Raw genomic sequence first — 115,343 nt, forward strand, 5'->3', positions numbered from 1 at the left:
GTAAKGTGGTGTTCCTGCATGACCGCAAACCCGAGTTTCCCTTCGACAATCAAGGTCGGCTGGTGCGTTCTTTCGAGTGGAACGAGTTCACCGCCGGCACCATCAAGCCGGGTGCCTGGCCGGTGGATGAGTTGTATGCCGCCTATGCCAAGGACCCCGAAGGGCATTTGATGATGCCTCACGTCGGCGGACGCCGTTGCAACCTCGACTGGCACCATCCGGAGCTGGAGCGCCTGATCGAGGTCGGCTCGGCCTGGGGGCAGTTCCATTGGGTCTACGCCGAAGCGCTTCAGCGTGGCTATCGAGTGGGTGCCGCGGCGAACAGCGATGAGCATCAGGGGCGTTGTGGCGGTGGTGTTCCGGCCACGGCGGTGTTCGGCTCTCGCGGCGGGCTGACTGGCGTGGTGGCCGAGGCCTTCGATCGAGCCAGTGTTGGCAAGGCACTTCGCGCCCGTCGCACTTTTGCCACCACCGGCGAGCGTTCATTTGCCAGCCTGCGCCAGGGCCAGCATTTCATGGGTGAAGTGTTCACCGCCGATGCAAATGCCACGCTGGACTATCGACTGCTCGGAGAGGCGGGCTGGGAGCAGGTCGATCTGTTCGATGGCGACAAACTGATCTGGTCGCGCAACCTGCATCAGGAATTGGGTTTTTCCAGCCAACGTATTCGTCTGCGCCTGGGCGGCGCAAGGATCAAGGACCGTTATCGCGGCGCCTACTGGACCGGCGAGATTCGCGTGACGGGTGCGGTCATCAACGGCTTTCGCGCCTTGGGTCTCGATCACCCCGAACAAACTGTATGGCGCAAGGATGCAACGGTTCTGGCCTTTCGCACCGACACCAACGGCGACACCGACAGCATCGAAATCGACTTGTCGCAATTGGCCGGCGCCACGCTGCAGGTTCATAGCCGCATCGATAACTACATCAAGGTCGGCGACCCGTCTGAACCGCAACCTTACGTGCATGCGCCGACGGTGCTGATGGAGTTGTCCGGCGATGAGTTGCTGGTGCAATCGCAAGTGAGTGAAGAGTTGCCGGGCGCGGAGTTGAAGGTGTCCCTCGAAAGGACAACCGCTGCGCCGCTGCCTCGTGAACTGCAAGGGCAAATCGAGCTTGCCCGGTTGAATCTGGAGCAGGGGCGTGAACATCCATTATTCATCTGCGCCCGGCAGCGCGATCAATCCCGAGTCTGGACCTCGGCGCTGTTTCTTACGTTATAAACGGCCATAAAAAAGGGCAGCTCAAAGCTGCCCTTGTCCCAACCCATTCCTTAGGCCGCGGTAAACAGCTTGTGCGGATCCATGACGAATTTCTTCGGCGCCCCGGCATCGAACTCGTGGTAGCCACGCGGCGCGTCGTCCAGGCTGATCACCTGCACGCCGACGACCTCGGCAATCTTGATCCGGTCCCACATGATCGCCTGCATCAGCTGACGGTTGTACTTCATCGTCGGGGTCTGGCCGGTGTGGAAACTGTGGGACTTGGCCCAGCCGAGGCCGAAACGGATGTTCAGGCTGCCATGCTTGGCGGCTTTATTGACCGCACCCGGGTCTTCGGTGACATACAGACCGGGGATACCGATATTGCCGGCGACCCGCACCACGCCCATCAGCGCGTTGAGCACATCGGCCGGGGCCTCGTGCTGCGCGCCGTCATGGCCGTGGCCACGGGCTTCGAAGCCRACCGCATCGACCGCACAATCGACTTCCGGCTCACCGAGCAGGTTGGCGATTTGCTCGTGCAGCGGAGTGTCCAGGGTCAGGTCGGCGATCTCGAAGCCCTGGGCCTTGGCATGCGCCAGGCGCAGCGGATTGACGTCGCCGACTATCACCACCGCCGCACCCAGCAGACGGGCAGAGGCGGCGGCAGCCAGTCCGACCGGACCGGCGCCGGCGATATACACCGTGCTGCCAGGGCCGACACCGGCGGTCACCGCGCCATGGTAGCCGGTCGGCAGGATATCGGAGAGGCAGGTCAGGTCGCGGATTTTCTCCATTGCCTTGTCGCGGTCGGGCAGCTTCAACAGGTTGAAGTCGGCATACGGCACCAACACATATTCGGCCTGGCCGCCAACCCAGTCACCCATGTCCACATAGCCATAGGCACCGCCGGGGCGCGCCGGATTGACCGTCAGGCAGACGCCGGTGTGCTGCTCCTTGCAACTGCGACAACGGCCGCAGGCGACGTTGAACGGCACTGATACCAGGTCACCGATCTGCACGTTTTCCACGTCACGGCCCTTCTCGATGACCTCGCCGGTGATCTCATGGCCAAGCACCAGCCCGACCTGGGCCGTGGTCCGGCCACGCACCATATGCTGGTCGGAGCCGCAGATATTGGTCGAAACCACGCGCAGGATCACGCCATGGTCAATGCGCTTGCCGCGCGGGTCTTCCATTTTCGGATAGGGGATGGTTTGCACCTCGACCTTGCCTGCGCCGAGATACACGACACCACGATTACCAGACATGATTTCACCTCGCTTTTGTTGTTGTGAGAACACGGCCCTTGTACTGCGAAGGGTCGCACGGCCTTACAGTGCGGCGGTAAATGTCTTGCGTTTGCGCGTGAATGCAGATGGGTTGGAAGTCACCTTCCAACGATGCGTGATAAGCCGTCATCGTATTGATCCTACGCCTGGTATCAGCACCCTGCGAGGGCATTTAGCACCCAATTACCCCCCCGGTTGGCAGGGCTGGCGCAGGAGTAACGGGCGCTGAACGCCGTGTTTGCCCCCCCATCAAAGCACAGTGCTAAAAATATTTTTATCTGATAAATGTTTTATTGACTAAAAAATAATACCGGGTAATTATTTCCCTGCATCTGCTTTCACGCAGAGTCATTTTGCAGGGGAAACCCGATGAGTCAGAACACCGTGCCGTTGCTGGCCAGTCTTTACATCGAGACGAATGAATCGTCACTCGACAGGCGCTTGGCGCCTTTGTTTATGCAGGGTTTTCCGGCCGAGCCGAAACGCCGCGTCACCTGGAACAACTGGATGCGTCCACCGTTCAATCAGTGGGGGTTCCGCAATCTGGCGCGCCTGCGTCCCTCCATTGATGTGGAGGCGGGTGGTGGACCGGTCAGTGTCTTGAAGGAAGCGCCACAAGCGCTGGATGAACTGCACTTCGACAGTGAATGTGGCTTGAGCGTCAGTGTCATCGATCATCTGGTGGTCAGTCAGACCGACGCCTTTTTGGTGATGCAGGGCGACACCGTGCTGTTCGAGCGTTACTTCAACGGCCAGCGTCCCCGGGACCGGCATGTCATGTTCTCGGTGACCAAGTCGCTGATCGGCACCCTGGGGGAGCAACTGGTCTGCGATGGCATCCTCGATCCGCAATTGCCGGCGGCGTATTACGTGTCCGAACTGTTGGGTAGCGCGTTTGGCGATGCCACGGTGCGCCAGCTGTTCGACATGGCCGTGGGCATCGACTACAGCGAAGTCTATGACGATCCCAACTCCGAGAGCTCGCAGTACGGCTATGCCTGCGGTTTCCAGCCGGCACCTGCGCAGTACGCTCAGTTCGAGTCGCTGTATCAGTACCTGCCGTCGCTGAAAAAACGCGGCAGTCACGGCGGCTTTTTCCATTACGTGACCGCCACCACCGAAGCCCTGGCCTGGGTCATGGAGCGCGCTTCGGGCAAGGCTTGCAATCAATTGCTGCAAGACATCTGGAGCCAGTTGGGGTGTGAGCGCGACGGCTACTTCATGGCCGATCCTTGGGGGCGTAGCGTTGCCGGTGCCGGTTTCAACGCCACCTTGCGAGACATGGCGCGGTTCGGTCGGCTGCTGGCCAACGACGGTCGCCATGATGGGCTGCAATTGCTGTCGACCGAGACGGTTGCACGCATTTGCGCCGGCTCCGATCCAGCGATCTACGCCAAAAACTCCGAGTTCTCCCAATGGACCCCTGACGCTTCCTACCGCAGCCAGTGGTACGTCTTCAACGACCACAGTCAGGCGATCATGGCCGGCGGTATCCACGGCCAGTACCTGTTCGTCGATAAGCCGTCCGGTGTGGTGATCGTCAAGCAGTCATCGCTGACCGAGGCTGTCAGCCCGTTCGATGCTGACAGCGTGCGCATGCTGCGTGCCATCGCCGCGCACCTTACTCACTGAAACGCCTCATAACGACAAGAAGTTTGCGACCTATTCGCCTGGCTCGACCAGGTGTTGGCGGCGCTTTGCGCCGCCATTCACTGCCCTGTAACAACAATAATCACACAGGAGCTTCATATGGTTCTCATGACGCGTTTCTCTCGAACGCTCTTAGCGGTCAGCTTACCCCTGACCGCCCAAGTCGCACTGGCGGGCTACACCTTCGAGGATGGCAACCTCAAGGGTGAGGTCAACTTCACTGCCGGCGGTGCGACCCTTTCCACCCGTAACGTCAACTTCGGCAGCGGCCGCGTCGATGCGCGCAGTGGCAAGAATGGCGGTACGAAAATCGACTGGCAGGAGCTCTACGTCAAGCCCGGCGTCAAGCTGGAATACGCCCTGCAGCCAGACTTCAGCCTGTTGGCCGGTGGCTCGCTGGTGGCGGCGACCACCTTTGGCGACGGCGATGCCGGCGGCTTCACCCGCAGCTCTGATGGTGATGTAGCCACCGAAGAACTCTACGGTGGTTTCCGGGCCGGGGAGTGGACGCTCACAGCCGGTCGCCAGAACTACATGATCGGGACCGGCTTCATCGTCATGGACGGTAACCTCGACCAACTCAAGGACGGCGCCTACTGGCTTGGCCCCAGAACCGCCTTCAAGGATTCGGCCATCCTGGCCTGGGATCATGGCGCATTGAAGACCCAGGCCTTCACCTTGCGGGTCGATGACGATCTGGGTGACTTCCGCATGACCGGCGCTAACCTGGACTACAACCTCGACGACCAGGTGACACTGGGGGCCATGGCGATGAAGGTCAACGCGCTGGGGCCCAAGGGCAGTACACTGCCACGACGCCGGGACGGGATGCAGGTGTACAACGTGCGTGCGTTGAAGGCCAAAGTACCGGGCGTGCCGGACTTGACCCTGAATGCCGAATACGCCGTGGAACGGGGCAGTGGTGAAGGCGTGGATTACGAGGCCAACGCCTGGTACGGTCAGGCGGATTACGCCTTCAACACGTTGCCGCTGACCCCGGTGATCGGCTATCGCTACGCCAGTTTTTCCGGCGACGACAACCTCGCCGACAACCGGCAGAAAGCCTGGGAGTCACTGAGCAAGGGCTTCGTCGACTGGAGCACCTGGCTGGTGGGGGATGTCGTCGGCAACTACCTGCTGTTCAACAGCAACGAAAACGTCCAGCAGTTCTCGCTCAAGACCCACCTCAATGAAACGCTGACCCTCGGCGCGATCCACTATCAGTTCTGGCTGGACGAGAAAAACTACATGGGTGCGCAGGTCAGTGATCGGCGCTTTGCGGACGAGAGTGTGGTTTTCCTCGACTGGACCCCGACGCCGTCGTTCTATACGTCGCTCTCCTATAACTGGGTCAAGCCGCTGGCCGCTGCCAGGCAGGTGTTCGGCGATGACCAGAAATTCAGCGCGCTGGAACTGTACTTCACCTACCGCTATTAAGTGCCGCGAGCCTTCGCGGCCGCGCAGGAGTGCTTAACCATGAACATGTTTTTGCGTAACACCTTATTGGGCGCTGTAGTGTCGTTGCTGGCCAGCGGGGTGTGCCTGGCTGAAGAGCGCACGGTGCGGATCTACAACTGGATCGAATACCTGCCACCTGAAGTGCTCAAGAGCTTCCAGGAGGAAACGGGCATCCGTCCGGTCTACGACGTTTTTGACAGTGTCGAAACCCTGGAGTCCAAGCTGCTGACCGGCAATTCCGGGTATGACGTGGTGTACCCCGGCAGCGCCAACCTGAGTCACCTGATCGCCGCCGGTGCCGTCCAGCCGCTGGACCGCAACCAGCTGCCGAACTGGCGGCACCTGGACCCGGAGTTCATGAAAACCCTGGAAGCCGCGGGTGATACGGGCAACCGTTACGCGGCACCGTACCTGTGGGGCACCACGCTGATCGGCTACAACGTCGACAAGGTTCAGCAAGTCCTGGGCGCCAATGTGCAGATGAACACCTGGGACATGATCTTCAAGGAAGAGAACCTCGCCAAGCTGGCCAGTTGCGGTGTCGGTTTCCTCGACGCAGCCAACGAAATCGTGCCCATCGCCTTGCACTACAAGGGCCTCGACCCCAACAGCCAGAAGCGCGAAGACTACCCGCAGGCCCAGGCGGCGATGATGAAGATTCGCCCGCACATCACCTACTTCAACTCCTCACGCTACGGCATGGACCTGGCCAACGGTGACATTTGCGTAGCCGTCGGCTGGTCGGGTGGCGTGGCGCTGGCCAAGCAACTGGCCGATGCGGCCGGCAAGGGCGTCAGGGTGGAGATGGCGTTACCCAAGGAAGGCGCGCCGATGTGGTCGGACGTGATGATGGTGCCGACCAACGCCCCCCATACCAAAGAAGCCTATGAGTTCATCAACTACATCCTGCGCCCTGACGTCATTGCCCGGATCAGCAACAAGATCGGTTACCCCAATCCGAACAAGGACGCCACCGCACTGGTGAACGCCGAGATCCGTAATAACCCCAACATGTATGTGCCGGACGAAGCGCGCAAAACACTGTTCGCTCTGCAGCCCATGCCGGCAGCCGTGGAGCGGATTCGCACCCGCACCTGGACCACCATCAAGACCAACCGCTGATCATTGTGGCCCGGCGTCGTGACGTCGGGCTCGCCAGCAACGAGACGCGCCTCGGCTATGGCATGCAGCCAGTCTGGGAGGAGGCTGGCGTTCTCAGGCCCGCATTCCGTAAAAGAGCAGTTCGGTGATACGCCTTACCTGGGCGGAGTGTGACTCGATGTCCGGCTGTTCCTGGTTGACCAGCCTGAACAACTGCAGGTGTGAGTAGTCGTTCAACAGGAAGGCGGCCAGGTCGACGTTGAGGTCGGCGCGTAGCTTGCCGGCCTGTTGCAGTTCTCTGAGTAAACCGCTGATTTCGGCCCTGAGCGCATCGTTCATGGCCCGATAACCTTCGGGCAGTCCGTTATCACCACCAAATAGAATCAACGGCAGCAGTTCACGCCAGAGACTGGGATGCATGACTTCCAGGGCGTAACCGGTCAGCAGGCGTTCCAGGTAGCACAGGGCCTCGACCGGATCTTCTATTTCAGGGATCTGGTTGCGGGTGTCCTTGAGGGCGCGCTGGTCGGCGTCGTGCAGGATTTCCAGGATGATTTCCTGCTTGTTGCCGAAGTACTTGAACACGGTGGGCGCCGACACCCCAGCCTGGTTGGCGATCTGTTCGATGGTGGTGTTCTGGAAACCTTGACGCTCGAACAGTTCGATCGCTGCCTTGCTGATGGCTTGGCGTCGTTCGACTTTCTGACGTTCACGCAGTCCGCTCACGGTTGATCCCTTGTCGCTATGAATAAAGGGGGCGCATGTCGCCCAATCATCCATGCAAAATACTTAATCGGGTAAAACTTTTAAAGCGCTAATTTCTGTAGTGCGCGGTTATCCCGGAAGCGAAAAGTCTCGTTGGCTGATGGCGAGAGTCCTCAGGTTTTATAGTTAATTTCATTAATCTTTTACACACTGTTCACCGTGCATTGGTCCGTCTGAATCAAGCCGATGCCTGTCGGTATTTTTTCAGTCGATAGGCAAACTGCGCACGACTCAAACCCAGCAGTCGCGCGGCAGCGGCCAGATTGCCTTGGCTTTTTTGCAGCGCTTCATCGATCAGGCGCGACTCCAGCCCTTCAATGGAGAAGCCGTGTTCCAGGCGAGCCAGGGTCTCCAGCAAGGCCGGGCGAGGCTGTGTGCCGGTGGGACTCTGGTCGGTTGCGGCGAGGCTGCCATTGTCGTCCAGAGAGTACGCATCCTGCGGCATGGGTTCGTTGCGAAACAGGTGGACCAGATCGATGGCTTGGCCGTCTTCGCTGGCGATCAGGCCGCGCTCCACCAGGTTCTGCAGTTCCCGTACGTTGCCGGGGAAGTCATAGCGCAATAACACCTTGAGTGCGCGCATGGTCAGGCCGGCGGGTTTGCGGGCGTAGGCCTGACAGAAGCGCCGCAGGAACGCGTTGACCAGCAACGGAATGTCGTCGCGACGTTCGCGCAGCGGTGGCAGCACGATGGGGTAGACATTCAGCCGGTAGAACAAGTCTTCGCGAAATTCTCCGGCCGCCACGGCTTTGCGCAAGTCGACATTGGTGGCCGCCACCACCCGGACGTCGACCTTGATGGGCTGGCCACCGCCGATGCGCTCGATCTCTCGCTCCTGCAATGCACGCAGCAACTTGCCCTGACCCGGCAGGCTGAGGCTGGCGATTTCGTCGAGAAACAGCGTGCCGCCCTGGGCGCGCTCGAAGCGTCCGGGGCGCGAATGGGTCGCGCCGGTGTAGGCGCCACGTTCGACACCAAACAGCTCAGCCTCGATCAGATTGTCCGGGATGGCGGCGCAGTTGAGCGCCACGAAAGGTGCTCGATGGCGTGGGCTGAACTGATGCAACTGACGGGCGAACAACTCTTTGCCGACCCCGGACTCGCCGCTGAACAACACCGTGGCGGGCGTCGGCGCCACGCGCTGCAAGGCGAGGGTAGCGGCATTGAAGGCCGCGCTGGCGCCAATCGGTTTTGGCCCGCCGGGGTTTTCGCTGTCGTCATCCTGGGGGGCGGGCGCCGGGGCTTGAGGCTGTTTGGGCTCGGCGCTTGAGGGTGAGGCAGTGAGATAACTCAGGTCCTGCTCGACATCGCCCCATTGTTCGGCGGTCTTGCCGATCACCCGGCAGCTCTCATGGCCCATGCCCCGGCATTCGGTTTCGCGGAAGATCACCAGACGACCGAACAGCCCGCTGACATAACCGATGGCATAGCCCAGTTCGGTCCAGCACACCGGATCCTGGCCGATCCCGTAGGCGGCGATATGTTCGTCGGCCTCACAGGAGTGGTGCCAGAGGAATTCACCTTCATAGAAGCCTGAGTCGGCGTCGAATTTGAAGTGCAGGGGTTCGACCTTGGTCATGCCTTCGAGTGTATGCAGACGCGTGCCGGCCGAGAAAACCGCCGCGGCGTCGGCGTCTGGCCAGCGCTCGCGGATCAGCCGCGCATCGCGCGCGCCGGAGAGATAGCCGGTACGGGTAAACAGGCCGCGGCTCTGTTCCAGTCCCTGGCGCTCGATAATTTCCCGTCGCAGCGCGCCGAAGGATGAGCTGTGCAATAGCAGCATGCGCTGGTCGTTGAGCCAGATACGTCCGTCAACAGGGGAAAAGAACAGGCATTCGGTCAACTCGGCCAGGGTCGGTGAGTTGCCTTCGGCCAGTTGGGTACTGTCGCCTCGGGGCGAGAAATGCTCCTCCTGCACGGCAAGATGAGGAAGCAGCGAATGGGGATTGTTCATTGTTATGCCCCTGAGCGAGTCGACTGGTCGAAATGATCAACTAGCAAAACAGTTATTAAACATAACTTTATCATTTGGACAAGTGGCGAGCTGCCGGCTGTACGCCAAGCACCTTGTCCTATTCGCAAACACCCCTCTACAGCCCGCAAGCCAGAGCCTTCGCCACTTGAAATGCGGCGCGACGCAGGAAGTCGGCACAGCCCTTGCTCTAGCGCTTTCACCACGCAGACGCCTTGCATCGTTTTAGCAAGGCCGCGTCAGGCAATGACAAACACAAGAGCCGGGAGACCGAAATGTCGGTAAGTGAACCATCTGATTTTCTGCGGGACGAGCCATGGCGTGAACGCATCTTCAATGGTGACTGGCTACGTCCATTGGGCGGCAGCCATAGCGTCATCGAACCGGCCACCGGCGAGGTGTTGACCGTCACCGGTTTGGCCGATGCAGCGGACATCGCGTTTGCCAGCCTGAACGCCGCTCGTGCTCAACCGGCCTGGGCGGCATTGGGGCCACGGGAACGCGCAGAGATCTTTCGTAAAGCTGCCGCACTGGCCCAGCAACACTTTGCCGAACTGGCGTTGTACATCGCCCGGGAAAGTGGCGGCAGTCTGTTCAAGGGTGAACATGAGGTCCGTGAGGCGATCGTGTTGCTGCATCAGGCGGCCGGGCTGCTGTCGCAACCCCATGGTCTGGTTCTGCCGAGCGAAGCGGGGCGCTTGTCCTATGCACGCCGGTTGCCCCATGGCGTGGTCGGGGTGATCTCGCCGTTCAACTTTCCCTTGGTGTTGTCCCTGCGTTCGGTGGCGCCGGCGCTGGCGGCGGGCAACGCCGTGGTGCTCAAGCCCGATCCGCAGACCCCGGTCAGTGGCGGTTTCATCATTGCCCGGTTGTTCGAGGCGGCCGGTCTGCCCAAGGGCTTGCTGCAGGTGTTGCCGGGTGCAGCGCCAGCCGGAGAAGCGCTGTGCCGCGATCCGCATGTGCGGATGATCGCGTTCACCGGCTCCACCGCAGCGGGGCGCAAAGTCGCGGAGCTGGCTGGGCGTCATCTGAAAAAAGTCGCCCTGGAGCTGGGCGGCAAGAACTCGTTGATCGTGCTCGAAGACGCCGATCTCGAACTGGCGGCCAGTAACGCCGCCTGGGGTGCCTGGCTGCATCAGGGGCAGATTTGCATGGCCACCGGACGCATCCTGGCCCATGAGTCGATTGCACAAGAACTGGTCCGCCGGTTGGCAGAAAAGGCACGGGCAATCACGGTTGGCAATGCCGCTCGCGGTGAGGCGGTGCTGGGGCCGTTGATCAACAAACGCCAGCTGTTGCGAGTGCATGAAATCGTCACGGAGAGTGTGACGGCCGGGGCAACTCTGCAAGCCGGCGGCGAGTATGAGCAGCTCTTCTACCAACCCACGGTGCTTTCCGGTGTGCGCCCGGGCATGCGCGCGTTCGACGAGGAAATCTTCGGCCCGGTGGCCACGGTGGTGAGTTTTGCCAGCGACGATGAGGCCATCGACCTGGCCAACCGCACCGAGTATGGCTTGTCCGCGGGGATCATTTCGCCTTCGGTCGGGCACGCGATGGCGATGGGCGAGCAACTCAATTGCGGGCTGTTGCACATCAACGACCAGACAGTGGCCGACGAATGCATCAACCCCTTCGGCGGACGCGGCAGCTCAGGAAATGCCGGCAGCGTAGGCGGCCCGGCCGACTGGGATGAATACACCCAATGGCAATGGGTGACGGTCAAGGATAAGGCGCCGCGTTACCCGTTCTGACGGGCCGGTTTTGCCGGGCCGACAAGGTAGGTCGGCTCACCGAGTACACAAAAATAATAAGAGGACTCAACATGAAACTCGACAACAAGATTGTGCTGGTGACTGGCGTCTCTTCGGGTATCGGCGCGGCCACGGCAAGCCTGCTGCGCAGCCACGGCGCCCAGGTGATTGGCGTGGACCTGAAGGCGCCGCACATGACCCTGGATGGTTTTGTTCAGGGCGATCTGAGCAGTGCCGAGAACATCGACCGGTTGCTGGCGCAGCTACCGGCACGGATCGACAGCCTGTGCAATATCGCCGGGGTGCCGGGCACTGCAAACCCGCAACTGTTGGCGCGGGTCAACTACCTGGGATTGCGCCACTTGAGCAGCGCGTTGCTGCCACGCATCAACGCTGGCGGCAGCATCGTCAATATCGCCTCGATCCTCGGCGCCGAGTGGCCGTTACGTCTGGAACAGCACAAGGCGCTGGCGCGCATCGAAGGTTTCGCCGCCGGGCAGGCCTGGCTGGCCGAGCACCCGGTACCGGACCAGACCTGCTACCAGTATTTCAAGGAAGCCTTGATCGTCTGGAATTACCTGCAGGCACAACCCTGGTTTCTCGAACATTCGGTGCGCATGAACAGCGTCGCGCCAGGTCCGGTTTTCACGCCGATCCTCGGCGACTTCGTGAGCATGCTCGGTGAGGCCCGAACCCAGGCCGATGCCCATCGCATGAAACGCCCCGCTTATGCCGATGAGGTAGCGGCGGTGATCGCTTTCCTGTGTGCCGACGAGTCGCGCTGGATCAACGGCGTCAACCTGGCCGTCGATGGCGGATTGGCCTCCACCTACATCTGAAATGCACACCAGTAGACAGCGGCTGTGGCGAGGGAGCTTGCTCCCGTTCGGCTGCGAAGCAGTCGTAAACCGGTGCACCGGTTCTACTTGAGGGCCGTTGCGCGCCCCAACGGGGCGATGCGGCGTTCCGACAAGCCCCCTCGCCACAGATGCACAGGCAAAAATAAAAATAATGAGGAGCGTCCATGGACAACGTTAAACGTTGCTTTCGTTTCAAGCATTGCGCCCTGTTTCTGGCGTTATGCAGCGCCGGTGTGATGGTCGAAAGGGTCGAGGCCATGCAAATGGACCTTGGTGATTCCGACTGGAAACTGCGTTGGGACAACACCATCAAGTACAGCCAGGCCTGGCGTCTTCAGGGGCAGGACAGCCGATTGGTCAACGCACCGACCGCCAACGGCCTGTATCCCTCGATCCAGAGTCAGGGTGATAAAAACTTCAGCAGTGGCCTGGTCTCCAATCGTCTGGACCTGTTTTCCGAAATGGACCTCAGCCGGCAAAACTATGGCCTGCGCGTGAGCGGCGCAGCCTGGTACGACGATATCTACAACAAGGGCACCGACAGCAGCGAGCAAACGCATTTCCTCAGCGAAACCCGCAAGCTCCACGGTCGCGATGCGGAAATTCTCGACGCCTTCGTGTTCCTGCGCGGTGACCTCGGTGAAGACTCCCAGGGCGTGGTGCGTCTGGGCCGACACAGCCTGATCTACGGCGAAAGCCTGTTTTACGGTGGCAACGGCATTGCCAATGCCCAGGGCCCGACCGATGTGGTCAAGTTGCTCAGCGTGCCGGGGACCCAGTTCAAGGAGATCCTGCGTCCGGTCAATCAGATCTCCGGGCAGTTGCAGATCAACCCGCAGTTGTCGGTGGGCGCTTACTACCAGTTTGAGTGGGAACGCTCCAATGTGCCCGGCGCCGGCAGCTACCTGAGCGATATCGATGCCATCGGTTACGGCAGCGGTTCACTGCGCGAAGTGTTCGGCAACGACACGGTGAATGGCGGTGATTTGAAACCGCGAAATTCGGGGCAGGGCGGTATGCAGATCCGCTTCAAGCCGACCGGCACCGAGCTGGAGTTGGGTTTCTACGCTGCGCAGTATCATGACAAAACCCCGACCGGCCTGTACGCCTACCTCGACGGTGCGGCTGCGGCCGCCACGGGGTTGCCGATCCTGAGTTCCTATCGTCAGGTCTACGCCGAAGACATCAAGACTGCCGGCGTCAGCTTCTCCACCGCTTATGGGCCGTTCAACTTTGCCGGTGAAACTTCCGTGCGCTGGAACGCGCCGCTGGTGAGCAATCTGCAAGTGGTGGCCCCTGGCGTGGCGGCCGATGGCGACGATAACTCACTGTTTGCCAGGGGCAAAACCGCTCACGCCAACCTGTCGGCGATTTACCTGTTATCGCCCACCGCATTTTGGGATGGCGGCTCGGCACTGGCCGAGCTGGCCTGGAACCGCACCCTGAGCGTGACCGAGAACGCCGCCGCGCTGGATGCCAACACCACCCGCGATGCTACGGCACTGCGGGTATTGGTGGAGCCGGCGTACTTCCAGATTGTCGACGGGATCGACCTGACCGTGCCGATCGGCATGGGTGTGGTACTCGATGGGCGCTCTTCGGCGGTCAACAAATCGGGCTTCGGCAATACCCATTCCGGCGACTGGAGTGTCGGGCTCAAGGCCACCTACCTGCAGCGCTGGGATGTCGGCCTGAACTACGTGAACTTCTTCGGTGCCCCAAAAGCCGGGCTGCGCGAGGACGGCAATTTCAGTTACGGGCAGTCGTTGGCCGACCGCGACTTCGTCTCGCTCTACGTGAAAACCTCATTCTAATAAGGTGGATTCGCCATGCAGAACAAAGCATTTCTCAACACTTGCGTCCTCACCCTGGCCCTTGCCGGCATGAGCCTGGCGCAGGCGGCCGTGTCGCCTGAGCAGGCTGCACGTTTGAAGACTGAACTGACACCCCTTGGTGGCGAGCGCGCCGGCAACGCCGATGGCAGCATCCCGGCCTGGCAAGGCGGTTACACCAAGGTCGCGCCTGGCTACAAGCCAGGTGACAAACGTCCCGATCCATTCGCCGGTGAAAAACCGCTGTATTCGATCAAGGCCTCGAACATGGAGCAGTACGCCAATGTATTGGCCGAAGGCACCAAACTGCTGCTGAAGAAATACCCGGACTATCGCCTGGACGTCTACCCGACCCATCGCTCGGCGGCAGCCCCGCAATGGGTGTATGACAACACCGGCAAGAATGCCACCCGCGCCACGCTGGACGTGGCGAGCGAGAAAGTCACCGGCGCCTATGGCGGCATCCCGTTCCCGATCCCGGAAAACGGTACGCAAGTGCTGTGGAACTATCGATTGTCCTGGCAGGGCGGCGACACCATCAGCTCGCCTTTCGATACCTGGCTGATGACCGCCGGCGGCAAGAAAGTCCAGGCAACCCGCGCCCAGTACACCTACCAGTTTCCCTACTACGTCGAAGACGGCAGCCTGGAAAACTTTTCCGGCAAGTACCTGGTGGGCAAGCTGCTGACCGAGTTGCCATCGTCCAAGGCCGGTGAAGGCCTGATGACCCATTGGGACCTGGACCCGGCCAACCGCGCGGCCTGGCAGTATCTGGTCGGTCAGCGCCGGGTGCGTCGTGCGCCGAACATTGCCTACGACACCCCGGACTTCGTGACCTCGGGGGTCGGTCTGTTCGACGAAGCGTTCATGCTGTTCGGGCCTACCGATCGCTATGACCTCAAGCTGATGGGCAAGAAAGAACTGATCGTCGCCTACAACAATAACCGCGCCGGCCTGGCCAAGAGCGACGACCTGGTCAAGCAGAACTTCCTCAATCCTGACCTGGTGCGTTGGGAGAAACATCGGGTCTGGGTGGTCGAGGCCACGCTCAAATCCGGCAAGCGCCATGTGGTGCCGCGTCGCACCTACTACATCGACGAAGACTCCTGGCAGATCCTGATGGCCGACGGGTATGACGCGCAGGGCAAACTCGGACGGCAGATGTATTCGCTGACGCTGCTGGCGCCGGACCTGCCGGCCCTCACCGCGCAGGTCATGTGGGGCAGCTACAACCTCGACACCGGGGCTTACTTCCTCAACTCCTCGAGCAACGATCTGGCGGTCCAGTACCAGAAAGTCGCGAAACCTTCGGCGTCCTATTTCACACCGGATGCCATGGCCAACGAAAACATGCGTTGAACCTGGGGAGGCCGCGGCGGGTGAGGGTGCGCGCTGCGGTCGCCTGTGACTTTGCGAGTGGGATAAAGACATGATGGGGCAAAAACGCTATGCAGGCTTTGGCCTGCGCCGGGGCGCCTGCGTCCTGGCATTGGGTTTGATGGCGTGTGTGTTCAGCGCCCAGGCGAGCACGTTTGCCGTACTGCAGCAGCCGGCACTGTCGACCGCCAAGGCCCAGCGCGCGGCATTGCTCGGGCTGACCCGGGCCGGCGAGCGACTGGTGGCGGTCGGCGAGCGCGGGATCGTGCTGCTCTCGGATGACGCTGGAGTCAATTGGCGCCAGGCCAGTGTGCCGGTCAGCGTCAGCCTGACGGCGGTGCAGTTCGTCGATGCCGAGCAGGGTTGGGCAGTCGGTCATCTGGGCGTGGTGTTGCACACCGAGGACGGCGGTGAAACCTGGCACAAGCAACTCGACGGTGAACGCGCCGCCGCGCTGGCGGTGCAGGCCGCTGAGCGCGATGCCGATCAGCCGGGCGGCGCCGGCAACCTGGCGCAGGCCCGGCAGATGCTCGACGACGGACCGGACAAACCGTTCCTCGACCTGTACTTCAGTGACCGCCTGCATGGCTACGTCGTTGGCGCCTATAACCAGATCTACCGCACCGACGACGGTGGGCGAAGCTGGCAGCCGTGGATGCAGCATGTGGACAATCCGCAGGGCTTGAACCTGTATGGCATTCGCGTCTCGGGCAACGATCTGCTGCTGGTGGGGGAGCGCGGTTTGCTGTTGCGTTCGACCGATGCCGGGCATTCATTCCAGGCCTTGAAGTCACCTTATGAAGGCAGCTTTTTCGGCCTGCTCGGCACTCGCGGCGGCGCCTTGATTGCCTATGGTTTGCGCGGTAACGCCTGGTGGTCCGATGACCGTGGCGGCAGTTGGCGACGCCTCGACACCGGCATCGAATCGACACTGGCGAGCGCCATCGAACTGCGTGATGGCAGCCTGCTGTTGGCCAGCCAGGGCGGCGAACTTTTATTCAGCCATGACCAAGGTCGTAGCTTCGACAAACGCCAGAGCCGCAGCGGCGGGACTGTCGCGGCCGTGCAACAGGCGGCCGACGGCAGCCTGGCCAGCGTCGGTTTGAGCGGTGTGGCCGCTGACCAGGATCCACGAGCCTCTGGCAAACCTTGAATCTTCACGGTGCAGCGCTATCGGGCCACGGCCCGTGCAACAGGAGTCAGACTTGAAAGACGACAAAACCCAAACCGTGATCGGCCGCCTGGCAGACTTCGACCAGGCGTCGGGCAACTTCGCCGAGCGGGCGATCTTCAACCATCGACCGCTGGTGATCCTGCTGTGTCTGCTGGTGACGCTGGTGCTCGGCTGGCAAGCCACGCGCATCGGCATCAATGCCAGTTATGAGAAAACCATTCCCACGGGGCATCCCTATGTCGCCAACTTCCTGGAGAATCGCAGTGAGTTGAGCGGCCTGGGCAACTCGCTGCGGATCGCCGTGGAGGTCAAACAAGGCAGCATTTTCACCAAGGACTATCTCGACACCTTGGCCAGGCTCAACGACGAGCTCTATCTGCTGCCGGGTGTCGACCGGCCCTACATGAAATCGTTATGGACCCCGACCACGCGCTGGACCGCCGTGACCGAGGAGGGGCTCGATGGCGGCACCGTGATCCCCGACGACTACGATGGCTCGGCGGCCAGTATCGAACAGGTGCGGACCAACGTCGCGCGTTCCGGTGAGGTCGGTCAATTGGTGGCCGGCAACTTCAAGTCCAGCGTGATCTTCGTGCCATTGCTGGACATCAGTCCGCAGACCGGCAAAGCCCTGGACTACGGCGAATTTTCCCGGCAACTGGAAGCCCTGCGGGACAAGTACCAGAGCGATGACCTGCGGATTCACATCACCGGTTTCACCAAAATCGTCGGCGACCTGATCGAGGGGCTGACTCAGGTCTTGCTGTTCTTCGTGGTGGCGGTACTGGTGACGGTGTTGGTGCTGTTTGGCTACACTCGTTGCGCGCGCAGCACGCTGGTGGTGGTGACGTGTTCGCTGGTGGCGGTGCTCTGGCAGCTGGGTCTGCTCGCCACCCTCGGTTATGAATTGGACCCGTACTCGGCGCTGGTGCCGTTTCTGGTGTTCGCCATTGGCATGAGCCACGGCGCGCAGAAGATGAACGGCATCATGCAGGACGTCGGTCGCGGCACCCACCGGGTGGTGGCCGCGCGTTATACCTTCCGCCGACTGTTCGCGGCCGGCATGACCGCGTTGCTCTGTGATGCGGTGGGCTTCGCGGTGCTGCTGCTGATCAATATCCGGGTGATTCAGGATCTGGCGATCACCGCCAGCCTCGGCGTGGCGGTGCTGATTTTCACCAACCTGATTCTGTTGCCGATCCTGCTCAGCTATATCGGTGTCAGCCCGGCAGCGGCGCAACGCAGCCTGAGTTCGGAAAACGCCGAACTGCAGGCACAGATCAAGCATCCGTTGTGGCGCGTGCTCGATTTGTTCACCCAGCGGCGCTGGGCTATTTGCGCCATTCTGGGCGGTCTGCTGCTGGCAGCGTTCGGTTTTGCCGTGAGCCTGCACCTGAAGATCGGTGATCTCGATCCCGGCGCTCCGGAGTTGCGGGCTGACTCGCGCTACAACCGCGACGCGCTGTTCATGACCCAAAACTATGCGGCCAGCTCGGATATTTTCGTGGTCATGATCAAGACTCCGGAAGATCAGTGCACCCGTTACGCGAGCCTGTCGGCAGTGGATGCGTTGGCCTGGCAGCTGGAGCAATTGCCCGGCGTGGAGTCGACCAGCTCGATGGCGGCGCTGAGCAAAATCGCCACGGCCGGTTACAACGAAGGCAACTTCAAATGGTATGAGCTGATCCCCAATGACGGTGCGCTGGGCGCCGTGCAAACCCGTGCACCGAGGGAGCTGTTCAATCAGGGCTGCTCGATGTTGTCGCTGTACGTTTACCTGGCCGATCACAAGGCCGATACCCTGAATCGGGTGGTGCAGGCCAGCGAGAAATTCATCAGCGAGCATCAGATGCCAGAGGTCAAATTCATGCTCGCCGCCGGCAGCGCCGGGATCGAAGCCGCGACCAATATAGTGGTGAAAAAATCCATGCGCGAGATGCTGTTCTGGGTCTACGGCGCGGTCAGCCTGTTGTGCCTGCTGACCTTCCGCAGCTGGCGCGCAACCCTTTGCGCGATGCTGCCGCTGATGCTCACTTCGATTCTTTGCGAGGCGCTGATGGTGGGGCTGGGCATGGGGGTCAAAGTCGCAACCCTGCCGGTAATCGCATTGGGCGTGGGCATTGGCATCGACTACGCGCTGTATGTCTTGAGTGTAATCCTGGCTCGAATGCGTGCCGGCGACACCCTGGCCCAGGCGTATTACCAGGCGCTGCTGTTCACCGGCAAAGTGGTGTTGCTGACCGGCATGACCCTGGCGGTCGCGGTGTCGACCTGGGCGTTCTCACCGATCAAGTTCCAGGCCGACATGGGGATTCTGCTGGCGTTCATGTTCCTGGTGAACATGCTCGGCGCCCTGATCCTGCTGCCGGCCCTGGCCTGGCTGCTGCTGCCGCAGAAGGTCTTCGCAAAAAAGCCTGAAGCGAGCCGGCATGGGCTGTTGGTCAAGGAGGGCTGAGGACTCGGCAAGCGCTACACGAGGACGGGGACAGTGAGGACCGACTAGCCGTTTTCGGCACAATTGCGCCAATGCCTGTTACGGCGGAATGGAACTTGCCTCCCCAACAGTCTGCAAGCCTTGTGTGCCCAACAGGAAAGGTCCATGAATAACAATAACCCTAGCGTGGAAGGCGCCACCGGTACGCCGGACATGACTGCGGCGATTCATCGTTATCGCACCAACGACATCGATCAGCACGCACAGAACATGGACGGCTGGCAGGTACGCTATGACCAGCTGACGCCCGGGCGCTTTGAAGGCGAGTTGATCGAGTTTCGCGCCGGATGGATGCAACTGGCGCGCGACCGCTCTAATCAGGCGATGCTCAAGAGTGGCAGCGCCTGGAAGGGAGCCATCACCTTCAGCGTGCCGCTGAGCGCTCAGGGGGCGGTGTTTTGTGCGGGGCATCCGATTCATGATGCGAGCCTGCTGGTGGCCCATGGTGATCACTTGCCCGATCTGCGCACGCCCGAACATCTGGATCTGTTGGGGGTGGCGGTTGATGTCCAGGCCCTTGAACATGTGCTGGAGCGCCAGGGCGCCCGGTTTCGAATTACCGATCTTCCCAAGTGTTACCGTCTGGGGGCTTCCTCGGTGCAGGCTGAGTTGGCGGCGCTGTTCGACGAGCTGGCCGCTGCCGATCAGGGCCACGACAGCCTGCTGGGCTATGAGGCGATCCGTCATGGCATTCGCGATGCCGTGATGGTGCAACTGCTGGAGCTGGTCGCGCCGGATCAGGCCGCGCCCCTTAACCCGACGGCGCGCAAACGCATGGTCGATCGTGCCAGGGAATACGCGTTGGGGCATCTGGACGAACCATTGTCGATCCTCGATCTGTGCAATCACATCGGCGCCAGCCGACGCAAACTCCAGTACTGTTTCCAGGAAACCCTGGGTATCAATCCGGTGGCGTATTTAAGGGCGTTGCGCCTCAATGCAGTGCGTCGTGAACTGCGTGACAGCCCCCATGAACATGGGGTGCAAGAGGTGGCGGCGCGTTGGGGCTTCTGGCACCTGAGTCGCTTTGCCAGCGATTACCGCACACTGTTCGGAGAGACGCCCTCACAGACCTTGCGTCGCCATTAACTGTGCTGAAAACGGATAACCCGCCTACCGGAGTCGTTACTAGGATGGCCCACACCATTTGGTTGGGAGGGGCATTCGATGAATCACAAGAACAACAACTCAGGCATCAGCCGCGTCACTGTGTTTACCCTGGGGCTGTTCGGCCTGTGCGCCGGAGCACAGGCCACTGAAAACGGAGCGCCGACCACCGCGGTAGGCGTCTATGACTTCGGCGCCGGGATGATGCCGCCGGCCACGCCATTCGGCACCCTGGGCCTGCGCACGGCCTTCTATTCGGCCAACGTGCAGAAGGACCGCCACGGTCGTTCTCTGGACAACAACTTCTCCCTGGACGTGCTGTCCATCGGCCTCGCCTATATGCGCATGACGGACTACAGCGTCCTCGGCGCCCAATACGGTTTCGGCACGGTGGTGCCTTTCTTCAAGATGGATGCTTCCCTGGAGGTGCCGACGCCGGGCGGTCCGTTGAAGCTTGAGGCCGATCCGTTCCGCCTGGCAGACGTGCAGTTTCTGCCGCTGATCCTGCAGTGGAACCTGTCGCCCAACCTGTTCGTCAACACCCAGTTTCAGATCCAGCCCCCCACCGGCGACTACGACAAGAACCGGCTGATTTCCCCCGGGCTCAATCACTGGACTTTTTCCCCCATCGTCAATGCCACTTACATCAGTGACACCGGCTTCGAGGTGTCATCGAGCTTCGAGGTGGACATCAACACGCGCAACCCTGCCACTGACTACAAGAACGGCGTGGAGTACCGGCATGAGTTCGCCGTGGGCCAGCACTTCGGCCCCTGGACCGCCGGTATCGGCGGGTACTACTACCGTCAGTTCACCGATGACGACGCCCCGGGCCTGACGAGTGGCAATCGCGCCAGGGTGCTGGCTGTGGGACCAGCGGTGAGCTACGTCAAACCGGGCCTGCCGCCGGTCTGGCTGCACCTCTACAAAGAGCAGGGCGCGAGCAACCGCGCCGAAGGCTACACCGTCGCCTTGCGCGTTTCCCAAAGTTTCTGAGGACCGGACCATGACTTCTGTGCATTGCGCTTCAACCCTGGCGACGCCTGTCGTGCGTCAGGCCACGGGACGCCGCGAAGGGCTGGTGCTGGTGCTGGGCAGCAGCCTGACCATCATGGGCTCGGTGATGATCGCGCCGATCCTGCCCAAACTCGGCGCCGAGTTCGGGCCGCTCACTTCCCGGGCCGACCTGCTGGTGCCACTGGCGGTCACCGGACCGGCGCTGGCGATTGCGGTGTGCGCGCCTCTGGCCGGTTGGCTCGCCGATCGAGTCGGGCGCAAGGCGTTGCTGGTGATCGCCACCTTGCTCTATGCCTTGCTCGGCGCGTTGCCGGCGGTGCTGGGAGATCTGCAGTCCATCGTTGCCGTGCGCCTGCTGTTCGGGGTGGCCGAGGCGGCGGTGATGACCTGTTGCGCGACCCTGATCGGCGACTATTGGCAGGGCGAGGAACGCTTGCGCTACATCAATCGTCAGGTGGTCACCATCGGTTTGGTCGGTGCGTTGTTCTTCGTCGTTGGTGGCGCTTTGGGCGAGCACTCCTGGCGCTTGCCGTTCCTCCTCTATTTGCTGCCGCTGCTGCTGGTGCCGGCCATGGTGAAGGTGCTCTGGGAGCCGGTTCGTACGCAGCCGTCCGTTGAGGTCCAGGGACCGGAGCGGGTGGCGATTCTGCCGCTGGTGTTGGGTTATCTGCTGATCCTCGCGGGCATGGTGCTGAGCTTTGTGGTGCCGGTACAGACGCCCATTTTGCTGGTGGGTCTCGGGGTCACATCCAGCACCCTGATTGGCCTGTCCGCCGGCTTGAGCCTGCTGGCTACCCTGGGCGGTTCCCTGGCCTGGCCGCTGCTGCGTCGACGCTTGGGGATCGCCGGTACCAATGCGGTGTTGCTGCTGTTGCTGGCGCTCGGGTTGTGGTTGCTGATGCGCGGGCAAAGCTACAACCAAGTGGTGTTGGCGGTGGTGATCCATGGCCTGGGCGCGGGATTGCTGGTGCCCAATGTCATGGCGCCGATGATGGAGGCCTTGAGTGCTAGAACCCGTGGTCGGGGATTGGGAGGCTTCACCGCGTGCCTGTATTTCGGTCAGTTCGTCAGCCCCTTGGTGGTGGCGATGCTCGGCGCATTTGCCGGCGACCTGCGTCACGCCATCGAATGGCTGGCCTTTGCCAGTCTTGCTGCCGCGTTGCTTTGGGCGATCGCCGGGTTATCGCGCCGCCGCTCGAACTCTTCCGTGCCATCCACCCATTCGTCATTGAAATAGATCCGGAGTATCAAACATGCAAGACATCCATCAGTTGTTGGACAAGGAAGACGCCACCGGCCTGGCCGCTTGGGTCAGGCGTGGTGAAGTGCAGCCCGTGGAGCTGGTCGACGCAGTGATCGAGCGACTGGAGCGGGTTGAACCGCAACTCAACGCAGTGGCCGAGCGGCTCTACGACAAGGCCCGCGAGGCAGCGCTCGAACCTCAGGTTCGGGACGGACTGTTTGCCGGTGTGCCGACCTTGATCAAGGACCTGTTCGCGCCGGTGCAGGGTGCCGCAATGACCAATGGTTCGCTGGCGCTGGGCGGGGCCCGCGCCGATTTCGAATCCGAGGTGGTGATCCGCCTGCGCCGCGCCGGTTGCCTGATCGTCGGCACCAGCACGGCACCGGAGTTCGGCACATCCTATTCCACCGAGTCGACACGTTTCGGCGCCACCCGCAATCCGTGGAACACCGAGCACAGCGCTGGCGGCTCCAGCGGCGGGGCGGCGGCCCTGGTGGCTGCGCGGGTAGTGCCGTTTGCCCATGGCAATGACGGCGGTGGTTCGTTGCGGGTGCCGGCGTCCTGCTGCGGAGTCTTTGGCCTCAAACCAAGCCGTGGCTTGCTGCCCTCCGGGCCAATGATAGGCGAGGGCTGGGCGGGCATGGGCACCAACCACTGCATCACCTTATCGGTACGTGACAGCGCGGCTTTGCTCGACGCTACGGCGGGAATCGATTTGGGTGCGCCCTATGCTGCGCCGCTGTCGGCGCAACCGTATGTGACTGCTGTACAACAGACTCCGCGGCCAATGCGTATCGCCCTGGTGGAGCAGATCGGGTCTTGGCCGACTTCCACACAAAGCCTGGAGGCGGTGCGTCAGGCTGCGAGCCTGTGTGAGTCGCTGGGGCATCGGGTAGAACCCGCCCGGTTACCGGTGGTGCTGCCTGAGTTTCTTGACCAGGTGTTCACTATCATCGGTGCCAGCACGCGAAACTACGTCGACCTGTTGGGCCAATTGCGTGGCGCGCCTGTACAGCCCGAGGAGCTGGAAGCCCGTACGCGGATCATTCTGCGCGACAAGGGCGGGGTCAGTGGCGCGCAATACGCGGCAGCGGTGGAGTGGATTCATGCCCTGGGCCGGCAACTGGCGCTGTTCATGCAGGATTACGACCTGATCCTCAGCCCGACCCTGACCCGTGAACCGGTACCGATCGGCGAGCTGGACCTGCGGGACGACCGCTTGAGTCTCGATGAATTGATCGAGCGCTTCCACAGTTACTCGCCGTTTACCGCGTTGTTCAATGCCAGTGGGCAACCGGCAATGTCGGTACCGCTTCACTGGAGCCCGCAAGGCTTGCCCATGGGCGCGCACTTCGCAGGCCGCTTCGGCGAAGAGGCGACCTTGCTGAGCCTGGCCGCACAACTGGAGCAGGCTCAGCCCTGGCGGCAGCGCGTACCGCCGGTGAATGCGTGCCTGCGCACCACGCCGTAACACGATCTGTAGCAGCAGCCACGCAGGCTCGGCAGCTGCTACAAGGAGTGCACCCCGGTCAGGTTTTATCCGCAACCGGGTTCGCCGTACGCAACGGCGGCTCGGCCGAGCGGGCAATCACGCTGATGATCGCCAGTGCTGCGATCAGCAGTCCGGGCGAGGTCGCCAGCAAAACTCCGGTTGTGCCGGCCCCGGCCGCCAGAATCTGCCCGGCGGCCAAGGGCCCGGCTACTGATCCGAGGCGACCGATCGCCACCGCAGCACCGACGCCGGTGGCGCGCACCGAGGTCGGGTACGACGGCGGTGCCAGGGCGTAAAGCACCAGCTGCGCGGCCATCACAAACAACCCGGCAGAAAAACCGGCGATGGCCATGGGGACGATGCCCACCGACAGGCCGACTCCAGCCAGCGCCGCCAGCAACCCGGCGTAGACAAACAGCACCACTTTGATGCCGTTGCAGCGATCCAGCAGCAGTCCGCCGAGCAGGGAACCGAGGGCGCCGCCGATGTTGAACAGCATCTGCACCAGGCCTGCCTGGGGTTTGCTGAAACCCTGTTCCAGCAACAGCGATGGCAGCCAGTTGAGCAGCATGTACATCACGGTCAGGGTGAAGAAGTAGCTCAGCCACAACGCCAGGGTGACGCGGGTCCGGTCTTCGCCGAACAGCGCCTGGCCGGTTGACGCGCGCGCCACGTTGACGCTGCCTTGTTGCTGGCGAAAGGCGCTGGACTCAGGCAGCAGCAGGACCATCAACGGCACCACCAGCAAGGGCACGAGACCACCGATGATGAAGGTCATCTGCCAATGCTCGGCAAACAGCATGGCGACCACCGCCGCCAGCGCGCCGCCCAACGGCACGCCGGCATACATGATGCTGATCGCGGTGCCGCGACGTTGCTCACCCACGGCTTCGGCACACAGCGCGATCAGGTTGGGCAGGGCGGCACCCAGGCCCAGGCCCGTCATGAAGCGCGCCAGCAGCAGGCCGGAAAAACTGCTGACATAGGCCGTGTTGAGGGAGAACACGCCGAACAGCAGCACGGCGCCGATGAGGATTTTCTTGCGGCCGATGCGATCGGCGATCCAGCCGCCGAAGAAGGCGCCCGGCAGCAAACCGATGATGCCGGCGCTGAATACCCAACCCATCATTTTCGGGTCCAGGGCAAAGGTCTGGCGCAGGCCTGCGGCGGCAGTGCCAGCGGCTTGCAGGTCGAAGCCTTCGATCAGTGCAACGATAAAACACAGGGCGATGGTCAGCGTCGTGCGACGTGATGGGGTGTCCATGGCGAACCTCATTATTGTTTTTGTTGGGGCTTACGGGGGAACGCGAGCCTGATTGCTGTAGGCGATAGCAGGCTGAAATTAAGATTAACAAAGATAACTAAAAAATGAATGACCAAGGTTTTTTACTGAAAAATGCCATTAATTTCATTTAAATCAATGTGATGACATATGGTTGAAGATGTATTTAAAAAATAGATAATAATATTAATGTTCGATTATCGGTCATTGTGGATTGACGCCACCCTCAGGCGTTTCCATTCTCTGACCGGAGATCCTTGGGGCAACCCGACGATCCCGTTCAAAAAAACAACAACAATAAGTGGACATCGAACATGCCAAATCTCCCTCGGGACGCCCTCGTGGCGATCTCAACCTTACCTGTTCGCGCACGTCATCTGGCCCTGTTGGGTTTGAGTGTGATTGCCACTCCGGCGCTGGCCGAAGGCTTTATCGATGACAGTCACGGCACCTTGACCCTGCGCAATTACTACCTGGATCGGGACTACAAGGATGACGGGGCGAAGACCGCGGCCCGGGAATGGGCCCAGGGTTTCATCATGAATATGGAGTCGGGCTTTACCCCGGGGACTGTTGGTTTTGGCCTGGACGCTCGCGGCCTGATGGGCGTCAAGCTGGACTCGTCGCCCGACCGCAGTGGCACCGAGTTGTTGCCGGTGTCCGCCAGCGACAAGCGTGCGGCGGACGAGTATTCGCGCCTGGCCATGACCGCCAAGATGCGTTTTGCCCAGACCACGGTGAAGACCGGCGATGTGTCGATCTTCCTGCCGTTCGCTTTCGCCAGTCCGTCACGGCTGCTGCCACAGACGTTTCGTGGCACCACCCTCAGTTCAAAGGACATCGACGGGCTGACCTTCAACACTGGCTACATCGATCGCATCAACAAGCGCGATTCCACCAACTACCAGCCGATGAGCATCGCCTCGCCGAACCGGCGTTTCAACGGCGCGGCCACCTCATCGCACATGGCCTATGTCGGTGGCGATTACCAGGTGAACAAGGATCTGAGCCTGCGTGCCTATCACGCCGAAGTGGCGGATCTGTATCAGCAGAACACCCTGGCCTTGCTGCACACGCTGCAGGTAGGCGAGGGCACGTTGACCACTGACTTGCGCAGTTTTTTCAGCGACGAGGACGGCAGCGCCAAGGCCGGCAAGGTGGACAACCGCAACCTCTCGGCGTTGTTCGGTTATCGCTTTGGCGGCCATCGCCTGAGCCTGGGTTATATGCACTCCAGTGGTGACACCGCGACGCCTTACGTGTCGGGCACCGAGTTGATGGGCATGAGTGAGCTGACCATGAGCTCAGACTTTCTCAATGCCAAGGAGCGAACCTGGCAGGCGATCTACGACTATGACTTTGCCGCCGCCGGGGTGCCCGGCCTGAAGAGCCGGCTGCGTTATGTGCGCGGTGACCATATCGAACTGGCGGCGCTGAATGCCGACGACCGCAAGGAGCGGGAGTTCCAGATGGAGCTGGGGTATGTGATCCAGAGTGGGCCGCTGAAGAACGTCGGGCTGATGGCGCGCAAGTCGATCTATCGCAATGACTTCCCCACTGGCGCGGCGTTTCGCGATGAAAACCAGACCCGCTTTCTGGTGCTCTACACCGTGCCGATCTGGTAAGTCGTTTCAGGCCTGATAGACCTTCTTCAGCAACCTGAGCAGTTCTTCGCGTTCCTGACTGTCGAGGGCGGACGTGGCATCCATGTCGCTCTCGGCAGCGATCAGTTTCAGCTCCTTGAGCAGGGTTTCGCCGGTCTTGCTGAGAAAAATCCCGTAGGAGCGTTTGTCCGGTTTGCAGCGCACTCGCACCGCCAGCGCCCGGCTTTCCAGTTTGTTCAGCAGCGGCACCACTTGCGGTGGCTCGATGGCCAGTGCCTTGGCCAGGTCGGCCTGCATCAGCCCGGGGTTCTGGTCGATGATCGCCAGGGCCGAGAACTGCGCCGGGCGCAAGTCGTGGGCCGAGAGCCGGCCAATCAGGTTCTGGAACAGTTTCAGTTGCGCCCGGCGCATGGCGTAACCGATCAGGTCGTCGAGGGCTGCGTCCAGCGACGCCTGGGTTTCGGGGCTGTCGGCAGGCGCCTCGGGGGCGGCGGCAATCTTGGAAGACTTGGCCATTGCAGGGTGAATCCTCGGGCTGGCGGTTAAGAAGGCTATCTAGTTTGCCGAGATTGGCCGGGGATAGCCACGACCTCTTTCAGATTTCTAGGCGCTGCGCCCGTTTCAGGCACGAAAACAACTCGGTTAATTTTATTAATAGTTAATTGACATAACTATATTTGCGGTTTAGTTTTTACCCATCGTCAAGCCAAGAACAAGAGAGCATCGCCATGAGCAATTACGAAGGTCGCTGGACAACGGTCAAAGTGGAAATCGAGGAAGGCATCGCTTGGGTCATCCTCAACCGTCCGGAAAAACGCAACGCCATGAGCCCGACCCTGAACCGCGAGATGATCGACGTTCTGGAAACCCTGGAGCAGGATCCGGACGCCGGTGTCCTGGTGCTGACGGGGGCGGGCGAAGCCTGGACTGCAGGCATGGACCTCAAGGAATACTTCCGCGAAGTGGACGCCGGCCCGGAAATCCTTCAGGAAAAAATCCGCCGCGAAGCCTCTCAATGGCAATGGAAACTGCTGCGCATGTACGCCAAGCCGACCATCGCCATGGTCAACGGCTGGTGCTTCGGTGGCGGTTTCAGCCCGCTGGTGGCCTGCGATTTGGCGATCTGCGCCGATGAAGCGACTTTCGGCCTGTCGGAAATCAACTGGGGCATTCCGCCGGGCAACCTGGTGAGCAAGGCCATGGCCGACACCGTGGGCCATCGCCAGTCGCTGTACTACATCATGACCGGCAAGACCTTCGGCGGGCAGAAAGCCGCCGAGATGGGCCTGGTCAACGAGAGCGTGCCGCTGGCGCAACTGCGTGAGGTGACGATCGAACTGGCGCGTAACCTGCTGGAGAAAAACCCGGTGGTGCTGCGCGCAGCCAAGCATGGCTTCAAGCGTTGCCGCGAACTGACCTGGGAGCAGAACGAAGATTACCTGTACGCCAAGCTCGATCAGTCGCGCCTGCTGGACACCGAAGGTGGCCGCGAGCAGGGCATGAAGCAGTTCCTCGACGACAAGAGCATCAAGCCCGGTTTGCAGGCTTACAAACGCTGAAGCCTGGCGTTGCATCAGGTGAGCTGGCCGGGCGATCGAGCGTCCRCCAGCTGTTCGCCCCGGCGCCCAGGCGCTACTGTGAACCCCTCGACTGTATTCCCGATAAAGACAATAAAGAGGAATCACCATGCTGGACGTGCCCCTGCTGATCGGCGGCCAGTCGTGCCCCGCCCGAGACGGTCGAACCTTCGAACGGCGTAATCCGGTGACCGGCGAAATCGTGTCGCGGGTTGCCGCCGCCACCCTGGAAGATGCCGACGCCGCCGTGGCTGCGGCCAAAGCGGCATTCCCCACCTGGGCGGCCCTGGCCCCCAATGAACGACGCACCCGGTTGTTGCGCGCCGCCGAGCAGTTGCAGGCCCGCAGCGCGGAATTCATCGCCGCCGCTGGCGAGACCGGCGCCATGGCCAACTGGTACGGCTTCAATGTGCATCTGGCGTCGAACATGCTGCGTGAAGCGGCATCCATGACCACCCAGATCACCGGCGAAGTCATTCCTTCGGATGTGCCCGGCAGCTTCGCCATGGCCCTGCGTCAACCGTGTGGCGTGGTGCTCGGCATCGCGCCGTGGAACGCCCCAGTCATCCTCGCCACCCGCGCCATCGCCATGCCGCTGGCCTGCGGCAACACCGTGGTGCTCAAGGCGTCGGAACTGAGCCCGGCGGTGCATAGGCTGATCGGCCAGGTGTTGCAGGACGCCGGCCTCGGTGACGGCGTGGTCAACGTCATCAGCAACGCGCCCCAGGATGCCGCGGCGATTGTCGAACGGTTGATCGCCAACCCGGCGGTGCGTCGGGTCAACTTCACCGGCTCGACCCATGTCGGGCGCATCGTTGGTGAGCTGTCGGCGCGTCATCTCAAGCCGGCGTTGCTGGAACTGGGCGGCAAGGCGCCGTTCCTGGTGCTGGAAGATGCCGACCTGGATGCGGCGGTGGAGGCAGCGGCCTTCGGTGCCTTTTTCAATCAGGGGCAGATCTGCATGTCCACCGAGCGCCTGATCGTCGATGCCAGGGTGGCCGATGCCTTTGTCGCCAAACTGGCGGCGAAGATCGCCACCTTGCCCGCCGGCAACCCCAATGCGGAAGGTTCGGTGCTGGGTTCCCTGGTGGACAGCAACGCCGGCGAACGGATCAAACTGATGATCGACGATGCTCTCGACAAGGGCGCAACCCTGGTCGCAGGTGGCCGGTTGGAGGGCAGTATTCTGCAGCCGACTATGCTCGATAGCGTCACCGATGCCATGCGCCTGTACCGCGAAGAATCCTTTGGCCCGGTGGCGGTGGTGCTGCGCGGTGAGGGCGATGAAGAGCTGCTGCGTCTGGCCAATGATTCCGAGTTCGGCTTGTCGGCGGCGATCTTCAGTCGTGACACCGGCCGTGCTCTGGCCTTGGCCCAGCGGGTCGAGTCGGGCATCTGCCACATCAACGGCCCGACCGTGCACGACGAGGCACAGATGCCTTTCGGCGGGGTCAAGTCCAGCGGCTATGGCAGTTTTGGCGGCAAGGCGTCCATCGAGCACTTCACCCAATTGCGCTGGGTGACCTTGCAGAACGGCCCGCGGCACTACCCGATCTGAGCAGCTGTCGCAGCGTCGGGCGACGTACGCTTGAGAGCGCCCGTCGCCCGCGTGCAGGCCAGAAATAACAATAACAAGGCTGCCATGCCCCAGTTGACTGCTTCGCAGCGGACCGGTGGCGTGCCTTGATGGAGAACAAGCACGTGAGTTCCGAATTCAGATCGCCACCCCAGACCGAAGCCAGTGCACCGCGCTATCGCCAGGTATCCATTGGCTGTCCTGCGGTCGAAGTCAGCGAAGAGCAGGGCATATTGCATATGCGCTCCCTGGAACCCTTGGCCGAGTTGCCCGTACGCTTGCTCGATCGCCTGGTGCATTGGGCCCGGGTGCGCCCGCAACAGACCTTTGTTGCCGCTCGCCTGGAGGGCGGCGACTGGCGCCGGGTGAGTTACGCCGAGATGCTGACCAGCGTCCGCGCCATTGCCCAGAGCCTGCTGAGTTACGGCCTGTCGGCCGAGCGACCACTGGCGATCCTCTCGGGCAACGACATCGAGCATTTGCAGATTGCCCTGGGCGCTATGTATGCCGGCATTCCCTATAGCCCGATCTCACCGGCCTATTCGTTGTTGTCCCAGGATTTCGCCAAGCTGCGGCATGTCTGCGATCTGCTGCAACCGGGGCTGGTGTTCGTCAGCGACGCCGCGACCTATCAGCGGGCGATTGAGGCGGTGCTGCCGGCCGAAACGCCGCTGATTACCGTGCATGGTCAAGTACCGGGCCGCCGTCAGGCGAGTTTTGCCAGCCTGCTGGAACAAGCCGGCGGTGCCGAGGCCGATTGCGCCTTCACGGCTACCGGACCAGACAGCATCGCCAAATTCCTGTTTACCTCAGGCTCCACCAAACTGCCCAAGGCGGTGGTCACCACCCAGCGCATGCTCTGCGCCAACCAGCAGATGCTGTTGCAAACCTTCCCGGTGTTCGGCGAAGAACCTCCGGTGCTGGTGGACTGGCTGCCGTGGAATCACACCTTCGGTGGCAGCCACAACGTCGGCATCGTGCTGTACAACGGCGGCACTTTTTACCTGGACGACGGCAAGCCGACCGTTCAGGGTTTTGCTGAAACACTGCGCAACCTCAAGGAAATATCGCCCACCGCCTACCTGACCGTGCCCAAGGGCTGGGAAGAGCTGGTCAACGCTCTGGAGCAGGATGGCGAGTTGCGCGAGCGTTTCTTCTCGCGCATGAAGCTGTTCTTTTTCGCTGCCGCCGGTTTGTCGCAACGGGTTTGGGATCGCCTGGACCGGGTCGCTGAACAGCATTGTGGCGAACGCATTCGCATGATGGCCGGGCTTGGCATGACCGAGGCGTCGCCGTCCTGCACGTTCACCACCGGGCCATTGTCCATGGCCGGCTACATCGGCCTGCCGGCACCCGGTTGCGAAGTGCGGTTGGTGCCGGTGGACGGCAAGCTGGAAGGGCGTTTTCGCGGGCCACACATCATGCCGGGTTACTGGCGCGCGCCGCAGCAGACCGCCGAGGTGTTCGACGAACAGGGTTTCTACTGTTCTGGCGATGCGTTAAAGCTGGCTGACCCCTGTGATCCGCAACTCGGGCTGATGTTCGACGGGCGCATCGCCGAGGACTTCAAGCTCAGCTCCGGCGTGTTTGTCAGCGTCGGTCCGCTGCGCAATCGCGCGGTGCTCGAAGGTTCGCCCTATGTTCAGGACCTGGTGGTGGCCGCACCGGACCGCGAGTGCCTGGGGGCGCTGGTCTTTCCCCGGTTGTATGAATGCCGACGTCTGGCGGGTTTGAGTGCCCACGCCAGCGATGCCGAGGTTCTGGCCAGCGCGCCGGTGCGTCAGTGGTTCGGCGATTGGCTGCAGCGGCTCAACCGCGACGCCACCGGTAATGCCAGCCGCCTGGAATGGATCGCGCTGCTCGACGAACCTGCTTCCATCGACCGTGGTGAAATCACCGACAAGGGCTCGATCAATCAGCGTGCGGTGTTGCAGTGGCGTGCCGACAAGGTCGAGGCGCTGTATCGCGGTGAAGATCCTTCCATCCTGCGTGCCGGACCTCTGCCGTGAACGGTGCGGGGCAGTATTCGAGCTTTAGCGATGTGGCGATTTTCGAAGCCCTGCGCACGCCTTGGGTCGACCTTGGCGGGGACTTGGCTCAGGTCTCGCCGATCGATCTGGGGATCAAGGTTGGGCGCGAGGTATTGGCCCGCGCCGCTCTCGATCCGTCCTCGGTGGACAGCGTGCTCGCCGGCTCCGTGGCTCAGGCCAGTTTCGATGCTTACCTGCTGCCTCGACATATCGGCCTCTACAGTGGCGTGCCGCAAGAGACTCCGGCGCTGGGGGTGCAGCGCATCTGCGCCACCGGTTTCGAACTCTTGCGGCAGGCCGCCAGGCAGCTGGATGACGGCGTGCAGTTGGCCCTGTGTGTGGCGGCCGAATCGATGTCGCGCAACCCGATTGCCGCTTACACCCACCGCAGCGGTTTCCGGCTCGGTGCCGAGGTGGCGTTCAAGGACTTTCTCTGGGAAGCCCTCTACGACCCGGCCCCGGGCGTAGACATGATCACCACCGCCGACAACCTGGCCCGGCGGCATGGCCTGAGCCGCGACGAAGTGGATCGCTACGCTCTGTGCAGTCATCAACTGGCTTTGCAGGCGCAAGCCGACGGCTGGTTCGAACCGGAACTGGTAGCGATTGGTAATGAGCGTTTTGAGTTGGCCGGCTATCAGCCACGCAATATTCAGTTGCCACGGGGCGTGGACCGCGTAACGCACGATAGCCACCCGCGACCTACCGACCTGAGCGCTTTGGGCCGGTTGCAGTCGGTGCATGCCGGCGGTGTGCAAACGGCCGGCAACAGTTGCGCGGTGGTCGATGGTGCGGCGGCCGCGCTGGTGGGGCGAGCCTCTGCGGCTCGGCGTCCGGTGTTGGCCCATTTGCTGGCCAGTGCCGTGGTGGGCGTGGCACCGGAGTTCATGGGCATCGGCCCGGCGCCGGCGATCCAGTTGCTGCTGCAACGCAGCGGCCTGGCTATTGACGACATCGGCTTGCTGGAAATCAACGAGGCCCAGGCGGCACAGGTGCTGGCCGTGGCGCAGGTGCTTGAACTGGACGGCGACCGCCTCAACCGGCGGGGCGGCTCCATCGCCCTGGGGCATCCCTTGGCCGCCAGCGGATTGCGTCTGGTGCTGACCCTGGCCAGGCAACTGCGCGAGGGCAATCTGCGTTATGGCATTGCCGCCGCGTGTGTTGGCGGAGGGCAGGGTATGGCGCTGCTGATCGAGAATCCTGCCTATCAAGGCTGAACACCGCGACCTCTGCCCAAACCTGGCGTCTCTCTCTTGCGTTACTATGCAGGCCCACCTTTCTGGAAGTTGCCTGGATGAGTAAGCCCGGTCAAACGGTGTTGGTCGCATTGCGCAAGATGATCGCCTCGGGCGAACTGGCGGCGGGCGAGCGGTTGATGGAAATCCCCACGGCGCAGCTGTTCGGTGTTTCGCGGATGCCGGTGCGCATGGCGTTCCGCACGCTGGAGCAGGAAGGCTTGCTGGTGCGTTTTGGCGGGCGCGGGTTTCAGGTGCGTTCGGTCAGCCCCGATGACATTGCCGGTGCGGTCGAAGTACGGGGCGTACTCGAAGGCCTGGCGGCGCGTCAGACCGCCGAGCGCGGGCTCTCAGACGAAGCCCGGGCGACCCTCGAACAGTGCCTGATGCAGGGTGATCAGCTGTTCGATAAAGGGTACGTGACCATAGAAGACCTGGAGGTCTATCACGACCTCAACATGCGTTTTCATGAGGTGATCGTCGAAGGCAGCCATAACCCGGCGATCGCCGACGCCCTGGCGCGCAACGATCATTTGCCCTTCGCTTCGGTGACTGCCCTGGCCGTGGACCGCAACGACATGGTCCGGGAGTACCGACGTTTCAACTATGCCCACATGCAACACCATTCGGTGTTCGATGCCTTGGTTAACCGCCAGGGTGCGCGTGCCGAAGCGATCATGCGCGAACACGCCAACGCCACGTTGCGCTACGCCGAGGTCTTCGGCTCAGCGACGGCCGAGGAGCGGATGAAGGTCATTCTCCGCTCGGAATAAGCGCGGTTTATCAGATATCCAGCACCAGCAGCGGCGTTTTCGAGCGCGAGCAGCAAGGGGTGAACTGGTCGTTGCAGGCCTGTTCATCCTCGGTGAGGAACAGGTCGCGATGCTCCGGCACCCCCTCCAGAACCCGAGTCAGGCAAGTACCACAAATACCTTGTTCACAGGAAATGGCGATTTCGATGCCGTGGTCTTGCAGTATTTGCACCACACTCTTGTCGGCCGGCACCTCAAAGACCTGACCGCTGCTGGCGAGCTTGATCGAGAAACTGCCATCGGCGCCAGTGTCGACGGGCGCGGCGGCGAAGTACTCGCGGTGCAGGCATTGCTCCTGCCAGCCCTGCTTCCTGGCCGTGTCCAACACGTGCTGCATGAAGCCGCCGGGGCCACACACATATAAGTGAACGTCGCTCTGCGGCGTGGCCAGAACCTTCGCCGCGTCCAGCACGGTGTCGGGTTCCTGATCGAAATGCAGGAACACCCGGTCGGCAAAAGGCGAGTGCTGCAGGCGTTCGACAAAGGCTGCACGGTCCCGTGATCGGGCACAGTAATGCAGCTCGAAATCCGCGCCACTGTGTGCCAGGCGTTCGGCCATGCACAGGATCGGCGTGATCCCGATACCGCCAGCGAACAGCAGGCTGCGCCTGGCCTCATGGACCAACGGGAACAGGTTGCGCGGTTCACTGATCGGCAGGCGCGTGCCGGGGTGGATCTGCTCGTGCATGGCCAGTGAACCACCGCGGGAGGTGGGGTCCTTGAGCACGCCGATCAGGTAGCGATGGCGTTCTTCGGGGTGATTGCACAGGGAGTATTGCCGGATCAAGCCGCCGGGCAGGTGCACATCGATATGCGCACCGGCGCTGAAGGCCGGCAGCGGTCGGTCATCGACACTGGCCAGCTCATAGCTGCAGATGTCCTGGGCTTCGTTGTTGCGCGATACCACCAGCACTTCGATCATGCCATTGACTCCAGCGGGGCTTGCTCCCTGGCGATCAGGCGCTCCAGAACGCGACGCGACTGCACGCCGCCAGCGTCGATGTTGAGCTTGAGCAAATTGCGCGCGGGATGGCTGAGCAGGTTCTGTTGCTGGCGTTCGAGCATCTCCAGGTCCTCGCTGAAAATCTTGCCCTGTCCCTCGCGAATGCTCGCGGTCAAGGCTTCATCCTGCGGATTGAAGTTGCGCGCCATGCCCCAGAAGTACCAGATCGAGGTCTCGGTTTCCGGCGTGATGAAGTCGACGACGATGCTCGACGCCTTGAACTGCTGGGGAGCCTGATAACCACCATGGCCGGCATGGGCCACGCCGACTTCGATCAGCACATGGCTGGGCGGGGTGAAGCGGCAGATCTGCCAGCGGTCCACCGGCACATCGTCGGCCAGGTTGTTGCCGCGCAGGGCCATGCGCCAGAAGGGCGGGGCCATGATGTTGTCCATGTGGCGGGCGGTGACCACCTCATCGCCTTCGACCGTTGTGACCGGCGGCGCTTCGTCGATTTCCTTTTGGCCGATGCTGGACGCATGAACGTAGGTTTCATGAGTCAGGTCCATCAGGTTGTCGATCATCAGGCGGTAGTCGCACTGGATGTGGAACAGGCCGCCGCCATAGGCCCACTCGTCACTGACCGCCCATTCCAGGTGATGGATCAGCGCCGGGTCGGCCAACGCCTGATCGCCGGGCCAGACCCAAATAAAGCCGTAGCGCTCGACCACGGCAAAGGTCTTGTTGCACGGGAAGCCGCGAACCCGCTGCCCGGGCATTTCCACAGTCTTGCCGTCGCACCCCATCACCAGGCCGTGATAGCCGCACACCAGATTGCCGTTTTCCACATAGCCCAAGGACAGCGGCGCGCCGCGATGAGGGCAGAAGTCCTCGACAGCCGCCACCTTACCCTCGTGGCCGCGGTAAAAAACCATCTTTTCACCGCAGATCTGACGGCCCAATGGCTTGCCAGCGATTTCATCGGGCGTGCAGGCGACGTACCAGGTGTTCTTGGGGTACATGGAGATTCTCCAAGGTTGTTTGTTTTTATTTAGTGGATCCATTAATGGTGATTTATTGAGGTTTTGTCAAACTGATTCTGTTTATTAACGATTTAGTGGATCCACTGGTGACTTTGGAATCCTCCGAATCAATAGCGGATCATCACGGATTTCAGCTCCGTGTAGTCGTCGATAAACGCGCCGCCGAATTCACGGCCGATGCCTGAAGACTTGATGCCGCCGAACGGTACTGCCGGGTCGAGGAGGGTGTGCATGTTCACCCAGACGGTGCCGGCTTCGATGCTCGGGATCATGCGCATGGCTTTGGACAAATCGTTGGTCCACAGGCTCGCGCTCAGGCCGTACGGTGTGTTGTTCATCAGTTCGAGCAGCTCGTCTTCGGTGTCGTAGGGGTAGAAGGTGGCGACCGGGCCGAAGGTTTCTTCGTTGAGCATGGAGTCGTTGACGGTGTTGGCGAGGATCACCGTCGGTTCGACATAACAGCCGGGGCGGTCGATCAGGTTGCCACCGCAGATGATGGTGTTGTTTTCAGCACGGGCCTTGTCGAAAAACGCGCCGAGCTTGAGTTGATGCTGGCGGTTGGTCACCGGGCCGAATTCGGTGCGCTCGTCCAGGGGCGAGCCGATGTTCAGCGTGCTCAAACGTTGGGCCAGTTTGTCCATGATTGGCTCGATCTGTGAGCGATGGGCGAAGAACCGTTCGGCAGCGGCACAGATTTGCCCGGAATGCAGGAAGCCGGCTTCGATGATGCCGTTGACCGCTTTATCCAGATCGACGTCGCGCAGGAACCCCGCCGAGTTTTTGCCGCCCAGTTCCAGGGTGGCGCGGGTCAGGCCGGCACCCATGGCGCTCTGACCGACGGCAATGCCGGTCGGCACCGAGCCGGTGAACGACACCTTGTCGGTGCCCGGGTGTTCGATCAGCCCTTTGCCAACCAGCCCGCCCCCTGTCAGTACGTTCAGTGCGCCGGCCGGGAGACCGGCTTCAATGGCCAGTTCGGCGATCCGCAGGATGGTCAGCGGGGTGAACTCACTGGGTTTGATGATGATGCTGCAACCGGTCACCAGCGCCGAGGCGAGTTTCCAGATAGCGATCATGGTGGAGAAGTTCCACGGCACGATGCCGACCACCACCCCGACGGGTTGGCGCAAGGTGTAGGCGGTATAGCGTTCGCCGGCGAAGGAGGGCAATGACGGGGTGATGGTCTGGCCGCTGATCTTGGTCGCCCAGCCAGCGTAGTAACGCAGAAAGTGAGCGGCCTGATCGACTTCGAAAGCCCTGGAAATCTGGATGATCTTGCCCGATTGGCAGGTTTCGATCTGTGCCAGTTCTTCGCGGTTGCGCTCCAGCAAGTCCGCCAGTTTCAGCAGCACATTGCCCCGCGTCGCCGGTGTGGCCTGGGACCATTGTTTGAAGCCACGTTTGGCCGATTCCACCGCCGCGTCGATATCGGCTGGATCGGCATTGGCGACCTGGGCAATGACCTTGCCAGTGGCAGGGTTGATCACTTCCAGTGTCTGGCTGGAACGGCTCTGGTCGTAGCCGCCGTCGATAAACAATGCATGGCTTCGACGGAGGAAGGCTTCAACTTGAGGCAGCAGCGCAATATCGCTCATGGGGGTTTTCCTGATCGCGAACAAGAGAAAAACCCGAGGTTAATCCGTGGGGGCATGCGTGGCTTGACTGTGCCTGCCGTGCTACATGCCCGTGGGTGCCAGAACGGCTTCAAGTGTGGGCAGAATGATTGGATCGTTGCCTTTGAAAAGTACAACCTTGGCTCTGGAAGGTGCATTTTCTACCGCGATGGCGGGTTCCATACTGGCCCTGTATCCGCTGCCGTGCCTCGACTCGGGGCGCCGGCCGGACATCCAATAATAAGCAGGGCCGTCCATGAAAAAGCCAAACCCGCTCCTCGAAGACCTCAAGTCCATTCTGCCAACCATCGCTGCCAATGCCTTTGAGGCCGAGCAGGACCGCAAGGTCCCCGACGAGAACATTGCGCTGCTCAAAAGCATCGGCATGCACCGTGCCTTTCAGCCGAAGCAGTTCGGCGGGATGGAAATATCGCTGCCGCAATTTGCCGACTGCATTGCCTTGCTCGCCGGCGCTTGTGCCAGCACGGCATGGGCCATGAGTCTGCTGTGTACTCACGGCCATCAACTGGCGATGTTCCCGGCCAAATTGCAGCAGGAAGTCTGGGGCACCAACCCGGATGCCACCGCCAGCAGCAGCATCGCGCCTTTCGGCCGTACCGAAGAGACCGAAGGCGGTGTGCTGTTCAGCGGTGAAATGGGCTGGAGCAGCGGCTGCGACCATGCCGAGTGGGCGATTGTCGGTTTCCGTCGCAAGAATGCCGAGGGGACCCAGGATTACTGTTTCGCGGTGCTGCCGCGCAGCGACTATCAGATCCGTGACGACTGGTTCGCCGCTGGCATGAAAGGCAGTGGCACCAAGACTTTGATCGTCGACAATGTGCTGGTACCGGAACATCGCATCCAGAAAGCCAAGGACATGATGGAGGGCAAGTCCGCGGGTTTCGGTCTGTACCCGGACAGCAAGATCTTCTACTCGCCATACCGTCCTTACTTTGCCAGCGGTTTCTCCACGGTGAGCCTGGGTGTCGCCGAGCGCATGCTGGAGGTGTTCCGTGAAAAAACCAAAACCCGCGTGCGTGCCTACACCGGTGCGGCGGTCGGTGCCGCGACCCCGGCGTTGATGCGCCTGGCCGAGTCGACCCATCAGGTAGCAGCGGCCCGGGCCTTTCTCGAAAAGACCTGGCAGGAGCATGCCGAGCACAGCGAACGACATGAATACCCAAGCCGCGAAACCCTGGCGTTCTGGCGCACCAACCAGGCCTACGCCACAAAGATGTGCATTCAGGCAGTGGACCGGTTGTTCGAGGCCGCCGGCGGCAATGCCTGGTTCGAGCATAACGAGATGCAACGCCTGTTCCGCGACTCGCACATGACCGGGGCCCATGCCTACACCGACTACGACGTCTGCGCGCAGATCCTCGGCCGCGAGCTGATGGGACTGGAGCCCGACCCGAGCATGATCTGAGCCAGATCGTCACCGCGTCCCCATAACAACAATCAGGACTGCTCCTGAAAGCAGTCCGGGAGTCTTGCATGTCTGATAACAGCGTTTGTGCAGCTACTGAAACGACCTTCGACCCACGGGCCTTTCGCCGGGCGCTGGGCAATTTCGCCACCGGCGTGACGGTGGTGACTGCCGCCAGCGCATCCGGGCGCAAAGTCGGGGTGACCGCCAACAGCTTCAACTCGGTATCCCTCGATCCGCCGCTGGTGCTGTGGAGCATCGACAAGCGTTCCAACAGCCACGAGGTGTTCGAGCAGGCCAGCCATTTCGCGGTCAACGTGTTGGCGGCGGACCAGATTGACCTTTCCAATAATTTCGCCCGGCCCAAGGAAGATCGTTTCGCCGAGATCGAGTTCGAACCGGGCGAGGGCGGGGCACCGGTGTTCGCCGATTGCTCGGCGCGTTTTCACTGCGAGAAGTACCAGCAGGTGGATGGCGGCGATCACTGGATCATGATCGGCAAGGTGGTGGCGTTCGATGATTTCGGTCGCTCGCCCTTGCTCTATCACCAGGGCGCCTATTCCATGGTCTTGCCTCATACCCGCATGACTAAACGCGATGAAAGCCAGCCACCGAGCAGCCATTTTCAGGGGCGCCTCAGCCATAATCTGTATTACCTGATGACCCAGGCGGTGCGGGCCTACCAGTCCAGCTACCAGCCACGGCAACTGTCCACCGGCCTGCGCACCAGCGAGGCGCGCATGCTGATGGTGCTGGAAAGTGACGCAAGGCTGAACCCCAACGATCTGTTGCGTGAGGTGGCGATGCCTGTTCGGGAAATCGATGAGGCCGTCGCCAACCTCAAACGCAAGGGGTTGGTGAACGACGATGACAACGGTGTACGTCTGACGGCTGCCGGTATCGAGCAGACCGAAGACCTTTGGGCGATCGCTCAGGCGCAACAAGAGAAAGTCTTTGCCGAATTCAGCGAGACGCAGATAGAAACGTTCAAAACCGTGTTGAAACGACTGATCAGCAACTGCTGACCGTTTGATCTTGGGGTAGAAAAATCCGATGCCGGTAATGGCATCGGATTTTTTTTGCGTCACGCTCGGGCCGTTGAACTGCGCTGCAACATTGTCAGCGCCAAGGCTCAGCGTGCTACGGCCAACTCATCGATCAAGTGCCGTTGAAATGCCGCAAACGCTTCCTTCGGTTGCTGCAGCTGCACAAACTCCAACATGGGGTCGGTGACTTCAGTCCTGATGCCAGCCAATTCCTCAATGGTCGCTAACCCGCAAAACGGCACATACGCTTCGGAGTACCCGCCTTCATGCACCAGAACGAGACGGCCTTGACACAAACGTTCGGCGGCTTCGCGCACGCAGCGAGTCATCTGCCGGTACGAGTCGCTGTGTAACAGCATCCGGGCGAGGGGATCGACGGCGTTGGCGTCGTAACCGCAGGCAACGATGATCAACTCGGGCTCGAAGCGCTCCAGCGCCGGAATCACGATACGCTCCATCGCATAGAGATAAGCCTCATGACCGCAGCCTGGGGGCAACGGAATATTGATATTCGCTCCCAATCCCGCGCCGCGGCCGCGATCGGCTTCACCGCTGTAACCGGCGGGGAAACAGCTGTCTTGATGCAGCGAAATGGTCAGCACATCACCGCGTTCCTCAAAGATTGATTGAGTACCGTTGCCGTGGTGCACATCCCAGTCGATCACCGCGACTTTGCCCAGGCCACGGTGTGCTTTTGCGGCTTCAATGGCGATGGCGATATTGGCCAGGAAGCAGAAACCCATGGCGCTGTCGGCCAGGCAGTGGTGACCYGGTGGGCGTGACAGAGAGTAGGCATTGTCGACCTCGCCGGACAGTACGGCATCGACCGCTGCCATGGCCAGTCCGGCGGACAGCCTGGCTATTTCATAACTGCCGGGCCCAATGGGAGCGTTCGGCCCCAATTCGCCGCCGCCGGCATCACTCATGGCCTTGAAGCGTTGCAGGTAGTCAGGCGTATGAACCCGTAGCAGATCCTCATCCGCTGCCGCATTGGCGCTTCGTACCTGTAAGTGTCGGGTCAGGCCGGAAACGTCCAGCAGGCTCTTCAGACGGCGCTTGGTTTCCGGCGATTCGGCGTGGCCGGCAGCGGCAGGCGGTTGCACCCAACCTCCCACCGGCAAGGTCAAGGCGTGCAGTCCGGCGCTGTGCCAGAGGCTGAGTTCGTCGAAGAAAAACGCACTTTTTCGGCTCATCGTTCTTTCCATTTTCTTTAGGGTAAAAGGACCACTCACGCGCTAGGGCGGCAGCTCAGAATCAACACCAGGGACAGCAAAGTGATGCAGGCCCCTCCGATAAGCAGCGATTGGAAACCGCCGCTGGCTTCGATCAGCCGGCCAGCCACTGTCGGGCCGATGGCGAGGCCACCACCGATCACAAGGTTGGAGGCATTCATCAGTTTTCCGGAACGGTCGAGGTCGGCCAGGCAGGCCAGAATCAACGGCAGAATGAAGGTCCAGGTGAACTTGAAAAGCAGCGCAGCCAAAGCAAAGCGCAGCATTTCAGGTTGGCCCAGCAACAGCAGCACCGAGCCTGCCATCAGCCCGTAACCCAGCAGCAACAACAGCAGGCGTGGCAGACGATTGCCGATCAGCGAGGCACAACCCGCACCGACAATGCCTGTCACCGTAGCAACGGCAAGAATCTCGCCGCTGGACTCGGCAGAGAGGCCGGCGTGGGTGCTGATGGAACCGATAAAGGTCCAGACGCCGCTCAGGCTGATGTAAAAACTCAGGATGGCAAGAATGCCTAGTGCCGCCTTCCACTTCGAGGCGAGGGCTACTCGCTCGGCGGTTTTCTCAGTCGGCGGGCTGCCTTGGGGAAAGTAACGGGCCATTGGCAAAAAGACCGTCATCAGCCCTGCAAGGATCAAGTAGCAGGCTGACAGCCCGTAGTGTTCGAACAGGCGTGGCAGGATGCTCAAGCCAATCGCCCCGACCACCAGTTGCCCCATCACCCATAAGCCATAGACGCGATCGGGGTTGGACGTCGAGGCGGCGCTGGACAGACAGATGATCATCAGTGAACCGCCGGCCAGGGCGCTGCAAAAGCGCAATGCCAGGAGTAGCGAATAATTGTGGGCAAGCATCGAGAGCAGGTTGGCTGCAATGAACAGTATCCCGGCCAGCAATGCGGCGCGGCGCCAGTCGATACGTTTGAGCCACCAGAGAGCGGGCAGGGTGGCCAGGCTCATGGCACCGAGTTCGGTGGAGAACAGATTGCCTATCTGTGACGGGCTCAGCTGCCATTGAGTTGCCAGTTGCGCCGCCACAGCCGGTGCGGTCATAAGGATGGTCGGGGTGATGGCGGCGAACAACACAATGGCTGCCAGCAATGCCAGTTGGGATGATGCGAGCGAGCGGTGATTGGTCAGCGGTTTGGTCTGGGTGTTCATGTTCAAGCTCCGATGAATGAATTCAGAACACATGGACCAGACGCAGCAATGCGTCGGTACCGTGATAGCCGTTGTCGGTGGCGACGTTCTGCGAGAGGCTGAACATCAACTGATTCTGTTTATCGAGCCAGTGACCGACTTCGAAACCCACCTGGGTGTAGCGCTTGTGGGTGTCATCGATGCGTTGTTCATTGATCCGCAACTCGCCGCCATCGGCGTGGATCAGTCGCAACGCGCCATAGGTGCTCGACGTGAAGTCATAAGAGGCAAAAGCTTGCAAGCGATACAGAGGGTCCTGTTTGAGGTCATTGCTGAAGTAGTCGTCGTTCTTGCCATAGAGCTGGGCTTCGAGGTTGGCTTCCAGCACCCATTTTTCACCGATGCCCTGGGTGTAGTTGTAAACGAAGGTTGCCCCCCAGCGATTGGCACCGGGTGACACATCGGGATTTGTGCTGTGGTACTCGCCCACCGGCAGGGTAATCAGGGTCAGCAACCCGCTGTAGGTGCGCGAGGTGGGGTCGTTGATGAAGAACAGGGTGCCGCCGACCTGAGGGTCACCGAAACCGCTTTCTCCGGTGTGCTGACTGGCACCTGGCAGGTGGGCGCTGATGTCGGCGAAGGGCACGATGAATTGTGGGGTGCAGAGGGTGCCGCAGATGTCGGTGAAAAAGACCTGGCGATAAGCCACGGCGTTGACCTTAAGGTCGGCCTTGCCCGTGCTGTCGGCGGGGCCGTGGAAATCATTGGCGCGGCTTGCCGGCAAATACAGCACGCCCAGGGTGGTGCCCGAAGGGGCGCCGAAAAAATCCCGGGCGTTGAGGTCGGCGGCGCCAGCATGCAGGCTCGACAGACCACTGATAAGAGCCAGTGCAGTGTTGCGGGTGAAGGTACTGGTCATGGGCATTGCGTCTCTTCTTTGAGTTGTTGTGCGGCGAACGGATCGCCCCTACGTGGCATAGGGAAAAAAGGGCAAAAGTGTCCCGTGGCTGTCAAAAAGGCAGCTAAAAAGTCAGCGCGAGTCAGCGGGGTAGATCAGTCAGGCGGGGCGTGCAGCAGATGGGCAATTCGGGCTTTGTCCTTGACCCCGAGTTTGCTGTAGATGGCGCGGATGTGGTGGCGCACGGTATTGGGTGACATGCCCAGATCGCGGGCGACTTCCTTGTAGGTCTTGCCTTCGCCGAAGCCTTGAGCCACATCGTTTTCTCGTGGACTCAATTGCATCAGCACAGTGCGGCTGCGGGCTGCCAGCAAGAACAGATCACCGACCGTCGAGGCCTCGATCTGCAGATACTTGCCTTCATACCCATTAGCGTCCATTGCCACCGGCAGGCAAGGGCCGGTCCAGTCCGTCCACTCGGTCAGCAGCAAGTCGACGAAACCACGTTCCGCGCAGTGCAGTGTGCCGCGCTGGTCGCATACGGCGAGCGCCAGATTGCGCGGGCGGGTGAGGGTTTCGCGCATGGCCACAAGGGTGCGGATCTGGTTGGCCGATACCGCAGCAACCAGATGAAGCATGAGGTTGTTCAGCAACCGACAATCCTGATCGGAAAAGCGCGGTGCTTCGGGAGCGCGATACACCGTGAGGTGATCGCTGAGGTGGGTTTGTGGGTCGACGTACACAATGCACAGCAATTCGCCAATACCATAGGATTCGCCGAGCCAGTTGAGTCCGGAACCGTTGGAAGGGTCGCGCATGTCGACGATGACCGCTTGCCCGGGGATGTCGTGGACCCTGCCGACGGTCACGTCGATATGGCGAATCGATTGCCAGTCCGACAGGTAGCTGCGGGGCAATTTGTAGAGATAGGAGTTGTGTTCTTCAGGCAACCCTTCAATCAGCGCCGCACGCCCCCACCAGGCACTGTCGAAGGGTAACAACTGGTTGATGCAGCCCAGCGCGGCGTGGTGGAAATGCTCGATGTCTTTGTCCTGTGCCAGGCGCTGAAGCTCCAGTGTCATTGCACTGAACGCCTCTAGGAGGCTGGCGTGACCATGATCATGACGGCTCATTCGTATGTACCTCTGTGCGACATTTTTATTGTTTTCGTCACGAAGTCATTAAGGACCGAAACGTCGTTTGGACGTGGGCAGGGCCTGAGGACGAGTATCGGCGGGTTGAGAGAGTATCGCTATCCTACAGATGCACGATGGCTGCTACAGGAAGGCCTTTTGTGTGTGGCAGACAGGAGCAAACGCCTCAGCAGCCACGTACAAGCAATCATCTCCCGTTTGCTATCAGATCCAGTGTCTCGACTCGATGAACAAAGGACAGGCTGATGTTCTTCAAGAAACATAAACAGCAGCAGGCGCTCACCGAGGCCTTGCAACTGGAACGGTTTACACAAGAAAAAAACCAAATCGTGCAACGTCTGCGGGTCGCCGAGGAGCTGTCCAAGGGCCAGGCCTGCCAATTGGAGCGCAGCGAGCAGGCGCTTGAAACGCTTCGCCAACAGCTGGAACAGACCCGGCTCCGCGAGCAGGCGCTGGAGGCCGAGTTAAGCCTGCACGTGCAGTTGTCCCACCAGCACCGGCAGGAGGAGCAGATCTGGGAGCTGTTGCAATCGACGCTGACCGAGGGTTGCTGGGACATCACCGTGGTCAACGGTGATGTGCAGGATCCAGYCAGTTGCATGCGGTTTTCCAGTCAGTTCCGCCTCCTCATGGGGTATGCCCCGCACGAGCTGCCCGACGGTTGGGATGCTCAAGTCAACATCACCCATGCTGACGATCTGCCGAAGATCATGGCGATCTTCGATCGGGAAATCCTCGCAACCCACGGCAGTGGTGAATACGTCTTTGAATACCGGATGCGCCACAAGACCCGAGGTTACATCTGGTGTCGCGAGCGTGGTCGCGCAGCCCGTGATGAGCAGGGCCGCTTGACCCGAGTGATCGGCGCGGTGCGCGACATTAGCGATGAGCGTTCAGCCGAGGCCACCCATCAACGAATGCTCGAGCAGAATCAGGCGACCTACGGCCAGATCGCGACGGTGGTAGGAGTCATTAAAGGCATCGCCGACCAGACCAACTTGCTGGCCTTGAACGCCGCCATCGAAGCGGCCAGGGCGGGGGAGGTCGGGCGCGGGTTTTCAGTGGTGGCCGATGAAGTGCGCAAACTGGCGGAAAATACCCGCCAGGCGACTCATCAGATTCAGACGATGTTGCATCAGCACAAACAATAAACCGCGTCAGGAGCTGCGCCAGGCAGCTCCTGAAATGGATTAGAAAGGCACGGCCACGGTCAGTTGGCTGTAGACATTGGTGCCGTTGCCACCAACCTGATTACCGCCGTTGCTTTCATCCTTTTCCGGCTTATACAGGCCCACCAACGGGGTGACGATCAGGTGCTCGTTCACCGCCCATTCGGCATACAGGTCCAGTTCACGACCATCGAGGTCCAGCGCATTGTTCTTGTGCAGGGTCTTGTAGTCGAAAAACAGCACGCCAACGGTCACTGGCTCCAGTGGTTTGACTTTGAGCGCCACATGCTGGATCGCGGTGTTGCTGTTGAACGGGCCCGAATAATTACCGGCCACTTCGCCCTGGAACCAGGTGCCGTAGCCACGGTTGACACCGTTGAACATCGAATCCCAATCTTTGGAATAGCGGCTGTAACGGTACGTCAGGTCCGGCGACCATGGCAGGTCGGCAAAGGTGTAGCCGGCTTCGGTGTACCAGGCTTTTTCCGGGCCGGCGTCCTTGTCCTGCCAGGCATATTCGAAGGAAAAGTGAGCGTTCTCTATTCCGGCATTGCCAGCGCCCCGCAGGCTATAAATGTTCATGCCTTCACGTTGCTTCTGGAAGTCGCTGGCATAACGATCATCGACGTCAATGCCGTGAATATACGTCAGCCCGAGGGTACCTGGCGCGGCGGTGTATTCCAGGGTGCTGGCGGCCATCTCGGTCTTGGCCTGGGCGCGGTTGTCCGACTTGATCCACATCAGGCTGCCGTGCACGCCTTCCTTGCCGCCCAGGCGCAGGACGGCCGTTTCGTCGAATGCGTGGCGCGCCGCGAGATAATAGGCACCACCTCGGTTGAACTCACCATCCGCCACACCTTTACCCAGGTTCAGGCCGTCGTCGTTGATGATGAAACCGTCACCGAGAGTAATGACCTGGCGCCCAAACGACACATCCACGCCATCCTTGCCAAGTACCGGGAACAGGTCGCCGGAACGCCAGCCGGCGAAGGCTTCATCAAACTTTGTGGTTCGTTCGGTACCGTCGGTGATGCCCGCGGCATCGCCATCGCCCCAGGTGCCGGAACTGACCAGATTGGCCGTGCCGTAGGCGCTGCCCAGGCCGCCGAGCGTTTGCTCGACACTCAAGCCATACTTGATAAATCCTTCGCGCCAGCTAGACCCGCCTGTGGTGCCGTCATAGTTCTTGCGACTGTTGAACATCCCATAGACCGCGAGGAAGTTGCCCGTGACCTTGGTGTCGTTATCGGCATACAGCTCGTACGCCTGGGCCGACGAGTCGGCGATCAAGAGCGCGATCCCCAAACCAACGGCCTTGGGCAGCGCTCGTGCTTTCAGTGTTTGCTCCATTGTTGTTTTCCCCAGCTTTTGTTGGACAGTTCGATAGGTCGAGTGCGCATTAGGGCGACTGGAGATGGGGGAAGTCTTTCACCTGCGTGCCAGGCATTTGATCCTGTCAGCCACGCGGTGAAGCATGGCAGGGAGCAACAAGACCGGCGGCAGACATGGGCAAGACGATCTGGGTGGCAGAGGAGCACAGTCACTCTGCACACGGCGCCGTTTCGCTCAGGGACTGGCTGGGGAGGGCTTTATCGCCGGCTCCTTGAACGGCTCGATACATCCACTATAAAAATCCGCTTTCGAGGATCTGCACTATGTCGATCAATGACAGACTCACCGAGCATTTGAACCGGGGCACGGTCGGTTTTCCCACTGCGCTCGCCAGTACCATTGGTCTGATCATGGCCAGCCCGGTGATTCTCACCGCGACCATGGGCTTTGGCATCGGCGGCAGCGCCTTCGCGGTGGCCATGCTGATTGCCGTGGTGATGATGTTGGCCCAGGCGACCACCTTCGCTGAAGCGGCATCGATCCTGCCGACTACCGGTTCGGTCTACGACTACATCAATTGCGGCATGGGCCGCTTCTTTGCTATCACTGGCACGTTGTCGGCCTACCTGATCGTGCATGTGTTCGCAGGCACTGCCGAGACCATTCTTTCCGGGGTCATGGCCCTGGTGAACTTCGAGCACCTCAATACCTTGGCAGAATCTGCCGGTGGTTCCTGGTTGCTTGGGGTTGGGTTCGTCGTGGTGTTCGGGATTCTCAATGCCTTCGGCGTCAGCGCCTTCGGCAGGGCAGAGATCATTCTGACCTTCGGCATGTGGACCACGTTGATGGTGTTTGGCGTGTTGGGGTTGATCGCGGCGCCAGCGGTGCAACTGGATGGCTGGTTCGGTGTATCCCTTGTGGGTACTGACCTGATCACCATCCTGTCGCTGGTGGGCATGGCCATGTTCATGTTCGTCGGTTGTGAGTTCGTCACCCCTCTGGCGCCGGACTTGCGCCAATCGGCCAAGGTCATGCCCAAGGCGATGATTCTGGGGTTGTTGAGCGTTGCGTCGTGCATGTTCATCTATGGCGCGGCAATGAAGCGTCAAGTGGAGAACGTGTTGCTTGATGCCGCCGGTGGCGTGCATCTGCTCGATACACCGATGGCCATTCCAAAGTTCGCCGAGCAGGTGATGGGCAATATCGGTCCGATGTGGCTGGGGATCGGCTTTCTGTTTGCCGGGGCGGCGACCATCAATACGCTGATGGCGGGTGTGCCGAGGATTCTTTACGGCATGGCAGTCGACGGCGCGTTGCCCAAGGTCTTCACCTACTTGCACCCACGCTTCAAGACGCCGCTGCTGTGCATTCTGGTGGCGATGCTGATTCCTTGCCTGCATGCGCTGTATCTGGGCGGTAACACTGACAACATCATGCATCTGGTGTTGGCCGCCGTTTGTGCCTGGAGTTTTGCCTATCTGCTGGTGACGCTGTCGGTGGTAATGCTGCGCATCCGTCGTCCCGATCTGCCACGGGCCTATCGCTCGCCCTTCTTCCCGTTGCCACAGATCCTTTCCAGCGTCGGCATCCTGCTGGGCATGTGGTTTATCACGCCGCCCGGCATGAACCCCGCGGATATCTATGTCCCGTTCGCGGTGATGCTTGGTGGCACCGCGGTGTACGCGCTGTTCTGGACGTTAGTCGTGCAGAAGGTCAATCCATTCAAGCCTGCTTCGGTGGAAGAAGTGCTGGCCAAGGAGTTCTCCAATGAACCGGGGCACCCTGACAACGGGTATATCGACCATGCTGCAAAAACTGTCTGAGCTGTTCAGCGCCAGACGCGCCCCAGCCGGTTATCGACCTGGGGTGACGCTCGAGCACCTGCGGCGCAACCTCGGTCTGGCCAGTTTCGAGCAGACAGAGCCGACAGCGGCCCGGGCTTCGCTGGACGATGGCAGCCTGCAATTGGAGATCGTCGAGCGCACCGAGTCGCAGCTGTTGATGCACCTGGTCATGACCGAGTTCGTGATCCGGGTGCCTGCCTCGACTGAGGGCGCGGCGAGCTTCGAACTGCACCATAGCGGGGCTGTTCGACGGACCGGGATCCGCTGTCGGCAGCGTGCTGGAGATCCCGCGCTATTAGCCAGGTTGCAAGCCAGGTTGCAGGAAGACAGTGCGCTGCACCAGGCCTTGATGCCGTTGGACTTCAAACGCTTGCGCATCGATCTGCAAGGGCATCAGTGGTGCGTACGGCTGGAGCATATGGGTGGCAGCGAGGTGGTCAACCGGATGCCGGCCTTTCGTCGCTACATCGCTTTGAGCCGTGATCAACGCACTTGGCTGCTTGAAGCGTTGACTGGATTGCAGCGCTTGTTGCGCACGCTTTGATTCGCGATTTTTGGCATCATTAGTGCTACCCACTTTGGCAGACACGTACTTGTTGCGCGCATATAGATAACATGTTAACTATTGTGCAACAAAAACAAAAAGCCATTGTGGAGAGCCCCATGAGCATCCATCAGTCTATGCAAGAAGGGTTGGAAACCTGGACCCGGGATCTGCGAGCAGCCTGTGGTCATTTCGACACAGAATTGGCCTACAACCGTTCGCTGTTCATTGGCGAGGTTTCCGAGTGTTCCCGGGGCGGTCTGTCCTTGGCGAACTTGCGTACCAACGCAGGGCTTATCAAGCGCGACAAGCCCAACGCCGATCACGACAACGAACAGGATTGCTTCCTGGTCAGCCAGCGCAGCGGTTACTGCCAGATCACCCAGTACGGACAGAGCATCCAGTTGGCTCCCGGGGACCTGCTGCTGATGGACTCGGGAGGTTCCATTGAAATCAGCCCATTCGGGCTGATCGAGCATGTCTCGGTCTCCTTGTCCCGCAACGAAGTGTGCAAACAGCTTGGCAGCCAGTCCCGGACGTTCGGCAAGATTTCCTCGAGCAAGGCCTGTGGGCGGATGCTGCATGTGCTGGTGGATCAGCTGTGCAAGGACGCGTGGGTGGGCGAGGGCGCAGTCGGTGAGGGTGAGGCGTTGCAATCGGCTTTTGTATCGTTGCTGGGTTCGGCATTCGATCAGGATCAGGTGTCGGGGGATGACGTTACTTCGTTGCAGGGCAACAACCTGCGCAGTTATGTGCAGAAAGTCATCGACGAGTCCCTGACCCAGCCGGGCTTGAGTCCCGTCGGGCTGGCCAATCGATTGAACATTTCAGTGCGGCATTTGTATCGGTTGTTTGAAGAGCAGGACGATAGCGTCTGTCGCTACATTCAACGGGCGCGGCTCAAGCGCAGCGCCGATGACCTGACCAATCCGTTCTTGCGTAGCGAATCGATCACCTCCATCGCTTACAAGTGGGGTTTCACCGACTCGGCGCATTTCAGCCGCTCGTTCAAGAAGCAGTTCGAGCTGTCACCCAAGGATTTTCGTTCCAGTCATTTGCAGCAGGCGGTGGGGACGGCTTGACTCTCTGAATGAAAAAGGGGGCTTTTCAAAGCCCCCTTCCAGCATGAAAAAACGCTATATCAAACCTCTGGCAAGGTCGAGCCGCCATCGACCACCAGCGTCTGTCCGGTGATGTAAGTTGCCAGATCCGATGCTAGAAACAGCATGGCTCCGGCAATATCCGCCGCCTTGCCAAGCCGTCCCAGGGGCACTCGACTGGCGATATTTTCGTTCAGTTGGTCGTCCCCCAGATTGCCCATGGCTGGCGTCGCGATCATGCCCGGCTCGACGCCATTGACCCGCACGTTGTGTCCGGCCAGTTCCAGTGCCGCGTTGCGGATGAAACCGTTGACCCCGGCTTTTGATGCCGCGTAATGGCTCAGCCCCGGATAAGCCACTTTTGGGCCGGTAACTGACGAAGTGACCAGCACACAACCACCGCCCTGACGGTGAAACATCGGCAAGGCCGCCTGGGTCAGCCAGAACAATGCCGAGAGATTGACCGCCAGGGTGCGCTCGAGAATGGATGGCGTGATGTCGGCAAACGGTGTCAGCGGAAAATACCCGGCGTTGTGCACCAGAATATCGAGCCGACCCCAGCGTTGCTCCAGTGCCCGGACCATGTCGAACACTGCCGTGGCATCGGCCAGATCGACGCCCACAGCTTCGACCTGACACGTCTGCCCGGACAATTCGCTGGCCAGTGCCTGAGCCTGTGACAGTTGCAGGTCGGCGATTACCACTCGCGCACCGCGCCAGGCGAAGGCTTCGACGATCGCCCGGCCAATGCCTTGGGCGCCGCCGGTCACCAGTACGGTTTTACCGCTGAAATCCAGGTCATCAGGCATGAGACGGCTCCATGTGGGTGTAGGCCAGGGTCGGCACATCGACGATGCTCGAGCCGCCGTCGGCCACCACGGTTGCGCCCGTGATAATCGACGCTTCGCTAGAGGCCAGGAAGCGGCAAACCCTGGCAATTTCCTCGGCGCTGGCCGGTCGTCGCAACGGCACGTCGGTGCAGACCCGGTCATAGGCTTGCTGCAGCGTTTCGCCATAGAAGTCCATCAGCGGCTGCATCTCCTGATCGGCCATGGGCGTGCGCACCCAGCCGGGGCAGACGGCGTTCACTCGTACACCGCGCGGGCCGTAATCTCTGGCCAGCGAACGATTGAGGCCGAGCAGCGCATGCTTGGCGGTGGTGTAGCCGCAGACTTCGGGGCCCGCCGCCAGTGAGGCAATGGACCCGATCAGCACGATGTTGCCGGTACTTTCCAGCAGCAGAGGCAGGCAGGCCCGGGCACTGTAGAAGGCACTGTCCAGGTTGCTGCGCAACGCCGCTTCCCAGGTCTGCGGGCTAGTGTCGGTGGCGCTGCCCAGGCCAAGGCCGCCGGCACAGGCCAGCAGTACATCAAGGCGCCCGTAGCGCTGACGAATCTGTGCCACGAATCCTGCCCAGGTGTCCGGGCAGGCGGCATCGCCGACCAAAACCAGCCCGCCGGTTTCCCGGGCAATTTGCTCCAGGGGCTCGCGGCGGCGGCCGATCAACACCAGACTGGCGCCTTCGGCTGCGTACAGCCGGGCACAGGCAGCACCGATACCCGTCCCGGCACCGGTAATTGCAACGGTACGTGGCTCAGGCATTGGGATACTCCGTCCGGTTGAGAACCTGGCAGTAAGAGCTGACCGGAAAGTTTGACAGTTCATCGAAGGACGACCCGGCATAACCGAAGATCTTGCCGTCGCTGCGGTGCTGTTGCAGGTCGATCAGCACCAGGCCGAGGGTCGGGATGATCTTCTCGCGCCAGACGAACAGGTACAGCTGATCGGCGATCTTGTAGTAGTGGCAGCGGTCGGTGTCGCACAGGCCTTGCTCGACGCCCTTGAGGCACTGCCAGGAATAGAACTGATCGTTGAGGTAGATGTGTTCGTAGACTTCACTTGGGCTGTAGCGATACAGGTTGCGCAGGCCGCTCAGTTCGCTGGTCGGTGCGTGAGGGCATTGGCCTTCCTGCCACGGACGATCAAGGCTGCCATGCAAAAACTCGACTTCGACCGAGGTCAGGTGCTTGCCCGCCAGCGCACGGCTGTAGAGGCCTTCACAGGTTTGCTCCTGGGTCGGCATGCGGCCGATCACAGCGGTGAATGCAGCGCTAACGGTGTCGAGCACCAGGCTGATCGACCAGGCTTGACCACCTTCGTGCTTGATGAAGTCCACCAGGTACAGACCTGGACGCACTGAGGTGGCTCGATAGTTTGCAGTGCCCGTGGAGCGCCCATCGGCAGCGGTCCAGGATAGGACTTCGGTGTCGAAACGATGTTCGATCTGCCAGCCATTGGCGAAGTTCAGCGTGAAGGCCTTGCCGTTCAGGTCGGCCAGGTTCGGCAGGATGAAGGCTTCAGGGGCGAAGCCGTCGGCCAGGGCGCCAACGGTGATCCAGTCGGATGATGTTGTCATTGCAATGCTCCAGTTGAGTGAAATAACAATCTGGAGCATGCGGTTCGCAAACAAGCTCGCCTATCAACCGGATGGTTGAGCCGGGCTAAAAAATCAGAGCTGGAGAAACAGGGTTCCGACCAGCTCGGTGCGGCTGCTGACGCCGGTCTTGCGAAACAGGTTGATCAGGTGGGTCTTGATGGTCGGCAGACCGACTTTCAGTTCCAGGGCCAGTTGCTTGTTGCTGGCGCCCTGGCGCAGTAACAACGCGATCTGCCGCTCCTTGGGCGTCAGGCCGGTCAGCGGATCTTCGCAGGGCTGTATGTTCGCGACGGCGAGTTGCAGCAGGGACTGCAAGGCATTGAGCTGGGCCAGTTGGTCGGTGGTGAAGGCGCCTTGTTCGGCGGTGCGTAACATCGAGATCGCGGCCTGAGGCTGGCCGGCGCGATGGGCGAGGATTTCCACCACATCGACAATGCCATAGCGCTGCAGAAAGTCCCGATAGCGCCGACTGTCCCGTGTCGGCTGTCGGGCCATGGCAAAACCCAGAGGCACCACGGCTCGCCCGCTGGACAGGCAATTTCGCGGTTGCAAAGGGTCGAACCGACGGTAGTTGTCCAGATAGTCGCGATGCATCTCATCGCTCATGCAATGCAGCCGGAAGTCACGGGCTTGCAGTTGCCGGTCGACACAGTAGAACGCCGCCTGACTGGCAGGTACGAGTTGAGTGAAAGCTTGCAGGCAATGGCCGGCGATTTCCTGGGTGGGGAGGGCATTCATGTTCGGTACCTCGCCAAGGGGCTACCGGCTGTTCGCCGGCAACCCGAATCGGTCAAGCGACAGCGAAGTAGTGTTTGACGAAACTTTCGCTGACCACTTCCCACAGCACGGGAGTGCCTTTGGTCACGAACCAGCTGTCGCCGGCCTTGTAGCGAGCACTCTGGCCGGTGGATTCGTTGGTCAGGACCACTTCGCCGGTAACCACCGTAGCTTGTTCGGCGAACGGATAGACCATGCGGAACTTGCCCTGGGTGGTGCCGAAATAGGCACTGCTGACCGGGTCGGTCGGTGCGCCGAAAGTCATTTTGCCGAAGGCTTTGACTTCGCCTTCGAGGATTTCCGAGCCGAGGTCGGCAACGGAGCCCCAGGCGTCCAGTTCGGACAGCTGGATGTCTTTCTTGAGGGTGGTAAGGGTCATGGCAGTTGCTCCTGATGAGTAAAAAAACAGAAAAGGGAAGAGCGCCTTGGCAGTTACCGACGCCCGTTCCAATAACCTGACAGCTGGTGCCAGGACTTGCCGGCGGTCATCAACAGTGGGCGAAACGCATCTTTGCCAAGGATGGTAGGGCGGTGGATCGAGCTGACCAGGTCATAGCGCGCCGAGCCTTCACTCATGCCTTCGGCCAGCACCTTGCAGATGATGTGGCTGGGGGTGACGCCGAAGCCCGAATAGCCCTGAACGAAGAAGGCGTTGCTGCGACCGGGCAGGGTGCCGATCTGCGGGAACAGATTCGGGCTGCAGGCCATCGGACCGCCCCAGGCCAGATCGATTTTCACGTCCTTGAGGTACGGGAAAATCTTCAGCATCAGGTTGCGGTTCCAGGCTTTCAGGTCCAGGGGAATGTGCTCGACCAGCGGTGTGGCCGCACCGAACAACAGACGGTTTTCGTTGGTGACGCGGTAGTAGTCGATCACCGGACGAATGTCGCTGTAGGCGCCGCGAATCGGGCTGATGCGGTTGATCAACTCGTCCGACAGTGGCTCGGTCATCATCTGGAAAGCGTAAGTGTTTATGGTCGAGCGGTGCAGCTCAGGTTCCAGCTTGTTGAGGAAACTGTCGCAGGCCCACAGAAGCTTGCTGGCCTTGACCGAACCACGGCCGGTGCGCACGGTGATGCGCTCGCCATAGCTGACTTCCAGCGCTGGACTGTTCTCGAAAATCCGCACGCCGTGCCCAACCAGTGCCTTGGCTTCACCGAGTAGCAGGTTCAACGAATGGACGTGACCGCCGCCCATGTGCAGCAATGCGCTGCTGTAGGCATCGGAGCCGATGATTTGCTTGACGTCCGAACCACCGAGAAAGCGAATCTCGTGTTTGCTGTTGATCGATTTGAAGTCTTTTTCCCAGGCGCGCAGGGTCTTTTCCTGGCGAGCGTTGAAGCCCATGTAGCCGTAGCCGTGGCAGAAGTCGGCATCGATGTTGTACTTGGCGATGCGGTCCTTGATGATGTCCGCGCCCAGGTCGCTGATCTCGAAGACCTGGCGCAGACCGTTCTCGCCCACGTCCTTCTTGATCTTCTCCAGGTCGTGACCGATGCCGGCCATGATCTGCCCTCCATTGCGCCCGGTGCCACCGAAACCCAGGTAACGCGCCTCCAGCACAACGATGTTGGTGATGCCTTTTTCGGCGAGCTCAAGCGCGGTATTGATGCCGGAGAAACCACCGCCAATGACCACAACGTCGGCTTCCACATCCTGTTCCAGGGTCGGGAAGCTGAGATTGTATTTTTTGGTGGCCGTGTAATAGGTGGGCGTTTCGATATTGATCATGGCGCAGCCTGAAAAAGTGAAGAAAAACTCAACGCAGGGCCTTTGATTAGCTCTGTACCGGATGACTCCTATTAAGAGCCTTGGCTCGGTGGATGTCTTGATTCTCTATGCCGGGATTTTTGATTCAGCGCGCCAGAAGGCCTTTGCGATAAGAAGTTATGGCGCGTTCGGGGGGACAGGATGATAGAGTTTCGTTAAATTATTAACTAAATCAACCGTGATCCTGACTCCGATGCTCAAACCCCGGCAATCCCTGACCTTGACCCTGCTGCAAGCACGTGAAGCAGCCATGAGTTTTTTTCGTCCCTCGCTCAACCAGCACGGGTTGACTGAACAACAGTGGCGGGTTATCCGCATTCTCAGTCAGCACGGCGAGCTGGAAATCTACCGGCTGGCGGAACTGGCGTGCATCCTCAAACCGAGCATGACCGGTGTGCTGGTGCGCATGGAGGCGGCCGGCATGGTCCATCGGCGCAAGGCCGAGCAGGACCAGCGACGGGTGCTGGTGACCCTGGCCGAAAAGGGCGAGGCGTGCTTTGAGTCCATGAGCCAGTGCATGGAAGAGAACTACCAACGGTTGCAGGCACAGTTGGGAGAGGAGAAGTTGCAGACGCTGCTTGGGTTGCTCGATGAATTGAAGACCATCAAGCGCTGACAATATCGGAGCGATTTCGCGAGCGAGCTTGCTCGCGAAATCGAATGACGCGTTGTACAGAGATTATTTGATGCTCAGGCACATGTACTTCTGCTCGATGTAATCATCGATCCCATACTTGGAACCTTCGCGGCCCAACCCTGACTGCTTTATCCCGCCGAACGGCGCCACTTCGGTGGAGATCAGTCCTTCGTTGACTCCGACCATGCCGTACTCCAGCGCCTCGCTGACGCGCCAGGCCCGGCCCAGGTCGCGGGTGTAGACATAGGACGCCAGACCGAACTCGGTATCGTTGGCCATGGCGATTGCCTCGGCTTCGGTGTCGAAACGGAACAGCGGTGCCAGCGGGCCGAAGGTCTCATCCCGGGCCACCAGCATGGCCGGGGTGACGTCGCCGAGGACCGTGGGCTCGAAGAAGTTGCCACCCAGTGCGTGGGGTTTGCCGCCGGCCAGCAGCGTCGCGCCCTGGGCCAGTGCGTCGTTGATGTGTTCCTCGACCTTGGCCACCGCCTTGGCGTTGATCAGCGGCCCTTGTTGCGCGCCTTCGGTTTCGGCCCGGGCGACCTTGAGGGTGTTGACCGCCAGCACCAGGCGGCGGGCGAACTCGTCATAGACACTGTTTTGTACCAGCAAGCGGTTGGTACAGACACAGGTCTGGCCGCTGTTGCGGAATTTCGAGCCGATCGCACCTTCCACGGCGGCATCCAGGTCGGCGTCTTCGAAGATGATAAACGGCGCGTTACCGCCCAGTTCCAGGCTGACTTTCTTGATGGTTTGCGCACACTGGGCCATCAGCAATTTGCCGATGCCGGTGGAGCCGGTGAACGAGAGTTTTTGCACTGCCGGGTTACCCGTCAGCTCTGCACCGATTTCCCGGGAGCGGGTGCCGGTGACGACGTTCAGCACACCCGCCGGAATGCCGGCGCGTTCGCCGAGTTCAGCCAGGGCCAAAGCCGACAATGGGGTTTCTGAAGCCGGTTTAAGCACCACGGTGCAACCGGCGGCCAACGCCGGACCGACCTTGCGGGTGATCATTGCATTGGGAAAATTCCACGGTGTGATGGCCGCCACCACCCCGATGGCTTGTTTGATCACCACCAGCCGCCGACCTTGCTTGTCATGAGGAATCACATCGCCGTAGACCCGCTTGGCCTCTTCGGCGAACCACTCGATAAAGCTCGCGCCATAGGCAATTTCGCCACGACTCTCGGCCAGCGGTTTGCCTTGTTCCCAACTGAGCAGGCGAGCCAAATCTTCCTGATGGGCCATGATCAGCTCGAACCATGTGCGCAATACCTTGCTGCGATCCTTGGCGGTTTTGCCGCGCCAGGCGGGCAGGGCAGCCTGGGCCGCGGCGATGGCGCGGGCGGTTTCGGCTTGGCCGAGGGAGCTGATTTGGGCGATGACTTCGCCATCCGCCGGGTTGGTCACCGCGAAGCGTGAACCGTCATCGGCGTCGACCCATTGGCCATTGATGTAAGCCTGCTCGCGCAGCAGTTTCAAATCGTTAAGTTTCATCGGGCTTCTCGAAAAATCAGTACACGCCGCCGGAGCTGGTGGGCACCGGAGCATCTTTGAATTTGCCGGCGAGGGTTTGCAGGCCACGCATCAGCACGGTGGTGTCGACACCCACGGCAACGAATGCCGCGCCCAACTCGATATAGCGCCGGGCGAGTGTCTCGTCGGCGCTGAGAATGCCTGCGGCCTTGCCGGCCTTCTGAATCCGCACGATGGCGTCCTCGATGGCCGCCTGCACCTCGGGATGCCCCGGATTGCCGCGATGGCCCATGGACGCGCTCAAATCCGCCGGGCCGATAAACACCCCGTCCACGCCCTCGACCGCCGCAATGGCATCCAGGTTGACCAGGCCTTCGCGGTTCTCGATCTGTACCAGCAGGCACATTTGTTCATCCGCTTTGTCGAGGTAACCGGGAATGCTGTTCCAGCGTGACGCACGGGCCAGCGCACTGCCGACACCGCGTATGCCCTGGGGCGGATAGTGAATCGCACGCACCAGTTCCCGTGCCTGTTCGGCACTTTCGACCATCGGCACCAGCAGGGTCTGGGCGCCGATATCCAACACCTGCTTGATCAGCGCGATATCGCCGATCACCGGGCGTATCACCGGATGACTGGGGTAGGGCGCCACTGCCTGAAGCTGGCCGAGCAACCCACGAAGATCATTGGGTGCATGTTCGCCGTCGATCAGCAGCCAATCGAAACCGGCATTGGCTGCCAGCTCGGCACAGTAGGCGTCGGCCAGACCGAGCCAGAGGCCTATCTGAGCTTCGCCGCTTTTGAGGCGTTGCTTGAAACGGTTGATGGGCATGTCCATGGAACAGTCCTCCAGGGATCAAACAAAGCGGCAGGAGATGGAACCCAGCATGTCGTAATCGACATGGAAGGTATCACCGGGGTTGGCCGCCACCGGGCGGGTGAAGGAGCCGCCGAGAATGATTTGGCCCGCTTCCAGGGTGACGTCGTAGGCGGCCAGTTTGTTCGCCAGCCAGGCCACGCCTTTGGCCGGATGATTGAGCACGGCGGCCGACACCCCGGACTCCTCGATCACGCCGTTGCGGTAGAGCACCGCAGGCACCTTGCGCAGGTCGATCTCGGTCGGCCGCACGGCACGACCGCCCATGACCACGCCAGCGTTGGCGGCGTTGTCGGAAATGGTGTCGAACACCTTGCGTGTCGCCTTGGTCTGCGGGTCGATTTGCTGAATTCGCGCATCGATGATTTCCAGCGCCGGGATCACCCATTCAGTGGCGTCGAGCACGTCGAAGATCGTGCAGTTCGGACCTTTGAGCGGCTTGCCAAGGATGAACGCCAGCTCCACTTCCACCCGCGGCACGATGAAGCGCTCGAACGGAATGTCCGTGCCCTCGTCGAAGAACATGTCATCGAGCAAGGCACCAAAGTCCGGCTCGGTGATGTTCGAGGACACTTGCATGGCCCGCGAGGTCAGACCGATCTTGTGCCCGACCAGTTTGCGCCCGTCCTTGATTTTCTGGGCGACCCAGGCGCGCTGGATGGCATACGCGTCTTCGATGGTGATAGCCGGGTGATCGAGGGAAAATTGCCGGACCTGCTCCCTGGAGCGTTCAGCCCGATCCAGTTGTGCGGCGGCGTGAAGGATTTGCTGTTGATCGAGCATGACGAAGATCTCTTATTGTGGATTGACGATGGCCGCATTGGTGCGCAGCACCAGGAAGCCGCCGAGAGCGATTAACAGCGCCAGGACATACAGGGCCAGGCTGGCGCTCTGAGTGGTGTCGCGCATCCAGCCGATCAGGTAAGGCGCGAGGAACGAGGCGATGCTGCCGAACGAGCTGATCAGGGCAATGCCGGCGGCTTGTGTGCAGTTGGAGAGAAAGGCCGGAGGCAGTTGCCAGAACATCGGCAACGCGGCGCTGGCACCCATGCCTGCGACGGTCAAGCCGCCCATCACCAACAGCGGGTTGCCCGGCGCCAGGCCCGCCACTGCGATACCGGCGGCGGCCATCAGTAGCGGCACACACAGGTGCCAGCGGCGTTCGCGGTTACGGTCCGACGAGCGTCCGCAGCCGATCATGAAGAAACAACCGGCCAGATAGGGCACTGCACTGAGCAGGCCTACCTTGCCGTCGCTGCCAATTCCCGCGCCGTGGATCAGTGTTGGCATCCAGAAGGCCAGGGTGTTGACCGCCAGCATCACCGCAAAATAGATCGCCACCAGCAGCCAGACCTGCGGGTCGCGCACAATCCCACCGAAGGAGGTGATGGATTTACGCTGTTCTTCGCTGCTCAGTTGCGCGCGCAGTTGCTGTTTCTGCGCCGGGTTCAGCCACTTCACGACTTCGAAGTTATCCGGCAAACACTTGAGCACCACCAGGCCCAGCAAGACCACCGGCGCTCCTTCGATCAGGAACATCCACTGCCAGCCGCGCAGTCCACCGAAGTCATGGAGGTTTTCCAGAATCGCCCCGGACAGCGGTCCGCCGATGACTCCGGCCATCGGCACGGCAATGGCAAACAGCGCGGTGACTTGAGCCCGGCGCCGGGCCGGGTACCAGCGATTGAGGAACACCAGGATCCCGGGAAAGAAGCCAGCTTCGGCTACGCCCAGCAGAAAGCGCAGGACATAGAAACCGCTGGAGCTTTCGACCCACAACATGCTGGCAGAAAGTACGCCCCAGACCACCATCAGGCTGGCTATCCAACGCCGTGGTCCGACCCGGTCAAGGGCCATGTTGCTCGGTACCCCGAACAGCGCGTAGGCAATGAAGAACAGTCCGGCTCCGAAGCCGTAGACGGTGTCGCTGAAGTGCAGGTCGGTACTCATCTGCATCTTGGCGAAGCCGATGTTGATCCGGTCCAGATGGGCGAACAGGTAACAGATCAACAGCAATGGCATCAGGCGCCAGGTAACGGTGCTGTGGGTTCGATCGTGCTCGGCAAGGGTGATGCTGTCAGCGGTATTGGCTGTGCTCATGATGTTGTACTTTTTGTTTGAGTGGCCGTTGGCGGAAGGAGGGCGTGAATCAGCCCGCCTGGTTCTTCAAGAAGGCATGCACGTTGTTCTGCTTGAAATTCAGTTCGGGGTGCAGCTCGATCATCTCGAACGACAGCGCCAGCAGCCGTTGCGACTGCAGTTCGGCGAAGTGCTCGGTGATTACGTTGAACAGTGTTTGTGCGACTGTCTGTCGGGTCGGCAGATCTCGTCCGTGACCGACCTTGAGGGTCATATGGACGAAGGCGTAATCGTGCTTGCCATCAGCCATGCGCCAGGTGTCCAGGCGCACTCCACGACTGCGGATGCCGCCCAGGGGGAACACGCCGCTGTCGCCGAGGGAGGCGTGGACTTTTTCGAACAGGCTGGGCAAGTCGGCTTGTTGTTCGATGTTGTCGGTGTATTCAGCAATKAAATGAGGCATGTGAGTCTCCCGTAACGTTGATGTTTCGCATCGCGTAGCAGCTGTCGAGCGGAGCGAGGCAGCGTCCGGCTGCGAAGCAGTCGTAACCCCATACACCTCTGTGTTTCAGGTAAATCGAGAGCACCGGTTTTACGAGGACTACGTCCTCGGACGCCGCCTCGCTCCGCTCGACAGCTGCTACGCCAGTTCCTGTCTGGTACCTCAGAGAGGGAAAATGGCGTTGATCTGGCCAGTGCCTGAACTGCCGAAGGGCTCGGTCAGTACTTCCACCGGTTTGTTGTACTCGGGCCCGCCAAGCAGTCCGAGGAGCATGGCGGTGTCGTGCATCTTGCCTTCGCCGAAGCAGTGCTCGGCGTAGTCCGGGAGCATTGCGCAGAACTCCTTGAAGCGACCTTGCTTCCACATCTCGACCACGTGCAGGTCCATCTGCTTGTCGAATTCACGGGTCCAGTTGTGAATGTTGGCTTCGGCTTCACGGTCGTCGGAGAAACGGTGGGACAGCGAGCCGGAGGCCAGCACCAGCACCTTGCGGTCGCTCCTATCGATGGCCCGGCGCACGGCAGCGCCGAAGGCGAAGCTGTCTTCTAGGCGATGCCAGGCGCACCAGGCGGCGATGGAGATCACGTCAAACTTCTGCTCGTCCGGGACGCCCATGTGCATGTAGCGCATAGGTACCAGAGTGCCGTATTCCAACTCCAGGCTCGGGATGTTATGGGCCATGGTGCGCACTCCGGCCTGATTGGCCTCGGTGGCGATCAGCTCGCCCAACGCTGGGCAACCCGGGTACTCGTACTCCATGTTCTTGATGAAGTGCGGCAGTTCGTTGCTGGTGTAGATGCCCTTGAAATGCTCGCCGCAGTTGACGTGATAGCCGCTGTTGACCAACCAGTGCACGTCGAACACCACGGCGGTGTCGGCACCGAGCTCGCGGGCGCGACGGCCGATTTCCTTGTGTCCGGCAATTGCCGCCTCGCGACAACCGTGATGCTTGCCGGGCAGTTCCGACAGGTACATCGAGGGTACATGGCAGATTTTCGCGGCCAGGACGACTTCGCCCATGATGATTCTCCTGAAATTGTTGTTATTCGATTCAATCTGGTGGCCAGTGAAGGCTGCGATGAGCCGATGCGCGGCCCATCGCTGCCTTCAGCAGCGACCATCGGCTGTTCAGAGACCCCAACGCGGGATGTGATGACTGCCCATGGAAATGCAGATGTTCTTGATTTCGGCGAACACCTCAAAGCTGTACTGGCCGCCTTCGCGTCCGGTACCGGAACCTTTCACACCACCGAACGGCTGACGCAAGTCCCGCACGTTCTGACTGTTGATGAACACCATGCCGGCTTCGATGCCGTAGGCCAGGCGATGGGCCTTGCCGATGTCCTGGGTCCAGATGTAAGACGCCAGGCCATACTCGGTATCGTTGGCCAGTTGCAGGGCCTCGGCTTCGTCCTTGAACGGAATCAGGCACACCACCGGACCGAAGATCTCTTCCTGGGCGATACGCATCTTGTTGTTCACGTCGGCGAACACCGTCGGCTGAATGAACTGGCCTTTACTCAGGTGCGCCGGCAAGTTGGCCGGACGTTCCAGACCACCGGCGAGGAGGGTGGCGCCTTCCTCGATGCCGATCTTGATGTAGCCAGTGACCTTGTCGTAGTGGGCCTGAGTGATCATCGAGCCGACCTGAGTCTTCGGGTCCTGTGGATCGCCGACGATCAAGCGTTTGGCGCGGGCAGCAAACTCGGCGACGAACTGAGGGTAAACGCTTTCCTGAATGAAGATCCGGCTACCAGCGGTGCAGCGTTCGCCGTTCAGCGAGAAGATGGTGAACAGTGCGGCGTCGAGGGCGCGCTCCAGGTCCGCATCTTCAAAGATCAGCACCGGTGACTTGCCGCCGAGTTCCATGGAGTATTTTTTGAGGCCGGCGGTCTGCATGATTTTCTTGCCGGTGGCGGTACCTCCGGTGAACGAAATTGCGCGCACATCCGGGTGCCGAACCAGCGCGTCACCGGCGGTGGCGCCGTAACCCTGGATGACGTTGAGCACGCCATTGGGAATGCCGGCCTCAACAGCCAGACGACCGAGTTCGTTGGCCGTCAGTGGGGAGAGCTCGGACATCTTCAGCACTGCAGTATTGCCCAGTGCCAGGCACGGCGCGGTTTTCCAGGTGGCTGTCATGAACGGCACGTTCCACGGTGACACCAGACCGCAAACACCCACCGGCTGATACAGGGTGTAGTTGAGCATCTGGTCGTCGACGGGGTAAGAGTGACCGTCCATGCGGGTGCAGACTTCGGCGAAGAAATCGAAGTTGTGCGAAGCGCGGGGGATCAACACATTTTTGGTCTGATGGATCGGAAGGCCCGTGTCCAGCGTTTCCAGTTCGGCCAGACGCGGGACATTCTGCTCGATCAGCTCACCGAGCTTGCGCATCAGTCGGGCACGTTCCTTGGCTGGCGTATTAGCCCACTTGGGGAAGGCTTCCTTGGCCGCGGCTACGGCCTGAGCGACTTCTTCGGCGCCGCCGCTGGCGATTTCACCGATGGCTTCGCCGGTGGCCGGGTTGTAGTTGACGAAAACGTCTTTGCTTTCGACCTCACGGCCGTTGATCCAGTGTTTGATCATGCTGCTCAAGCCTCTTTACGGGCGGAGAAGAATTCCGCTTCGCTAACAATTCGATTAACCAGGCGACCCACGCCTTCCACTTCCACAATCACTTCATCGCCGGGAACCACATCGGCCAGACCTTCCGGCGTGCCCGTAGCGATCATGTCGCCGGGCTGCAAGGTCATGAAGCTGGACAGGTATTCGATCAGGTAAGGGATGTCGAAAATCATGTCGGAGGTCGAGCCTTCCTGACGTAACTCACCGTTGATCCAGGTGCGCAGTTTCAGGTTGCTCGGGTCCGGCACGTCGGCGACGTCGACGATCCACGGACCGACCGGCGTCGTGGCATCGCGGTTCTTCACCCGCAGGTTGGGCCGGTAGTAATTTTCCAGGTAGTCACGGATCGCGTAGTCGTTGCACACCGTGTAGCCGGCCAGGTACTGGAGGGCGTCTTCACGCTTGACGTTACGCGCGGGCTTGCCGATGACGGCGACCAGTTCGCACTCGTAGTGCATATAGGCGACGTTGTCCGGGCGCCATGTAGCCTGGTTATGGCCGGTGTAGGTGCCCGGGGACTTGATGAACGCCAGGGGCTCGGTGGGCGGCTTGAAGGCCAACTCGGCGGCGTGGTCGGCGTAGTTCAGGCCCAGGGCGAACATGCTGCCGGTGGCCGGTGGCAGCCATTGCACTTGTTCTTCGGCCAGCAGGCGGCCGTCGGCCAGGCGCACGGCGTTGTGCTCTTCGACATGGACGAGGTGGACTTCACCTTCAAAGCGGATACGGGCGTGTTTCATGGAAGCTCCTGTTACTCGGCCACGATGTGGTTGACGAGGCGGCCCAGGCCGCTGATTTCGACTTCGACGGTGTCACCGGGCTGGACATCGACACGGCCTTCAGGGGTGCCTGTGATCAGCACATCGCCTTCGTGGAGGGTCATGAATTCGCTGATTTCGGCGATCAACTGGGGAATGCTGCGGACAAAGTTGGCCGTGGAGTTTTCCTGGCGTAGTTCACCGTTGACGAACAGTTTCAGACTCAACTGATGCGGATCGGCGAGCTGGTCACGGCCCACCAATTCCGGGCCCAGCGAGCAGAAGCCGTCACGACACTTGGCTTTCACCGCCGGGCGGTAGTAGCTGTCTTCCGGCAGGCTGAACTCATTGACGATGGTGTAGCCGGCCACATGTTCCAGCGCATTCTCGATGCTGACCCGGCTGGCGCTTTTACCGATCACCACACCCAGTGCAGGCCCCGGTTGCAGGCGTTCACCTTGCGGATGAATCACCGTGCGGTCATGACCATTGCGGGTGTTGGGCGTCTTGATGAACAGCACCGGTTTAACCGGCGGCTTCTGGTAAGGCGCTTGCTCGAATTCGGCGACACGCTGGTTCAGCAACCCTTGATAGTTCAGCGCAACGCCGAACAGGGTGCCGTTCGCAACATCATGCAGGGCACGGCTCATGCTTTTCTCCTGGCAATGGCGGAGCAGTGACTGCTTCGCGAAATATTCGTTAACCTGTTAACGTTATAATTAATATGTTAACAATCGTCAAGCGTGGCAAAATGCGCTGGCAGTGGTTAGCCGCCGCAAACCGGCGCAGGATGAAAGTCCTTGCACTGCCAACACGCAAACAAGAAAGAGAACCGAGCGATGATCGATCGTCAGCCGATCCCCAATATCAACATCGGTCAGGTCTACGACCAGCGTTACAGCGATGCCGAAGTGCACTACGACAAACTCGGCAATCTGGCTGAGTTCTTCGGCCGCAATATGCCCGTGCACCGACACGACCGGTTCTTCCAGGTGCATTACGTGAAGAGCGGTGCGGTGCGGGTCTATCTGGATGACCAGCAATACCTCGAGTCGGGACCGATGTTTTTCCTCACGCCACCGACGGTGGCCCATTCCTTCGTCACCGAAGCGGACGCCGACGGGCATGTGTTGACGGTGCGCCAGCAACTGGTCTGGCAGTTGATCGATGCCGATCCGAGTCTGGCGCCGGGCTCGCAGTTGCCAGCGGCTTGCGTGGCATTGGCGGGGCTGGCACCACAGTTCCAGCCCGAGGTCAGGAGACTGGAGTTTCTGTTCGAGGAACTGTGCAACGAAATCRACGGCGACAAGCCAGGGCGGGGGGCGGCCTTGGAGAGCCTGACGCGATTGATCGTGATCAGCCTGCTCAGGCTGTGCGCCAATTCCCTGGAAGCCCGCCCGGCACGCCATGAAGACTTGCGGATCTTCCACCGCTTCAACGAATTGATCGAAGACCATTACCTGCAGCACTGGCCGCTGTCGCGCTATGCCGATGGCATTGGTGTTACCGAGGCACGGCTCAACGATGTCTGCCGGCGCATTGCCGACCTGCCGTCCAAACGTTTGATCCTTGAACGGCTGATGCAGGAGGCCAAGCGTCTGTTGTTGTTCACTGGCAGTTCGGCCAATGAAATCTGCTACCAGCTGGGCTTCAAGGACCCGGCCTATTTCAGTCGGTTTTTCCAGCGTTATGCGCTGGTGACCCCTGGGGAGTACCGCCTGCGGCAGTCGGGTTTGCGCTGAGGTAGCCATGTTTGCTTCTCGATAGGCGCCGAGTGTCTGTCGAGCAATCATGGTCGCAGCCGGTGCCCTGAAAAATGGCTTTTACAGGGAACCGATTGCACTTTTCATGGGCGGCTCACCACAAGGCCAGGCTGTAGCCGATGATGATCCGGTTTTCGTCTATATCGCTGGTCAGGCCGTTGCTTGAGCGAAGAGTGGCGTTGCGTAGCCGCACATTGACGTTCTTCAGCGGACCACTCTGCACCGTGTAAACCAGGTCGGTGTCACGCTCCCATTCCCGACCGTTACGCACGGTGGAGGTTTGCACATGAGAGCCGTCGACATAGCGAGTCATGAAGGTCAGCCCAGGCAGGCCCAGGGCCGCGAAGTTGTAGTCGTAACGCGCCTGCCAGGCGTCGGTCTCGGCCTTGGTGAAGACGTTGATGGTCACCAGGTTTACTGAATATGGGTCCAGGCCCGGAAAGGCGAAGTCGCCGTCTCCGGAGAGATTCTGGTACCCCAGGCCGAATTTATGGGCACCCATCGACAGGCTTACCATGCCGTTGAAAAAACGGTTGTCGATCTTGCCGCCATCGACCCTGGATGGACTGCGCAATTCATGGTTGCCTTGTTCGCGAGTATCGAAATAGCGCAAATCGCTGCGCAGATTCACACCTTCTGCCAAGGGCAATTCATGCACCAGACCGATGAAGTGCTGGCTGTAGATGTCCTGCATCCGGGCGTAATAATAGGTCGCTGCCAGGTGTGGATTGATCGCGTAGGTGCCACCGGCCAGATCGAGATGGCTGCTTTGCACACCGGCGTAACTCATCTCGTCATTGCTGGAGGAGTCTCGTAGGTTCTGCTTTTCCAGGCGGCCCAGATTCAGGGTCAGGCCGTCGACTTCCTGAGAGGTGACCAGCTCACCGCTGTAGGTTGAGGGCAGCAGTCGGGTGTCGTTATAGGCGGCCACGGGCAGTTGCGGCTGTAGGGTGCCGAGTTTGAGCACGGTCTTCGATGTTCGCAGCTTGGCGGTCAGGCCCAATTCGCTGTAGCTGTCCTCTGGTTGCTGGCTGGCGCCAAAGGGCAGCAAGCCGGTGCCTCGACGATCGCGACTGGAGTCAAGTTTCACCCCGAGTTCGCCCAAGGCATCGACCCCGAAACCGACCATGCCGTCGGTGTAGCCCGACTCCAGGCGTAATACAAAACCCTGGGCCCACTCTTCGGCCTTGTTCTGTGGTGCGTTGCTCTGACGAAAGTCTCGGTTCATGTAGAAATTGCGCAGGTCCAAACTGGCTTTACTGTCCTGGACAAAATCAGCGTGAGCGCTAAACGGGCTAAACGCGGCGCACAGGGCAACGCTTGCCGCCGTGCGAAGGAGGCACGAATGCATGAGGGGGGTCCTTTTGTTGTTTTTGTAGGTATCACCCCCTATTCGGTAAGGGGTGTCATATAGTTAACATCTTATCTATTATTTTCGTAGCGTTTTTTTCAGTTTTTTCAGAAGAAATAGGGGTGGTGGCGATTATTTTTTATCTGAGATCAGTGATTTGTTTATAAGTTAATGATGTGCTGCAGAGGGGATGTTGCATGCACTCTGTGCCGACTCTAAGCTTTGACGCTTCGACCTCTTTTTCCGCGTGAACCATGCCGACCCCCAGACCGTCCCTTACGCTCACCTTGTTGCAGGCCCGCGAAGCAGCCATGGCATTTTTCCGGCCGTTGCTCAACGAACATGATCTGACTGAACAGCAATGGCGAGTGATCCGTATCTTGCGTCAGCACGGCGAACTGGAAAGCCATCAACTGGCCAATCTGGCATGCATCCKCAAACCGAGCATGACCGGCGTGCTGTCCCGGCTGGAGCGCGACGGTATCGTCCGGCGCAGGAAGTCGTCCGAAGATCAGCGCCGGGTATTCATCGCCCTGACCGAGCAGGGGCAGCAGTGTTTCGTCGACATGAGTGCGGGGATGGAAAGCAACTACTTGAAGATTCAGGAGCAGTTCGGCGCGGAGTCGCTTGAGCAGTTGCTGGAACTGCTCAATAAATTGAAGAACATCAAGCCCTGATTGACGCAATGTCCTGTATTTGACATCCCCTCCGAGCAAGTCAAAAAAGTCCATTGCCACCATCCGATCACCAGGAAATTGAGCGCACGCTAAGATTGCCTGCAAACGTTTCGATACCAATGAGGCAACCTCACGGGGCTCCGTAGTGAACATCGACACCCGCATCAAATTCCGTCACCTCGTGTGCTTTCTCGAAATGGCTCGTCAGGGCAGTCTGGCGCGGGCGGCGGATGTGTTGGCGGTGAGTCAGCCAGCGATGTCGAAGACGCTCAAGGAGCTGGAGGAACTGCTGGCGGCAACTCTGTTTATACGCAGTAAAAGTGGTGTGAACCTGACCGAAGCCGGGGTTGCCTTTTTGCGTTATGCCGGGCCTTCGGTGCAGGCGTTGCGTGATGGGGTGAACACCTTGCGCGGTGGCGAATATGCGGCAGGCACGGTTCGACTCGGCGTGTTGTCGACAGTGGAAAGTTTGCTGGTGCCTGAGGTTGTACGGCGCTTGCACGAGCGCCATTCGGCGCTGGTGGTGAGTGTGGTGACCGGGCCAAGCGCCTATTTGTTGTCGCAGTTGCGGGTGGGCGATGTGGACCTGGTGGTCGGCCGTATGACAGATAGCCCGGAGATTCAGGGGCTGACCTTCGAGCATCTGTACAGTGAATCCATGACACTGGTGGTGCGTCCCGATCATCCCTTGCTGGCCGAGCCACTGGAGCGTAGCGCCCTGGAAGATTTCCCGCTGGTGCTGCCGCTGGCAGGAACGACGATTCGCAAATATGCCGATAGCCTGTTCGTGCAATGTGGCATCAGCCAGTCGCGGCAGCGTCTGGAAACCTTGTCCGTGACCCTGAGCCGTCGTTATGTGTTGTCCAGCGAGGCGATCTGGATCGCGCCTCTGGATGCCGTGCGCCTGGATCTGGCAAGCGGCGAACTGCTTGAGATCAACCTGGGGCAGCGCGAACCGGGTGGTTCGGTGGGGATTTCCAGTAACGCCAGCTTGCCGTTGTCACTGGCGGCCCAGTGGTGCGTCGAGGTGCTGCGCGAGGTAGGGCAGGCGTATCGCGAAGGGTCTTATCCATAACCATTTGGTTATGTGTTGAGGATGGCTTTTCAATATTCCCCAGCCTTCTGTTGTTTGAAACTGCGCAGGTAGTGCTCCATAAATCAAACAACAGGAGATCGACATGTCTGATGCAGACAGCAGTCGTTTCGTTATTCGTGACCGTAATTGGCACCCCAAAGCCCTGACCCCTGATTACAAAACCTCTGTCGCCCGTTCTCCACGCCAAGCCTTGGTGAGCATCCCCCAGTCGGCCAGCGAAACCAGCGGCCCGGATTTCTCTCACCTGAAAATGGGCCGGTTCGATAACGACCTGCTACTCAACTTCAATAATGGTGGGTTGCCGGTGGGCGAGAGGATCATCGTTTCCGGCCGGGTTTGTGATCAATATGGCAAGCCCATCCCGCATACCCTGGTGGAGATGTGGCAGGCCAACGCCGGTGGTCGCTACCGGCACAAGAATGATCGCTACCTGGCACCATTGGACCCGAATTTCGGTGGTGTCGGCCGGGCTCTGACCGACCGTGACGGCTACTACAGCTTCCGCACCGTGAAACCCGGTCCGTATCCTTGGCGCAACGGTCCGAATGACTGGCGCCCGGCGCACATCCATTTTTCCATCAGCGGACCATCGATCGCCACGCGCCTGATCACCCAGCTGTATTTCGAAGGCGATCCACTGATCCCGATGTGCCCGATCGTCAAGTCGATCGCCAATCCAGAGGCGGTACAGAGCCTGATCGCCCGGCTCGACATGGGTAATGCCAATCCGATGGATTGCCTGGCCTATCGTTTCGACATCGTGCTGCGCGGCCAGCGCAAGACCCACTTCGAAAACTGCTGAGGAGTCCGTCCATGCCTATCGAACTGCTACCCGAAACCCCTTCGCAAACGGCCGGCCCCTATGTGCATATCGGTCTGGCCCTAGAGGCTGCCGGCAACCCGACACGGCCGGAAGAAATCTGGAATCAGATGGCCAAGCCGGGTGCCGAGGGCGAACAGATTCTGCTGATCGGTCATGTCTATGACGGCAACGGTCACCTGGTGCGAGACTCGTTTCTGGAGTTTTGGCAGGCCAATCATGAAGGTGTCTACGACCCGGTCTTCGACTCGGAAAAAACCTTCAACAGTTTCGGCCGAACCGCCACCACCTTCGATGCAGGGGAGTGGACACTCAACACCATCAAGCCTGGCGTGGTGAACAATGCCGCCGGGGTGCCGATGGCGCCTCACATCAATGTGTCGCTGTTTGCCCGCGGGATCAATATTCACCTGCAAACCCGGCTGTACTTTGCCGATGAGCCACAAGCCAACGCGACGTGCCCGGTGCTTAATCTGATCGAGCAACCGCAGCGTCGCGAAACGCTGATAGCGCAGCGTTGCGAGGTGGATGGCAAGGCGGCTTATCGTTTCGACATACGTATTCAGGGGGAGGGTGAAACGGTGTTCTTCGATTTTTAAAACCCGCTTCGCGCCGAGCCAGCGAGTTCAACGGGCCAAGCGTGCAGACAACAAAAAGCCGCTGCCACCCTCACAGGGCGGCAGCGGCTTTTTGTTGTTACGGGTTACTTGCTATCAGGCAGCGCGTAAGCGATCACATAATCGCCGCGATCGGGTGACTGACGCGCACCACCCGCGGTGATGACAACGTACTGCTTGCCTGTTTTCGGCGACACATACGTCATCGGGCCACCCTGGCTGCCCACGGGTAGCCGGGCTTTCCAGGCCTCTTCTCCGTTGGCGGAGTTGAAGGCGCGCAGGTAGTAGTCCTGTGTACCGGCGATGAACACCAGGCCGCCCTGGGTGGAGAGCGTACCACCCAGCGTCGGCATGCCGATCGGCAACGGCAGATGCATCTTGATACCCAATGGGCCAGTGTCCTGGACGGTGCCGACCGGCACTTGCCACGCGACTTTCTGGGTTTTCATGTCGATCGCGGTCAGTGTGCCAAAAGGCGGTGCCTGGCAAGGGATGCCGGCAACCGACAGGAAGCGGTTCTTGTTCACTGCATACGGGGTGCCTTTGAGCGGTACTGCGCCCATGCCGGTGTTCAGTGCTTCACCACCGGAAGAGGTCTTGGCATCTTTCTGCGCCGCAATCATCTGGATCCACAGGCCCAGACGCATGTCGTTGACGAAGATAAAACCGTGTACCGGGTCAGTCGAGATACCACCCCAGTTCATCCCTCCCAGCGAGCCCGGGAAGCTCAGCGAGATATCGGTGCCTGGTGCGGTGTACAGCCCGTCGTAACGCATTTTCTTGAACGAGATACGGCAGAGCAGTTGATCGAACGGCGTTGCCCCCCACATGTCCGACTCGGTCAGCGTTTGCGCGCCGATCGCTGGCATGCCCACCGATTTCGGCTGAGTCAGCGAGTAAGGCTCGTTCGGGATGTTCGAGGTTTTGACCGGAACCTCTTCAACCTTGGTCAGCGGCTTGCCGGTGGCGCGGTCAAGCACGAAGATCTGGCCGGCTTTGGTGCCGATCACTACGGCGGGCACCTTGCTGCCGTCGGCTTTGGTGAAGTCGATCAGACTTGGCTGCATGGGCAGGTCGAAGTCCCACAGGTCGTTGTGGACGGTTTGGTAGACCCACTTTTCTTCGCCGGTTGTTGCGTTCAGTGCAAGAACGGAAGCGCCGTACTTGTGGTTCAGTGCCGTACGTTCCACACCGTAGATGTCGGTGGACGAACTGCCCATCGGCAAGAACACGGTGTTCATTACCGGGTCGTAGGACATCGGTGCCCAGCTGTTGGGCGTGCTGCGCACGTAGGTGCTGCCGGCCGCCGGAGCCTGCTTGTCTTCGGGGTTGCCCGGGTCGAATGCCCAGCGCATCTCGCCGGTGACGACGTCGAAACCACGGATCACGCCACCTGGCATGTCGGTTTGGACGTTGTCGGCGACACGGCCGCCGACAACCACGGTGGTCCCGGCCATCAGCGGTGCCGATGACAGCTGGTAATAGGAATCAGGGACGTCGCCAAGACCTGCTTTCAGATCAACCTGGCCGTTGTTACCGAAGCCCTGGCAGAACTCCCCTGTATCGGCGTCCACTGCAATCAGGCGCGCATCGATGGTGTTGGTCAGCAGACGGCGCTGGCAGTTGGCGCCGGCCGGTATCGACACGGGTTTGACAGGTGTGCTGCCGTCAGCAGGCTGGGCGAGCGCAGCGGTAGCGTCGAAGTAGGCGATACCGCGGCAACGCTGCCAAACACGGGTCTTGGCGTTGATCTCGTTCTTCCACAGCTGTTTACCGGTATCGGCATCCAGTGCGATGAGGTTGTTGTGCGGGGTGCAGATGAACACCTTGTCGCCAACCTGCAACGGTGTCATCTGATCTTCGGCGCCATTGCCGTCGCTGATCGCGATGTCCCCGGTATTGTAGGTCCATGCCGGCACCAGCTTCGAGACGTTGCTACGGTTGATCTGGTCCAGAGCGGCGAAGCGGCCGCCGCCTTCGTCGTTACCGTAGTGTTCCCAGTTTTTCTGGGCCTTGGCGGGGTCGACCTTGGTCAGCCCTGGGCCGTCACCGGTCGGCGAAACAGGGGCATGGGGAACGAACATACCGGCACCACCTGCAACGATGGCGACTGCCAGCACACCGCTCAGAGCGTAGCCACTGCGGCCGCTGGCCAGGCTATTGGCCTTGCGCAGATGGGGGTAGACCAATGCCACCAACAGGCTCAGCACGCCCAGGGCGAACAAGCGAGAGATCAGTGGCCAGAAGTTCAGTCCGACATCCGCCAGCGCCCAAATCACGGTCAGCACCATCACCGCCGCGAACAGCCAGGCACCCTGCAGACGCTGCTTGAAGAGCAGTACGGCAGAGACGATCAAACCGAAACCGGCGAGCAGGAAGTACCAGCTGCCACCCAGCGTGGCGAGGTAGCCACCACCGGTTGCGAAGAATAATCCAAATACCAGCACACCGAAGGCGACGACCCAGATGGGCCAGCGGCTGACGGATGCCGAAGGTCGAGACTTAGTCATGTTGCATGATCCTACTGACGCATGAACGTTTGTGGGGAGGGTTAAGAGCAGTGAAGGCAAGTCTGAAAATAGTTGTTAACTATTTGGTTAATTGCGCAAAGATATCAAAAAAAGCGAGCCCTGCGACAAATTGTCATTTGCCGGAAAGGAGAAACACTGTTGCGAAGATGGTAACAATCGAGAGAAATGCCCTGCACACGCGGGGCGAGCTGGCGAAGATTGCCTTCAGCCAGGTGTGATTGCCTACCGCAAAGAGCGATAGGCAATGGGGTCGACGTACGCCGATTGCAGGTCCCGCTCCGGGATTTCCCAGATGATTTGCTTTGGCGGCGTTTCTTTGGAAGCCGGGTTGTTGAGGTAGCTGTTTGCAGCGCCAGAGAACGCTCCACCGTCTTTGGCGAAGTTACCCACGGGGGCGCCCAGTGCCTGCTGCAGAAACCCTGCGAAGTTGGAGTTGCGTGAGAATGAAGTGCCGATGAGCGCGGTGTTGGGGAGGTCGGCATCGCCAAAAAGGTCTGCCTCAGTGTCAGGGTTGGCGGCCGACGCAACGGGAATTTCGTGGGTGCTGGTTTGGGCGACCATGTCGGGTGCGGGTTGCCATTTGAGCGGCAGCCAGTCGATTCCCGCCAGATGGACCAGATCGCCAGGTCGAACCGCGAGCGGGGCATGACGTTCATTGAACGACCTGCTTGGCGTGGCGCTGATGCCCAGGGTCTTCAGGCGCTGTGTGATGRCATCGGCCGCCGTTTTCGCGCCGGATTCGCTCCAGTGCGTATCGGTGCGCAACCAGGCACTGGCCCCCAGTGGCGTCAGCGCCGCGGTGAGGTCCAGATTCGACACGCCGCCCGCATCCAGCTTTGAGGTCCAGGCCTGGATGCGTCCTTCGAGAGCGGCTGGGCGATGCAGTGTGCAACGCTGCTCGGAAGCGATGCGGCTCTTGTCTGGAACGATGACCACCAGCAGGCTGATACCACGCTGGGAGAGCTGCTGCTTTAGATCAATCACGGCCTGGGCTTTGGCATCGGCATTGCGCTGCGCTTGATGGTTGACCTTGAGCTCATCGGCCAAAAACAACCAGCCAGGACAACCTGAGCGAACCCTCGGCCCGGTGTCACTGAGGAGCAGCCAACTGACTCCGCGCTCCAGCTTGGCGAAGGTCGTGGGGAGGTGAGCGTTCGACAGTTCCTTGGCGAGTCGATGAGTGATATCGCCGTCAAGAATCTGCGAGGTCTGCACTTCACCGGGTAACAGTGAGATCTGCCCTGAAACGATCAGACGGCCAGAGGACAGCAGTCCGACGAACAGGAATATCAGCAGCGCCACGCCTGCCAACCGACTGCTGCGAATCGCCAAATCATCTGGCTGAGTAGGGAGCGGGGGAGGCTTTAGGGTTGTCATCAGAATTGGAAGTACAGGAAGGGTACGGTTTCGCGACTGGCGATCAGTGCGAACGACAGCATGAAACCGGCGATGGGCCAAAGGGCGGTGGTGTGGAGCAATAGGCCGCCCAGTCGTTTCTCACAGTAAGGGTGCAACAACGGTGCAACGACACCGAACACCCCCAGCAAACCCGCAAGGCCGTGTACCGGGCGTAGGATCGCGGACAGTTCGTCACCGAGGGCAATGCCCTGCAGGCCGAACTGTCCGGCATACAGGCTCAGCGCGCTATGAAAGTCGGGGGCGCGGAACAGTGTCCAGGCCAGGCAGACGAACAGCAGGGTCAGCCCATGGGAAAACACTGGCTGTAACGGGGGCAGGGTAGAGCTGTTCCAGACACGATTCACACACAACGCAATGCCATGGGCGCTGCCCCACAGCAGATAATTCCAGCTATCGCCACCGTGCCAGAGGCCGGCGATAGCCATGATCAGGAACAGGTTGCGATAGGTTTTCCAGGTGCCGTTGCGATTACCACCCAGCGAAATATACAGATAGTCACGCAGCCAGCTGGACAGCGACAAATGCCAGCGGCGCCAGAAGTCCTGGATGCTGTTGGCCAGATAGGGACGGTTGAAGTTCTCGGGAAAGTGGAAGCCCAGCATCAATCCAAGACCAATGGCCATGGCGCTGTAGCCGGCGAAGTCGAAGAACAGTTGCAAGGAGTAAGCAAGGCAGCCGATCCAGGCGTCAGAGAAACTTGGGTTCTGCACATTGAACGCCACATCGACCACCGGCGACAGGGTGTCGGCCACCAGGACCTTCATGCTCATCCCGACCATGAACCGGCGTGCGCCCAGCGAGAAATTCTGCCAGTTGAAGTGACGCTGATTCAGCTCACGCCGAACCCAGTCATAGCGAATGATGGGACCGGCGACCGAATGGCCGAACATCGAAATATAGGTGGCGTAATTAATTAAGCTGCGTTCGGCCGGCACGGTGCGGCGGTGTACATCCACCAGATAGGAAATCGCCTGCAAGACGATAAACGATAGCCCGGCCGGCATGATGACTCGCTGCCAGTCCAGCGGCATGGCGCCAGACCAGGCAAGGGCATCGATCAACGTACCGGCGACGATGTTGGCGTACTTGTACCAGCACAGCACCGCCGTGTTGAGCACGATCAATGTCACGAGTAGCCGCACGCGGCGCTTGTCTTTTTCCCGCAAGGCGTCAATCAGCAAGCCGCCGGCCCACGCCGTGATCGTTAGCACCACATGCACTGCGAGGAACCGAGGGCTCAACCAGCCATAGAACAGCCAGCTGCCGATCAGTAACGTGACGTTGCGCCAGGCGGCTGGGCACACTGCATAGCTGCACAAGAACAGCGGCAGGAACAACGTCAGAAACTCGAGAGAGGCAAAAACCATGGTGGTGGCGCGATCCGATCAGTGGGCCAGGACGTCAGTCGCGAGCAACAGGTGCGGGCCATTTGCACCAGGCAGCAGCACAACGCTGTAGCGCTCGCCGGCCTTGAGCTGGCCCAGGTCAAGTGGCGCACCGACGTTGGTTTGGGCGCAGACCAATTGAACCGACAGGCTGACCGGGTTGATCGCTCGGCGTTGCACGCTGCCGTCCGCCACCTCCTTGAACAGGTCGGTGTTTTTCCCCGCAGCACGCAAACGGGCCTGGGCGCACGCTGGATCGGCGCTGATAAACGCCAACGAAGCTCTCAGGCTATTGAAGTCGTCGGGTTGCTCTCGGATGACGACTTGGCGGATGCCTTGAGCGCTGTCTGGCAAAGCGATCACACTGGCGAATTCCCCTGCTGCCACCTGGATGTCCAGTGGCTGGCTTTTGCCGTTGCGTTCCAGGGTGCCCTTGATCGGCTGGTTGGCGGGCACGGGCAGGTAGTCGGACACGGCATTCGCTCCCTCGAGTCTGAGGCTGGCCTGCGAGCCTTCGGCCAGCAGTTGCAAGGGGCGGTCGGCGGCGTTGATAAAGCGCAGGAAGGCCGAGTCTTGATCCGGGCCCGTCGGGTACAGGGCAATGTCGGCGGCCTGGGCGTGCAGGCTCAGCATCAAGGGCGCGAACAGCGCCCAGCCACATGTGGATCGAGTCATTTGCCGGCTCCTGTGCTGCTGACGGTATTGGCGGGCAACTTGGCCAACGCACCACCAATCGCAGTGCCCCAGGCTTGATAACCGGCGACGGTAAAGTGCTGCCCATCGGTGGTGATCCACTGCCCGGGTTTGGAGAACGTCAGCGAATCGATGTAGGTGCAAGGCGCCACGTTCGCGGCTAAAAACTGCGACATCAACTGGGTGCGGGCATCATTCTTCTGGTACATGCCACCGGCTTTGCCCCAGGCCGGGCCCACCCAGGCGCAACGGGTCCCGGTGGCCGCGATGGCCTTGGCCAGGCCGGTGACGCTTTGCCATGCCCAGGCCTTCGGAAACACGGGCTTGTCGTAGGACGCCATGGTGTCGCCGATGACCAGTACCACCAGGTCGGGCTTGTCGGCGGCGATCAGGTCCTGGATCGGTGTGGTGGTGGCGTCACGACCCTTGATCACCATCTTGTCGTTGCCTTTGCGCTCGGCACCGCAGTCGACCTTTTTACTGATCAGCCAGTCGCCGGCGCTGGCGCCACAGGCACCGATGGAGTGAACCAGGGCGCCTTGGCGAGTCAGGTTGTCGTGCAGCGGCTCCAGCAAATGGTCCGCGAGGCTCATATGGCTCTCCCCAAGAACAAGGAGCGTCAGGCCGGCAAGGGCAGAAGTGGGCATCGGAAACTCCAGAATGATCAGTTGGAATAAGGTGAGGCGTACGGACTGACCGGCAAGCTCATGGGGCCGCTGATGTCCTCGAACAGGTAACGCAAAGACAGGGCGCCGCTGAATTGTTGGTAGTCGTGGGCGTTGTCCAGGCCCAGATTGGCGCCCAGCAGGAAGTTCGAAGCGACCTTGTATTCAGCCGCTGCGGCGACGCTGTAGCCGATCCCGGTTTTGTTTTGCCCGGCGTAACGCAGGCCCGAGGCCGCCTGCAGGGCTTTGTCGGTCGGGAAATAGTCGACACTGTCTTGCTCGAAATGCTGCACGCCGACCGAGCCCTTGACTTGATACGTCAAGCGCCCGGTGCGTTGTGCCCAGGTCACCGGTACGCCCAGGGCGAAGAACGTCTGCGGACTGAAATAGCCGCCGTGGCCATAGGTGAAATAGTCCTGATTGTTCGCGTAGCTGATGCCGGTCATGCTCAGGCCGACGGTCAGCTTGCTGTCCGTTGCATTTTGCAGGTACCAGTAGATGCCGCTGCCCAGTTCACTGCGGCTGTTGGATTCGACATGGTTGCCCAATAGCTGGTGCCAGGAGGCGTAGCCATAGGCGCCGACTTCGCTGTCGTCATAGCTCAACTGGCCGCGCCCGCCGTTGGCGGTCACACCGCCCCAGGACTGCCCGCTGCGTTTGTCCGTGGTGCCGGCAAACGAGGTGACGCTGTCAGTCACCGGACGCCGGGAAACGCTCACCCCGTAGCGGACATTAGAGGAGTCGCTTATGGGGCGATCAACGCTGATGCCGCCCGTGGCGGTGGAGTATTTGAAGCCGAGCGGGGTGGTGCCGAGATCGGCCTTGAGCCCATCCGCGGGCCGTTGAATAGCGACGGAAAGACCGACACCCTCGGCTTTTTGCGAGCCGGCGCCTTCGCTCTGCGCACCGCTACCGAAGCGCTGCAGTGCTTCGCCGCTGGCACTGCCGGCGTTCAGCGAGACCGGCGTCACGCGCAGGGCGACACGGCTTTCATCCAGCGGGATATTGATTTCCAGCGGCGTTTCAATATCGGTCAGCTTGCTCAACCCCGACTCACTGTTGTTGCTGCGAATGCTCACGCCCTGGGTGACGTAGGCACTGCGCTCCTGAAGGATTTTATTCAGCGCCAGTTGCGCGGGGCTGATGTCTTCACTCACCAGTGCTGCGCGCGGCAGCTGCGACTCGAATGGATTGCTCGCCTGCTGGGGCCTTGGCAGGGCGTCGATGCCAAAAGGGGTGTTAGACCTCACGCTGCCCGGTATTTCCTGAGCCGGTGGCGGGATCGCTGCCAGCAAGGTGTCGCGACTGACCTCGCTACGTGGCCCCGACACCCCCGCAAAAGGGTTGGGTGCCACCGTCGACCCGGCCAGTTGGCCGCTCTGGCTTCTGCGTTTCTCGCTCTGCTCGATGGCCACTGCCTTGCGCAGCAGATCGGTCGCCGTGCCGGTCTTGCCCATGTTCTGGTAAAGGCGGGCGGCCTCGGTCAGCGTTTGAGGGTTGCCGGATTCGGTCTTGAGCAGCTGTTGCAGTGCCTGTTCGGCAAAGCCTGTGTCATGTGCCAACACCGCCGCGTCGGCGGCACCCAACAGCAGTTGTGGGTCGTTTGGCTGACGTTGTAACAGCGGCTTGTAGAGTTCGAGGGCTTTTGTCGTGTCGCCGTTGGCCGAATACATTCGCGCCAGCGCCGCGACGGCGGCGCTGTCACCGGGACGTTGCGCCAGCGCGGGCGCCAGCGTGTCATACGCGCTGGCCAGATTGCCTTGTTCGCGTAGATGGTCAGCCTGGCGGATGCGATAGAGATGGAGCAGGTCGTCGAAACGCTTGCGAGTCGGTGCGTTCAAGGGCTTGTTCTGAAGGTCGCGCAGAATCTCGTTGACCTGGGCGTCTTCCCCGGACTCAAGCAGGACCGCGGCGTATTGCAGGATGAAGTCCGCCGAGGGCGCAGCGGTGTGTTGCAACTGGCCGCGCATGAGGGCCAGCGCTCGGGTCGGCTCGCCGATCTCGACATAGGCCGAGGCCAGGCTCGCCGTGCGATCTGGACTGTTGTTGGCCATCGGCTGAGTACGATCGAGCAAGGTCAGGGCTTCCTGGCGCTGTCCGCGCTTGCCCAACCCGATCGCCTGGCTGAGTTGCAGGTTGAGGCTGACATCAGCGGCCAGTGCTTCCATGTCCGGGGTGCGCTGGTCGGGGCGCAAGCGTCCCAAGGTTGCCTGGGCGGCTTTCCACTCACCCATCTGGACCGACAGCAAGGCGCTGACGTAAAGCGCATCGGCATTGTCGGGGTGGGCCTGGAGCATGGTGTTGATCAGGTCCCGAGCCTTTTGCGGTTCGTCCATTGCCAGGTTCAGGCGGGCCAGGGCGAAACGTGTCCAGATGTTGTCCGGCTCAACGCGCAGCGCGTCTTGCAAGGCGTTGCGCGCAGCGGGCAGGTCGTTGCGTTGTTCGGCGAGGGCGGCCAGTTGCGTCGCGCGCAAGGCTTGCAGGCGTGCGGACTGGCCGGTCTTTGCCTGTCCGGTGGCTGGCAGGCTGTTGATCAGTTGCAGGGCTTCATCGTTCTTGCCGCTCTTGAGTAGCACATTAACCAACCCTTCCTGTGCTCGAGGGTCGTCGCGGCGCAGATTCAAAATCTGCCGATAATTGCGCTGCGCGTCATCGAACTGGCCCGCGCTGGCCTGAATATCCGCCAGGGCGAGGAGAGCATCCGCCCCGTTTGGATTCTGCCGCAGCGCCTGGTTCACCAAGGCCTGTGCCTGGGCTGTCTGGCCTTTGGCCTGGGCATCGCGGGCCTGCTGCAACGCCGACCAGTAGTGCACTTCGTTCAACGCCACTTGCCAGTGGCTGCCGTTGTGTTGTCGCGTGGCCTGACCCAGGAGCTTTTCCGCTTCGGCCAGTCGCTGTTGCTGCTGGCGAATAACCCCAAGGCCGCCGAGCGCGTCAGCGTCATCGGGCCGGGTTTTCAAGCGTGCTTGAAACGCCTGCTCGGCGGTGGCCTGATCGCCTGCTTTGAGCGCCTTCAGGCCGCGCGCGACTTCGGCGGGCGGTTGCCATTCCTTGCTGGCCGTCGTTGCCGGCTGTTGCTTGCCCTTGTTCATCTGCGCGCGGATTTCCACGTCATCCGGATGCGTCTTGAGGTACGCCTCGAACAACGGTACTTGTGCCGGATTGGGCGGACCGATCCAGGTCAGTGCCAGTCGCCAGCTTTCGTCGGCATCACCGGCAATGTCGGTACGCTGGGTCAGCGCGGCCAGTGCACGAATGCCCTCGGCACGGCTGTCTTCACGACGGACCAGATGCTTGGCGTAAAACAGCGCGACGATCGAGTCGTTGGGCATCTCACGTTGCAGGCGCTGGAATCCGCTGCGTGCTTCAGCCCAGTCAGCCTGATTGAAGGCAAGGTTGTTGTAATACTCGCGGCCGATCGTACCTTGAGGTGGGCGGCCATCGAACAGCGAGCGAAACACGGCGGTCGCCTTGTCACGCTCACCGGCATCGACGAGGCGCCGAGCCTCCTCCAGGCGCTGCTGGTTCTGCGGTTGGGCCACGCCGATGTCCTGCGCCAATTGCAGAGCCTGCCGAGGCGTTGGCTGGATGGCCTGCAAGCGGGCGAGGTATTGCTGCGCCTGTTGTGGCTTGCCCTGTTGCACGCCGATCAAGCCCAGGCCATAGAGTGCGTCAACCTGGACCGGGTCCAGCAGCAGGACTTTCTGCCAGACTTCCGTAGCGCGTTGAGGGTTGTTGTGCGACTGCCAGTAATGCCCTTGCTCGACGAGTAACGTCTGTGGCGTCGGACTTTGAGCGTGTGCAGCAGCCGTCCATGCGCTCATGACGGCGATGGCTAGCGTGCGGTGGTGCGCGTGCATGCGGTCTCCCAGGAGAGTTTCAGCGTTCCGTCTTCCCGGAATCGGTAATGTTTATCTGCCCAGCCGAGCGCGAACAGGCTAAGCATGAAGTTGTAGTAACGCGGCGGACTGGCGTCGGCATCAGGCCTGGCCAGCGCCTCTTGCAAGGCGAGCTCCACGCGCTGGCGTTGTTGATCGGCCAATCGGGGATGCCCCTTGGCCTCAAGGTAGGGAATCAGTGCAGCCCAGAATCCGAACGGGCTCTGACCCTGGACACTGCCGTGGAGAATCCGGATTGTTTCCGGGGGGGAACCCGTCGCGACAGTGCTGCGAGCCATGCCGTCCAGCCGTTTGAGCAGGAGCGCTGCCAGCGGTTCGGAGGCGTCGCTCATGCCCAGCCAGAGGTACGCGCGAATGGCATCGTAGCTGCCCGTGTCGCCGTTGATCGGGTCGCTGACGAAGACACCCGATTGCGCTGAAGTGCCTTGATAACCGACCCAGTCAGCGACAAAACCGTGGTGGCTTGATTGGGCAATCATCGTCGCGGTGTTGTTGGCAATCGCTTGCCAGGGCCCGTTGGGAGCTTCCTTGGCCAGCCGCCGTAACAGTGGCAGTGGCAGGTAGCTGGGGTTCAGGCGCCAGAGAGCATCCGGCAGGACGAAGCCCTGTGGTCCAGGCAATACCATCGGCCCCAGCCCGGGCAGCGAGACGACCAATTGCGCTTCAATCGTCGCCATCAGGTGCAGGGCATCCTGGCGATAGTCCGGCCGATGCCACAGGCGTGCGGCTTCGAGCAGGGCGTAGGCGATCCACAGGTCGGCGTCGGCAGCCGAGTTGGCGTCCTGCAGGCGCCACTGACCGTCCGTGCCTTGCCCCCATAACCAGCCTGGCAGGCGAGTGGCGGTGGTGGAGCCTGCGAGGTTGGCTGATGTCCAGCGCCAGAGTTTGTCAAAGCGTGCCTGATCGTTGCCGATCAGTGCGAAGAGCATGCCGTAGGATTGCCCTTCAGAAGTGCTGTGATTGTTCTCCAGGCTCGATTCCAGAACCCGGCCGTCGGCCTGGACGAAGCGCGTTGCATAGGTTTGCCACAGTGGCCAGGCCGGCAACTCACAGGGAGTTGTGGCGGCTATCGCAGGCACCGGCAGGGCGAGCGCAAGCACAACGCTCAACCTGCGCGCGTTACCGCGCAGGCACTGGCGAAGTGAAACCGCCCGGCTGCTCATGGACGACACAGGCATGCGCAGCTCATTGGCCAAGACGACGTTTGGCCCGTAAGCGCAGGGCCAGGTAAGTCATCGAAGCAAGCAGCAGGACCCCGAGGAGCGTGAACAGCATGAGCGCCATTATGTTTTGCGAGAGGTACCACTGCAGATAGCGCAATGGCCCCAGGCTCCCGACGTAGTAGTCCTGTTCGGCGACCAGCGATTTGACATGCTTGCCCTTGACCACCACCAGACTGCCTTGCAACTCGTGGGCGTTTTCTTCGCTGCTGAGCAGGGCGTTGGTCACGTCGGCCAGGCCGTTGGGCCTTGCGCTGGCGATAAACACCACACTGCGCCCACTCTTGAGCGGCGATTCGAATCCAGTCAGATAAGCACTGCCGTCGTCAGCGCTGAACCTGAAGCTGCTGCGCGCTTCACGCAGATTGGTTTTCGTATCCGGGCTGATCCAGTTACGCAGACGCAAGGGCAGGTCAGACAGTTCAAAGTACTGCGCAGCAGCTTCGTCCTTGGCCGGAAGCAGGTTTTGCCATTGCTCCAGCAGCGGCTGATTGTTGCCCGAGGCGAGCACCAGCAGATCCCGGTCGCTTTGCTCGGCCACCTGGTCGGCGTGGACCACCTTTACGCCGGTGGCCGGATAACCGGTGGAGTCGCCGAAGCGGCCCAGCACGGTCAGATAGGCGCTCAGATCGGCCGGGCCTGGTTCGTTGGGCAGGATCACCGATGTTTCAGAAAGGTCGGCCATGCGGGTGAACGGGAAGCCGCTGTCCTTGAACACCCCGAGGTTGGGCATGGCCATGAAGTGTTCGTATTGGCTGAGGTCCAGGGTCGAGTCCGGGTCGATCACACCGCGCATGTTGTCGATGATGATGTCGCGGCAGTCGCCCTGTTTGATGTAGTCATACATAAAGCGAAATTGCAGGCGTGATTGCAGCGCTACGGAATTGAGCGGCAACAGCATGCGCGACGTGCGGGCCAGGCTGTCGTCGGTTTTGAGCATCGCCAGCAGGCTGTCGCTGCTGCCGAGTTTCTCGATCGAAGGCAGATCGATCGATTTGATGAAGGTATCGTTGAAGTGGACCAGCAACGAGGAATTGGTGGAGACCGGCTGCGGCGTATAGCGGTATTTCAGGTCAAGTTGTGCGCCGGGTTCACGCCAGTTGAACAGGTCGGGTGGCAAGCGCAGCGCAACCGTCATTTGTCCCGGGTTGTAACCCGATACATTGAGTTCTGCGGGCTTCGCCAGTTCACCCAGGCGAACCGGGCGGTCGGAGGGCAGCCAGTTAGGCGCGTCGTACGGTCGGCGTGGCTTGAGCGAGTCGATCCGGTCGATCACCACGCTCTGCCCGGAAAAAGCCGAGCCACCGAGGGCCAGCGCGGTCGCGGCGACCTTGAGATCGGCGCCATCGCGCCCGGAGACGATCAACAGTTTGCCCTGAGCATCATTCGGGTTGCTCACGAGTGTCAATGTCGGCCCCGTGGCCGCTTTGATCGGCAAGCCACTCAAGGCCGTCGATTCGCCGCTGCTGACAAACACCACGGCGTTGCCTTTGGCCGGCAGGCTGGTGAGGCTGGCGGGGAAGGTTGCGCCGCGGTAGCTGGCCAGGGCGCCAAACCAGGACGACAGGATACCGGCGGCCTCAAGCTCAGGGCCGCCCGGGCGCGCAGTGAACACGAAGGGCAGCTTCAGGGGCGAAGCATCTCGACGATCGAACAAGGGCAGAGGCAGAGCGGACAGGTCGTTGGGCTGTTTAATCGAGGACACCTGGAGGCTCAGCTGGCTCTCGTTGCCGATCTTGGCCCACAGGCTGGAGTGCAGAGGGTCTTCACATTGCATCGTGTAGTGACCGATGAACTGCAGGCTGAGCCGGTTGAATTCGGTGATGGTCTGCGGCGGAATCTGCACGGTCCGGGTCTGCAATTTACCGGCCTCTTCCTTCGGGAGGGGCAGGCTGGCGGCCACTTGATCGTTGATCAGCACGTTGATTTGCGAAAGGTCGGCCAGCAGCGCCGGTGAATAGCTGTACTGCAGCGTGACCTGCGCAGCCGTGACGACTTCATCGGCGCGCACATTGAAGTTCACACTGTCGGTAGCCTCCACGCCTTTAAGGTTCATCGAATAGCTTTTGCCGAGCTCCTTGAGGGTGCGGGTATAGCTGTTGCTCGGGGCATCGGTCCCGGGCAACGATGCGACCGGCATCACCGCCGGCTCTGTGGCGCTGATGGGGGTGGCAGCACTCAACGCCCAGTCGCTCCAGCCCACTAGTGAGCAGGCGAGCAGCATGAGTGAGCGACGAGGAGGAAAGGTCCGGCGAGTGGAAGGCTTCAAGATCGTTGCGTGTCCGCGGTGGGGTCGATGGGTGATGGAGTGGCCGGGCGTTTGCGCAGCAGCGCCTGGCTGTCCTTTAGGGTGGCAACGAACAAGCGCAGGATGGCGCGCAAGCCAATGCTGCTGACCTCGCGCAACGCTGACATTGGCGCGTCGAGGCGGCCGTTGCCCCACGTGTTGGCCCAGGTGTCGGCCCGTGAAAAGGTCAGTCGCACCAGCTCACTTTGCTGGCGCAGGGTCAAACCCTCGAATTTCACGCCTGCCACGTTGTCGTTGCTGAAGATCGTTGTTGCGGGAAAGAGGCTTGAGGGAGGTGTGCGCAGAATGCACAGCCGCAGCTTCTCTTTGGCGCTGAGCTGAACTTGCGGTGGCAGTGCCAGACCCACGCCGTTTTGTGAGAAGTCCCGGGTTATGCAATCGAACGATGTGCCGTCTTCGCGATAGACGCGCACGGGCAGATCCGCGGGCACCCTGGGCTCGTTGCGCACCTGAGAGGACTCAGTGGCCACCGCCACGGCGGTGCTGACGATGATGATGTTGTACACGGTCCAGATCAGGTTGATCAGCAGGGTAGTGACCTCGGCCGAATCACTCCCGACCAGTTTCACCACGCCGATCGCCAGACCGATCATGTTCAAGGTCAACAGGACGATGTAAGGCCGCGCGAGCTTCCAGTTGAAATAGTCCTTTTCGACGGTGCCGCCCTTGTCGGTTACGTTGAATTTGCCCAGCGAAGGGCTGATTAGAGCCAGCAGGACCGGTCGCATGATGTGCCAGGCCAACACCGACTCATACACTTCGTTCCAGAAGGAATGGCGGAAGCGCCCCTGGATGCTGGAGTTGGTCAGGCTGGAATGGAAAATATGCGGCAGTACATAGACCGTGACCATCAACGCCGAGGCATGGAAAATCTGCGCGTCGAAAAACAGGTAGGCCAATGGTGCGGTCAAGAACACCAGGCGGGGCAGGCTGTAGAAAAAGTGCATCATGGCATTGAGGTAGCAGATGCGCTGCCCCAGGTTCAGCCCTTTGCCAAACAAGGGATTGTCGGTCCGAAAAATCTGCACCATGCCCCGTGCCCAGCGTATGCGCTGGCTGATGTGTCGGGAAAGGCTTTCGGTGGCCAGTCCCGCCGCTTGTGGAATGGCGAGGTAAGCGGTGTTGAAACCACGGCGATTGAGCTTGAGTGCCGTGTGCGCATCTTCGGTCACGGTCTCGGTGGCGATGCCGCCGACTTCCAGCAAGTGAGTCCGCCGGATGACCGCGCAGGAGCCACAGAAGAATGCCGCGTTCCACAAGTCGTTGCCGTCCTGCACCAGGCCGTAGAACAGCTCACCTTCATTGGGTACCGAGCGAAAGGTATCGAGGTTTTTTTCGAACGGATCGGGTGAGTAGAAAAAATGCGGCGTTTGCAGCAACGCCAGGTTCGGGTCCTTTAAAAACCAGCCCATGGTGATTTGCAGGAAGGAGCGGGTGGGCACGTGGTCGGCGTCGAATATGGCAATGAACTCGCCATCGGTGACTTTGAGTGCCTCGTTGAGGTTGCCGGCCTTGGCATGTTGATTGTTGTCGCGGGTGATGTAGTTGACACCAATCTGCTGACAGAAAGCCTTGAATTCCTCCCGGCGTCCGTCATCGAGCACGTGCACCCGCAGTTTGCCCTCGGGCCAGTCAATGGCCTGAGCCGCGAGCACCACCAGTTTGACGATACCCAGTGCTTCGTTATAGGTGGGGATGAACACATCCACCGTCGGCCATTCAGCGGGTGGCTGTTGCAGAAACTGCGGCTTACGTTGCAACGGCCAGGCGGTCTGTATATAGCCGAAGACCAGGACGAGCAAGGCATACAGTTCTGCCAGCACCAGCCCGTAGCCAAATACGGCATCCTGCCAGTTGTCGAAGTCCAGAGTGTCGGACAGGCGCCAGTACATGTAACGCAACGAAGCGATCAGCGAGAGGGTGATCAGGGTCAGGATCGCCAGACGCCCGGTTTGCTTGCGGATGATCAGGCTGGCGGCAAAACAGACGGAGGCAAACACGGCTTGGGAATACAGATTCTGCGGTGCAGTGAGGATACCCAGCACCAACAATGCTGCAATCAGCCCGCCTGAAATTTTCAGGCCCAGGCGCCAACGCAGGGGCCATTGGCTAAAGCGATCCTGGAAGCTATCCAGCAGCTTCTGCAACCACCAGGTCTTTGCAGGTAGCTGATTCAGCTGGACGGTCATAGCGTGCCCTGCTGGCTGGAAGCATCCGTGAAAAGCAGGGCATGGACCGCGCCTGATAGCGACAGAATGTCCTGACAGCCAATGCTCTCAGGCGCGTGCTGCAACAGGTCCCGACCATAGGCCAGCGACTCGTTGAACTGGTGATCGAGGCGAATCGTCCCGATCAGGTTAGCGCCGAGCCGTCGCCGAAACAGCACGCCCATGTCCCTGCTGAACGCACGGGAGTCATCCCATTGGTTGAGCACATACCGCTGCTGCTGTGCGCGTCGCGGGCTGGTTTCCAGCCACTGGGTCATGGTGTCCAGTGCCAGGTAGGAGGCCGCGTCGGCCACCGTCATCACCAGCACCAGATCGGCAGCGTCGAGTGCCTGTTGCGAATAGACGGTCGCGCCCGAAGGCGTATCCAGGATCACGGTATCGTTTTCGCTGAGGTGCATTGACGCCAGGTGCTGGCTCAACCAGTCAGCATCTTCAAGCAGCATCTGCCTGAGCAATCGGCGATCGTTCAGCTCGCCAGTGCCGAAGGGCAGGCACTCACTGTCGCTAAAGCCCGGCAGGCGATGAGCGCCCCAGTCGGCGTCCTGCTCTTTGAGTTGGATCAGCCCGGGAGCCGGCCTGGTGATACCCAAGTGGCTGGACAGCGCGTTCTGAGGGTCCAGATCAATCGCGATGACTCGCCCGCCAGGGTGCCGAAGTGTTTTCGCGAGGCCAGCGGCGATGGTGCTTTTACCCACCCCGCCATTCGCTGAAACGATGGCAATGACCTTCGCCTTGGTCCGCTTGCGAATCGTTTCTGGCAGACCGTCCCGACGAACCTGGTTGAGTTCACGCAACAGGTCGCTCAATCGCTGACGGTCATCCGCAGCAGCACTCGCAGGTGGCTCAGTCAGGGGAGGGGACTTGGGCGAAGGCAGCGGGAGGAAAACATTCTTCACAGGCTCGATCGGCGCGCCAGTCAATAAAGAAGACTGTGGCTCGTCCAGTTGAAACACAGGAGACGTTGGCGTTGTGGGAGACAAGGCCGCCGACTCTGGTTCTGGCTCAGCCATTGCAGATGTAATCGGGTCGTCTTTGAAATCTTTATAGTTTGGTTGTATTTCCTGGTAAGTTTCCGCATTGGCACCAAAACGTGTAAAGAGTTTCGTAATATCGTCTACATATTTCATGCGTTGTACCAGGAATGAAATAACTCAGAAACTCAGCATTCCATTAACTTAACAAAGTTTATGCGTAGTCTTGGCGTTGGCAGAGTGCCAGTAATCTAGGAGGTCTGCGTTTGCGTGTCAATGAATGTTATAAAAAGTCAGCGAGGCTCGTTAGTGTTAGTCTGAATCTTGTTGAAGTGTCATGTTTGTGTGTGGGCAGTGTGAGTGTCGATCGCGTTCGATAGTTAGAGACTGGGTTATGTAATAAATAAGTTGGCTGATGTGTTTGAAGCGCGGTGCTAAAAAAAATGCTCCGTATCGAAAGATACGGAGCATTTTTCATTTGCCGAGCACGAAGATTGACCGGTTGAAAAATACAGGTCTCAGGCGTTGTGGCATATTGTGCTTAGAACAGCAAACCCATCAAGGATGCTTTGACCGCTGCTTCGGCTTTGTTTGATGCTTGAAGTTTACGCATGGAATTGACTAAATGAAATTTCACGGTCCGAATATCGATATTTAGAATAATGCTGATTTCAACATAAGTTTTTCCAATGGCCGTCCATTTCAAGGTTTCTTTTTCTCGAGCGGTCAGTGGTTTATATATTTCGGGTATGTTTTTTTCGGAAAAGAAACGCGTCATGGATTCATGCGCTAACTGAGTCAGCCAAATTAGCTTGGTCTCTTTACTCTCCAGTTCTGTCGGTGAAATATATTCGCTGGAGCGGGAAACAGAGAGTAAGCCGATACTGTTGAATCCGCGCTGCGATGAAAGGCACCATCCATGATTTAGGTTGTAATGCCGCGCTTCTTCCCAGAATTTCAGACTTTGACTTTGCTGCTCTGCTGACCAGCGCAAGGGAATGGACCGTGTTAACCCATGTTTGACAGTGGGGTCTTGGGAAAAATAATGTTCGGCTACATATTTTTCTTCCCAAGGGGCAGGGTAATTTGAAAGTAGAAAATATTGCGGGGATGTTAACGATAAGGGGATTTTTAGTCCGTAGGAGCAGAATTCGAATCCCAGGTTGGAAGTTATTTTAACCAGTTCATTGAATAATTCATTTTCAGAAGTGCAGCCAGAAACTAACTCAATGAAGTCTTCGCGCCATTCTTTCACCAATACTACCTTCCGTGGTCAGCGCCCCCAGTGAGAAGGGCGGGGGGCTATTATACAGAATTGGAGCGTGCCAGGGAGGTAGCCCTGGAGTGTATCAATATTTGCTGAATACAGCGGCAATACCACGTCCGGTAAGGTCCGTAGCACAGATAAATCTCCCGCAAGGACGCAGTAGCTCTCTGTATTTTTTAGTACGTCAGTGCTAGAAAGTCGATATTTCTAAGTGCCTGGATTTTTACCCTCGCCACAGGGAGGGCGCAACTTTCAACTCAGTCAGATAAAAATTGTCAATTGTTTAACCGTTGATGTTGCTCATTGTTGGATGCGGTTTTAATTAACCTGCCCATTTGGGCAGCTACTAATACAGCTCTCGATTTGTTGTACTGGCCGGATAACATTTGCCGAGAGGTTGTCATGCTAACTGTTATAACAGGGACTGTTAATGATCTTTTGCCTGGGATGGCATGTGCGCTCGCTAAATATAGGTATCAGGTATTCGTTAAAGAGTTAGGCTGGCCTCTACGTTGTGAGGAGGGGGTTGAGTTAGATGATTTCGATCGCCCTGATACGGTATATGTTTTGGCCTGTGATCATAATCACGAAATATTTGGTTGCGCTCGGTTAATTCCTACTAATCGTCCATACCTGCTGGGGGATGTATTCCCTCACTTAATGGGAGGGAACCCTCCGCCGTTCTCTGCGGGTATATGGGAGCTCTCCCGGTTCGCTATTAGCCACCCGAAAGGCCAGGTATTGAGTGCTGAACAGGCCTGGAAAAATACGGTGAAATTGGTGAGGGAAGTGATTGACGTCGCACGCTCAAAAGGCGCGTTTCGATTGATCGCGTTCAGTGCTGTAGGCAATGAGCGTTTGCTAAAACGGATGGGCGTCAATACATGCAGGATTTCGCCGCCGCGGCTGATCGACAACAAAAGTATCGTTCCCTTCTGGATCGAAATCGACGACAAAACCACTAGCGCTTTGCGTCTGGCCGCCTAAAAACTTTACAGCGAATGATAGTCGAGAATGCCGATGAGTAGAGTCATAGGTTTGGCGGCATGCGATTGGTATGCCCTGAAGTGCTTGGACGAACGTATTTCGGTGGTGGGCCGCACTCAGGAACAGCTTGAGCAGCGAGTGACAGCGGCCTGCGAGCACTCCGCAACTGAGCATAATGTACCGATAGCCTGGAAGGACGAGAGTGGCGAGATAGTCGCTTTTTGCATCGTGCATTTCGACAAGCAGAGCAAGGTCAACGGGCTTGGCAGTGCGTACTTTTCAACGCTGATAGTAGTGCCGGTGGCGAGTGTCCTCCAGCAGCTGATGCGCTGTGCAATTGAGTATATAAACAGTACTCGGTTGCTGCCTCGGCGGGTGTCTGACTTGGTAGGCCCTATCCACAGTTCATTCTTGATTGAGCGAGGGCTGCGCACATTTGAGTCTGATTTCAATGTGTTTTCGTTGCCATCAAATACGATTGAGTTGACTGATGCCTTGGTGCAGGCAGGATTCCGAAAGGAAAAAGACCTGGTTGAAATTGTCTTTCAACCGCCCGCTCAAGGGTATCAACAGCATGCCTTGGAAGAAAAGCTCACTCAGCGATTGACGGGTATTGAGTTCCATCACTACGGGCAAGACGAATTGGTTGCCAGAAGCCAATTGTTAGCAGACTGTTATAATCAATCTTGGGAGCGAAATTGGGGTTACAGCCCTGCGTCAAAAGAACAGTTTGAAATAGCCTCGCGTAATATTAAAAACATATCGGCGTTGGTTGCCGAGCATGACGATAAAATTGTCGGCTTTACTATGTTTGCACCCGCCATGAATGAGCAGGGGTTGTACGGCCGCGCTTTTTTTACTGGCGTCGCTCCTGAGTATCAACGTAAAGGATTGTCGATAGCGCTCACTTTAAAGTTGACCGCCATCGCGCTGAGCAAGGTCGGTCGTAGCAGAATTAGCGTGTCTTGGATGCTGGAAGATAATGTCATGGTTCTTCGAACTATGCGTCATCTCACCCGGGACGGTATTTGTCACGAAAGAGCCTATCGCATTTATAGATATACTGCGCCGGTAGAATGAGAGTCTTATGCGTATTGATGATGTTGCATTAAAGTCGAAAGAGCTGGGTTATTACACATATTTTCCTCAAGTACGTTCTGCCTGCGGTCGGGATATGACGCTCGCGGATGGTCGGAAAATGTTGAACTTTGCATCGTGCGACTATTTGGGGCTTTCAAATCACGAACGCATGAAGGAGTCGGCTATTGCCGCCATCCTGCAGTACGGTTCGAACATCGGCGGCCCGATGATTTTCAGTGGCTTCACCGAATACCATGAGCGCCTGCAAAATAGCTTTAGCGATTTGTATGCAGGGCGAACATCGCTGATGTTTACCACCTCTTATCAGGCGAATTTTGGTGTTATCCCGTTGGCAGCTGAGCATGCTGATCTGATTCTGTTGGATAAATTGTCACATGTGTCGATCTGGGACGGTGTGAAATTGTCGGGCCGTCCATTCAGGGCCTACAGTCATGCCAACGTCGAAATGCTGGAGCAATTAGTCCGACTGAATCAAGACAAGAGAATTTTGATCATTACCGATGGGGTTTTCTCGGCAGAYGGTGATGTCGCTGATCTCGGCAAGATCGCTCGGTTGAAACAGATCCATCCGAGCCTCGAAATCTACATCGATGACGCTCATGGTGTCGGTATGTTGGGCGGTTCAGGCCAAGGGGCCTGTGAATCGGCTGGAGTGGTCTCAGAGATCGATTACATAGTTGGTACCATGAGCAAAGCTTTTGGCTCATCCGGTGGGTTCGTTGTATTCAAGGATGAGGCGTTCGCTGAAAGAGTCCGGTTCCGCTGCCCTACCTATAATGCTTCACGGTCGGTTTCACCGGGTGTCGCCTCGGCCTCATGCACCGCGCTGGAGATCAACGCTACGGAAGGGGCTGCGCGTCGGCTTCAACTTGCTGAGCTCACCCGCTACGCACATAAGCAAATTGACTCACTGGGTGTCGATAAGCTCTATTCGAAGACTGCCGTGATCCCAGTGGTATTCAAAGATCCGATGGAAGCCGCCCGGGTCAATGCCGAGTTGGTCGGCAAAGGGATCATGGGCTCACTGTTCGTACCGCCCTTTGTGCCGAATCATCAATCCAGAATCAGGTTATGCCTGACGTACAACCACACGATTGCCGATGTGGATCACTGTATTGATGCATTGCGAAAGATTATTTAAACAGCTCGTATTTATCCAGTAGTCGTAACGGTGCGGTGCAGGCCCGCCTACTATTTAAGACGTCGATGAAGTGGTAATGAAATGGTCCAGGTGGGTGCGGCTCTGTTAGGGATTGTTCTTTTCTATTTTATGCTATGCAAGGGTTTGGGGCTTTTAGTCCTGAATAAAGGAGTGCGGGTTAACTATACGAGAAAGGTTGGGCATTTTGCGATGTTCTTGCTGCCCAGCCTTTTCTTTGTGTTATTCAACATTCAAAGTACCCATGAGCGATTACTGTTGTCTGTGGTGTCCACGGCTATTTTATTCTTGGGCATGTGCGGGTGGGCGCGTCGTCGTTATCTGACTGCACAGCATATGTTTGCGAGTATTGATCGTCCGGAAGACTCGCCTCATACACTTTCCTGGTTGGTAAGCCAAACCGTGGCGGGCTTGCTGGTATTGTGGGTGACGCAATATGTCTGGTTGGCAGTCGGTGTTCCGATTGAGTTGATTTACATCACCATTTTAGCCACCACCTTTGGTGATGGCTTGGCAGAACCTGTCGGTATCCGATTTGGAAAACACGAGTATGTTGCCAAAGGATTTTTTGTTGACAAGAAATTCAAAAGAACCCTGGAAGGGTCCGCAACCGTATTCGTGATGTCGATGTTGTTTTGTGTGTTGTTCAAGGATTATTTTGAATGGCATCAGTTTGTACTGCTGTGTGCTGTTTTTCCTCTTGCCCTTACCTTGACGGAGGCAAAGTCCCCTCATACGTGGGATACACCGTTTCTGTTTATTGTCGGTAATGCGATTGTAACGGGAGTCTATCTGCTGTGATTTATTTAATACGTCACGCCTCACCGTTGGTCAATTACGGGCGTTGCAATGCCGCCTCGGCGAAAGTGCTTCTGGCAGAATATAACCAGACCTCAAATATCGATGAGGATGAAGTTACAGGTTTCTTGAAGCGTCCGGATTTGTCGCAGCCACTTTTGGCCTCCGAGGCCACCGTCATTTCCTCGCCGGTCAACAGAGCTTATGCAACGGCGTGCAAATTATTCAAAGTTTCGCGTATTCAACAAGATAGTCGATTACAGGAGTACGACCTGCGGGTAAGCGCCATTCCTTTCCTGAGATTGGGGTTAAGGCAATGGTTCGCTCTGCACAGAGTTCTGTGGCTGCTGGGGATTTCGTTGGGAGCTGTCTCCCGAAAAGCAGAACACCTTCGGGCTGTAAGTGTCGCCGATGAGCTTTACAAATCCAGCGCCGGGAGAGGGAAGACGATGATTGTCGTATCCCACGGTATGTTTCTCAGAACCGTCAGGAAAACACTGCAAAAACAGGGCATGCAGGCTCACACGGTTTATCGCTCAGGGTGTTTCTCGGTCGAGTCTTTAACACCATGAAAGGGATTGCGTACACGTGAAGAAGTTACTGCTTTTAGGGGCCAGCGGTTTTATCGGACAGGGTGTCTACGAGGTCCTCAGCCAAGTGAAGGATATTCAGCTTATCCGCCATTCACGCTTGCCGAGGGCTGGTTATGATGCTTGCGAAATCGGCTCTGCGGAGTTTATAAAATTAGTTAACGATAGTGACTTTATTGTTAACTGCACGGGGATCGGTCTTAGTCGCCTGGGCGCGCGCACCGACAGTAATAAGGTACTCACGGAGCAGATACTGGCGTCGATTCACGTTGGTACCGCTGACAAGAAGAATTTTTTCCACTTGAGTAGCGTCAAGGCTCACAACCCTGAAAAAAGACTGGATGCGTACGCCGATGATAAGTGGGCGGCAGAGCAAGTTATCCATTCAAATAGCAACAAGGTGCAAGGGGTGATTTTGCGGGTGCCGACCGTACTGGGTCGTCATGACAAGAACCTGTTGCCGATGATCTCACTGTGCAAGTTGAAACTACTGCCATTGGTGACAGATGACCTCCCGGCGCTGCACGTCATTGGTGTGGAAAGTATTGCCCAGTGCATTATCCAATGGTTGGCGCGCAGCCCTGATCAGGCACTGCAAACGTGTTATCTCCTCAGCGAGGACACGGTGACCTATAACGATCTGGTCGGCGAAGTGTACGGCAGGCTCCAGACGGCAGAGGACAATGCCAGGTTGCGGAGAGTGAAAGTACGCTCCTTGTTCAGGATTTACAAAGTTCTGTCTTTTATGGACCTCTTCAGGCGCCAAAGAAAATTATTTCCATGGGCGCGCTTCAACGATCTTTTCATTTGCCCGTGGCATATCGAAAAGGGTGTGAGCGTGATCTTGACTCGGACGAAGTTATCGGTATTGGTAGAGGGATATTTTGAAAGCATTCAGAGTTGATGTCGCCGCCAGTTTGTTGGTACCACTGTTGTGCTCTTCTATGGTACTGCTTTATTACTCGGGTTTAGCGTTGCTTCCGCCGATCATCATGGCGAGTGTTCTGTTGTGTTCAGAACTGTATTTTCTACAAGAGACAGACAGCGATAGCGCTTTCGATAAAGGCATCAAAAGTGGATTTCTGGTGTCGTGTGCGATATCGATTGTCATGCTGTTGCAGTTGCTGATGCGCAGTGAATTCTTATTTCAAATGGTGGGTTCATTCATGATCTTGTGTGGCATCGGTCTGCGGGCTCATGGAAAAATCATACTGGGACGGCATTTTTCGCACTCATTGCGATTGCTGACCGATCATGAGTTGGTCAAGGCCGGCGCCTTCAAGTACATCAGGCACCCGGCGTATCTAGGAACGCTGCTTATTGTCACGGGTTTCGCTTTCTATACGAGCGTTTATGCCGCGCTGATTGTCTTCTCTGTCGCACTTTTATTGATTCTTAAACGAATCCATGGCGAAGAGAAAATGTTGGTTAATTATTTTGGCGCAGCCTACACCCAGTACCAATTCGACAGCTACAAAGTAATTCCTTTTATTATCTGATAACGTCATTTCAGGAGATTATATGACTCACGTTCACGAAGAAAAAATCAAAGAGATTGTTTCTCAGGTCTTGGGCGTCAGCGTCGGAGAGATCCGCAACAACGAAAACTTCATAGAGGCTTACGGTGCTGATTCGATGTCAGGAATAGAAATCCTGGCCGGTATCGAGGGCGCTTTTCAGGTCCGAGTCAATGAAGCTTACATTCCACGGATAACCAGCGTGGATTCAATTCTCTCGTTTATCGACAAGACCCTGCTTGAGGCTGAGTGTGCATGATGAGCTCCGGCAAGGGCAGAAGGGTTGTCGTCACTGGCTTGGGGCCGGTCAGCCCGATCGGAATTGGGAAAGACGCGTTCTTTCATGCGTTGAAAACTGGGGTAAACGGCACGGGACTGCTTTCAAAAATCGATACCGACCGGTTTGAAAGAAAGTATGGGTGTGAGGTGAAATCCAGCATCAGCACATTGATTCCGGATTTTGACTCTTTCGCTCTCTCCGGGACTCCCAGCCATTTTGCGCTTGCCGCCACCGAGCTCGCTCTAACGGATGCGGCAATTGAACGGGCAGCGATTTCCGGCAAGCGAGTGAATTGTTATTTCGGCACGACCTATGGTGAGTCCAATCTGATTGACAACATGGTTACGGCAATGGCCGAACCTCAGCCAGGCCTGCACGCATCAGTGCAGCATACGTTTGCGTCTGAAATAAGCCGCGATGTCTTGAGATCGATAGGTTCCACCGGTGAGTCAGTCACGATTGGCAATGCGTGTTCAGCCAGTAACACCGCGTTGATATTCGGTTACGAGGCCATCAAGGCCGGGGACTGCGAACTTGCTATTTGCGGTGGAAGCGATGCGATCTACAAGGCCACGTTTGCAACATTCCATCGATTGGGCAGCATGACAGACCAAAACTGCACGCCTTTCAATTCAGGCCGCAAAGGCGTTTTGACCGCAGAAGGTGGTAGTGCACTGGTCCTTGAGGATTACGATCGGGCAATACGTCGCGGGGCACCTATCTATGCCGAAGTCCTCGGGTTTTCGATGAACTGTGATGCCGACCATATGGTGAGACTCAATCATCATAGTGTTGGCGATTGCATGGAGTCGGCGCTTGCAAATGCATTGGTCGCGCCTGGAGCGGTTGGCTATATATGCGCTCACGGTACCGGTACGGTTGCCAATGACAGCAATGAATACATGGCAATTGAGAGGGTCTTTGGCCATTCGCCACCGCCGGTTAGTTCCATTAAGTCAATGATGGGGCACAGCATGGGGGCGGCGGCTGGTTTTGGAGCAATTGCCTGCATGCTTGCGCTAAGCGAGGGATTGCCTCCTACGATCAATGTTTCTGAACAGGACCCTGAAATACCCATCGACATCGTCGCGGAGGGCTTCAGAGCCGGAAAAGTCGATGTGGCGGTCAATAATGCTTTCGCTTTTGGCGGGAATAATTCAATTTTGGTATTCGGTAATCTCAAATGACGGGTGACGCTATCGTTGCATTGGTTTTAAACGATTGGGTCATGTTGCAAATGCCCGGTGTATTCGAGCAAGGGGGCGTGGAGTTACATCGCGGAAAAAGACCTGCGTGGGACCTGGCTTCCGGCGAACTTGTGCCGAGCCGTGAGCTGAAAAATTTCGATCGACAATCCCTGTTGCTATTGGCGGCGATGTCGTTGATCGAGGATGGCAATGACGGAGACTCCCTGGCGGGTTCAGCCATTATCGGTGCAACATCCAATGGTTCCATCGACACCGTTATTCAACTGATAAAAGAGTCGAACGAGAGTCGTTTTGCATTTCAGGTCAATCCGGCACAAATCCCCAATACCGTCATAAATTCTTCATTGGGTCAGTTGGCGATCAAATATGGCATTAAAGGACCGAACGTTTCTCTGTGCGCGAAAGAGTTGAGCTTCTATCACGCATTAGTTCAGGGGTTAAGAATTGCCATGCGAGGCGAGTCTGACTATATCTACACGACGGCGATTGAAACGTTTAGCGGTGAGTTTGGAACGCTCTACGCACAGAGCATTAATCTGCCTGCTGAAAAACGACTGGATACGGCGGCGATTTTCAGCTTTCAGGCAGTTGCTGACCTGAAGGTCCAGGGATTGATCGTCAGGTCATGCATGACGGGGCGTCTATTTTCCTCTGACTCGGCCGGCCTGATCGACCTGATACTCACATTTCTGGCAGGGCAGGGTGTTGAACTTGATCAGGTCAGTCGAGTGAACCTCGCTGCTGCGGATTCCTGGCAGATGTCCTTGAGCAGCCTGAATCGTGCCTTCGGGGCGCGGTTCGAGATGCTGGATCGGGCGAAGGCTCTGAGTCTGTCTCTGGTGGGCGCCTATCAATTGGCCGAAATGGCGAATGGTGTTCCGGCCCAAAGTTTTGGGGTGATGGCGTGTGTTGATGATGAAGGTTTTTATGGTGTCGCGCTGATTGAACGTAATGATGTTCGAGAGGGTTTTTTCACCGGCTCAAGTGATTCAGAAAAGGCGGGTAACCTATGATTTCGTTTGTAAGATGGTTGTTGGTGTTGCTGTTCATTGTCCTGAGTTTTCCTTTTTTATGCGTATACATGTTAATCAATCCTATAAAGAACAGGAATCTGCATGTGGCCTGTCGGTCATATTCAGTGATTAATAAAATATTCTCGGTTCGTGTCGCTGTGAATGGATTCGATACTATCTCCACTGCCAAGCCATATATCTATGTGGCCAACCACCAATGTAATTATGATGTTCTGATTGTTGCTGAGGCGTTGAAACCAGGCACCGTTATTGTCGGTAAAAAATCGCTTAGGTGGTTGCCTCTGGTCGGGCAACTGTATTGGCTGACGGGGAGCCTGTTCATTGACAGAAACAGCCCCCGGGCTTCTATCCAGAGCTTGCGCAAGATTTCCAAGAGTGTTGTCGCAGACAATACTTCCATCTGGATCTTTCCTGAAGGCACCCGAAACAAAGGTGGGGATATGCTGCCTTTCAAGGCGGGGGCCTTTCGGATTGCCAAGGAGATGGGAGTAGGGATCGTTCCAGTCACGATCAGTCCTGCTGTCGGGGACATTGTCTACAACTCATTGCGCCCTACTGAAGTCAGTATCGTCGCCCATCAACCCATCGAGGCGGATGAGGTCGCGCGTATGAGCGCCAAAGAACTGGCAAGCTACACGCGTGAGATTATCAACAATATGATTCCGGTTATTTAGTCGAAAAAACGGGATACGGTGGGACCCCCGGACTCCTCGATAGGTGAAACTGCACCTATCGAGGAGTTTCCCGCTTAGAACCAATAATGCAGGCCGAGCATTAATGACTGGGCGCTGTAGTCAGTACGCACATCGCCTTGGGGCAGGCCCTGAATGTCACCGAAGTGCGCATCGCGAGTCTTGAGGTATCGATAATCCAGGGACATGGACCATTGTTCGGTGAGTTCGTAACCTACCCCGGCGCCGAGTTGATAGGCCGATACAGTGTCGCGATGAGTGTTGCCGAACTGGACGCCGCCGGCTTCCAGGCCACTGACCGACAGCTTGGTGTAACCCAGGCCGCCGCCGATGTAAGGGGTGAACCGATTGAAGGGGGCTGGCAGGTTCAAGACGTCATACCAGAGGTTGGCCATGACGCTGGTGGCTTCCTCTTCGCCTTTCCCGTCGATGCTCCCGCCGCCTTCGTAGACCCGGTTATTGAACTGGGTCAGGGTGTTTTTGCGGTAGCTGAGTTCCACTTCGGGTCTGAGCCCGATGGGGAATCGCCAGCCCAGTGCGAGTCCGGTGGCGTAGCCGGAGTGTAACGGTTGGTTGAATTCCATCTCGACAAAGTCGAGGTTGTTTTGGTTAAGGTCCTGCGGAGCCACCCAGTTCAGACCACCCATGACGCTGACGTAAGGGCCGAGCGTGTCGGCGGAACTGGACTCAGGGGCAATAACGCCCATGCCAATGACGCCCATCATGAGATACAGAGGTTTTTTAAATAGGTTCATGCTCGGTCCAAAGTGTGCCGTTATCGATAAGTAAGCGGGGGGGGGGGCGGGAGCGAGCGTGCAACACGCTCCCTCCCGGGATATTTCATACACGGTGCAAATGCGTTCCAGGTTTTTCGAGCCCTGGGGTACTGATGGCATTCGCTCGTTGTTCAGCCACCCTCAGCATTTTGCGTAGCAGCCCGCGGTATAAAAAACTCAAGGGGCCAGAGATCTTTGCGCTATGGATGACTTGGGTTTCATTCGGGGAAAGCCTGCGCATCTGGTGATCGAACTCAAGGTCGATCCACAGCAGTCTTGCCGTGTTCCGATAGCTTTCATGCAGCTTCACTGCTTCCAGTTTCAGCGGCATGTTCAGGCCATTTTTGAGGACGCATTTGCCTCGCGTTCCAGGTTGAAACGGGCCATTGAGTTCGCACTGGCGAACGTCGGTATCCCATAGCGGCGCTTCTGAAAAATTGCTCCAGATATTCCAGATTTCAGCACGCGGCGATTTGACTATGACTTGCACTTTGACATCGTTCACGGCGACACCTTGATTGTTGGGGGCACGGTCATGCGGGAGAGTGGGATCAATTGAGTGCCTCAGGCCGCGGGTGCGGATTGACTCAGCACTTGAGCTGTAATGCTGGCTTGACCGATTTTTTCGCCCCGATTGAACAGGTCGATATAGATGCGGTTGGTTTTGAACGGCTGTTGTGCGTCAAAACCCGCTTGCGGTGCCAATGACAGCGGACTGTTCCTGGGGATTGGCCGATCCAGGGTGAAACTCAAGGCCAGCAGGTTCATCGGGGTGTTGAGTGGAATCCGCAGATGGCTGTGGGCAATCTGCATGTAGCACTGGCGGGCAACTTCGAGGAAATACACCATCGAATGGTGCTCGGGGTCGCCCTCCTGGAAGAAGTGCTCATCCGGCAGTTTGAGCGTGTCCACGCTCAAGCCCTGAGCGATGCCGCTCATGTCACTGACGATGACGTTTTCTTCCCTGGCCTTGTGCAGCAAGGCCTTGTCACGGCAGCGAGTGGCCGTGAACTCGCCGGCGGGCGATTTCTCGAACGCCGAGCTGTAGGCCATCCCAAGGACGCAGGTGCACATCAGCTTTCCGGCTTGCATGACCTTGGCATTGAACACCTGGGAGTCTTTTTCCTGTTCCAGATGCAGATCAATCACACCCTCCTTTTGTACGTATTGCTGGAACTTGATATTCAGGGTTTTGACATACGCGACTCGCCCACTCAGTGGCGGCATGGCGAGTTCAATCAGTTGCAACACGCCCTCGAGCAATAGAATGCCGGGGATGTGATCAAGAGGGTGATCGAAGAAATAAGGGTGCGCTTCATTCACCACGAGCTGGGCGTGCAGTGACTGAGCGCCGCGCTGGACGTTGGTGATTACGACGTTTTCCGGGGAACGTTGCCAGTGCGCCGGGCGCTGGACTTCAGTGCCACGGTGCAGGGCGAAAAGACTCTCCATGGCGCGAACCCGGACACGCAGCCCTGAGAGCAGAGTGTTGGTCAGCATGTCGCTGAGTTGCAGCACGTCGACGCCGTCGTTTTGTGGTTCGCGGACAAGGCTGACAGGACGGGCAGGCGGGATCACCGGTTGCAGTTCATGGTGGGCCGAGTGAGCAAAACGCAGGGTAAAGGGATGCTTGATGGCAGGAGCGGGTTCGGCCACCGTGCTCCATTCCCGAAGCTTTTCAGTAAACAACCACATCACTGCCTTGCCGGCTTCGCGAACCTCGATCACCGTGTGAGCCGATGCACTCAACATCACCGCCAGCAGGGTTTCGATGCCACTGGCTTCAGCCAGGAAACCGGTAATCTCTTGCAGAGATCCACTGGCATGAGTCGCGTCAGGTTGCAGCTCGCAGACTTCAATGTTCTGGTATTGACTCCGCTCTTTGCCCAGCAGTTGGCAAGCCTCTTCCAGCGAGTTCGCGGCATGGGCGAGGACCGCCGCGCGGATCACCAGTAAAGGTTTGTCGCTGGCGTCTGGTTGATAGGGACGCAGCGCAATCAGCCCCAGTCCTTCACCTTGCACCGTCGCTGAATGTCGGGCGCGCTCGATCTCGATTTCACCGCTGATAAAGCGCCCTGCACCGAGCAACAGCGTGGTTATGCCGTTCTTGAACCATTGCTGCGATGCCAGCAAGGTTTGCCAGAACAGACCCGGGGTGCCGACCAGTGTTTGATGGAAACCCTTGAAGTCAAAAATTTGCGTCGGGTAGCCGGACAACATGTTCGGCAACATGGTTGCCACGTCCGCTACCTCCACGCCCGGTGGCGTGCCTTGAGCCTGGGAGTAGAAGCTGTGAGCGCTGCTGTACGCATTGCTGAAGCGTTCCCCGCCCATGTTGCAGCACATGACCATCGCCGTGCCGGGTGAGCCGGCCACACCCGGCAGGCGTCGCAGCAAATGATTGACGCGATCGGTGATCAACAGCTTGAATGGATCGACATGGGCCAGAGGTTTGGGACCCATGCCGAAACCGTCGATATCAATGACGCGATCCTGCGCCAGGAATTGGCCCAGTAATGGCTGACCTGGGGCAGGGGTGTAATCAACGAAACGCCCATAAGGGAAACTGACTGATGGCGCTGCCGGCCGATCGAGCTGTTGCTTGAATGACTGCAACGAGCCGTGACTGCCGATCGCTGCTTCAGCCTCGACAATCGCAAGGTCCAGCATTAACACGCCGGGGTTGGCTTGAGGGGCGACAGGGCGGTTGTCGGGAATATATTCATCCACTACCAGATGCGCATTGGCGCCGCCAAAGCCAAAGCTCGAGATGCCTATACGGATCGCTGACTGCCGGTCCGCGAGGGGCTGTATCTGCCTTGTGGCCAGTCGCAGGCTGGTCTCGTCGACTTTTGCGCTGGTTCGGTAGTCGGGCTGAGGTGGAATCCCTTTGTGACGCAAGATCATCAGCGCCTTGGCGAGCGAAGCGCCTCCAGCGGCGGCCAGTGGGTGGCCAATGACGGACTTGATCGAACCGATGGTGATTTTTTTGCCGTCTGTGCAATGGGGGGCGAAGAAGCTGTTCAGCGAGTCCAGCTCTGTCGCATCACCCAGCGGAGTACCGGTGCCATGGGTTTCGATGTAGTCCACGTCATTGGGATCAAGACCGATATAGGCACGCTGGTAAGCCGTGTACTGGGCCTGTTTGCCAGGCGCAAACACTGAACCTTCGGCGCCATCGGCGGACATTCCCAATGCCCGTAAAACGCCCAGGGGGCGGCGCTGCGCAATCAGGGCCTGCGATACAGGTTCGACCAAAAAGGCGACTGCACATTCGCCCGGCACAATACCGTCAGCGTCCTGACCGAATGCCTGCATTTGGGCCCGGGCGGAAAAGGCGGTCAACTGCGAGAACCCCAGAAACAGTGCCGGTGGCAGCACGGTGTTCAGAGCCATGACAATCGCGTTATCCGCCTGTCCGCTATTGACCAGGGCCTGAGCCATGTCGATTGCATAGGGGAACGAACTACAGGCGGTGTCGACCGATAACGCCGGGCCACCGAAGGCAAAAGCCGCCGCCAGTTCAGCCACTTGTTCACCCGGCGTGTAGCCCTGTGGTGCTTCGGTTTTTCCGGACATGCCGGTGACGAAATAACTCTCGTCACTCCAGGATGTTGCGACCACCAATGCGGTGCGTTCCTTGATCAGAGTCGAGCCTTGTCCGGCAAGCTGGGCGAGGAGTGTCTGCAGTACTTTCTTACCGATGGCGACCTGCCGTCCTTCATGCCGTGAAGGGGTTGATGCGTCATCGGTCAGGCAAAAAGCGCTGTCCAGGTAAACGCGATCCTTTTCACCTGCCTTTGCTGAATAGATTGACGCCTTATCCAGTTCCCAGCGTGTCAGCATCGAATTGATAGGTGCTATCTGTCCTTGCGTCAGCAAATGCCAAAGCGCATCCGTTGACGGTGCCCCGGGAAACTCGCCGGCCATTGCGCTGAAGCAAAAGTCGCCCTCTGTTGTTACCGCGCCATTCATACCCTGTCTCCTGATTGCCAAAATGCTGGGTGATCTGTCCGATCACCCGGATTCCATGCCATTTTTTACAGCGGCTCAGTGCTTCAGCTCAGTCGTGCCAGAAGCGACAAGGCGTCCTGCGGCGTACGACGCGACATCAGTGCTTCACCGGCAAACTCGCTGGCAGAGCACTGTTGCGCCATTGATTGGCAGAGTGCTTCTCGGGCAAAACCGTTGAGCCCCAACTGTGCAAAGGGCGTCTCAATGTCGATCGACTGTGGCGCGTCCGGGATCAGGGGTGACAGGGAGTTGAAAAGCAGGTTGCTTGCCTGCCCTTGGTCGTCCGTTGTGGCAGGTGCTTGCACTTCGGTAGCGGGTGTTGATGTCGACTCGGGGGCGGCCAGGGCGGCTTTAATCAGGGCGATTGTTGCCTGCGGATACTTGGCGTTGGCCAGCTCAGTGCTGTTGGCCTTGAGTTGCGGCCACAATGCGACGACCGACTCCAGGAAGTCCAGCTGCACGAGGGAGTCCAGGCCCAGGCTTTCATAGCTTTGTTTTTGGTCGATCTGGTCAACCGTAAAACCGGTGATATTCGCCAGTTGTTCCAGTACCCATGCTTCGACATCCACGGCAGGTGCCTGCGGATCGGCTTCAAGCCGCGCCAGCAAGGCGGTAGGAGTGGGGGCATCAAAGAGCTGCGAGGTGAGCTCTTTCTTTTCCGGGAAGTGCTGGGCCAGGGATTCGAAAATATCGACCATGCCGAGAGAGTCGATACCCAGGCTTTCGAAACTTTGATCGAAGTCGATTTGTTCTTTTTTGAATCCTGTGACCGTACTTATTTCGGCGCGCAGCCATTGCCCGTAGTTGAGTGCGGGTGTTTGTTCCGCAATAGGTGTCGATTCCAGTATTACCGGGTTCGAGTGTACGGGCTCCAGCACCGCAAGGTTTTTATTGACGGGGGCTTCAATCCCATTGGCATAAACGCCCTCGAGGACTTGTTGATGAGCATTGAAGTAGTGCGCAGTGACGGATTCGGCCTGCTCCAGCAAACGCATCAATATTGATTCTTTTGCGATATTGGACTCGCACAGTGAATCAATGATTTTTTCTGAAAGAGAAAAATAGCTGTTGGCTATTTTTCCATTGGACACGATGAATTCCTGCACAACATCGTTGAGTTGGAAGCGCATGAGGTTCTCCTAACCAAAGTCGGTATATGTTTTCTACAAACAAGAAATAAAAAGTCTTGGCCCAGGGGTGGGCCTTGTGTGAATCAATGAACCAGGTTGGCAGTAGCCATATAGCGACTTAAAGTTGGAGTTCCACTGCGTCGATCTCGGAAGATGTTGTTTTTCTGGCTCCTTTGAGCAGCCCGGATCTTACGTTCAGATAAGTGAAGAGCGTTATTGCATCGGCTCCCTGGAAAGCGATGTAGCCGTCAGGACGAATCAACATCAACGTGCCCGCTTTGGCATGGTAACGCTTGTGCAGCCGCCAATCGGGGTCCAGCAACGTCGAGTGCCAGGAAGGCAGTTCGGCGCTGCTCAGGGCATCAATAACGCAATAAGCCTTGATGCCCGGGTAGTCCTTCTCCACCGACTCGGCCAGCGAGTAATAACCCGGCAACAACGGGGAAAACTGATCGGCTGCGCTGAAAATCAACAGCGTGAACGTTCCGTGGAACAAGTCGATCAAGCGCTTTGGCGGCATACCTTGCAGTTGCCACAACTCGACATCGGGTGCCAGTTGCCCGGCGCGAGGCACCGACGTCTGGAATTCGGGTTTCTTGCCTTTTTTATCCCAATTCATGCGCTGCTTTTTCGTCAGCGATTCCTGGATGTAATCACTCTTGCCGTAGTGGTACTGATGACCGGAAATCATCGACGGCAGTTTGCGCTGAACCTTGCGCCTGTTGCTTATCAGTGGCAGAACATTGTCGCGCAGCCAAACGAGGGCGCGATGCTTGACGGTAATGAGTCCGGTCAGTCGATGTGCCGTGTTCTCGACTTCCAGGGCCACCGGGTAACGCTCTTCGTTGTAGCTTTCCAGCAACGATGGATCAGCCAGGCCCTGATCGACATAGGCCATTTTCCACGCCAGGTTATAGGCCTCGGAAACCCCCAGGTTCATCCATTGGCCACCGATCGGGCTGCCGATATGAGCCGAGTCGCCCACCAGAAACACAGAGCCTTGCTGCAACGACTGCACGCGGCGATGTTGGAAAGAGGCGATGGTGGTCGATGAAATATTGGACAACGTCATCTTTTGCCCGCGTCCTTCGCACAACCGCTGAAAGTTCTCCAGGCTCAAGGAAGGGCGCTCACCTTCTGGTGGCAGGTTGTAGGGCATCTCGATGAAAAGTCGATAACGGGATTGAGCGCTGATCGGCGCGACCGCGACATAACCGTCCTGTGCACCCAGGAAGAAAGCGCCTTCGTCCTTGCTTCCAGACCACTCGATATCGGCATCGGCGAGCATGAAGAAGCGGTCGTAGGACGATCCTTCGAAGGTCATATCAAGACGTTTTCTGATGTTGCTGCGAGCACCGTCGCACGCGACCACCCAGCGGCTGGAAAAGGACTCGGCGCTGCCGTCCGCATGCTGAAGCGTCATCTGCACCGAGCCCGGCTGGTTTTCTATATCGACCAGCTCGGTATTCCATTCAACATCTGCTCCCAACTTGTTCAGTCGCTCAAGCAGAATCTTCTCTGTCTGCGGTTGTGGCAGGCTGAGGAGCAGGGGGTAGGTGGCGTCCAGGTAGGAGAAGTTGTAGTTCAGCACCCGTTTGGCGTTCGATTGCACCGAAAACTGGTTGATAGTGAATCCGTCGCTGATGGCCTGATCGGCAACTCCCAGATCTCGGAAAATTTCCAGGGTTCTGGAATGGATGGCCATCGCTTTGGTAGCGGTCGAGGGACCGGCATTCTTTTCAATGATGCGAAAAGAGACGCCCCACTTCTTCAGCATGATTGCCAGGGACAGGCCAATCGGGCCGGCGCCTACGATCATGACTGTCGGGGTATTACCGGGTTGGCTGAAGTGCTTGGGGGCCAAAGTGCTCAGAGTGTTCATCGGTTAGTACCAGTTTCTGTAGAAGGGAGAGTTGGCAATGCCGAGCAGGGCATCGTCACCGGATGAATCCCCGTAGGCATAAATGTAAAAGTCATCAAGGTTGCTCAGGCAGCCCTTGAGCCGTGTGACTTTCTCTCTCTCAACACAGTTGGTACCTGATATTCCTCCGGTCAGTTTGTTCTTCGCCGTCGCCAGGCGAGTGCCGCAGACATAGTCAAAACCCGCTGCCTGACCCCAGGGAATCAGGTAGTTTTCCGGCGAGTTGCTGACCAGCGCAGTGACATGCCCCATGGACTGATGCCATTGCAGCCGGCGCAGGGCCTCGGGCCTGAGCCAGAGCGGTAGCAGCTCGCTGATGAAATACTTGGCATGCTCGCGCTCTTGCTCAACGGACAGACCGCCCAGATAACAGGCAATGAATGCCAGTCGGGCTTGCATCAATGGCGTGATGCCAACGATTACACTGAGCATTTTGGGCAGCAGGGGAATGATCCTGAGCCAGAATGATCGGGTTCCCACGATATAACGCATGTAGCGCCAGAACGTATGTCTGTCGGTCAATGTGCCGTCAAAGTCAAACACGGCCAGTACCGGTTGTGTGCCATTAGCTTGCATGAATCTCTTCCTTGAGAGAGATGATCTCGATGGTTTTGGGCAACTTGAAGCCCGAGAGGTAGCGCGAGAGCAGGGTAGAGACAGCGCTCTGGGTCAGGTCGCCGCTCCCTTCAACGCACAGGTGCAGTACGTTGACCTCCTTGTTGTCCGGGACGATGTAAGCTTTCGCGCGCACTACATCCGGGTGCTTCAGGGCAATGGATTCGATTTCAGTCAGGTCGACCATTTGCGCTTTGATCTTCGAGATTCGCAGGCGTTGGCAATAGAAGAACACATGCCCGTCGTCGTCCCGCCAGACCAGATCACCCGTGTGTAGCCAACCATCACGGAAGAACCGGGCATTGGCGTCCTCTGCATCGTTATAGCCGTCAATCACCATCGAACCGCGAATCAGCAGTTCGCCAATCCGTCCGGGTGCGACATCCCGCCCTTCGGCATCGACGACCCGTAGTTCTACGCCTCTGATCGGTTGTCCCATGGCGCCGCGATGGACCTTGCCAATCGAGCTCTGGACAATCACCGGCATGCTCTCGGTCAATCCATAGCCTTGCAGCACCGGATTGCACCCCAGCAGTCTTCCCAGTTTCTCGGCTTCGTCTGCGGGTAAATGGCTGCCACCCGAATAAATCATCAGGTGAGGGTGCAACGGCAACAGCGCGCCCTTGCGTTTGGCCAGTCGTGTATTGAAGTAGCGAATGACGTCGGGAACCAGGCAGGCAAAGGTGACCTTATGCTGGGACAAGACTTCTGCCAGATCCCTGTTGAGCAGGGTGTTAGTCATTAACAGTGTGGCGCCCACGCTCAAGGGGAAAACCATCATCACCGACAGGCCGAAGATGGCATACAGCGGCAGCGTCACCAGATGAACGGAACCGACACCTTGAAGATGAAACTGCTCATGCAGGCCATCACTCGATTGCGTCAAATCAAGGTAGCGGTGAGAAACGGCCAGCGGTTTACCGATGCCCCGGTAGGTGAACTGTACCGAGACAATCGGATTGCCTTCGGGCAGTAACAAGGGCTCGGTCTGTCGGGGAAGCCGAGAGTCCGCCGTTGCGTTGTCGGGCAGGGGCGATGACGGCTCGCTTGCGGCGTTCAACACCAAGGAGTGCTTAACGCCGTAGTCAGGCTGAAATGTCTCGCTATGCTGCTCGAACAGCGTTTCGGTGGTCACTACCAGCGTCGGTCTGGCGATGCTGATGACGCTGTTCATTTCGAATGGCGTCAGTTTGTAGTTGAGAATGACCGGAACCGCACCGCGACCGATGATCGCCAAATAGTAAGCGATGAACTCCACCCCATTGGGTAGAACGAGCGCTACTTTGTCGCCAGGCAATACATTTAATGCTGAGAGTGCGCCATTGCACTCTTCAGCCTTTATACGCAACTCACGGTAAGTGACGGTATCTTCTTCCGCGTCCAGGTTCCTGATGGCAATGTGCTCAGGGAACGACTCTGAAAAACCGACGAACCGATGCAGAAAACCTTCTTTAGATGAAAGGCTTTTCATTTACCAACCTCTCTCAATCCTTGAATTTATGGTCAGACAAAAAAGTACTACAGAGGCAGGCTATATATAAATTGTTTCAATTAAGCATCAATGTAGTTATTTTTCCGATACCAATCCAGGGTATCGGTCAATGTTTCCGTCACGGGGCGGAACTTGCACTGCAATTCTTTCAGGCTTTTGTTGTGGCTGAAATGGGTGCGCCCTTGCTCTTGTTCCATGAGTTTGACAGTGGAAGTGCTGATGAGCACCGGCTTTTTCGTGATTCGGTAATAACCTTCATAGATCAAGGCAATTATACGCAGCATGAACAGTGGCACTTTGCGCTCCGGCGCTTTTACGCCGCTGACACTGGAGAGCGCCTGGAAAATGCTTTTCATGTCCATGTGATTGCCGGCTGCCAGGTAGCGTTCTCCGGATCGGCCGCGTGTGATCGCCGCGAGTTGATGCTCTGCTACATCCCTGGCATCGACAACGGAAAAACTTCCAGGCAGTACGCCGGGCAATTTCTGTCCGACAAAGTCGAGCAGGAACTGTCCTGATGAGGTCGGGCCGATGTCCCCAGGGCCAAACATCCAGCCAGGCAATACCATGGCAACGAACATGTCCGGATGCCGCGCCAGGAATTCCTGAACTTTCTGTTCAGACAATATTTTACTCAGGTAGTAATCGTCAGCCTCCGATTCACTGCGAGACATTGTTTCATCGATCACCTGATCTTTATCGCCCTTCAAGACGGCAATGGAGGAGGTATGGACTGCACGACGAATGCCTGCGGCATAAGCGGCCTGCAACAGGCGCTCGGTACCGGTCACGTTAGTGTCATACAGTTTCTGCCAGTGCTTTCCACCTTTGTAACTATCGCGGAAATAGGCGGCCGTATGAAACAAGGCATCACAGCCTTGCAAGGCATGGCTGAAGGCGTCGACATTGAGCATGTCGCCTTCGACAAATTCGACAGGCAGATTGCCGAACTGCTTCTTGGCTTTTTCGACGGAGCGGACCAGTGCTTTTACTTTGATGTTTCGCTTTAAAAGCGCATGAACCACATTATTGCCGAGCAGGCCTGTAGCGCCTGTAACAAAGGCATATTCCATTAAAATCCAGCTCCTGTGGGGTGGTAACCTGCTACTGCATTGAGATTGATGTCACCGCGCTCGATGCTTTGACCAGGCAGGGGGCGTCAACGGCGGCAAGTAAAAACCATTCGGTATCTGGAAATCAAGCGGTATTTAACAGTCGCCACAAGGTCGACGCCCTTGAACCCGACCTGAAACACGAAAATCCTGTGGTTTAGAGCGTTGTCGACAGCAGGCATTCACCGGGATCGGGCGGATGGAGGTCATCGCTAGACATTTTTGCCGTCCGTCGCCTGCCTTCTGGGGGGAGTCAAAAGACACCCTTGCTGACTCGATTCATCAGGGCGCGCGCGTCAGGCTGGATACCAAGGCGCCTGAACGTGCGGGGCCCAATACATGGCATTTACATGGCACTCCTTAAAAGTTTAAATGCAAAGTGATTAAGAGGGCTTAGTATAAGATATGATAGTTAAAACAGGTTTGCGCAGTGAGTGGCAGATCCGTTGCATCCAGTTACAAATAGATTTGTTTGGCCAAAGGAGCCGAAGGCGTGATTAAAAAGAGATTAGGTCGAGAAGAAAGTCAGCAAATAACAAGGGATAAGTTATTCGATACCGCCACTGACCTTATGGTGAGAAAAGGTTTTCACGCCACCAGTGTCAACGCTATTTCCGAGGAAGCCGGTTTTTCGAAGGGGGCCTTCTTTTCAAACTTTACAAGTAAGTCGGACTTGCTTCTGCAGTTAACTCAGAGATTCAAGGGAGTTGAGATTGATCGATTGAGTGTCACCCTGACTTCAGGGTATTCATCGGAAGAGCTGACCCATGGATTGAATGCCTATATTGACACGCTTAAAAATAATACCAGTTGCGCGATTCTTGATGCTGAGTTGCAACTGATCGCCTTGCGTGATGAAGAGTTCTCAACGCATTACTACGATCTGCATCAGGAAAATAGTGAAGCCTTGGGTAAGTTGATTACCATCATATTTAATCATGCAGGCAAGAAGCCTCCTTTGGCGAATGCCGCTCTTGCAAGGACCTTCACCGCTTTGTCGGAAGGTTTGATACTGYAAGGGCATAAAGATCCAGCCTCTGAAATTAAACTGGTGTTGAACTCGCTTATCCAGACAGCAGAGCCCTTATAGAACGCTGCCATTCTTGTGATACATACGATATTCGCATGTCCGGGGCTCAGACCTCGGGCAGGATGCGAGCAGCCATGCCCATCTTTAGCGCACACAATAAGGTCTGCGCAGTAGCGCTCAGTGATTCTGGAACGTTTTCAATCCTCGTTGTACGGCGGGCCTGGCTTCGATCGCGTCGAACCAGCGTGATAAGCGTGAAAGCACTGCCCAATCCAGCCGATCACGAAATGATGCCGCAATGGTGAAAGCGGAGATGTCCGCCATGGAGAACTGATCTCCGGCCATAAAGTCGTCGGTAAGAAACCGTTCTGCGTAGACGAGTTGTTCAATGACGCGTTGATCGATAACTGTGGCCGCATCATTAAATCCTGCCTGGCGCAGGGAAAATGCAGCATGACTGGGCCCGATGACGTCCGTTACGAAAAAGAAATAACGATCAAACACCCGGTCGCGTTTTGGTCCACGATGCGCTGGTGCGAGCCGACCCGGAGCTTTTGCATCAGCGAACTGAATGATTGCGTTCGATTGGTTAATGACCAGCGGGGGTGTCGATGAATGGTCGACCAGGGTTGGGACTTTTCCTGCCGGATTAAGCGCCAGGTACGACAAGTCGCGTTGCTCATTCGCCTGCAAGTTCAGTCTTCGTGCGGTGTAGGGGATACCTGCTTCCTCCAAGGCTATTGCAGCCCTCAGACTGTTGCCGGTAGGCGCGCCATACAGCTCTATTTTCGGGCTCATCAGACACTCCCTGAAAATGAATGGATGATTATTGGATGCTAAGTGAAAAGCGGCATACGCGCCTGTCTACAAGGAGTACGCACAACGTTTCGCGTCAGTTAACCAGTCCGCTTAGGTATGCCCATTCGACGAGCATGGCCAAGTAGAATGTGTACGCCGCTCAGCACTAATGTGACTTGTGATGGTCAATACACCCCGCGCGACCGTCAGCGGTCGTACTGCCTGGCGCCGACCGGATCCGCATCGGCAATTTGATCAAGGACAGTGAAAGCATGCTCACCGCAATATAATCCGCAACCGCTTCTACCTGGTTTCGTAAATCGGGACTCGTCGTACGTTTACCCCTCAATCCAATTCGAAGATTTAAAGCATGCACCTACGCAAAATTGCAGTTGGGCTGTCGGCCCTTGTTTTGCTCTCGACCGGGGCACAAGCCCGCAGTCTGCTGGATTTCATCAAGCCGCCCACCCAGCATCAGCAACAAACCTCCCACTCGGGCTCGATCAGCCAGAGCGCGGCGCTGGAACTCTATTCAAACAAACAGAAACAGGCATCGTTTGACGGCTGCGCGGATCTGTTCCCGGCCGCGAAACCGATCAACATGGCCACTGTGCCTGCCACAATGAAACCCTTGGCCCTGTGTTCCGATAACTTCGCGGTGCTGTACTCGCAAACCAGCAAGACACCGCTGGTAGTGGTCGAACGCCTTAATGCCGCCCAGCTGCAGGATGCCAAAGGGGAGGAGCGCACCAACCAGTTCTATCCGGACCCACGCATTCCCAAGAGTGGGCGGGCAGAGTTGAGCGACTACCGTAGCCAACATCCGGCCGTGGACCGTGGCCATCAATCCCCGGCAGCCGATGCACCGAACCCCAATGCAATGGCCCAATCCTTTGCGCTGTCGAACATGGTGCCGCAAGACCCAACCAACAACCGGAAGATCTGGAGTAAGGTCGAGTCCGATGTCAGAAAGTTTGCCAAACGAGCCGATGGCAATGTCTTTGTCTTTACCGGCCCGCTCTTTGATTCAGGCCACGGCACCGTCGGCGACAACAAGGTCTGGGTGCCGACCCGCCTGTTCAAACTGGTTTACGACGCATCGTCCAAGCGTGCCTGGGCTTACGTACTGCCCAACGCTGAAACCCGCATCGAGAAACCGATGGACTATGACGCTTTCGTGAAGAGTACCGGGCTCAACTTGCTGGGAAATCTACCGGTCACAGGTTCCGTGGGGCGCTCTTGATGGCTTGATTGATTAATCCGTAGCAGCTGTCGAGCCGGGGCGAGGCTGCGTTCGGCTGCGCAGCAGTCGTAAAACCAGAACTCGTAAGGGATGTTCTCCGAGAAAACCTTCTGGGCCTGCGGCTGGCTGGCAAACGCGATGAAACGCTCGGCCAGCGCCTTGTTCGGCGACCCTTTGACCACGGCCCAGTATTCCGGGTCGTACAGGCTCTGGGGCCAGACGATGCTCAGGTTCATACCTTCTTTTTGCGCCGAGGCGATACGACCGTTGTAGGCGGCACTCATCACCACGTCACCGGCGATCAACCACTGCGCCGGTTGGGCTCCAGCCTCCCACCACTGGATGCTCGACTTGATCTTGTCGAGCTTGGCAAAGGCACGGTTCACGCCCTCGGGGGTGCCCAGCACTTTGTAGAGCTCGTCTGGCTTGACACCATCGGCCAGCAGAGCGATTTCCAGGGTGTACTTGGCGCCTTTGCGCAGGCCGCGCTTGCCCGGAAAGTCGGTGACGTTCCAGAAATCCGCCCAGGAAGTCGGGGTCTTGGCCAGCTTGTCCTTGTTGAAGGCCATGACCATCGACCAGACGTAGGTGGCCACACCACACTCGGTCAAGGTCCCCGGTACGAACTGGGCCTGGTCGCCAAAACTGGCCTTGTCCAGTCGCTCGAACAAGCCGGCATCACAGCCACGCAACAGTTCCGGACTCTCCACCTCGACCACATCCCAGGTGGCATGGCCCACATCGACCATGGCCTTGATCTTCGACAGTTCGCCATTGTATTCGCCCGCCACGATGCGTCCCGCACCGCTTGCATTGAAGGGTTGGAAATAGGCCTTGTCCTGGGCCTGCTTGGTGGCGCCGCCGAACGAAATGACAGTCAGGGCCTGGGGCTCGGCGAGCACGCCGGTGCACAACAGGGCCAGGGAAAAAGGAACACAGGTACGTAAGGATAAAGACATGGAACGCTCCCACAGCTGGTTTTTAGAATGGTGTAAAGCCGGGCAGTGCTGGCCAGAGGCCGATAAGGTTCCACCGTGCCGGGCTCTTGGGGCCGGCATCGTTATGAAAAAAGCTTTCATCCGGGAAAGCCGGACCAGAGGTGCTCAGTGCGGTTTGATAGTGCGGCATCAATCGGAAGAGGAAAATTATTAAAAATATGCTTGTGAGCTATAAAAAAGCTCTTCAGCAGTGGGCACTGCTGATCCGGGTTGTATTCAGATGAGGTGGATCAACCGGTCACAGGGTCTTCTACCGACCGGTTACCAATAAAGGCTCGAACTGGGCGTGGCCGCCCAGGGCGTCATGTCTCATCTGGCGGTTTGATTCGTACTGATTTCGAATGGTCCTTCAGCGCATTTCAATCTGCGCCTGCAACTGGCCGCCGACGATGGATATTTCTTTGAACTGTTCACCGTCGCGCAGCACGAACAACGCGTCCATCCCGCGCTCTTGTGCCAGGCGTGGGCCTTCGGTTTCGCCCAGCACCATCAGCGCCGTGGCCCAGGCGTCGGCGAGCATGCATGAGGCCGCCACCACTGTGACGGCCGCGAGCGCGTTGCACAGCGGTGCGCCGGTGGCCGGGTTCATGGTGTGGGCATAGGACTGCCCCCTCACATCGACCCAGTGTCGGTAGTCTCCGGACGTGGCGATGGCAGCGTCGCTGAGTTCCATCACACCCATGACTTCGCGCACCCCCCGGCAGGGTTTTTCAATGGCTACGACCCAGGGTTGGGCATCAGGTTTGACGCCGCGGGCGCGCATCTCGCCATCGATGCCGACCAGATAACGAGTGATGCCAAAACCCTCCAGACAGCGGGCCAGCTCATCGACAGCAAAACCCTTGGCGATACCGTTCAGATCGAGGTTCAGCGACGCACGTTTGCGCACCTGATTACGTTGCGGGTCAACGCTCAGCGCCGCACTGGCGGACAGGCGAGCTTGCGGCGGCAGCGTGTCGAGCATCTGCTCCGTGACGGTCTGTTCGCCGGGGCCGAACCCCCAGGCATTCACCAGATCGCCGACCGCGATGTCGAAGGCGCCGCCGGATTGCTGACTGACACGCAGCGCGGCAGACAGCACCATGGCCAGTTCCTTGGGTACCGGCACCCACTCCTGTTCGGGGGCGACGTTGAGGCGGTTGAGATCGGAGTCGGGTTTCCAGGTGGACATTTGCTGGTCTACCCGGGCCACGGCGCGTGCCAGGCTATGGTCGATGTTGTCGGTATTGATCCCGGCTTGCGCATAGAACAGGGCGGTGTAACGGGTGCCCATGGTCTCGCCATTCAGGCTGTAGCGTTGCAAGTCAGTAGACATCTTCACGGTAGCGTCCTTGTGCCTTGAGGGTCAGCACACTCAGGTTGATCGGCGCCAGCACTTCATCCAGGGCCTGCATCACGCCCTTGGCCATCTCGCGACCGCCACACACCAACACTTGGGCGCCTTTCTCAATCAACCGRCGCAAGACCAGCGCATCGCTGATCAACCGGTCTTGCACGTAACTGCCGTCCATGACCTGGGAGAAGGCGGCACGCAATGCCGTGAGGCGCTGGTCCGCCAGGTAACGCTTGAGCTCTGATTCATAGAGGAAATCCGAAGCCGGATTACGCCCGCCC

At 58.9% G+C, this 115,343-nt stretch carries 96 protein-coding genes and 1 pseudogene (1 of these 97 running past the window's edge); 45 read left to right on the forward strand and 52 right to left on the reverse strand.

The annotated features are described in order from the left end of the window. On the forward strand, positions 1-1,223 hold a 1,223-nt coding region (locus AC1DIS_RS08370; RefSeq protein ID WP_477780825.1), incomplete at its 5' end, for a CehA/McbA family metallohydrolase domain-containing protein. Between the two features lie 50 nt (positions 1,224-1,273). Here AC1DIS_RS08370 and fdhA read toward each other — a convergent pair. Further along, a complete protein-coding gene (fdhA, locus tag AC1DIS_RS08375) occupies positions 1,274-2,473 on the reverse strand; it encodes a formaldehyde dehydrogenase, glutathione-independent (protein ID WP_018927872.1) in 1,200 nt (399 codons plus the stop codon). 390 nt (positions 2,474-2,863) lie between these two features. On the opposite strand from fdhA, the gene AC1DIS_RS08380 reads away from it, so the two are divergent. From AC1DIS_RS08380 to AC1DIS_RS08390, 3 genes are all read left to right on the forward strand, one after another. Further along, the gene (locus AC1DIS_RS08380) at positions 2,864-4,126 is read left to right on the forward strand and encodes a serine hydrolase domain-containing protein (RefSeq protein ID WP_477744364.1); all 1,263 of its coding nucleotides are present in this window, start codon (positions 2,864-2,866) and stop codon (positions 4,124-4,126) included. Positions 4,127-4,243: 117 nt separating this feature from the next. After that, entirely contained in the window at positions 4,244-5,581 is a 1,338-nt protein-coding gene (locus AC1DIS_RS08385; protein WP_477744365.1) for an alginate export family protein, read from the forward strand. Between the two features lie 39 nt (positions 5,582-5,620). Then, on the forward strand, positions 5,621-6,724 hold the full coding sequence (locus AC1DIS_RS08390; RefSeq protein WP_477744366.1) for a polyamine ABC transporter substrate-binding protein: 1,104 nt from the start codon (positions 5,621-5,623) through the stop codon (positions 6,722-6,724). A 93-nt stretch (positions 6,725-6,817) separates the two neighbouring features. On the opposite strand, the gene AC1DIS_RS08395 is transcribed toward AC1DIS_RS08390, so the two are convergent. After that, entirely contained in the window at positions 6,818-7,429 is a 612-nt protein-coding gene (locus AC1DIS_RS08395) for a TetR/AcrR family transcriptional regulator (protein WP_028940835.1), read from the reverse strand. Positions 7,430-7,646: 217 nt separating this feature from the next. Then, positions 7,647-9,422 carry a sigma 54-interacting transcriptional regulator gene (locus AC1DIS_RS08400; protein WP_477744367.1) on the reverse strand — a complete coding sequence of 592 codons (1,776 nt, stop codon included), beginning with the start codon at positions 9,420-9,422 and terminating at the stop codon, positions 7,647-7,649. A 293-nt stretch (positions 9,423-9,715) separates the two neighbouring features. Between AC1DIS_RS08400 and AC1DIS_RS08405 the strand changes: the two genes are divergently transcribed. The 10 genes from AC1DIS_RS08405 (at position 9,716) to AC1DIS_RS08450 (ending at position 23,766) form a co-directional block, all read left to right on the forward strand. Continuing rightward, the gene (locus AC1DIS_RS08405) at positions 9,716-11,191 is read left to right on the forward strand and encodes a benzaldehyde dehydrogenase (RefSeq protein ID WP_018927878.1); all 1,476 of its coding nucleotides are present in this window, start codon (positions 9,716-9,718) and stop codon (positions 11,189-11,191) included. A 71-nt stretch (positions 11,192-11,262) separates the two neighbouring features. After that, on the forward strand, positions 11,263-12,030 hold the full coding sequence (locus AC1DIS_RS08410) for a coniferyl-alcohol dehydrogenase (protein ID WP_086945708.1): 768 nt from the start codon (positions 11,263-11,265) through the stop codon (positions 12,028-12,030). A gap of 185 nt (positions 12,031-12,215) precedes the next feature. Further along, on the forward strand, positions 12,216-13,865 hold the full coding sequence (locus AC1DIS_RS08415; protein ID WP_018927880.1) for a DUF1302 domain-containing protein: 1,650 nt from the start codon (positions 12,216-12,218) through the stop codon (positions 13,863-13,865). Positions 13,866-13,880: 15 nt separating this feature from the next. Next, positions 13,881-15,242 carry a DUF1329 domain-containing protein gene (locus tag AC1DIS_RS08420; RefSeq protein WP_018927881.1) on the forward strand — a complete coding sequence of 454 codons (1,362 nt, stop codon included), beginning with the start codon at positions 13,881-13,883 and terminating at the stop codon, positions 15,240-15,242. Positions 15,243-15,312: 70 nt separating this feature from the next. Then, complete coding sequence (locus AC1DIS_RS08425; protein ID WP_477744368.1) at positions 15,313-16,413, forward strand: WD40/YVTN/BNR-like repeat-containing protein; 1,101 nt, start codon at positions 15,313-15,315, stop codon at positions 16,411-16,413. Positions 16,414-16,465: 52 nt separating this feature from the next. Further along, entirely contained in the window at positions 16,466-18,889 is a 2,424-nt protein-coding gene (locus tag AC1DIS_RS08430; RefSeq protein WP_477744369.1) for an efflux RND transporter permease subunit, read from the forward strand. 144 nt (positions 18,890-19,033) lie between these two features. Beyond that, complete coding sequence (locus tag AC1DIS_RS08435; protein ID WP_064617340.1) at positions 19,034-20,017, forward strand: helix-turn-helix domain-containing protein; 984 nt, start codon at positions 19,034-19,036, stop codon at positions 20,015-20,017. A 78-nt stretch (positions 20,018-20,095) separates the two neighbouring features. Continuing rightward, complete coding sequence (locus tag AC1DIS_RS08440; protein WP_477748905.1) at positions 20,096-21,031, forward strand: SphA family protein; 936 nt, start codon at positions 20,096-20,098, stop codon at positions 21,029-21,031. Between the two features lie 10 nt (positions 21,032-21,041). Next, positions 21,042-22,289 carry an MFS transporter gene (locus AC1DIS_RS08445; protein ID WP_111454921.1) on the forward strand — a complete coding sequence of 416 codons (1,248 nt, stop codon included), beginning with the start codon at positions 21,042-21,044 and terminating at the stop codon, positions 22,287-22,289. A gap of 16 nt (positions 22,290-22,305) precedes the next feature. Further along, positions 22,306-23,766, forward strand: coding sequence for an amidase (locus AC1DIS_RS08450; RefSeq protein ID WP_138867367.1), 1,461 nt, complete (start codon positions 22,306-22,308; stop codon positions 23,764-23,766). A 58-nt stretch (positions 23,767-23,824) separates the two neighbouring features. On the opposite strand, the gene mhpT is transcribed toward AC1DIS_RS08450, so the two are convergent. After that, the gene (gene mhpT / locus AC1DIS_RS08455) at positions 23,825-25,051 is read right to left on the reverse strand and encodes a 3-(3-hydroxy-phenyl)propionate transporter MhpT (protein ID WP_086945702.1); all 1,227 of its coding nucleotides are present in this window, start codon (positions 25,049-25,051) and stop codon (positions 23,825-23,827) included. A 332-nt stretch (positions 25,052-25,383) separates the two neighbouring features. Between mhpT and AC1DIS_RS08460 the strand changes: the two genes are divergently transcribed. Continuing rightward, positions 25,384-26,694: an OprD family porin gene (locus AC1DIS_RS08460; protein ID WP_019649001.1), complete on the forward strand. Its 1,311-nt coding sequence runs from the start codon at positions 25,384-25,386 to the stop codon at positions 26,692-26,694. Positions 26,695-26,700: 6 nt separating this feature from the next. On the opposite strand, the gene AC1DIS_RS08465 is transcribed toward AC1DIS_RS08460, so the two are convergent. Beyond that, on the reverse strand, positions 26,701-27,189 hold the full coding sequence (locus AC1DIS_RS08465; RefSeq protein WP_018927890.1) for a MarR family winged helix-turn-helix transcriptional regulator: 489 nt from the start codon (positions 27,187-27,189) through the stop codon (positions 26,701-26,703). A gap of 212 nt (positions 27,190-27,401) precedes the next feature. On the opposite strand from AC1DIS_RS08465, the gene AC1DIS_RS08470 reads away from it, so the two are divergent. The 5 genes from AC1DIS_RS08470 to AC1DIS_RS08490 all read left to right on the forward strand — a co-directional run bounded on the left by AC1DIS_RS08470 (position 27,402) and on the right by AC1DIS_RS08490 (position 33,864). Further along, positions 27,402-28,232: a p-hydroxycinnamoyl CoA hydratase/lyase gene (locus tag AC1DIS_RS08470; RefSeq protein WP_007895816.1), complete on the forward strand. Its 831-nt coding sequence runs from the start codon at positions 27,402-27,404 to the stop codon at positions 28,230-28,232. Between the two features lie 127 nt (positions 28,233-28,359). After that, a complete protein-coding gene (locus AC1DIS_RS08475) occupies positions 28,360-29,808 on the forward strand; it encodes an aldehyde dehydrogenase (RefSeq protein WP_477744371.1) in 1,449 nt (482 codons plus the stop codon). Positions 29,809-29,951: 143 nt separating this feature from the next. Continuing rightward, positions 29,952-31,835 (forward strand): feruloyl-CoA synthase, encoded by a 1,884-nt coding sequence (locus AC1DIS_RS08480; RefSeq protein ID WP_477744372.1) that lies wholly within the window; start codon positions 29,952-29,954, stop codon positions 31,833-31,835. Further along, positions 31,832-33,073 (forward strand): thiolase family protein, encoded by a 1,242-nt coding sequence (locus AC1DIS_RS08485; protein ID WP_064617348.1) that lies wholly within the window; start codon positions 31,832-31,834, stop codon positions 33,071-33,073. The genes AC1DIS_RS08480 and AC1DIS_RS08485 overlap by 4 nt, the downstream gene beginning before the upstream one ends. Positions 33,074-33,150: 77 nt before the next feature. Beyond that, positions 33,151-33,864 (forward strand): GntR family transcriptional regulator, encoded by a 714-nt coding sequence (locus AC1DIS_RS08490; RefSeq protein WP_019578625.1) that lies wholly within the window; start codon positions 33,151-33,153, stop codon positions 33,862-33,864. Between the two features lie 10 nt (positions 33,865-33,874). Here AC1DIS_RS08490 and AC1DIS_RS08495 read toward each other — a convergent pair whose 3' ends face one another. The 3 genes from AC1DIS_RS08495 to AC1DIS_RS08505 form a co-directional block, all read right to left on the reverse strand. Beyond that, positions 33,875-34,825, reverse strand: coding sequence for a PDR/VanB family oxidoreductase (locus AC1DIS_RS08495; RefSeq protein ID WP_477744373.1), 951 nt, complete (start codon positions 34,823-34,825; stop codon positions 33,875-33,877). Further along, on the reverse strand, positions 34,822-35,868 hold the full coding sequence (locus AC1DIS_RS08500; RefSeq protein ID WP_430953939.1) for a Rieske 2Fe-2S domain-containing protein: 1,047 nt from the start codon (positions 35,866-35,868) through the stop codon (positions 34,822-34,824). Before AC1DIS_RS08500 ends, AC1DIS_RS08495 begins: the two co-directional genes overlap by 4 nt. A gap of 128 nt (positions 35,869-35,996) precedes the next feature. Continuing rightward, positions 35,997-37,484 carry an aldehyde dehydrogenase family protein gene (locus AC1DIS_RS08505; RefSeq protein WP_477744374.1) on the reverse strand — a complete coding sequence of 496 codons (1,488 nt, stop codon included), beginning with the start codon at positions 37,482-37,484 and terminating at the stop codon, positions 35,997-35,999. Between the two features lie 274 nt (positions 37,485-37,758). On the opposite strand from AC1DIS_RS08505, the gene AC1DIS_RS08510 reads away from it, so the two are divergent. Together AC1DIS_RS08510 and AC1DIS_RS08515 are read left to right on the forward strand one after the other, a co-directional pair. Then, a complete protein-coding gene (locus tag AC1DIS_RS08510) occupies positions 37,759-38,928 on the forward strand; it encodes a p-hydroxyphenylacetate 3-hydroxylase oxygenase component (RefSeq protein WP_477744375.1) in 1,170 nt (389 codons plus the stop codon). 68 nt (positions 38,929-38,996) lie between these two features. After that, positions 38,997-39,953: a p-hydroxyphenylacetate 3-hydroxylase reductase component gene (locus AC1DIS_RS08515; protein WP_018927899.1), complete on the forward strand. Its 957-nt coding sequence runs from the start codon at positions 38,997-38,999 to the stop codon at positions 39,951-39,953. A gap of 107 nt (positions 39,954-40,060) precedes the next feature. Here AC1DIS_RS08515 and AC1DIS_RS08520 read toward each other — a convergent pair whose 3' ends face one another. The 4 genes from AC1DIS_RS08520 to AC1DIS_RS08535 form a co-directional block, all read right to left on the reverse strand. After that, complete coding sequence (locus AC1DIS_RS08520) at positions 40,061-41,167, reverse strand: class II histone deacetylase (RefSeq protein WP_018927900.1); 1,107 nt, start codon at positions 41,165-41,167, stop codon at positions 40,061-40,063. A gap of 35 nt (positions 41,168-41,202) precedes the next feature. Beyond that, positions 41,203-42,366 (reverse strand): MFS transporter, encoded by a 1,164-nt coding sequence (locus AC1DIS_RS08525; protein ID WP_018927901.1) that lies wholly within the window; start codon positions 42,364-42,366, stop codon positions 41,203-41,205. Positions 42,367-42,388: 22 nt separating this feature from the next. Further along, positions 42,389-43,270 (reverse strand): transporter, encoded by an 882-nt coding sequence (locus tag AC1DIS_RS08530; RefSeq protein WP_018927902.1) that lies wholly within the window; start codon positions 43,268-43,270, stop codon positions 42,389-42,391. Between the two features lie 128 nt (positions 43,271-43,398). Then, complete coding sequence (locus AC1DIS_RS08535; protein WP_018927903.1) at positions 43,399-44,376, reverse strand: helix-turn-helix transcriptional regulator; 978 nt, start codon at positions 44,374-44,376, stop codon at positions 43,399-43,401. A 266-nt stretch (positions 44,377-44,642) separates the two neighbouring features. Between AC1DIS_RS08535 and AC1DIS_RS08540 the strand changes: the two genes are divergently transcribed. Next, entirely contained in the window at positions 44,643-45,548 is a 906-nt protein-coding gene (locus tag AC1DIS_RS08540; protein ID WP_477780826.1) for a methyl-accepting chemotaxis protein, read from the forward strand. A gap of 39 nt (positions 45,549-45,587) precedes the next feature. Here the strand turns inward: AC1DIS_RS08540 and AC1DIS_RS08545 are convergent, their stop codons facing one another. Then, a complete protein-coding gene (locus AC1DIS_RS08545; protein ID WP_018927905.1) occupies positions 45,588-46,916 on the reverse strand; it encodes an alginate export family protein in 1,329 nt (442 codons plus the stop codon). Positions 46,917-47,221: 305 nt separating this feature from the next. Between AC1DIS_RS08545 and AC1DIS_RS08550 the strand changes: the two genes are divergently transcribed. From AC1DIS_RS08550 to feaR, 3 genes are all read left to right on the forward strand, one after another. Then, on the forward strand, positions 47,222-48,721 hold the full coding sequence (locus AC1DIS_RS08550) for an APC family permease (protein WP_064617366.1): 1,500 nt from the start codon (positions 47,222-47,224) through the stop codon (positions 48,719-48,721). After that, positions 48,702-49,286, forward strand: coding sequence for a DUF3156 family protein (locus AC1DIS_RS08555; protein ID WP_064617369.1), 585 nt, complete (start codon positions 48,702-48,704; stop codon positions 49,284-49,286). Before AC1DIS_RS08550 ends, AC1DIS_RS08555 begins: the two co-directional genes overlap by 20 nt. 119 nt (positions 49,287-49,405) lie before the next feature. After that, complete coding sequence (gene feaR / locus AC1DIS_RS08560) at positions 49,406-50,368, forward strand: transcriptional regulator FeaR (RefSeq protein ID WP_477744376.1); 963 nt, start codon at positions 49,406-49,408, stop codon at positions 50,366-50,368. A 59-nt stretch (positions 50,369-50,427) separates the two neighbouring features. Here the strand turns inward: feaR and AC1DIS_RS08565 are convergent, their stop codons facing one another. From AC1DIS_RS08565 to AC1DIS_RS08590, 6 genes are all read right to left on the reverse strand, one after another. Then, positions 50,428-51,195: an SDR family oxidoreductase gene (locus AC1DIS_RS08565; RefSeq protein ID WP_111454930.1), complete on the reverse strand. Its 768-nt coding sequence runs from the start codon at positions 51,193-51,195 to the stop codon at positions 50,428-50,430. Then, a complete protein-coding gene (locus tag AC1DIS_RS08570; protein WP_477744377.1) occupies positions 51,188-51,988 on the reverse strand; it encodes an SDR family NAD(P)-dependent oxidoreductase in 801 nt (266 codons plus the stop codon). The genes AC1DIS_RS08565 and AC1DIS_RS08570 overlap by 8 nt, the downstream gene beginning before the upstream one ends. Further along, positions 51,981-52,802 (reverse strand): molybdenum cofactor biosynthesis F family protein, encoded by an 822-nt coding sequence (locus AC1DIS_RS08575; RefSeq protein WP_477744378.1) that lies wholly within the window; start codon positions 52,800-52,802, stop codon positions 51,981-51,983. Before AC1DIS_RS08575 ends, AC1DIS_RS08570 begins: the two co-directional genes overlap by 8 nt. A gap of 93 nt (positions 52,803-52,895) precedes the next feature. Then, positions 52,896-53,561, reverse strand: coding sequence for a helix-turn-helix transcriptional regulator (locus AC1DIS_RS08580; protein ID WP_018927912.1), 666 nt, complete (start codon positions 53,559-53,561; stop codon positions 52,896-52,898). Positions 53,562-53,613: 52 nt separating this feature from the next. Then, positions 53,614-53,979: a cupin domain-containing protein gene (locus AC1DIS_RS08585; protein WP_018927913.1), complete on the reverse strand. Its 366-nt coding sequence runs from the start codon at positions 53,977-53,979 to the stop codon at positions 53,614-53,616. A gap of 53 nt (positions 53,980-54,032) precedes the next feature. Continuing rightward, positions 54,033-55,331 (reverse strand): NAD(P)/FAD-dependent oxidoreductase, encoded by a 1,299-nt coding sequence (locus AC1DIS_RS08590; RefSeq protein WP_477744379.1) that lies wholly within the window; start codon positions 55,329-55,331, stop codon positions 54,033-54,035. A 232-nt stretch (positions 55,332-55,563) separates the two neighbouring features. On the opposite strand from AC1DIS_RS08590, the gene hpaR (AC1DIS_RS08595) reads away from it, so the two are divergent. Continuing rightward, complete coding sequence (gene hpaR / locus AC1DIS_RS08595) at positions 55,564-55,986, forward strand: homoprotocatechuate degradation operon regulator HpaR (protein WP_026286557.1); 423 nt, start codon at positions 55,564-55,566, stop codon at positions 55,984-55,986. Positions 55,987-56,049: 63 nt separating this feature from the next. Here the strand turns inward: hpaR (AC1DIS_RS08595) and AC1DIS_RS08600 are convergent, their stop codons facing one another. From AC1DIS_RS08600 to AC1DIS_RS08640, 9 genes are all read right to left on the reverse strand, one after another. Next, the gene (locus tag AC1DIS_RS08600; protein ID WP_086945687.1) at positions 56,050-57,504 is read right to left on the reverse strand and encodes an NAD-dependent succinate-semialdehyde dehydrogenase; all 1,455 of its coding nucleotides are present in this window, start codon (positions 57,502-57,504) and stop codon (positions 56,050-56,052) included. A 16-nt stretch (positions 57,505-57,520) separates the two neighbouring features. Beyond that, positions 57,521-58,321 carry a 4-hydroxy-2-oxoheptanedioate aldolase gene (hpaI, locus tag AC1DIS_RS08605; RefSeq protein WP_018927917.1) on the reverse strand — a complete coding sequence of 267 codons (801 nt, stop codon included), beginning with the start codon at positions 58,319-58,321 and terminating at the stop codon, positions 57,521-57,523. Between the two features lie 18 nt (positions 58,322-58,339). Further along, positions 58,340-59,143, reverse strand: a complete 804-nt coding sequence (gene hpaH, locus AC1DIS_RS08610; RefSeq protein ID WP_018927918.1) for a 2-oxo-hept-4-ene-1,7-dioate hydratase — start codon at positions 59,141-59,143, stop codon at positions 58,340-58,342. Between the two features lie 12 nt (positions 59,144-59,155). Next, on the reverse strand, positions 59,156-60,460 hold the full coding sequence (locus tag AC1DIS_RS08615; RefSeq protein WP_018927919.1) for an MFS transporter: 1,305 nt from the start codon (positions 60,458-60,460) through the stop codon (positions 59,156-59,158). Between the two features lie 49 nt (positions 60,461-60,509). Then, positions 60,510-60,902, reverse strand: a complete 393-nt coding sequence (locus AC1DIS_RS08620) for a tautomerase family protein (protein WP_477780827.1) — start codon at positions 60,900-60,902, stop codon at positions 60,510-60,512. 201 nt (positions 60,903-61,103) lie between these two features. Then, entirely contained in the window at positions 61,104-61,961 is an 858-nt protein-coding gene (gene hpaD / locus AC1DIS_RS08625) for a 3,4-dihydroxyphenylacetate 2,3-dioxygenase (protein WP_018927921.1), read from the reverse strand. 108 nt (positions 61,962-62,069) lie between these two features. Then, a complete protein-coding gene (gene hpaE / locus AC1DIS_RS08630; RefSeq protein WP_064617391.1) occupies positions 62,070-63,530 on the reverse strand; it encodes a 5-carboxymethyl-2-hydroxymuconate semialdehyde dehydrogenase in 1,461 nt (486 codons plus the stop codon). A gap of 5 nt (positions 63,531-63,535) precedes the next feature. Next, positions 63,536-64,306 carry a fumarylacetoacetate hydrolase family protein gene (locus tag AC1DIS_RS08635; protein ID WP_018927923.1) on the reverse strand — a complete coding sequence of 257 codons (771 nt, stop codon included), beginning with the start codon at positions 64,304-64,306 and terminating at the stop codon, positions 63,536-63,538. An 11-nt stretch (positions 64,307-64,317) separates the two neighbouring features. Next, positions 64,318-64,974 (reverse strand): fumarylacetoacetate hydrolase family protein, encoded by a 657-nt coding sequence (locus AC1DIS_RS08640; protein ID WP_192351269.1) that lies wholly within the window; start codon positions 64,972-64,974, stop codon positions 64,318-64,320. 189 nt (positions 64,975-65,163) lie between these two features. On the opposite strand from AC1DIS_RS08640, the gene hpaA reads away from it, so the two are divergent. Continuing rightward, positions 65,164-66,066 carry a 4-hydroxyphenylacetate catabolism regulatory protein HpaA gene (gene hpaA / locus AC1DIS_RS08645; RefSeq protein ID WP_477780828.1) on the forward strand — a complete coding sequence of 301 codons (903 nt, stop codon included), beginning with the start codon at positions 65,164-65,166 and terminating at the stop codon, positions 66,064-66,066. Between the two features lie 115 nt (positions 66,067-66,181). Here the strand turns inward: hpaA and AC1DIS_RS08650 are convergent, their stop codons facing one another. Then, entirely contained in the window at positions 66,182-67,438 is a 1,257-nt protein-coding gene (locus tag AC1DIS_RS08650) for an OprD family porin (RefSeq protein ID WP_018927926.1), read from the reverse strand. A 254-nt stretch (positions 67,439-67,692) separates the two neighbouring features. Between AC1DIS_RS08650 and hpaR (AC1DIS_RS08655) the strand changes: the two genes are divergently transcribed. The 4 genes from hpaR (AC1DIS_RS08655) (at position 67,693) to pcaG (ending at position 70,630) form a co-directional block, all read left to right on the forward strand. Continuing rightward, entirely contained in the window at positions 67,693-68,115 is a 423-nt protein-coding gene (gene hpaR / locus AC1DIS_RS08655) for a homoprotocatechuate degradation operon regulator HpaR (protein ID WP_477780829.1), read from the forward strand. Between the two features lie 145 nt (positions 68,116-68,260). After that, positions 68,261-69,190: a pca operon transcription factor PcaQ gene (gene pcaQ, locus AC1DIS_RS08660; protein ID WP_477744380.1), complete on the forward strand. Its 930-nt coding sequence runs from the start codon at positions 68,261-68,263 to the stop codon at positions 69,188-69,190. A 103-nt stretch (positions 69,191-69,293) separates the two neighbouring features. Continuing rightward, positions 69,294-70,013, forward strand: a complete 720-nt coding sequence (gene pcaH, locus AC1DIS_RS08665; RefSeq protein WP_018927930.1) for a protocatechuate 3,4-dioxygenase subunit beta — start codon at positions 69,294-69,296, stop codon at positions 70,011-70,013. Between the two features lie 11 nt (positions 70,014-70,024). Further along, complete coding sequence (gene pcaG, locus AC1DIS_RS08670) at positions 70,025-70,630, forward strand: protocatechuate 3,4-dioxygenase subunit alpha (RefSeq protein ID WP_018927931.1); 606 nt, start codon at positions 70,025-70,027, stop codon at positions 70,628-70,630. A 104-nt stretch (positions 70,631-70,734) separates the two neighbouring features. Here the strand turns inward: pcaG and AC1DIS_RS08675 are convergent, their stop codons facing one another. The 11 genes from AC1DIS_RS08675 to AC1DIS_RS08725 form a co-directional block, all read right to left on the reverse strand. Then, positions 70,735-73,158: a glucose/quinate/shikimate family membrane-bound PQQ-dependent dehydrogenase gene (locus tag AC1DIS_RS08675; RefSeq protein WP_477744381.1), complete on the reverse strand. Its 2,424-nt coding sequence runs from the start codon at positions 73,156-73,158 to the stop codon at positions 70,735-70,737. A 243-nt stretch (positions 73,159-73,401) separates the two neighbouring features. Continuing rightward, the gene (locus AC1DIS_RS08680) at positions 73,402-74,556 is read right to left on the reverse strand and encodes an alginate O-acetyltransferase AlgX-related protein (protein ID WP_477780830.1); all 1,155 of its coding nucleotides are present in this window, start codon (positions 74,554-74,556) and stop codon (positions 73,402-73,404) included. After that, complete coding sequence (locus AC1DIS_RS08685; protein ID WP_477744383.1) at positions 74,556-75,965, reverse strand: MBOAT family O-acyltransferase; 1,410 nt, start codon at positions 75,963-75,965, stop codon at positions 74,556-74,558. Before AC1DIS_RS08685 ends, AC1DIS_RS08680 begins: the two co-directional genes overlap by 1 nt. A gap of 18 nt (positions 75,966-75,983) precedes the next feature. Then, the gene (locus AC1DIS_RS08690; RefSeq protein ID WP_477744384.1) at positions 75,984-76,658 is read right to left on the reverse strand and encodes an alginate O-acetyltransferase AlgF; all 675 of its coding nucleotides are present in this window, start codon (positions 76,656-76,658) and stop codon (positions 75,984-75,986) included. Next, the gene (locus tag AC1DIS_RS08695) at positions 76,655-77,323 is read right to left on the reverse strand and encodes an SGNH/GDSL hydrolase family protein (protein WP_477745571.1); all 669 of its coding nucleotides are present in this window, start codon (positions 77,321-77,323) and stop codon (positions 76,655-76,657) included. The genes AC1DIS_RS08690 and AC1DIS_RS08695 overlap by 4 nt, the downstream gene beginning before the upstream one ends. A gap of 17 nt (positions 77,324-77,340) precedes the next feature. Beyond that, a complete protein-coding gene (locus AC1DIS_RS08700) occupies positions 77,341-81,201 on the reverse strand; it encodes a cellulose biosynthesis protein BcsC (protein WP_477744386.1) in 3,861 nt (1,286 codons plus the stop codon). Further along, complete coding sequence (bcsZ, locus tag AC1DIS_RS08705; protein ID WP_477744387.1) at positions 81,177-82,418, reverse strand: cellulose synthase complex periplasmic endoglucanase BcsZ; 1,242 nt, start codon at positions 82,416-82,418, stop codon at positions 81,177-81,179. Before bcsZ ends, AC1DIS_RS08700 begins: the two co-directional genes overlap by 25 nt. 7 nt (positions 82,419-82,425) lie before the next feature. Beyond that, the gene (bcsB, locus tag AC1DIS_RS08710) at positions 82,426-84,729 is read right to left on the reverse strand and encodes a cellulose biosynthesis cyclic di-GMP-binding regulatory protein BcsB (RefSeq protein WP_477744388.1); all 2,304 of its coding nucleotides are present in this window, start codon (positions 84,727-84,729) and stop codon (positions 82,426-82,428) included. Next, the gene (gene bcsA, locus AC1DIS_RS08715; protein ID WP_018927940.1) at positions 84,726-86,957 is read right to left on the reverse strand and encodes a UDP-forming cellulose synthase catalytic subunit; all 2,232 of its coding nucleotides are present in this window, start codon (positions 86,955-86,957) and stop codon (positions 84,726-84,728) included. The genes bcsB and bcsA overlap by 4 nt, the downstream gene beginning before the upstream one ends. Then, positions 86,954-88,123: a cellulose biosynthesis protein BcsQ gene (gene bcsQ / locus AC1DIS_RS08720; RefSeq protein WP_086945679.1), complete on the reverse strand. Its 1,170-nt coding sequence runs from the start codon at positions 88,121-88,123 to the stop codon at positions 86,954-86,956. The genes bcsA and bcsQ overlap by 4 nt, the downstream gene beginning before the upstream one ends. Before the next feature lie 385 nt (positions 88,124-88,508). Continuing rightward, a complete protein-coding gene (locus tag AC1DIS_RS08725) occupies positions 88,509-89,222 on the reverse strand; it encodes a LuxR family transcriptional regulator (RefSeq protein ID WP_477744389.1) in 714 nt (237 codons plus the stop codon). Between the two features lie 414 nt (positions 89,223-89,636). Here AC1DIS_RS08725 and AC1DIS_RS08730 point away from each other — a divergent pair, with 414 nt between their 5' ends. The 11 genes from AC1DIS_RS08730 (at position 89,637) to AC1DIS_RS08780 (ending at position 98,582) form a co-directional block, all read left to right on the forward strand. After that, on the forward strand, positions 89,637-90,221 hold the full coding sequence (locus AC1DIS_RS08730) for an acyl-homoserine-lactone synthase (protein ID WP_192351278.1): 585 nt from the start codon (positions 89,637-89,639) through the stop codon (positions 90,219-90,221). A gap of 84 nt (positions 90,222-90,305) precedes the next feature. Then, entirely contained in the window at positions 90,306-91,301 is a 996-nt protein-coding gene (locus AC1DIS_RS08735; protein ID WP_158245525.1) for a GNAT family N-acetyltransferase, read from the forward strand. A gap of 7 nt (positions 91,302-91,308) precedes the next feature. Then, entirely contained in the window at positions 91,309-92,463 is a 1,155-nt protein-coding gene (locus AC1DIS_RS08740) for an aminotransferase class I/II-fold pyridoxal phosphate-dependent enzyme (RefSeq protein ID WP_086945675.1), read from the forward strand. A 90-nt stretch (positions 92,464-92,553) separates the two neighbouring features. Next, positions 92,554-93,282 carry a hypothetical protein gene (locus tag AC1DIS_RS08745; RefSeq protein WP_477744390.1) on the forward strand — a complete coding sequence of 243 codons (729 nt, stop codon included), beginning with the start codon at positions 92,554-92,556 and terminating at the stop codon, positions 93,280-93,282. Next, positions 93,279-93,851 (forward strand): histidine phosphatase family protein, encoded by a 573-nt coding sequence (locus tag AC1DIS_RS08750; protein WP_477744391.1) that lies wholly within the window; start codon positions 93,279-93,281, stop codon positions 93,849-93,851. The genes AC1DIS_RS08745 and AC1DIS_RS08750 overlap by 4 nt, the downstream gene beginning before the upstream one ends. 16 nt (positions 93,852-93,867) lie before the next feature. Further along, positions 93,868-94,773 carry an NAD-dependent epimerase/dehydratase family protein gene (locus tag AC1DIS_RS08755; RefSeq protein ID WP_192351281.1) on the forward strand — a complete coding sequence of 302 codons (906 nt, stop codon included), beginning with the start codon at positions 93,868-93,870 and terminating at the stop codon, positions 94,771-94,773. After that, positions 94,754-95,368, forward strand: a complete 615-nt coding sequence (locus tag AC1DIS_RS08760; RefSeq protein WP_477744392.1) for a methyltransferase family protein — start codon at positions 94,754-94,756, stop codon at positions 95,366-95,368. Before AC1DIS_RS08755 ends, AC1DIS_RS08760 begins: the two co-directional genes overlap by 20 nt. 22 nt (positions 95,369-95,390) lie before the next feature. Continuing rightward, on the forward strand, positions 95,391-95,645 hold the full coding sequence (locus AC1DIS_RS08765) for an acyl carrier protein (protein WP_086945670.1): 255 nt from the start codon (positions 95,391-95,393) through the stop codon (positions 95,643-95,645). After that, positions 95,642-96,853 (forward strand): beta-ketoacyl-[acyl-carrier-protein] synthase family protein, encoded by a 1,212-nt coding sequence (locus tag AC1DIS_RS08770; RefSeq protein ID WP_086945669.1) that lies wholly within the window; start codon positions 95,642-95,644, stop codon positions 96,851-96,853. The genes AC1DIS_RS08765 and AC1DIS_RS08770 overlap by 4 nt, the downstream gene beginning before the upstream one ends. Continuing rightward, positions 96,850-97,887, forward strand: a complete 1,038-nt coding sequence (locus tag AC1DIS_RS08775; RefSeq protein ID WP_477744393.1) for a hypothetical protein — start codon at positions 96,850-96,852, stop codon at positions 97,885-97,887. The genes AC1DIS_RS08770 and AC1DIS_RS08775 overlap by 4 nt, the downstream gene beginning before the upstream one ends. Next, positions 97,884-98,582 (forward strand): lysophospholipid acyltransferase family protein, encoded by a 699-nt coding sequence (locus AC1DIS_RS08780; RefSeq protein ID WP_477744394.1) that lies wholly within the window; start codon positions 97,884-97,886, stop codon positions 98,580-98,582. The genes AC1DIS_RS08775 and AC1DIS_RS08780 overlap by 4 nt, the downstream gene beginning before the upstream one ends. Before the next feature lie 74 nt (positions 98,583-98,656). On the opposite strand, the gene AC1DIS_RS08785 is transcribed toward AC1DIS_RS08780, so the two are convergent. From AC1DIS_RS08785 to AC1DIS_RS08820, 8 genes are all read right to left on the reverse strand, one after another. Then, on the reverse strand, positions 98,657-99,355 hold the full coding sequence (locus AC1DIS_RS08785; RefSeq protein ID WP_018927943.1) for an outer membrane protein: 699 nt from the start codon (positions 99,353-99,355) through the stop codon (positions 98,657-98,659). A gap of 85 nt (positions 99,356-99,440) precedes the next feature. Further along, positions 99,441-99,881: an SRPBCC family protein gene (locus tag AC1DIS_RS08790; protein WP_477780831.1), complete on the reverse strand. Its 441-nt coding sequence runs from the start codon at positions 99,879-99,881 to the stop codon at positions 99,441-99,443. Positions 99,882-99,940: 59 nt separating this feature from the next. Continuing rightward, complete coding sequence (locus AC1DIS_RS08795) at positions 99,941-103,351, reverse strand: beta-ketoacyl synthase N-terminal-like domain-containing protein (RefSeq protein WP_477744396.1); 3,411 nt, start codon at positions 103,349-103,351, stop codon at positions 99,941-99,943. A gap of 83 nt (positions 103,352-103,434) precedes the next feature. Then, positions 103,435-104,520 carry an acyl carrier protein gene (locus tag AC1DIS_RS08800; RefSeq protein WP_477744397.1) on the reverse strand — a complete coding sequence of 362 codons (1,086 nt, stop codon included), beginning with the start codon at positions 104,518-104,520 and terminating at the stop codon, positions 103,435-103,437. A gap of 118 nt (positions 104,521-104,638) precedes the next feature. Next, complete coding sequence (locus AC1DIS_RS08805) at positions 104,639-106,402, reverse strand: FAD-dependent monooxygenase (RefSeq protein WP_018927947.1); 1,764 nt, start codon at positions 106,400-106,402, stop codon at positions 104,639-104,641. A gap of 3 nt (positions 106,403-106,405) precedes the next feature. Further along, a complete protein-coding gene (locus AC1DIS_RS08810) occupies positions 106,406-107,017 on the reverse strand; it encodes an HAD-IB family hydrolase (RefSeq protein WP_018927948.1) in 612 nt (203 codons plus the stop codon). Next, complete coding sequence (locus AC1DIS_RS08815; protein WP_064617441.1) at positions 107,007-108,527, reverse strand: class I adenylate-forming enzyme family protein; 1,521 nt, start codon at positions 108,525-108,527, stop codon at positions 107,007-107,009. The genes AC1DIS_RS08810 and AC1DIS_RS08815 overlap by 11 nt, the downstream gene beginning before the upstream one ends. Before the next feature lie 80 nt (positions 108,528-108,607). Next, positions 108,608-109,621 carry an SDR family oxidoreductase gene (locus AC1DIS_RS08820; RefSeq protein ID WP_018927950.1) on the reverse strand — a complete coding sequence of 338 codons (1,014 nt, stop codon included), beginning with the start codon at positions 109,619-109,621 and terminating at the stop codon, positions 108,608-108,610. Between the two features lie 532 nt (positions 109,622-110,153). Between AC1DIS_RS08820 and AC1DIS_RS08825 the strand changes: the two genes are divergently transcribed. Beyond that, positions 110,154-110,750, forward strand: coding sequence for a TetR/AcrR family transcriptional regulator (locus AC1DIS_RS08825; RefSeq protein WP_477780832.1), 597 nt, complete (start codon positions 110,154-110,156; stop codon positions 110,748-110,750). Positions 110,751-110,867: 117 nt separating this feature from the next. Here the strand turns inward: AC1DIS_RS08825 and AC1DIS_RS08830 are convergent, their stop codons facing one another. Continuing rightward, complete coding sequence (locus tag AC1DIS_RS08830; protein ID WP_064617447.1) at positions 110,868-111,488, reverse strand: glutathione S-transferase family protein; 621 nt, start codon at positions 111,486-111,488, stop codon at positions 110,868-110,870. Positions 111,489-111,858: 370 nt separating this feature from the next. On the opposite strand from AC1DIS_RS08830, the gene AC1DIS_RS08835 reads away from it, so the two are divergent. Continuing rightward, positions 111,859-112,731 carry a DNA/RNA non-specific endonuclease gene (locus tag AC1DIS_RS08835; protein ID WP_018927953.1) on the forward strand — a complete coding sequence of 291 codons (873 nt, stop codon included), beginning with the start codon at positions 111,859-111,861 and terminating at the stop codon, positions 112,729-112,731. A gap of 83 nt (positions 112,732-112,814) precedes the next feature. On the opposite strand, the pseudogene AC1DIS_RS08840 reads toward AC1DIS_RS08835, so the two are convergent. The 3 genes and pseudogenes from AC1DIS_RS08840 to AC1DIS_RS08850 form a co-directional block, all read right to left on the reverse strand. After that, a pseudogene (locus AC1DIS_RS08840) lies at positions 112,815-113,690 on the reverse strand (ABC transporter substrate-binding protein); the annotation flags it as partial. Between the two features lie 388 nt (positions 113,691-114,078). Continuing rightward, entirely contained in the window at positions 114,079-115,044 is a 966-nt protein-coding gene (locus AC1DIS_RS08845; RefSeq protein ID WP_477744404.1) for an FAD:protein FMN transferase, read from the reverse strand. Continuing rightward, on the reverse strand, positions 115,034-115,343 hold the final stretch of the coding sequence (locus AC1DIS_RS08850; RefSeq protein WP_477744398.1) for a PepSY domain-containing protein. 1,871 nt of this gene lie beyond the right edge of the window; the window shows 310 of its 2,181 coding nt (coding positions 1,872-2,181); the start codon falls outside the window, past its right edge — the gene reads right to left on this strand; its stop codon occupies positions 115,034-115,036. Before AC1DIS_RS08850 ends, AC1DIS_RS08845 begins: the two co-directional genes overlap by 11 nt.

Source organism: Pseudomonas sp. 05N433 (genome assembly GCF_056396925.1).

Bases quoted from the DNA above. Each gene is read 5' to 3' on its own strand.
- AC1DIS_RS08460 (WP_019649001.1), top strand. From the start codon at position 25,384: ATGCCAAATCTCCCTCGGGACGCCCTCGTGGCGATCTCAACCTTACCT.
- AC1DIS_RS08835 (WP_018927953.1), top strand. From the start codon at position 111,859: ATGCACCTACGCAAAATTGCAGTTGGGCTGTCGGCCCTTGTTTTGCTC.
- AC1DIS_RS08815 (WP_064617441.1), bottom strand. From the start codon at position 108,527: ATGAAAAGCCTTTCATCTAAAGAAGGTTTTCTGCATCGGTTCGTCGGT.
- AC1DIS_RS08490 (WP_019578625.1), top strand. From the start codon at position 33,151: ATGAGTAAGCCCGGTCAAACGGTGTTGGTCGCATTGCGCAAGATGATC.
- AC1DIS_RS08470 (WP_007895816.1), top strand. From the start codon at position 27,402: ATGAGCAATTACGAAGGTCGCTGGACAACGGTCAAAGTGGAAATCGAG.
- AC1DIS_RS08420 (WP_018927881.1), top strand. From the start codon at position 13,881: ATGCAGAACAAAGCATTTCTCAACACTTGCGTCCTCACCCTGGCCCTT.
- AC1DIS_RS08585 (WP_018927913.1), bottom strand. From the start codon at position 53,979: ATGACCCTTACCACCCTCAAGAAAGACATCCAGCTGTCCGAACTGGAC.
- AC1DIS_RS08400 (WP_477744367.1), bottom strand. From the start codon at position 9,422: ATGAACAATCCCCATTCGCTGCTTCCTCATCTTGCCGTGCAGGAGGAG.
- AC1DIS_RS08770 (WP_086945669.1), top strand. From the start codon at position 95,642: ATGATGAGCTCCGGCAAGGGCAGAAGGGTTGTCGTCACTGGCTTGGGG.
- AC1DIS_RS08830 (WP_064617447.1), bottom strand. From the start codon at position 111,488: ATGAGCCCGAAAATAGAGCTGTATGGCGCGCCTACCGGCAACAGTCTG.
- AC1DIS_RS08525 (WP_018927901.1), bottom strand. From the start codon at position 42,366: ATGAACACCCAGACCAAACCGCTGACCAATCACCGCTCGCTCGCATCA.
- AC1DIS_RS08580 (WP_018927912.1), bottom strand. From the start codon at position 53,561: ATGAATGCCCTCCCCACCCAGGAAATCGCCGGCCATTGCCTGCAAGCT.
- mhpT (WP_086945702.1), bottom strand. From the start codon at position 25,051: ATGGACACCCCATCACGTCGCACGACGCTGACCATCGCCCTGTGTTTT.
- hpaH (WP_018927918.1), bottom strand. From the start codon at position 59,143: ATGCTCGATCAACAGCAAATCCTTCACGCCGCCGCACAACTGGATCGG.
- AC1DIS_RS08775 (WP_477744393.1), top strand. From the start codon at position 96,850: ATGACGGGTGACGCTATCGTTGCATTGGTTTTAAACGATTGGGTCATG.
- AC1DIS_RS08435 (WP_064617340.1), top strand. From the start codon at position 19,034: ATGAATAACAATAACCCTAGCGTGGAAGGCGCCACCGGTACGCCGGAC.
- AC1DIS_RS08795 (WP_477744396.1), bottom strand. From the start codon at position 103,351: ATGAATGGCGCGGTAACAACAGAGGGCGACTTTTGCTTCAGCGCAATG.
- AC1DIS_RS08730 (WP_192351278.1), top strand. From the start codon at position 89,637: ATGCTAACTGTTATAACAGGGACTGTTAATGATCTTTTGCCTGGGATG.
- AC1DIS_RS08440 (WP_477748905.1), top strand. From the start codon at position 20,096: ATGAATCACAAGAACAACAACTCAGGCATCAGCCGCGTCACTGTGTTT.
- AC1DIS_RS08390 (WP_477744366.1), top strand. From the start codon at position 5,621: ATGAACATGTTTTTGCGTAACACCTTATTGGGCGCTGTAGTGTCGTTG.
- AC1DIS_RS08685 (WP_477744383.1), bottom strand. From the start codon at position 75,965: ATGGTTTTTGCCTCTCTCGAGTTTCTGACGTTGTTCCTGCCGCTGTTC.
- AC1DIS_RS08565 (WP_111454930.1), bottom strand. From the start codon at position 51,195: ATGCCTGATGACCTGGATTTCAGCGGTAAAACCGTACTGGTGACCGGC.
- AC1DIS_RS08475 (WP_477744371.1), top strand. From the start codon at position 28,360: ATGCTGGACGTGCCCCTGCTGATCGGCGGCCAGTCGTGCCCCGCCCGA.
- AC1DIS_RS08650 (WP_018927926.1), bottom strand. From the start codon at position 67,438: ATGCATTCGTGCCTCCTTCGCACGGCGGCAAGCGTTGCCCTGTGCGCC.
- AC1DIS_RS08765 (WP_086945670.1), top strand. From the start codon at position 95,391: ATGACTCACGTTCACGAAGAAAAAATCAAAGAGATTGTTTCTCAGGTC.
- bcsA (WP_018927940.1), bottom strand. From the start codon at position 86,957: ATGACCGTCCAGCTGAATCAGCTACCTGCAAAGACCTGGTGGTTGCAG.
- pcaG (WP_018927931.1), top strand. From the start codon at position 70,025: ATGCCTATCGAACTGCTACCCGAAACCCCTTCGCAAACGGCCGGCCCC.
- AC1DIS_RS08690 (WP_477744384.1), bottom strand. From the start codon at position 76,658: ATGACTCGATCCACATGTGGCTGGGCGCTGTTCGCGCCCTTGATGCTG.
- AC1DIS_RS08385 (WP_477744365.1), top strand. From the start codon at position 4,244: ATGGTTCTCATGACGCGTTTCTCTCGAACGCTCTTAGCGGTCAGCTTA.
- hpaI (WP_018927917.1), bottom strand. From the start codon at position 58,321: ATGGACATGCCCATCAACCGTTTCAAGCAACGCCTCAAAAGCGGCGAA.
- AC1DIS_RS08780 (WP_477744394.1), top strand. From the start codon at position 97,884: ATGATTTCGTTTGTAAGATGGTTGTTGGTGTTGCTGTTCATTGTCCTG.
- AC1DIS_RS08845 (WP_477744404.1), bottom strand. From the start codon at position 115,044: ATGTCTACTGACTTGCAACGCTACAGCCTGAATGGCGAGACCATGGGC.
- AC1DIS_RS08600 (WP_086945687.1), bottom strand. From the start codon at position 57,504: ATGAAACTTAACGATTTGAAACTGCTGCGCGAGCAGGCTTACATCAAT.
- AC1DIS_RS08530 (WP_018927902.1), bottom strand. From the start codon at position 43,270: ATGCCCATGACCAGTACCTTCACCCGCAACACTGCACTGGCTCTTATC.
- AC1DIS_RS08570 (WP_477744377.1), bottom strand. From the start codon at position 51,988: ATGCCTGAGCCACGTACCGTTGCAATTACCGGTGCCGGGACGGGTATC.
- hpaE (WP_064617391.1), bottom strand. From the start codon at position 63,530: ATGATCAAACACTGGATCAACGGCCGTGAGGTCGAAAGCAAAGACGTT.
- feaR (WP_477744376.1), top strand. From the start codon at position 49,406: ATGAGCATCCATCAGTCTATGCAAGAAGGGTTGGAAACCTGGACCCGG.
- AC1DIS_RS08465 (WP_018927890.1), bottom strand. From the start codon at position 27,189: ATGGCCAAGTCTTCCAAGATTGCCGCCGCCCCCGAGGCGCCTGCCGAC.
- AC1DIS_RS08810 (WP_018927948.1), bottom strand. From the start codon at position 107,017: ATGCAAGCTAATGGCACACAACCGGTACTGGCCGTGTTTGACTTTGAC.
- AC1DIS_RS08450 (WP_138867367.1), top strand. From the start codon at position 22,306: ATGCAAGACATCCATCAGTTGTTGGACAAGGAAGACGCCACCGGCCTG.
- AC1DIS_RS08675 (WP_477744381.1), bottom strand. From the start codon at position 73,158: ATGACTAAGTCTCGACCTTCGGCATCCGTCAGCCGCTGGCCCATCTGG.
- hpaR (WP_026286557.1), top strand. From the start codon at position 55,564: ATGCTCAAACCCCGGCAATCCCTGACCTTGACCCTGCTGCAAGCACGT.
- AC1DIS_RS08635 (WP_018927923.1), bottom strand. From the start codon at position 64,306: ATGAAACACGCCCGTATCCGCTTTGAAGGTGAAGTCCACCTCGTCCAT.
- AC1DIS_RS08505 (WP_477744374.1), bottom strand. From the start codon at position 37,484: ATGAGCGATATTGCGCTGCTGCCTCAAGTTGAAGCCTTCCTCCGTCGA.
- AC1DIS_RS08700 (WP_477744386.1), bottom strand. From the start codon at position 81,201: ATGCACGCGCACCACCGCACGCTAGCCATCGCCGTCATGAGCGCATGG.
- AC1DIS_RS08640 (WP_192351269.1), bottom strand. From the start codon at position 64,974: ATGAGCCGTGCCCTGCATGATGTTGCGAACGGCACCCTGTTCGGCGTT.
- AC1DIS_RS08695 (WP_477745571.1), bottom strand. From the start codon at position 77,323: ATGCCCACTTCTGCCCTTGCCGGCCTGACGCTCCTTGTTCTTGGGGAG.
- AC1DIS_RS08415 (WP_018927880.1), top strand. From the start codon at position 12,216: ATGGACAACGTTAAACGTTGCTTTCGTTTCAAGCATTGCGCCCTGTTT.
- AC1DIS_RS08425 (WP_477744368.1), top strand. From the start codon at position 15,313: ATGATGGGGCAAAAACGCTATGCAGGCTTTGGCCTGCGCCGGGGCGCC.
- AC1DIS_RS08405 (WP_018927878.1), top strand. From the start codon at position 9,716: ATGTCGGTAAGTGAACCATCTGATTTTCTGCGGGACGAGCCATGGCGT.
- AC1DIS_RS08500 (WP_430953939.1), bottom strand. From the start codon at position 35,868: ATGTACCCCAAGAACACCTGGTACGTCGCCTGCACGCCCGATGAAATC.
- AC1DIS_RS08515 (WP_018927899.1), top strand. From the start codon at position 38,997: ATGTCTGATAACAGCGTTTGTGCAGCTACTGAAACGACCTTCGACCCA.
- AC1DIS_RS08410 (WP_086945708.1), top strand. From the start codon at position 11,263: ATGAAACTCGACAACAAGATTGTGCTGGTGACTGGCGTCTCTTCGGGT.
- AC1DIS_RS08820 (WP_018927950.1), bottom strand. From the start codon at position 109,621: ATGGAATATGCCTTTGTTACAGGCGCTACAGGCCTGCTCGGCAATAAT.
- AC1DIS_RS08615 (WP_018927919.1), bottom strand. From the start codon at position 60,460: ATGAGCACAGCCAATACCGCTGACAGCATCACCCTTGCCGAGCACGAT.
- pcaH (WP_018927930.1), top strand. From the start codon at position 69,294: ATGTCTGATGCAGACAGCAGTCGTTTCGTTATTCGTGACCGTAATTGG.
- bcsZ (WP_477744387.1), bottom strand. From the start codon at position 82,418: ATGCCTGTGTCGTCCATGAGCAGCCGGGCGGTTTCACTTCGCCAGTGC.
- AC1DIS_RS08550 (WP_064617366.1), top strand. From the start codon at position 47,222: ATGTCGATCAATGACAGACTCACCGAGCATTTGAACCGGGGCACGGTC.
- AC1DIS_RS08575 (WP_477744378.1), bottom strand. From the start codon at position 52,802: ATGACAACATCATCCGACTGGATCACCGTTGGCGCCCTGGCCGACGGC.
- bcsQ (WP_086945679.1), bottom strand. From the start codon at position 88,123: ATGAAATATGTAGACGATATTACGAAACTCTTTACACGTTTTGGTGCC.
- AC1DIS_RS08445 (WP_111454921.1), top strand. From the start codon at position 21,042: ATGACTTCTGTGCATTGCGCTTCAACCCTGGCGACGCCTGTCGTGCGT.
- AC1DIS_RS08785 (WP_018927943.1), bottom strand. From the start codon at position 99,355: ATGAACCTATTTAAAAAACCTCTGTATCTCATGATGGGCGTCATTGGC.
- AC1DIS_RS08805 (WP_018927947.1), bottom strand. From the start codon at position 106,402: ATGAACACTCTGAGCACTTTGGCCCCCAAGCACTTCAGCCAACCCGGT.
- AC1DIS_RS08545 (WP_018927905.1), bottom strand. From the start codon at position 46,916: ATGGAGCAAACACTGAAAGCACGAGCGCTGCCCAAGGCCGTTGGTTTG.
- hpaD (WP_018927921.1), bottom strand. From the start codon at position 61,961: ATGGGCGAAGTCGTCCTGGCCGCGAAAATCTGCCATGTACCCTCGATG.
- AC1DIS_RS08555 (WP_064617369.1), top strand. From the start codon at position 48,702: ATGCTGCAAAAACTGTCTGAGCTGTTCAGCGCCAGACGCGCCCCAGCC.
- AC1DIS_RS08495 (WP_477744373.1), bottom strand. From the start codon at position 34,825: ATGATCGAAGTGCTGGTGGTATCGCGCAACAACGAAGCCCAGGACATC.
- AC1DIS_RS08800 (WP_477744397.1), bottom strand. From the start codon at position 104,520: ATGCGCTTCCAACTCAACGATGTTGTGCAGGAATTCATCGTGTCCAAT.
- AC1DIS_RS08590 (WP_477744379.1), bottom strand. From the start codon at position 55,331: ATGATCAATATCGAAACGCCCACCTATTACACGGCCACCAAAAAATAC.
- AC1DIS_RS08380 (WP_477744364.1), top strand. From the start codon at position 2,864: ATGAGTCAGAACACCGTGCCGTTGCTGGCCAGTCTTTACATCGAGACG.
- AC1DIS_RS08535 (WP_018927903.1), bottom strand. From the start codon at position 44,376: ATGAGCCGTCATGATCATGGTCACGCCAGCCTCCTAGAGGCGTTCAGT.
- AC1DIS_RS08510 (WP_477744375.1), top strand. From the start codon at position 37,759: ATGAAAAAGCCAAACCCGCTCCTCGAAGACCTCAAGTCCATTCTGCCA.